Below are 115,343 nucleotides of genomic sequence, written 5' to 3'. Positions count from 1 at the left end.
CTCAATTACATCGTCGACACCATGCGCGAGCACAATTACGATGTCTCGATACAAGAATTTGATTTTCGCGCATGGGAAGAGCTTGCGGGAACGAAACTAAACGTCAATGGTCTGGATCTCATCGGCGTACGTAACGCCAGTGAAGGTGTCGAGCCTGACTTTGCAGTAATGTCTTACTCAGGCAATTCGAACGGTTCAATAACCGCTGAAGCCGTGTTCATAACGCCAGATTTTCGATTCGACGCCCCAGATTATGACAGTACCGATGGATGTGAATCGTCAGATTTCACTGGCAAAGATATCACCAACAAAGTCGCCATCATCCAACGTGGAGGGTGTAGCTTCAATACTAAAGTGGTCAATGCTCAAAACGCAGGTGCCAAGGGGGTTATCGTCTTCAACCAAGGCAATGGTGAAGGTCGTACAAGCGTCGTAAACGGCACGCTTGGCAGTGATAGTACGGCGCACATTCCTGCATTTGGTGCTCGCTACGCGTTGGGCAAACAATGGCATGATTTAAGCCAAACCACTTCAGTACCTGTCACGCTTGCCATTAATGTTCAAGATGACGTCGTCTTAACCCAAAATATTATCGCTGAGACCAAAGGTGGTAATGAAAATGAAGTTGTTATGCTAGGTGCTCACCTTGACTCAGTACCAGAAGGTCCTGGGATCAATGACAATGGTTCGGGTACTGCTGGCCTACTGGAATACGCGGTTACTCTGGCAGACTTAGACGCCCCAGTTAAAAACAAAGTACGATTTGCATGGTGGGCGGCTGAAGAAGCTGGGCTTGTCGGTTCTGAGTACTACACCAACGATTTGTTTGCACCTTTACGAGCTCAAGCCGAGCAGGAGATTCTTAAGGAGCTTGGGCTTGAAGACCCAAGTCAGCTGACTCCAGAACAGCTCGATCTTGTTGATGCGCGTTACTACAAACTGAACAAAGTTAAGCTCTATTTGAACTTTGACATGATTGGCTCACCAAACTACATCTTTGGTGTAATGGATGGCGACCTATCAGATACCAAGGACAGTCCTGATAACGCCTATACTGGTGACTTCAAACCGCCATATGGCACATCGCATATCGAATCAGTTTTCAATCAGTTCTTTACTGAGAAGTCAGAGTCCACTGTCCCTCAGGCTCTGTCTAAGCGCTCAGATTATGCAGGGTTCGCAGACTGGGGCATCGCGTTTGGTGGCCTATTTACTGGAGCTGAAAAGGTCAAGTCTGCGCAAGAGGTTGAGCAATTTGGTGGTGATATCGATGTCGCTTATGATAAGTGTTATCACCAAGCTTGTGACGATTTAAACAACGTGAGTCAGAAAGCTCTTTACGTCAATACACAGTCACTCGCTTACGTTACAACCTATTATGCGTTTAGCGAGCCGTTGTTCCCAGTACAAGAGCCTGAAGCTAAGGCTGAGCTTCGAACATTCGCAGTTGAAGAAACACCAAGTAGTAAGCTACGCGTAGGACAGAAACTAAAAGCTGCTGACAGCGTTTCTGATCACGACCACTTCCATGGCGACTTCGATCAAGATCGCGAATAACCAGATTACCACTAATAAAGTCAAATCAAGCCGTACACTCTCCGTACGGCTTCTTTGTTCTTATTCAGTGACCGTGTTCGTTCACATTTTAAACACATCACCTCTTACCACCGTGCCAGAGCCTATAAATCAGGATGAATTTGATTTATTTACCAATGAATACCTGCTACTTTTTAATGAATTATTAACAGACACCACAACTCATTGTTTCGAATACATTTACTTGAAGCATGTTGGTCAGTTTTAAAGGAAGTGCTATGGCTGAAAAATATTCGGCGTCGGCGAGCCCTATTTCTGCTAAAGATAGTAAAGGGCAAGAACACAAGGTAAGCCAGTTTTCTGTGACTCAAGCTATGTCAGAGTCTTTCTCTATTTCAGCGACCCTTGTCTCCAGTCATTTCGATGCACAAAGTCAATTAGGTCAACTTCTTACCATTAACCGTTACTCAAACCTCTCGGGCAGTACTACGCTGACTCGTTCTTTCAATGGGATAATCACTCGAGTTGAAAGCTTGGGAATGGATAGCAACCTACAATACGTTGTGTACCAAGTCACTCTCAAACCTTGGCTAGACCTGCTCAAGCATACCCACGCTTTCCGCGTATATCAGAACCAATCGACCAAAGATATTGTGAGCGATGTTTTCGACAATGCTGGCTTTAAGGGCTGCTATAAAATAGCCAAGATGCCGACAACAAAACGTGAATATTGTTTACAATATAACGAGTCTGATTTTGACTTTGTCTCTCGCTTGCTCGCAGAAGAAGGCATCCATTACTATTTCACCCATTCAGATAAAGAGCACACTCTCGTACTGCAAGATGCGCAATCGCCTTTCGATAAAGCTGACAACGCAAAATTCGATATGGTAGAAACGCCAACAGGCTCTTTACCCCTACTCGAGTCTTGGTCACCTGCAGTCGCATTTCATGGCGCCAGTGTCGAGCTAACCGCATACGACTATAGCCAAGCCAAACTGATCTCCAGTAAGGCCCAGAAGAGCAGCCATTCTATAGCAAACAATACCAAACTGACCAATGTTCACTACCCACCTTTGGGCATTTCTGGTGATAAAACCGATCTAGCAAGTAACCTTGCTAAACGTCGCATCGATCAGTTGGGACAGAACTACCAGACCATTGTGGCGACAGCGAGACATGACCTGTTTGATATCGCTACCTGGTTCACTCTCTCTAGCCATCTAGATAAATCACAACTGTCTGACTACTCAATTGTTTCGATACAGACCCACTACTCTGAAGATGTTATATGTGACACTGAAGTCAAAGCGGTTCCTAAGTCGACTTCGTACTATCCAAAGCCACTAGACAAACAAAAAGTCCATGGATTACAGAGTGCCACAGTAGCGGGCTCAACAGTTGGAGAGATCAACCAAGATGAGCAAGGCCGAGTAAGAATTCAGTTTCATTGGGATACAGAAGCCAGTGGCGATAAAACCAGTTGCTATGTTCGTGTTGCTCAGATGATGGCAGGTAGCGGTTATGGGGCTCAGTTTATCCCTAGAGTTGGTCAAGAAGTTCTGGTCTCATTTATCGATGGCGACCCGGATCAACCCATCATCACAGGTAGTGTGTACAACAGTAAGAATGCTCCTCCGTATAAAGAAGCCAATTCAACCAAAAGTGGGATTAGTACCAAGCTTAGCGGACAGTCTAATGAGCTGTACTTCGATGATAAAAAAGATAATGAACTGATCTATCTGCACGCGGCAAAAGACATTACCCAAGAGATAGAAAATAATCATACTGAAACGATAAAAGGCGAACTAACACAGAAAGTCACCAAACAAATGGCTATCTCTACGGAAGATAACTACAGCCTAACCGTGACCAAAGCGATGTCAGAAAAAGCGAAATCCATCACTATCGAGGCTGACGATAGCATTGACATAAAAGTGGGTTCGAGCAAAATTTCGATTTCATCTTCTTCTATATCTATTGAAGCAACCAATATTGATATAAAAGCCAGCAGCGGCTTGAACCTACAAGGCACCAATGTCACTAGTAAGGCGACATCAGCCAACAAAGTTTCTGGCACAACCACCGCGTTAGAAGCCACCAGCTCAAATTCAATCAAAGGTTTAAGTGTCGCGATCAAAGCTGATACCACCCTTTCTGCAGAAGGCTCTTTAAGTGCAGAGTTTAAGTCTGGGCTTAAAGCAACATTTAACGGCGGCGTCATGGGCGAAGTGAAAGGGGCAATTGTCAAGGTAAACTAATGACTTATAAAAAAATTCCTTATCAGAGCTGTGGGCAACTACTGCCAAGATTCTCAGCATCTGAAGAAGCCAAAGAGTTACTCAACGAAGATTTGTCTATAGAAGAGACCATTCAAACGCTCCAAGACAACAAACTATACAATGACCTCGTTCAATTTCTTGCACACTCTCTACCAGTTCGAGAAGCGATCTGGTGGGCAAGCCTGTGTATTCAACTGCGTAACGATGTTTGGAACTCGACACAATCGCAATGTATTCAGACAGCGCAACAATGGGTGCAAGGCCCAGCAGAAGATCTCAGGCGCAAGGCAGAGCTACTATCTAATCGACTTGACTTAAACTGTGGTCCGTCTTGGCTGACTCAATCCGTTTTCTGGAACGGCTCTGGAAGCATTGTCGCCCCAGATCTACCAGCCGTACTACCCGACCCTTTTCTGTATGCTAAAGCGGTCGCAGGGGCTATCAATCATGCTGCCGCGCTACCAAACTGGGACGGTTCAGAACAGTACTATACTCAATCGGTAAACTATGCACTTAACATAGCAAACGGTGGAAACGGAGGAACAGAATGACTTTAGCAGCTCGTCTAACTGACATGCACGTATGCCCAATGCAAACCCCTGCAGTCCCTCCTATCCCACATGTTGGAGGTCCGATAGCAGGTCCTGGAGTACCGACGGTGCTCATTGGCAGTATGCCAGCAGCTACTTTGGGAGATATGTGCGTGTGCGTTGGTCCACCGGATTCGATCATTAAAGGCAGCGCGACCGTTTTAATTATGAACAAGCCAGCGGCTCGTATGGGAGATACAACTGCACATGGTGGCACTATTGTGCTTGGAATGCCCACCGTAATGATAGGTGGTTAAAAAACCACCTCCCGAACAAGGGTTTAATAAAAAATGAACGTGCTCCGGCCAATTTTCTAGATGTAGGTCACTATTTTACGTAAATAATAAATTTGGACGAGCCTTTTTCTAAAATAAGCCTAGACTATCCTTTGTGAGCAAATGCTAACAAATTACTATTCTAACAATTGCTTACGTTTACTAAATTACAATAATTATATAACGGATAATACATGGTAGACATTGTTCAATTGTTGGCTCCTATCTCTGAAGAATCCCCGACAGGGAACTACCTGAAGCTAGATCGCTCGATCTACCGTGCACTACGTAATAGCTATAATGCCGCCCAATCTTCTTTTCGTCAGCTTATAGAAACGCCGGAGGCATCCAGCGACGAAACGCTACTCGATACCAATGAAACCAATTGGGCTCAACTGCGCAATAGCACTTATGAAGCTCTGACTCAATCAACCAAAGATTTGGAGTTGTTAGGATGGTACATCTCGAGTCAATTATTTACGGCGCAGCCCTATCAGAACCTAGCTGACTCAACTAAAGTACTAAAAGGTTATATCGACGCGTTTTGGGGAGACTTGCACCCTACTCTGCCAGAAAACAAAATCAAGAGTAACGACGAGCAAGGCAAGTTAAAAGAGCTAGCTGATTTTCGCATCAAACCTCTGCTTCAATTGGTCGGTGAAAGCAACGATTCAACCGCACTGTTTATGCCGCTACAACTAGTCGGCTTGATAGAAGGTATTACATTTGGTGATTATCTCCGAGCAGAACGTTCGGGTGACCTAGAAGCGCTAAAAAAACAGGCACAACAGCTATACAGCAACGACGTTGAACGCACCGTATTATTGCTCTCTGAAGCCCACCAAAACTTCACCGAAGCGGAAACAGCTATCGCTCATGAATGCCAACAGGTAGGTGTGACACCAATCAGTTTTCGATTTGTTAAAGCGAATATTGCGGACTCTATCAACGCGATTCGTTTTCTCACTGAAGACAAATTTTTGCATTGGCCATTGGATGATACTTATCAAGTTCGCAAAGAAGAAACGGTAGAAAAGCACCCAGAAGTAAACAGTGAACAATTGCATGATCCGGCAGTAGAGTCTACTCCGACTCAGAAAGCGCCTCAAGCAACACTGAACAGCTCGCCTCAGACTATCGCACAAGTAGAAACCGAAGTTGCCCCTGTCCATGTGAGCGTTAACCAAGTTGCTAACCGCGATCAAGCATTTCAAGAACTAAGAAAGATTTCTGAGTTCTTTAAACAAACCGAACCACACAGCCCGATTTCGTTTTTGCTGGAAAGAGCAATACGCTGGGGCTACATGAGCCTTCCAGAACTCATGCAAGAAATGACTGCTGGTAACAGTGGCACAATGCAACAAATTAACCAATTAACGGGAATGGACAACTTAGATCAGCTCGATTTAAGCGATAAAGTTTTATCAGCCTCCGCTAGTGTTAATTCAACCGTGGTAGCAGCTAAAAGCGCTGCCACACCAACTAATCAGACTTCTCCTGTAGAAATTACAACTCAGGAAAAGACCGATACTAATCAATCATCACAAACTGAAGTAAGCTCCACCGAGTCATCAGCTAGTCTGAATGATTTCGAGTGGTAACCAAATGCTGATCAGCAAAGGAGAATAAAATGGCTTCTATTTTCATGAGAATCGACGGTACAAAACCTAAAGGCGCTGCAACAGTAGAAAAGATTGGTGGTAAAGATGGCTTCTTCGCTATCGATACTATCACTTGGAACGCTGTACGCGGCGTAGGCATTGATGTCGGTAACGCAAACAACGCAGACCAAGGTATGGTTGCACTAGGTGAAGTCAACGTAACACGTGGCTGTGATGGTGCAACACCTCACCTAACCACATTCTTATACGCTCCAGGTGGCGAAGGTAAAACTATTGAAATCGTAATGACCAAGCCTAACCGCGAAGGTTCTGGTGCTGATCCATACCTTATCCTGACTCTTAAAGCGGCGCGTATGTCTAGCTACAACATGGCGGCATCTGACGGCACGCTACCAAACGAATCTTTCAGCCTAACATACACTGAGATTTCTAAAGCGTACTACATCGAAGGCGAAGGCGGTAAGATCGAGAAAGGTCCTGAAGTAGGCTTCGATGCAACAACAGCTAAAGTGACATCGACAGCAGCGTAATTGAATAAGGAGATCCATTGTGGCACTTAATTCCCAACACAAACGCGTAAGTAAAAACCGCGTAAGTATTACTTACGATGTGGAAACTAATGGCGCTGTAGAAACCAAAGAACTCCCATTTGTCGTTGGGGTAATTGGTGACTATTCGGGTCATAAACAAGACAAAGAAGACGTTGAAGAACGCACGTTCTACAACGTCGATAAAGATAACTTCGACAACGTCATGAAGCGTGTTGGCCCCGAGCTAAGCATGAAGGTTGACAACGTACTGGCCGATGATGACAGCCAGTTCGAAGCAAACCTACAGTTCAACTCAATGAAAGACTTCGAACCTGAAGCGATTGTTGAACAAGTCGAACCGCTTAAAAAGCTGGTTGAAACACGCAACCAATTGAAAGTACTCCTTTCTAAGGCTGACCGCTCTCGTGACCTTGAAAAGTTGCTTAAAGAAGTGCTTCAGAGTGCAGACACCATCAACGCTCTTTCCGAAGAGCTAGGTATCAATAAAGAAGGAGCTGAATAATGAGCACAGAAGCTGAAAATCAAGCCCAGCCGGCGGAAGCTGCGGAAGGTACGCTTAGTTTTCTAGACAGAGCAATAGAAGCAACGACTCAGACTCCGGCTGATACTACAAAAGAACTCTTTTCTGTCCTCGCTGAGCAGGCGCTGACAGGTACTGTCACTTGGGATAAGAACTTAACCAAGACCATTGAAAACGCAATCTCTGAGATCGACAAAAAGCTTTCTAGCCAACTTTCTCAAGTTATGCAGCAAGATGACTTCCAAAAACTGGAGGGTTCATGGCGTGGTCTACAAAAGCTTGTCAAAGAGAGTGAATTGGGCCGTGACCTTAAAATTAAAATGGTCGATTTCACTCAAGAAGAGCTACTAGAGCAATTCGAAGATGCACCAGCTATTGACCGTAGCCCACTGTTTAATGCAGTTTACCAAGGCGAATTTGGTACAGCTGGTGGTGAACCTTACGGTACATTTATCGGCGACTACGAGTTCAGCGCAAAAGATGAAGACGTAGCTCTACTTCGTTACATGGGTGAAGTTGCAGCTGCGTGTCACGCTCCATTTGTTGCCGCTGCAAATGCACAAATGTTTGAGTTCAACGATTTCACTACCTTTGATGAAGGTAAGCCAGTTGCTGCTGGTTTCGATTCACCTGCTTATGCTGCGTGGAACTCTTTCCGCGAAAGTGATGACGCGCGCTACGTAACGCTAACACTGCCCCGCACTATGGCTCGTCTACCATATGGCGATAAAGGTCTAAGTACCAACCTGTTCAACTACGAAGAGCTAGGTACAGATATGGATGGTAACCCAAACCCTGCAAACAATGATGAGCTCGTTTGGTCAAATGCGGCTTACGACCTTGGCCTTAAGATGACGCAAGCTTACACAGCATCTGGTTGGTGTACGGCTATTCGTGGTCTAGACAATGGCGGTAAAGTAGAAAACCTGCCAAACCTAACGTACAAAACTGAAGCTGGTGACTTGGTACAACAGTGTCCAACTGAAGTTAACTTAACTGACGAACGTGAAAAAGAGCTAAGTGACTTAGGTTTCTTGCCTCTCGTTCACTACAAAAACTCAAACTACGGCGTGTTTATTGGTGGTCAAACGACACAAAAACCAAAAACATTCACCGACCCAGATGCAACAGCAAACGCCGCAATCTCTGCTCGTCTGCCTTACATCATGGCAAGTGGCCGTATCGCTCACTACTTGAAGGTTATGGGTCGTGACAAGCTAGGTTCAAACCTAGAGGCTCCGGATATCCAACGTGAACTTCAACTTTGGATTGACCAATACACCAACGCAGGTGCCATTGGTAACGAGCAACGAGCGAAAACCCCATTAGCTGAATCTCGTATCGAGGTAGTAGAACAGCCAGGCCGCCCAGGTTCATATTCTGCGGTCGCCCATCTACGCCCATGGCTACAACTTGAAGAACTAACGACCTCAGTTCGAATGGTCGCTAAGATTCCAGGCTAAACCAGAACAAAGGCCGGCTTCGTCCGGCCTATTTTTTCTCTTTATTCTTAGGACATGATGAATTTGAACATCAATTCAGAATGGCAACGGAATTTTGCCGGATTAGACACCACAGACAACGATTTTTTAAAAGAGTCGCTATCTCTGCTGTCTGAGATCGCTCCGCAAGCACTCGAAAGCAAAGGTAACCTAACGATTATTCTTGCTCAATTGATCACCGAACTGGATAGCAGTATCTCAAAGCAACTTGATCAGATATTGCACCACAAAGATTTTGAAGCTCTCCACAGCAGTTGGCTGGGCCTCGAAGGCTTGTCTAAGCTTCCCGTCAACAAACAGCGCACCAAACTAAAGCTGCTTGATATGGATTGGGCGGAGGTATCTAACGATGTCAACCAGGCCTATACTGTTAAAAGCTCCGAGCTATACAACAAAATTGGTAACAAAGAGTTGAATACCTTGGGTGGTCACCCATTTGGTAGCATTGTTTTCACACACAAAATCTCTCTTGATATGGATTTTGATGCGGATTACGACGATCTGTTTACCCTTGAGCTGCTAGGAAAGCTCGGTGAAGTCACTCTCTGTCCGATGCTATTTGCTCCTGACGACTATTTTTTCGTTCAACCGAGTGCCGATTGGATTTCGGATACGAATCGAATTGAAAAAATCCTCAGTGGAGACGACTACAAGCCTTGGCAAGAATTAAGACTGAAAACTTCGTCCAAGTTTGTTGGATTAGTCATGCCATCTATTCGCATGCGCCATCGCTACAAAAATGCCAAGGTTGGATTTATCTACAATGAATCTGGTCAAGGGCTGTGGGGTAACGCAGCATTTGCTTTTGCCGCAACAATTATGCGTGAGCACCACAGAGTCAATTGGTTTGGTTTTTTGAAATCACGTTGGAATGACAAAGCGCAAGGTGCCTTAGTCAATTTAGAGCACCACGAGAGCCAATACCTTTCTCATCCGGAAACCGATGTGGTTTTGTTTGGTCAGATTTCAACGTTTTACGCTCAGAATGGGTTTATTCCTCTGACTAAAAGTGCCCTTAGCGAAAAGTTTTACTTCAACGGCAATAACTCAATCTGGCAAAGTAACACTCAAACAGACAACGAAAAGGTTCTGACCCAGCTCCAAACAAGTTTGATGTCTTGTCGTATTGCGCACTACTTGAAGGTTCAAGTGCGAGAAATGATAGGCAACTTCAATACGGCGTCTGAATGTGAGCTGTTTCTGACTCATTGGATAGAAAAGTTTTCTAGTAATGTCTCTTTTGCTAATGAAGAAACACTTTCGAAGTACCCTCTTAGCTTTGCGAAAATCAGTGTCTCCGAATCTCCGCATCACAAAGGTAGTTTTTCTTGTACTCTGCGTATTGTGCCTCAGTATCAATATGATCATTTCACAGGTGAAGTCGTTTTAACGACCGAACTCGATGAGGTGGCGTAATGAGCTTTTGGAGAACGTTTGTGCAACCCCATGATGTTTCTGGGCCAAATGACGATATCGAAGACATCAAGTACAACCTGACGAAACTCCTTGAGTCAGAGGCGTCTTTGCTCGAAATAGATGATCGATTTATAGAGCTACAGCGCTCTAACTTCCGTTATGGCATTGAAGATGTACAACTGCTGAGTGCAAGTCTCGATCAAGCTCAACTAGCGCTACGCCTAGAAAACTACATCAAGCACTTCGAACCTAGATTGACTAATGTCATGGTCGAGCTTGGTGAGCGTAAAGAGAACGAAAACGCCATAGCATTCAACATTGTTGCAAAAGCCAAAACCACTCAAGGAGAAACCGAGTTGGTATTTGACTCAAAAATTTCACTGAATGATTTAAGAACTCTAATGACGGAGGACAGTTATGAGTGATCCGTTGTTAAGGTATTTCGAACAGGAACTGACCCTTGTAAGACGCGCGTTAGGTCAATTTGGACATCAACACCCGACTCACGCCGATCGTTTAAACATACACCAAGGGCAAATAGAAGACCCAAGTCTTGCAAGATTGCTTGACGGTGTTGCGCTCCTTAACGCAACGGTAGAAAAAAAGCTGTCTGATCAGCTACCAGAAGTCGTCGAAGGATTACTTGGCGTTTTATACCCAAGTTATATTCAAACAGTGCCAAGTATCGCTTACCTTCAGCTTGATGAAAACGCTGAACTTGCAGAGTCTGTTACGCTACCTAAAGGTGCACAGTTTTCAGCAATAGCTCAGAATCAAAACTGCTCATTCACGACCATAGACGAGCTAAAAACCACCTCGTTTAAGCTGATTGATACAACGGCCTCAAGCGCCCCATTCAGATTCAATCGCCCCCAAGGTACAGAACAAACAACCGCCGTTATCCAATTGAGTTTCTCGACCAATGACCCAGATGTGCATTTCTCTTCTCTCGATTGTGATGACCTCGATTTTTTTGTTCAAGGTTTTGAAAACAATGCAGACTCTCTGGTTGAATTACTACTTGCAGAAACCCTAGCGATTTCTATTTCGGATGCCGCTTGCGAAAAACACATCGTGCTTGAACCCGAACGTTTAAAAAGCAGAATCAGCGATGCCAATTTCCAGTTTCTCCCACAGAAAGGCAATCAGTTTGCCGGCTATCAATTGATCAGTGAGTTCTTCTTTTTTAAAGAAAAGCGTCAGTTTTTCCGTCTTAAAGAGTTCGGCCGAGCCATTAAGCACTTCGATACATCAAAGGTTGTATTAAATCTGTTTATGCATAGCTTGCCAACTGAGTTCATGCGCCTATTCGACAACCAAGTGTTTAAATTGAATATTGTTCCAGCGATCAATTTATTCGAGCAAACTGGTGAGCCGACAACATACGACCAGCGTAGTTTAAGTATACCGGTCAATGCTGATGCACATAGTGACAGCGATATTGAGATTGTCGAAGTGAAAGAGGTGTTTGAAATTACCTCTATGGGAGAGAAAACCTTAACTCCACTTTTCAAAGACAGTTACCGCTCAGACCCAAAAGCTGATCATTGGCAGTGCACTAGCAGCAGCGACAATGAGTTTCGTCTCGCGATCAGCTTAAACAACCAGCAAGAACTCGAATTCAACAAGTTGTATGGAACGCGGTTATTGTGTACCAATGGTAAACGAGCTTGTGCGGTTCAAGGCAATTTTGAATGCTTAGAAAGTATCGATTTACCAGGTGAGTTCAGCCCAATTTATCCGCCATCGGCTCCTATTGCTAGAGAACAAGACCCGCACTTGCACTGGCAATTTATTGCCCTGCTTAACGCAAACTTTGTTTCTCTACTTCATGCAGAGCACCCAGAAGAAGCTTTAAAGAGAATGCTGCGCTTGTGTAGCCGAAGCCAGATCTCTGCAGATGAAATTCAAACCATCCGCAGCGTCAACATCCGTTCTCAAGTTTCAGCGTTAAGAATTCTTGGTAAGAATGTTTTCTCTCCTGGTACAGAAATCGAGATTACATTGGATACCACAAGTGGGTACTTAGCATTCAGCGACGTACTAAACCGCTTTTTCCAACAATTTTGTAGTTTCGATCGCTATATTCAATTGTCAATTAAGGTCTACGGCCGCGACGGTTATGTAAAGCGCTACCCAAAAATTCACGGCAGCCAGAATGCCATGTAAGGTGGGTAGAAGAAAATGAATGTAGTTAACGACCTAACGAACAACACTGAGAAATACGATTTTGCTCAAGCTATGAGGCTGTTATCGCACTTCATTACTCAGTCAGATCAGCGAATCCGACTGGTGCTCAAAGCTGAGGCGATGCCAACTGGGGATGCAAGCGAAATCCAGTATTTCTCTTTAAAAAATAATAACGCAAAACTACGACTGGCAAAACAGGCCTTATCTGGTGTTAAAGGGGTAATCCCCTACTACATTTACGAAGAGCTTCTGGCCGCGCTTCATGATGATGATCACGCACTTAAAGATTTTCTAGACGTGTTTAACCAAAGATATTTTGAGTTAATAGCACAACTCGAAACATCACCTTGGTTAGTGGTACAGAACGAACTTCATCCAGAGAAAACACGGTTGCTAAACCAAATAGCAGCGCTCAGCGACCAACATGGCAACTTCTTCCAATACGCTTTTTTACTTGGGCAAAGCAGTAGAAACCTCGCTAGCCTTGAGCAGATGTTAAATGACTACTTCCCTTTCGACATCGAAGTAGCAGCAAAGCAGCAAGAACGTCGCCAACTGCCAGTGGACTCATTGACCAAGTTAGGCGTAAACCGAACTTATAACAGCCGCATTGGCCAAGGTTTCCTGATTGGGAAAACTTGTTTAACACACTTTAATCATTTGGTTGTGTCTATTAAGCCAGCCAATGAACAAGACCTTATTGATATTCAAAACGACCGAATGTTGGCAACCAGTATGCGTGAACTCATTCAGCATTATCTACGCGATAACACTCCCGTTTCGATTTATCTTAAGGTCAAACGCGAATACCTATCGCGACCAAAACTTTCCAGCAACATCAACCGTGCCGCCAAACTGGGAGAGGTAGATTGCCTCGCACCGGAACGAAAGCCGCACAAAATGATTAGTATCTTGCTCAAATGATGGAAACAATCCGTAACTTCGTTGTTTTGATGCTTCGAAATACAAGGAAAACAGTATGACACAAGTAACACTGACCAATTTAGTCGCCAAACTATCTCCCGAGCTGAAACAAGCTCTTGAAGTATCTGCCGGAGCCGCCATGAATCAGGGCGTTCCTTCTATTGAAATTGAGCATTGGTTGCTTCAGCTCATCTCTCAGCAAGATGCTAACCTAAACAACTTGATGCAATCGCAAAAGTTGTCTCAAGATAGCCTTGTGAATGAGCTATCAACGAAAATAGCCCGCCTACCTAAAGGTAGTGAAGGTCAGCCTACATTGAGTCATGGCCTGACAGAGCTCATTAAAGACGCTTGGATGATCGCTTCTGTTAACTATGGACATGGCGAAGTGATCAGCTTGCACCTAGTTCAAGCTTTAATGCAGCAGAACGTTCTGGGTGTCAGTACGTTGCAACTAGAAAGCCTGCAGTCAGTGTCACTAGAATCATTACAAGGTCTTATTAACAAAACAGCGGTTGCTCGTAGCAAAACGACATCGATTGAAGGTGGCGCTGCCGCTGGCCAATCAACCGCAAATGATGCCTTAAGTAAATACACGATCAACCTTACCCAACAAGCTATTGACGGCAAGATTGATCCAATTTCTGGTCGAAACGCAGAGGTACGTAAAGCGGTCGATATTCTTTGCCGAAAACGTCAGAATAACCCGATCATGGTGGGTGAGCCAGGCGTTGGTAAGACAGCGGTTGTGGAAGGTCTAGCATTAAGAATCGCTGCCGATGAAGTGCCCGGCGCTCTTCAAGGCGTTCAGATTCACTCGCTTGATCTCGGCCTGCTACAAGCGGGCGCGAGTGTCAAAGGTGAGTTTGAAAACCGCCTAAAAGATGTCATCAATGAAGTTAAAAACAGCGAAGTGCCTATTATTGTCTTTATAGATGAGGCGCACACATTGATCGGCGCTGGTGGCGCAGCAGGTCAAAATGATGCTGCAAACTTGCTAAAACCTGCTCTTGCCCGAGGTGAGTTCAAGACTATCGCCGCGACAACTTGGGCTGAGTACAAAAAATACTTTGAAAAAGATCCTGCCCTTACTCGTCGTTTCCAAGTAGTTTCGATTGAAGAGCCCAATGCAGACGATGCAAAGCAAATGCTTCGTGGTATCGCAGCATCTTTGCAAAAACACCACGGTGCATTTATTGCCGAAACAGCTATTGATGCAGCGGTCAACCTGTCTATCCGTTACCTACCTAGTCGTCAATTGCCTGACAAGGCAATCAGTCTGCTCGATACCGCTAGTGCTCGTATCGCCCTGACTCAAGGTGCTAAACCAGAAGTAATTGAAACACTAGAGCAAACCATCCGCTACCAAAATAACGAGAAAGCAGCGCTAGAGAAAGAGAATGCGCTGTTTGGTATTGCGGAAGAAGAAATCGCTGAAATCACCACTGAAATCGAGGCCAATGAAACTGAGCTTCAGGCGCTGAATAGCCGTTGGGCACAAGAAGTTGAGCTAGTGGATCAAATCAAAGCGCTACAGGAAGATATCAGCAGCGCAGAAGGCGAAGAAAAAGGCAACTTAGCTAAACAGAAAGAGCTTAACGACACGCTTGATAAACTGCACGAGCTTCAGGGCGAACTTCCTTTAGTCAATGCCATGGTCGATGACAATACTATCGCGCAGATTATTGCCAACTGGACAGGTATCCCTGTTGGCAACATGATGAGTGACGAAATTGCACGCCTACTTTCTCTTGAGGAACAGCTGGATAAACGTGTTATCGGTCAGGATGTGGCTAAGCAAGAGCTTGCGAAAGCCATCCGAATTTCACGCGCTGGCTTAACTGATAGCCGTAAACCAATTGGCGTGTTCCTAATGTGTGGCCCAAGTGGTGTTGGTAAAACTGAAACCGCGATGGCACTTGCAGAGCAGCTATACGGTGGAAGCAATGACCTTACCGTTATCAACATGACCGAGTTTAAAGAAGAGCATAAGATCTCTATGCTTCTTGGCTCTCCAGCAGGTTATGTGGGTTTTGGTGAAGGTGGTGTGTTAACCGAGGCTATTCGACGCAACCCATATTCAGTGCTGCTCCTAGACGAAATGGAGAAGGCTCATCCGGGTGTTCACGATTTGTTTTACCAGATTTTTGACAAGGGCCAAATCAAAGACAGTGAAGGTCGTACCGTCGACTTTAAAAACACCATTATCATCATGACTTCGAATGCCGCAGACCAAGCGATTTGCGATGCGTGTGAAGATCGTGAAGAGCGCATGACCAACGAAGAGCTGTTAGAAAGTATTCGTCCTGATCTGCAGCACTACTTCAAACCCGCTTTCTTGGGACGCACAACCATTGTGCCATACTACCCTCTTAACGATGAAGAGTTAGCTAAAATTACAGAAATCTCTCTTAACCGCATCAAAAAGAAACTGGCGGAGCAATACCAAGCAAGCTTCACTTGGGATAAGGGCTTTGTTGACTTTGTCGTTAACAAAAACACTGACCCAACAACTGGCGGTCGAGCTGTAGAGCAGATCATTAACCGCTCGTTAATGCCAAAGCTCGCTGAAGAATGTATTAGCCGTTTAAGTCAACAACAGCCAATCACTCAGGTTTCTGTCGTTGCTGTCGCTAGTCCAGCAGGTTTTGAGCTAACTATCCAATAAAGTGTCGTAAAGGAAAGCAGTAAGTATGAGCCACAATCAAATCTCTACACGTCGTACGTTTTTCTCATTGCGGGTCAAACTTGTGTTGGCGATTTTCGCTGTCTTGCTGTTTTCCAATGGTCTAAATAGTACCCTCAACTACCTTAACTTTGAAAAGAGACTTACCCAAACAAGCGACTCCACTTACCAAGTGGTGTTAAATGAAACTGATCACGACATTAAGCAAGCGATCAGTTTAGGTTTGCCTCTTTCTTCTATATCCAATATCCAATCACTTCTAGAGAGGCGCCTCTCTTTGGTCAACGGCATAAGCCGAATGCAAGTCGTCAGCAGCAAAGGCGACGTTCTTTATTCTGCCGGTGCTGCAACAAAGCATGAGCGAATGATAACAGCGGACATCAACAATACGTTTGATGTAAAAGAAGGTGCATTACAGCTTTACTACTCCACCAGTTACTTAGATAGCATCAAACATACACTATTGAAGCAACAACTCGCTGATACTTTGATGTGGGTGCTCGTCGCTTGTGTGATTGGTTATTTCATCTTGTATACCGGCCTTAATTTCTTGCTAGTAAAGCTCGAAAACATATCCAAAACACTTGAGCAACCCGATCTCAGCGACAAAGAACTGATTGAGCATGCCAATCAACGATTTTTTTCTAAAAGTGGGAAAAATGGTTGGCAACGCTTTCGTGACAAGTACTTTCCGCTGCTTATTATTGCCTTAGCAATCGTTCTCACTGTGGCTTCAAATTTGGGTAGCTCATACCAAGCTTTAGATAAGTTTTCTACCATTTACGAAACACAGCTAGAACAAAAGTCGATGGTCATCGGTGACACGCTTAGTAGTATGATTCAAAGACTACTTAACCATGGTGTTCCACTCGATAAACTTTATGGGTTGGAAGAAGAGTTTTCAGAATATACCCGCCAACATAAAGAGCTTCTCTCCATAGAGTTACGACAAGCGGATAGATCTTTGTACCAATTTCCAGCTCAATTTGTGGGTAATGACCACTCATCTTCGGTTGACCTAAACATTGACCAAGAGTCATCGACATCAATTCGAATGACCACCGATATGAACATCATTCCTCAACTTATCGAAGATAGCTTGATGGATATGCTGACGGTGCTGATCGCTTCTGCCCTTGTTGTCATAGAGATCATATTGTTTGTTTGCAACTTTATGATCATTAAGCCTTGGCACCAGATCAAACAACTGCTTACCCACTCTAAGATTGGTGCTTCGTTATGGCTTGCGCATATTTCAGCTAAAGATGAATTAGGACGAGTCACAGGTGCTATCAACACGATTATTCAGCGCCAGCATGTGAGTAAGAAGCTAAAAGTACAAAACCTTCAAGATTATCGCTTTATTCGACTGCCGCTGTTCATGTTGGTCTTTGCCGAAGCCGCTTCATTGGCATTTTTTCCTAACTTTGTCGCAAGCTTATCACGCTCGCAGAATTGGATTCCAGACAGCTTAGTAACAAGTTTACCGATATCATTATTTATGTTCTGCTGGGCGATTTCTTTGCCTTTTGCTGGCTATTGGTCAGACAAAGTTGGGCGTAGAAAATCTCTAATTATCGGAGGCTTGATTACCAGCACGGGGCTAGCGCTGACTGCCATGTGTCAGACACTCGAACTTCTTCTTATTGCTCGCGCCTACACGGCAGTGGGTTATGGTATAGTTTTCATTTCAGCTCAAGGCTATATCACCGATACCACGACCGCTAAAAATCGCACCAAAGGCATGTCGACCTTCTTATCTTCGTTCTTTTCCGGTTCGCTTTGCGGAGCCGCAATCGGGGGAATTCTTGCTGACAAGCTCGGCTACAATGTAACCTTTATGTTGGCCTCTGTGCTCGCTCTAATAAGCGTAATTTTCGTAATGAGTTTCTTTAGTCATGGCAGCTCAAATGCGCAAAGTAAACCGGTTAGGCTGCATGACTTTAAAATCCTACTTAGCAACAAATACTTCTCTTTGATCACTTTTTTCAGCGCGATTCCGGCTAAGGTCGTGTTGACTGGTTTCTTGTATTACATCTGCCCTGTTTATTTGCAACATCTAGGCGAAAGCAGCGCGGTATCTGGCCGTGTCATGATGAGCTACGGTCTCGCCATTATCGTAATATCACCGCTGAGCGCTTTTCTGGTTGACCGCTGGGACAACAAGATTAAATTCATCGTGTTCGGTGGGCTACTGTCTGCACTGGCATTGGTCAATATTGTCATTTTGCCAGGGACCTTGGGCTTGCTGTTGATCGTGGTCCTAGTCGGTATTGCACACGGAATTAGCGTTTCTCCACAGATTCCTTTAGTCATGGATTTACTTGCCCATGAGGGCATTGATAAGGGAAAAACGATCGGCATTTTCCGTTTAACTGAGCGCATTGGCAACATTGCGGGCCCAATGCTAGCGGGCTTGTGTCTAAGTTTATTCGGCTTCGAGGACACCATTATTCTGTTTGGCATCACACTGTTCATCAGTTCAACAGTACTCGTGGGATTCTATGCATTTTTCACTAAGAAAGACAGACAACTAGAGGTAGCAAAATGAGAGTTTTCATCTTGATTTTGATCACCTTGGTCGCGCAGTTTTCAGTACCAACGATCGCACTTTCTGCAGAAAAAAAACACGTCGTCATGATCTTATGGCGAGGAGTAACCGACGCAGAAAAAGGGTTTATGGAGTACCTCTCTAGTAAGATGCCCGTCAGCTACACCTTGCTAGATGCCAAAAGAGATCGAGACACCTTGTCAGGCTATATCGCCGACATAGATTCATACGACGCCGATCTTGTCTATACATTTGGTACAACGACGACCCTATCATTACTTGGAACTGAGGATAAACCAACCTCATTTCGAACGCACAGCGAGACACCTGTCGTATTTAGTATTGTGACAGATCCTGTTGGCTCGAAAATAGTCTCTGATTACGCCTCTGAACATCGCAACTTTACTGGTGTTAGCCACATCGTACCGCATCAAGTGCAGTTTAACGCAATTCAAAAACTACCAAATATCTCAACAATGGGGATCGTTTTTAACCCCCTTGAAAACAACGCTGTAATTACCGCACGTAAGATACAAATGCTGTCTGCCAAGTTTGGTATCGATGTGTATTTGTATCCGCTGCGGACAAAAAATGGCAAGCCCGACTTAAGCTCTCTGTCCAAAGTGATTGATACTATGCTTGAAGATAAAGTGCAGCTCGCTTATTTGCCGCCCGATTCATACATTATCAGTCAAGGAAGGGGAATTGTAGATAGCCTACACGCACAAGGAATTGCTACTTTTTCAGCAACTGAATCCCCTATTCGCAATCACAACGCGCTATTTGGTATAGTTAGCCGTTATTATAACGTTGGTGAATTTGCGGGACATAAAGCGGAACAGATCCTAAGCAACAAAAGTAGAGCCCAAGATTTACCCATTGAACCGCTCAGTCAGTACTCGTACATAGTGAATGTGGGTGCGGCGCGCGCGTTGGATTATTATCCCCCAGTTTCAATTTTAAAAATTTCCGAGTTAATTGGAGGAAATGAATGGTCAGAATGATGCCAAGTTTTACTTTCTGCCTACTGATTATTATGGGGCTGTTAAACAGCACCCAGGCTTTCGCACAAACTAGCATTGGACCAGCTCGATTGTTGTTGACCACTCAAGAGTGGGCGCCATACCAAGAATACAAGCATGGACAGATGCAAGGACTAGCATTGGATAAAGTAAAGTGCGTCCTTGGAAAAATGGGGCAACCTTATCAACTTACAATGACCAGTTGGTCTGACGCTCAACTACGCGTTCATAGTGGTGCTCAACATGGGTTCTTTGTCGCAACACAAACCGACGAACGAGATGAGTATGCCACACTTTCGGCACCCATCGCAGAGCAGAAGTTGATGTGGTATTTCGGCCCTGGGGTCGAGCCTAAAATCGATGAATTGTCAAAACTTAACCTTAAATTCTCGGCCAAATTTGGGTCGAACAAGTGGTTTTGGTTAAAACGTAATGGCTATAACGTAGTCAAACAGCCTAGAGATGCTAAAGTATTACTAAAGCTTTTAAAACAAAGGGAAATTGACATCGCTTTAGAAGATGATTTGGTCTTCAAAAGTGAGTTAGATGAAGCAGGTTTGCCCAATGATTTTTTCCAGTATCAAGTTCTCGAAACTAAACCAATGGGCGTCTATTTTTCAAATCGTTTCCTAAGTAAGTATTCTGGTTTTCTGTCTGTATTTAATGCAGCCGTATCTAAGTGTGAGAGGTAACTAGTGGCCGTCAGTATCCATTTGATTTCTGTACCCACTGAAGAGGTCGTATCCTCAAGAGTTGTGTATCTTCCAGAATCAGGAGGCACTCTTGGTCGTGCTCCTGCGTGTGATATCTGTTTACCCGACCAAAGCAAACGAATTTCTCGAACTCACGGTGAAGTGCATCTAACTGAACGTGGGTATGTATTGATTAGCCGCGGACAAAATAGTGCGCTGCTCAATGACAAAGTCATGGTGAAAGATAAAGAGTATCCACTCAATGACGGCGACATCATCAAAGTAGAAAGCTACACCATGCTTGTATCTACCTTAGTCTCTTCCAATGTAGAAGTAGCTCAGCCAGAGAATAGCGACGATGTTTTTTCACAGCCATTTGAGCTGAATCTTAACGATGATGACACCGAGTTCTTAGAGCAAGCCGAAACGCCTAAGCCGAAAGAAAACAGCGGTACTTTTTCTCATAAAAATGTACTTAGTGATGACCCTTTCGCCTCAGACCCTTTTGAAGACTTAGATAGTGATGAAATAGCGGCACATGTCGAGGTGGATGAATTAGGGCAGGTGAAAACATTCGAGCCCGCCACTGATCTAGAATACTTACCTGTCGATACCCCCAATCAAAATACTCAATTGGAAGCGTCGATCGAGAAGCTTCTCACGCTCTCGGAAAAAAATCAGCAATACTTGCAAAACCCAATGCTTCATCATGATGCTTTGTTTGAGGCACTTGAGAAAACTGTTGATCAGTTCCTTAGTGAATTCGCTCCACAGGAGTTGGAAAGTCAGTTTAGCGAATACCTTTCAGGTGGGCTGTTTAGTAATAAAGAGAAGAAATATTGGAAGATTTATCGTAAACACTTCCAACACCGTCAGCAAAATGGGGACTTCCGTCGCCAGTTTAAAGCTTTGTTTTTAGAAAATATGCAAAAACAGAGAGAGGAAAGCTGATGAAAAAGTGGTATTTGGCGACAGTGCTATTCCTCGCTGGTTGTTCTTCTGATCCAGTGCCTGTCGTGTCTCAATACAACTTAACGATCAAATCAGATACTGCGATGAATCCTTCAGATTCTAACGCCGCAAACCCAGTCGTTGTGAGATTGTATCAACTCACAGATGTGCAGATGTTTAATCAACTGCCGTTTATCGACTTGTATTCCAACGATGTTCAGCTTTTAAGCGCCAACCTTGTATCTAAGCAAGTTCTGCCTGTTGTTCTTCCAGACGCGAATGTCGATCAAGTGTTGGACATAAATAAAACGACTCAATACGTGGCAGTACTAGTCGAGTTTGTTGATTACCAAAACAGTGAAACAAAAGCATTTTCAACGTTACCGTTGCAAGCAGATCAATATCTGCAACTCAACTTACAAGGCTCTAAAGCCACATTAGAAATAGTCACTCCAGAATCGAGCTGGTGGCAAATTTTTTAGTCAGTATATAGGGAATTTACGTGGACGCGTTTAAAAAAGTAGTATGGCAAGAAGGCATGTTTATTGCCCCACAACATTTTCAGCAACAAGATCGCTACGTTCAGAACTATGTTCGTCAAAACGTCGAGACGCTTGCTGGCTTTGCTCCCTTTTATGGTGTGACAGAACTCACCATCAACCACGAATTATTGAAAATTGGCAAGCTTTCGATTGCTAGTAGCGCCGGTATCTTTCCTGACGGCACTCAGTTTGAAATGAAGCATGAAGTGGCAAGAGATGTCATTCAAGGCAGTATTGAAACAGTGGTCTATCTTGCACTGCCTATCTCACTGCAAGGCAATAATGACTATGGTCAAGAACAGTCGGATCAAGGCCGCTACCTGTCTCGCTCTATCAACGTGTTCGACACATCGACATCAGAAAATGCTAGCGTAGAAATTGACGTTGCGCATTTAAATACCTCAATTAAGCTTGAAGGTGAAGACACGTCCGGCTTTACACTTATTCCAGTAGCCAAAATTCTAGAGTGCACTGAAGCGGGTGAAGTCATTCTTGACCGTGCGTTTATTCCGGCCTGTTTGCATTACGGTGCATCACAGCTTTTACTAGAGCGGCTTAAAGAAATACATGCCCTAACCTCTAACCGTGCCACCACCCTATTGCAAAGGATCCAAGCGGGCCAAGGTCAGAAAAGTCCACAGTCAATGATGCAAGACTATTTATGGCTACAGACGTTAAACAGTTGGCTTCCATGGTTTGATCTAACAATGGCTAACCCAAAGCTGCAAACGCACCAAGTTTACGGCGAATTACGCAAGTTCGAAGCACAGATCATGGCGTTAACCCCAGCAACTCCTGAACCATGTTTGCCTTTGCAATACCACAAGCTATATGAGAGTTTTAATACTCTATTTGCCTCACTGCGCAACATGTTGACACTTGTTCAGCAAGACTCTGTCCTTGAGTTTGCTTGGGATAGTTCTCTGTTTGAGAGACGCCGACTGCTAAGAACATTAATTAAGGACACCGCCAGCGTTTCAAATCGTCGCTTTGTACTCTCAGTCAAATCGACCATTAGCAGCGCCGAACTCAGCGAACTGTTCCCAATTGCCGCCAAGCTCAGCAACAACGCTCGCATTGTCGAAATCGTACGCAATGGCTTATCTGGTATTGCACTGTCTCCACTTCCTGTAGCGCCGAGCGAGCTAAAGCCAATGCAGGGTGTGTCCTATTTTGAGGTAGATACAGCCGACCGCATGTGGTTAGAGATGTTAGAAAACCGTGATGCGATTGCTCTCCACGTTGACACTCGAATTGCTGACCTTGAAGTCATGCTCTATGCCCTGAGATAACGCTATGAACTATTTGGATGAAGAAACCCTAGCCTGGGATGCAAAAGAGTCCGATTTCGTCGCTAAGGAGGCGGATAGCAGCGACAGTTCTTGGCTATCTGTTGACGCCAGCCGTGGGCGCAGTGAGTTCCTGCACTATTTTGATAAAGCTGAAAATCAGCTCCTTAATATAAGCAGCGAACTATTAGCGACAACCCTAAAAGTTTCGACACTTCCTGAACCAGAAGATGTCACTACCCTACGTCAGCAATTGGTTGATGGCATTAACGACATCAAAATAAAAGGGGCAGAGCTTTCGTACCCAGTTGCAGTAATCGATAAACTTTGCTTTCTATATGCTGTTGTCTTAGATGAACTAATCATTTATAGCCAATGGGGAGAGTCTAGAGGCTGGGAAAATAAAACCCTGCTAAGTGAACTGTTTGGTATGCGAAATGGTGGTGAGTTGTTCTTCACTGTCTCAGAAAAAGCACTCAGACAGCCGCACAAGATGATTGACCTGCTCGAAATTATCTACATTTTCTTGAATATCGGCTTTAAAGGTCAATACCGAGAAACAGGCAATGACCAGCTCAAAGCCTTTATCCATCAGCTAGAGCAATTAGTCAGTCAGTACCGTCAGTCAAGTACAATGCACTGCCACACTCGCATTAAACTTCCCAAGGTTCGCAAACCGACTCGTCGTAAGCGCTATTTGATCACAACTATCTTCTTCTTGTGCCTAATCTTCACGAGTATTGGACTTACTTACTTTTGGTACAAAAATACTCACTCTCAACGCGCAAGAGACTTTAACAACTTACCTGACTTCAGCACACGTTACGTCATGTCCGGCCAAGTGAACGATATTGTATTTATCAGTGACGATGCCGATTTAGAAACCTTGCCACAACGGGCAAGTAAAGTAGAACTTGTCGATGCCCCTGCGCCAGCTAATTTGGGGACAAGTCATTCCACTTGGTTAGTTCAGTTGGCCACCTTCTCTTCCAAAACCAATGCTGAAAACTTTACTTCTAAACTCGCTCCATCTAAATACGAGCCTGTAGTAGACGAGTTCGATTCTTACTTCCGCGTAATTGTTCGAAGTGAATCTTCAATACAAGCCAGAGAAATTAAGAGTTGGTATATTGAGAAAGACCAGCTCACACCAATCATCGTCAGAAATACGCAAAGCGACCATAAAAATGATAAAGAGGCACAATAACGATGAGTGACGCTAAACCCTCACAAAACACCAAAAAGCGCGGAATAATCTGGTCTATTGTGCTTGCAGTGCTGGTTATGCTGATCGGTGGAGCATTAACTTGGTGGCTAGATAGGCTGATGCTAGGTGGTGCATTGACCTTCATTTCAGGTCTGGTGGTTGGACTTATCACGTTTTGGCTAATGAGGCGAAAAAGTGGCGCTAGCAAAGAACCCGATCAGCAAAGGCTATTGGTTCAAAAACGTAGCAAACTATTAGCACTACATTTTAAACGCATGCTTGGTGTTCAAAAACGTAAGAAACGTTTAAACAGCCGTTATGACCAGCCTATCTATCTTCTGTTGAGTGATGATCCGTGTAAGGACAAAAGTATCATCACGCAGATGGGTTACGAGGCATACAAGGTAGATGATTTTGGCAATGACATTGAGTTCCCAATCCTTTTCTGGCTAAGTGAACACTCCATTCTTATTTCTATTAGCATGGGGGACGATCAGCAACCTCAATACCTTAAAACGCTTTCTAACTGTCTAAACAAATGGCGTCCACGCCAAGCCATTAACGGCTTATTGTTGACAACCGAGGTCGCGACATTACTGGGTAATAAAGAGAAACTCACTCAACGAGCAGATGATGTTAAGTCGACCATCAAAACCTTCAATGACACCTTCGGTTTGAGTTTGCCCGTTTATAACCTCATCACTAACATGGGCCAGGTCAATGATTTTTGCCAGTTTTTCTCTGCTTTCGATGAAGCAAAACGCAATGATGTGTTCGGCGCGACTTCTCCGGTGATTAAAAATGGTGGTATTGATGCAGACTGGTTCCATGAAGAATATGACCATCTAATCAGTCAGTTAATCGCTAACACTAGTAGCGCCCTATCTTCACAGTTAAATCAGGAATACCGTAACTCTATATGTGCTGCGCCCTACCAATTTGGTTTGCTAAAACAGAGCTTGTGGCATTTCCTACAAAGGCTTTATCGTGGCGACCAGCTAAACAACGGGCTGAATTTTAGAGGATTTTACTTTACCCACAGTGGGGCGAGCGAGAAACAGTACGATCTTCTTGCTAATGTGGTCAACGAGTCTTTAGGCAACGAAAAATTCCAGCAGCATCAGCAAATACCTGTCACTCAGACCCTATTTGCTCAACACATCATGAATCACGTCGTCTTGAACGAAAACGAATTGGTTGGGGTTAACCGACGCAAAGAAAACATGCTGATTTTCTGGCAAGGTGCTTACACCGTGTTCTGCGCTGCTTTCCTCATCACTCTTTTAGCCGTAATCAAACTTGATTTTGATTACCAAAACGCTCGTGAAACCCGCGCAGACAACATGCTTGAACGATACAAAGAAGCGATCGCGGCGTCTCCTTACGACATTGAAAACATGGCGGATAATATCCCTAACCTGTACTCACTCAATCGCATATACGCACTCTATCTCGAGCCTGACCCTTGGTACACTCTTTCATTTATGCCGAGCTCAAGCATTAAGAAAGTCGTGGAAGCGGCCTATTTCGATGAGCTTGCTCGTGTTTTGATTCCTTCGATGGAAAACACGTTAGAAAAAGATTTGTTCGTGTACGTCAACCTTGAAGATCAAGCGAAGACCTTATCACTGCTCAATAACTACCGATTGTTGTTTGACCCTAAACGCACCAATATTGAAGAGCTAAAGAGTTACTTTATGTCTTCACTGACCGATCAGGGCGAAGCAGATAGTGTAAATCTTGCGCAGCTTAAAATCCTACTTGATGACGTTTTTGCCCAAGACATTGTACCAACCAAAGCCAATTTTGATCTTGAAAAACTAGCGAAGAAAGTCATCAATCAAACTGGTGTCGAAACGCTACTTTACGAGCATATTCTAAACTCACCGACTTACTCTAAACGGGTCGACGTACGCCAAGAGCTGGGTTCCAATTTTTCACAGTTACTCAGTTTCTCACCAAACTATGTTGGCTACTTAGTCCCTTATTTATACACACCTTCAGGTTTTAATGAACTTGACCTTTCTGTCGGTTCCCCTGCCCTGACAGAAGCATTGCAAGCCTATGAAGGTGTAGCGGGGAACTCACCAAGTGCCCTTGAGCTTTACCGAATTAGTCGAGATCTAAAACAGATGTATCAGAATGACTACATCAATTACTGGAGAGATTTTACATCTCACATTCAAGCTAATAGCGTAGATAGTGCTGATACATTAAAAAATGCCCTCTCTGTATTGACTAATGCATCCAACAATCCACTAGCACAGCTCTATGGCACGATCAGTAAATATACTTCGGTAGAAATCGAGGCCCCAAAGGCAGAAGAAGGCCAGGCGCAACCTCCAGCCCAAGATGCTGATAGAAAAGAATCGGCTCGCCAGATTTACATTGCATTTATGCCGTATCACAAACAGGTAAAAGCAGATGACCAAGGTGTCAAACCGATAGATACCTTACTCACTCAGATAACAGAGATGGAGACTTATCTAGAGCAGTTTTACTCTTCAGATACCCCTCAGGAGCTTGCGTTCGCTACGCTAACAGCCGAACTGAAAGTCGGCAACCCTGTATCGGCCGTCGCAAAGCAGACTGAAAAACAACCACTGCTTTCCGTAAACATAATCAATGGCATAACCAAGCAAGCTGACGAGATGGTGATGCTGCTAGCGCATGGCTATCTCAATTCAACCTGGCAGTCAGAAGTGTTCCAAACCTATCAAAACACCATTGCAGCCTATTATCCATTCAATAGAACGGCGTCGGTGGATGCAACTACCAGTGATGTTGCCTCGTTTTTTAAAAGCAATGGTGTGTTGGATAAGTTCTATCAATCCAAATTAAAAAGCTTTTCTACCGATGAACGTTCGCCTTTCTTGCCAGGATTGCTACCAAACTCTGGACTCGCACTTGACCCAAATGTTTGGCAAATGATTGGCAAAGCCACAGATATTCGCAATGCATTGTTTTTGCAAGACCCGCAAAACCTGTCACTTCAGTTTCAATTAAAAGCAAAAGAGATGAGTTCAAACTTAACTCAGTTCTCGATCATTGCTGAGAAGCCTCTGTTTATTTATCAGCACGGTCCAAGACTGTGGAGTAAGCAATCTTGGTCAGCGACTGATGTCGACAAAGATGCCATTAGCTTCAAGTTGCAAGCGCAAAATACGCAGATAGCAGACGAAGCCTTCACCGGCAGCTGGGCTTGGTTCAAACTGATTGAACCAAGAGTGGTCTCAACAACCTCCCAAGATACTACCGTGAAGTTTGTTTATGACGATAGTCAGGTTCAACTAAGCATTAAGACGCAAGGACAGAATAACCCATTTGTTCCTAACTTCTTCTCTGCTTTCACTCTTCCTGCCAGTATTTAAGATGAGGGATGCTAGTTCATCACTGCATCCTAGCATCCAAAATTGTATGCGAGCTCTAGGGGTTTCCTATTGCTCGCATATTGGTAATCAAGTGTATCTCGTTGATAGCCCTTTATACGGAAAGGTTGCCCTCAAATTTGCTCTTTCTAAACTTGCCAAATCTCAACTCCACAACGAGGCTAATTTTCTAGGTAACTATGCTTCTAGCTATTGGCCTAGTTTTATCGATGCCGATAGCCATAATCAGACCAGTTGGCTGATGTACGGATTTGTCGAAGGTCAATCGCAGGCTGACTGTAAAGCCCAATCGAATAGCGCTTTGATATCAAAACTCGAAACTGGGCTTAGAACAATTCATGAGACGGGTTTTATCCACGGTGACATAAAACCTGCAAACATCTTAACTAGCCCAAACGGTGAGCCTGTCTTTGTCGATCTTGGTAGCGTACTTCCAATCGGGCGACGTTACTCAGAGCAAGCACACTCTTCTGTTACACCCAGCTTTGCATGTGTCAGCGCGCTAAAACGCCATGGCCTTATTCGCATTCAAGATGACTATACCTCGTTAGCACTGACACTTCAGGCTATGTCAGGCAAACACCCTTACCATGGGCAATCCATTGCGGAGTTCGTAGCAACAGAAAAACTCCCTAAATTGGGAGCTCTTCCTTCAAGATATCAAATGCTTCTCGACCAACAACTCAGAATAGCTAAGCAACTTGCTGCTCGGAAAAGTACTGGCTGATATCAACTTGATCAATCTGGCTTTCGGGAAGAAATGCCTGGGCGTAATCCAAATAAACACCACTTTCTAGGAATAGCAAGAACAGGTCCATATCAACATGTTCGTCTTGCGCCATCTTGTACAAAATGTCTATCGCAACGCTAATAGGTTTAGCTTTCTTATAGGGCCTGTCCGCTGCTGTAAGTGCTTCGAATATATCTGCAATAACTAACACTCGCTCTGGAATCGAAATGTCTTCTGCTTTCAATTTACGTGGATAACCCGTTCCTTTGAGAGTTTCATGGTGTGTGGATGCGTAGCGTGGCACACGACTGAGCTCTTTAGGAAATGGCAGCGCTTCAAGCATTTTAATACCACTGATCATATGCTCATTGATTTTGAATCTATCTTCAGCGGTCAACGTACCGCGAGAGATAGACAAATTATATATCTCACCGAGATTATATTGATGCTCAGGCACATCCACTTTAATCGCAAACTTATCATCAAACTCTAATGGGCGAATTCTCTTTTGGATATGTTCAGGTTTATCAGAGAGTAAAGACTCCGTCACAGGAAGAACTGTTTCAGATTTCGGTTTGTTTAAATCTTCAAATGGAGATAGGCCTAGCCGGTCATCAAAGTTCCGCTGCCAGGTTCTTTGGGCAATTTCTTTGATGCGCTCAACCTCTTCTTGGCCCATAAACTCGCCGCCTACATTGGCGCGAGCGACAAACTCAAATTCTTCTTGTAACGTATGCTTGATACTTTTTAGCTCTGCTAACGCAGTAGATTTGTCTTTGCTGGCTGCAAGCTGTGATGTTAAAAACATAATTTCTGCATCTCGCCAAAGCACTTCAAAGCGCATACGAATTTCGTGAATACGGTTGTAATTGGCTTCTAATTTTGTTCCTTTATCAACAATGTGCTCTGGGGTAGTGATCTTTCCGCAGTCGTGTAGCCAAGCCGCAATTCTGAACTCTCTTCTTTCGTCATCACTCTCAAACTTAAACGGTTTGAATTTGCCTTCTTGGCACTCTTCTACCGCTTTTGCCAACATCATCCCCAACTCAGGAACTCGGTTACAGTGGCCCGCTGTGTAAGGGGATTTGTCATCAATAGCCTGTGCAATCAACTTAATAAAAGATTCGACAAAGTCTTCTTGTTGCTTTTCATGCTGTTTGAGCGCCGCCCCCATCGAAGCGATAGATTCAGATAACTCTGATACTTCTTTGATTCGCGTATTAACCAGAGATACTGCGTCATAATCTCTCGCTTTTATTTTCTTGGTTTCTAGACGTAACGCTTTAACTGGAACAACAATTGGAGCGCTAAATTTCCACGCTAAAGGAAGCAAGACCGTCATTATTAAAACGGTCAGCCCGATCGAGGTCATCAGTTTAGGCCAAACTTGCTCATAAATGATGTCTTCAGGCAGCACTACTGCATAGAATTCATTGTGATTTTGTTCCGACAACAGCGGAGTCACATAGATAAAGTACTGTTGCCCTTGAATATCAATTTTAACCATCGAGTTATGGAGGCTGGGACTGCGCGATGCGGAAAAAAGCTCAGGGTAAGGTAAAAACGTTCCTCGCCATTGGCTGGTATCCAACCATTTTTCCTTCAAAGCGGTTCGTTGTTGTGGCGTGATAGCTAGTAAAGCTTTATCTAAAATATCGACTACAGAGCTATGCTCCCTTTTCATATAGAAATGAAAAGGGAGTATTTCAATACCGGACAACTTTGATACCTTGGCTTGTTCGGTATTAGACAGTTCATTTAGTTCAGATAACGTATGAAAGGTATCAATGATATAGTCATAGTGTTTCGTGGCAAGCCCTTGTTTGGCTTCATCTAAACTCGATACTTCAGTTAGGTTTAGAGTTGGTGCTTGCTCTAGTAACCACGATTTCATTCCATAGCCACCGACAACTGCAATCGACTCTTGAGAGAGGCTGGCCAGTGACGAGTAAACTGGCTTATCAGGATTGGAAGCTAGCGCCAACTCGCCACTAAACATTATGGCGCTTTTCACTCCACTCACCGCTTTAGTTTCAGGCACAGAGTGAAGTAAATCGAGCTCTCCTTGGTGATACATTTGTGACAGCGTCATCGAATTAAATCCATTAACAAATTCTAGCTCTATCCCTGTCATCTGGGACAGAATACTCAACAGATCTATCGCATATCCTTTTGGTTGTCCTGATTGAGCATAATCGTAAGGCCCCCAATCATTTTGATTGGAGACCATAAGCGAACCCACAGCTTCTATATCGGCTTTCTCACTCTCGCTCAGAGCTAGGGGCTTTGGGTTCGGGATACGCACTTCGTGATACAACTCAACGTTGGACGCAATCACCTCGCCCTTGTCATTAAAAACAAAAGACTCTGTACCACTATCAGGTGAAAGTCCGAGTTGCGTAGGCATCATCTTTTCTTTCATTGCCGAATGGACAATGTCCACTCCTATCACTCTTGATTGAGTGCGAATAGAGTATGTCTGTCCTGTAATCTTGAGGTGCTGAAATAGATAAGGCTCTGTTTTAAATACCTGCTGATGTTTGGGTCCCAAGTACCAAGGCCTTTGAGTAGGAAAATAGTTGCTGACTTCGGTTATTTTCTTGGTCAGCTTAAAATTTTTTGTGAGATAGTTGGTTGTACGAATTCGCTGATTTTCAGAGCCGGATATATTGATAATAACCCAACGATCATTGAGATCGGCTTCTATTTTTTCCCTTACAATCGAAGAGGATTCCAAGTTAATGATCTGATAAAAATCATCATTGTCACGCCCAACATACAGGCTATAAAAAAGTGGGTTATCTTCGAGGATTAAAGTGAATATATTGCGTATTTCGGTTTCAGCAAAAGTGTGAGTCGTTGATTCAGCAACGCTTTTGAGAATCTGCACGCTATTTGTCGCGTTTTTATCCACCAGTTCGAGATAAGATCCAATATCCGAAGAGGCGGAAGTAAGCTTAGCCAGTACATTTTCTTCCGACATCTGTTTACTGAAATAGTACTGTAGCCCAATGGCGACAGATGCGGTAAACAGAGTGGCACATAAGAACATGGTTCCGACCGTGAACTGTATAGAAAACTTCTTAGTCTGACGTGTGTGATCTTTCATTCTTTAACGCCCTCCATTGGCATTGACTGAACGAACTGAACCATTTTGTGGTGAGTATTTTTTAATTATCTTTGTACAATTCAGTATTAGAATATTTCCCCAACAATTCCACACTCCATCCCGTAAAATATGAGACAGATTGCATTATGTTTGCGCATTTGTACGTATTCATCTACCTGTGAACTTTATGAACAAAAACTCCACAATGACCATTATTCTTTTTATCAACGTATTGGAGACACAAATTTAACACATTGTTAACCTTGAACACATCTACCAACAAGTTCCCTCCTTGCTAGTAGACAATTGATAACGATAAGCGTGTTCTCTATGAAGTACATGCTCATACATAAGGAACGTGAATCATGTTTAAGGTACTAAAACCAACCCTAGCCGCTTCAATTATCGCTGCGTCTTTTTCTTTCAACGCTTTTGCAGCTGATGTAGAGAAAATCCACTTCTTAATTCCTGGAGGTGCAGGAGGTGGCTGGGACATGACTGCTCGTGGCACAGGTGATGTGTTAGTTAAGTCAGACATTGTCGACAACGTCTCTTTCCAAAACCTGTCAGGTGGTGGTGGTGGTAAAGCCATTGCTCACCTAATCGAAACAGCCAAGCGCCAAGAAGATACGCTTATGGTGAACTCGACGCCAATTGTAGTGCGCTCTCTAACTGGGATCTTTCCACAATCTTTCCGTGATCTTACCCCTGTAGCAGCAACCATTGCAGACTATGGTGCAATCGTCACGTCGGTTGATTCTAAATACAACACATGGGAAGACGTCGTTACGGAATTTGAATCTAACCCGCGTAAAGTGAAAATAGCTGGTGGTTCCGCGCGAGGAAGCATGGATCACCTTGTTGTTGCAGCCGCCTTCAAAGGGGAAGGTTTCGATGCTAAGAAAGTACGTTATATTGCCTACGACGCTGGCGGTAAAGCAATGGCAGCCCTTCTATCTGGCGAAACACAACTCCTTTCTACAGGTCTAGGTGAAGTGCTAGAAATGTCGAAGTCTGGTCAGGTTAAGATCCTTGCAGTAACGGCACCTAAACGTCTTGAAGCGGCACCAGATATTCCAACGCTAACGGAATACGGTAATGAAACCGTGTTTGCTAACTGGCGTGGGTTCTTCGCAGCACCTGGCACTAGCCAAGAGAAGATTAACGAGTGGAATGCAGCTCTGACTAAGATGTACAAAACAGACGAGTGGCAAGTCGTTCGCGACCGTAACGGTTGGATTGATAACTATAAAGCGGACAAAGACTTCTATGCATTCTTAGAAGACCAAGAGAAACAGATGGGCGATCTGATGCGCGAGCTTGGTTTCCTAAAGTAACTGTTAAACCAGTTGTATGAGGGTGATTTTACACCACCCTCATCTCTTTTCGCCGTACATGAGCTAACTACACACAATCTCCTCTGTTTGTTTATAAACAGTTGTACCATTCAGTCAGATATTTGTTCTGATTGGTATACGGCCTTTTGACTAGCAGCAAATGGCTTATTCGTTGGTGAAACATGCTCATTAACTCTCGTGTACGGCTTTTTCTTTCCTTACCTGTAACGCAAATGGAGTTGGATATGTCGGACTTGCCAACGAACTCATTCACTAAAGGTAATTTTTTCTCAAAAGAAAACCTACTCTGTCGCGACCGTGTTGGCGCGATGATATTTTTGCTTGTCTGCCTATGTTATGGCTACCAGACAACCCAAATTCCTTTATTCCCTGGCGATGAATACGAACCCTTTACGGCTCGCACTCTACCAACGCTATTAACATTCGCTGGTATCGGCCTTTCGCTGCTTTTATTGGTAACAGGGCAACCCGATGTAAAAAGTGGAGCAGTCATTGATTTCAACTGGAAACTACTTATTGGTTTTCTAGTTTTGATGGCGCTTTACGGTGTTGGCCTAACCTACTTCGGCTTCGTCATTGCAACAGGTTTGTTTTTGCTTGCAGGATTTTATCTATTGGGGGAACGACGTAAGAAAGTGCTTTTTGGTGCATCTTTCCCGTTTGTCATCGCTTTCTACCTACTGCTCACCCAAGGCCTAGATATCTATTTAGAGCCAGGTGTTATTTTCACCATGTGGTCGTAATTTAAGGAAATAACATTATGTTAGACGGAATTTTACAAGGTCTTTCGACCGCAGTGATGCCAATGAACATCATAATGGTGATTGTTGGTTGTTTTGTCGGTACGTTTATTGGCATGCTACCGGGTCTTGGCCCAATTTCTGCTATCGCCCTGATGATCCCAATTACCTATGGTTTGGAGCCATCTTCAGGTCTTATCTTGATGGCTGGCGTATACTACGGGGCTGTATTTGGTGGTTCAACGTCATCGATCCTAATCAATGCTCCTGGTTGTTCATCAACCGTTGTTACCGCCTTTGACGGCTACCCTATGGCGCAAAAAGGTCAGGCAGGTAAAGCCCTTGCACTCGCGGCTTACTCGTCGTTTACTGGTGGTACGTTATCAGCAATTATGCTATTAGTTGCTGCTCCTGCACTGGCTAACGTCTCGCTGAGCTTCCAATCTTCAGACTACTTTGCCTTGATGCTACTTGGCCTTTCTGCTGTTGCTGGCTTTGCAGGTAAAGGTCAAGTGCTTAAAGCATGGATGATGACGATCTTAGGCTTGATGCTATCAACGGTTGGTATCGACAAAGGAGTTGGTGTTGAACGATTTACCTTTGGCTTTACTGACCTAATGGATGGCTTTAGCTTCCTACTATTGGCAATGGCTACCTTCGCACTAGGCGAAACCTTGATGGGAATCTTAAAGCCTGAGCAAGACACACGCTCAGACGAACAAAATAAAATGAGCAATATTGGCAGCATGAAAGTCACTAAAGAAGAAGTGAAAGAGGTAGCGCCAGTTTCAATTCGTTCGTCTATTCTTGGCTTCTTTACCGGTGTGCTTCCTGGTGCTGGTGCAACCATCGCAGCCTTCCTTAGCTACGGTATGGAACGTAACCTTGCGCCAAAGGAGAAGAAAGAAGAATTTGGTAAAGGCAGTATCCGTGGCCTAGTCGCACCGGAATCTGCTAACAATGCAGCTTCAAGTGGCTCGTTTGTTCCTCTTCTAACTCTAGGTATTCCAGGGTCTGGCACAACAGCCATCATGCTAGGTGCTTTGATTGCTTACGGAATTCAGCCGGGGCCACGTCTGTTTGTTGAGCACCCTGATGTATTCTGGTCAGTTATCATCTCGATGTACTTTGGTAACATCGTACTGGTGATCTTGAACTTGCCACTGATCCCATACATTTCTAAGCTACTTGCTGTACCGAGAACGGTTCTACTGCCTATGATCTTGTTCTTCTCGATCACAGGTGTATACCTTGTTTCTTTTAACACAATGGATGTCTTCATCATGCTGTTGATTGCAATGGGAGCAATCGCACTCAGGTTAGCTAACTTCCCGCTCGCCCCGCTACTCCTTGGATTTATTCTAGGTGGTTTGATGGAAGAAAACTTACGCCGAGCATTAATGATCAGTGACGGTGAGCTTAACTTTCTGTGGGAGCGACCAATTACAATGACATTCACTATCTTGGCAGTGCTTGTTTTGTTTAGCCCGTTATTTGTCAAACTGTTCCAAAAGCTAAAACCAGCGCCACAAAAAGTAGAGCAGTAACCACTACTCCTGTATATTTGGGTTTGACTTAACCTAAGCCAGTCGACACCGACTGGCTTTTTTGTCTCTAGCTTCGATAAACCATCTACCCATTATTGCGGTTACAACAGTATCTATCCATTAAAGCTCATGCCAATATCAATATTTATTCAAAATATGAATTATTAACATAAGTTAATGAGTCAACAGCGCGAGTCTTCTATTTTGTCCTCCAAGCATATAAGGAGAAAGATAATGCTAGAGTGGAGAATCAAAAAATTTGATCAGTTAAGCGTGCATGAGCTTTATGCTTTTTTACGCCAACGAGTAGACATTTTTATTGTCGAGATGGAAGAGCCCTATAGCGACTTAGACGGGAAAGACACGCACCCTGAGACGTACCATGTGATGGGGTTCGATGGTGAAGAGCTGGTTGCTTACAGCAGAATCATGCCGCAACAACTTGGTTACCCAAAAGAAGTGCTTCCACTAATTAAGGATGACGCTAACGATGTATCTATTGGCAGGGTAATTGTTAGTCTAAAATACAGAGGTAAAGGAGTTGGTAACGAACTAATGCGAGTAAGTTTCGAGTCAACAAAAGAGCTTTATCCGCAAGACTCAATTTTCATCTCTGCTCAAGAACACTTGAAAGAGTATTACGGTAGCTTTGGGTTCGAAGTCGTTACCGATCCTTACCTTGAAGATAATTGTAAGATGCTTGGACTGCGATACACACCTTAAAGCAATAAAGGCAGTTTATGATGATTCATAGGCTGCCAGTCACATTTTCTTTACTCATATAATTAACCACTTAGAGCAAATTCCGTACTTTCATTTCGATCAAGCAGTCACTTGAATGCTATGCATTTCTATCGAGTCCTGATCAATGTCAAACGCCATACTTTTTACAATTTAGTGATTGCCCGCACAGAAATTAGAGTATAAACTCTATTTTTTAACAAATAGAGTACATTACTATGTCGTTGCGTCCCATAGCGCTGTTGTTCGGTTTTCTTGGCGTCTACTCTCCCTTGTCCAACGCAGCTGCGATTAGCTTCGATCAAGCTTGGCAAGTTTTACAACAAGAAAACAATTCGTTAGCAGCACAGCGCTCAAATGTAGAACGCTACGAACACCTCAAAAATGCAACGGATAACCTTAACTTACCTTCAGTCACTGTTGGCGCTAATTACACGCGGTTAGATACAGACGTGAAGGTTTCCGGAAGTCAGCTTTTTGAAAGTACTGGTCAGCATCTTCCAAACCTTGGGCCTGTATTTAACCAACTGCTTGCGGGACTTGGTGGTGTAACTTCTACCATTACTGAAAGAGATATTTTCAGTTCTTCAATCCGTGCTGTTTGGCCTATCTTCACTGGTGGACGAATTAACGCGGCACAATCCGCTGCCGAAGGCCGTAAAGAACAAGCGCAAAGTGAGTTAGCAATGGAAACCCAAGCTCGCTTTGAAGACTTAAGCAAATACTACTTCTCTGTATTACTAGCCCAAGAGGTGGTGCAAACTCGCTTACTTGTGGAACAAGGATTAACAAAGCACAGAGATAATGCACTTAAGCTAGAGCAGCAAGGGCAAATAGCTCGCGTCGAACGCTTGCAAGCAGAGTCTGCATTGGATAAAGCGGTAATTGAACGCAAAAAAGCAGAAAAAAGCCTAGAGATCGCTCAATCTGCGCTCACCCAAATCCTAAACCAAACAACCAGTGTTGAGCCTGCCGACAGCCTATTTATCAACCAAAACTTACCAGAGCAGAGTTTATTCGTAGAACGTACTCTTGATACCTACCCCGGCTTAGCACTACTTGATGCGAAAGAGAAACAAGCTGATAGTTTGATTAAGGCAGAAAAAGGCAAATACTTCCCAGAAGTGTATCTGTATGGGGATTACAGCCTCCATGAAGATGACTCTCTCGCGAGCCAAATGAAACCCGATTGGTTGGTCGGTGTTGGTGTGAATATTCCTTTGATTGAGAATTCTGGACGTAGTGATCAGGTTAAAGCCGCGCACAGCGCAGTTTCGCAAGTCCGATACCTCAAAGCGCAAGCAAAACAAGATCTTTCCGTACTGGTTCAGAAAACATACCTTGAAGCGCAGCAAGCCCAAGAGGAAGTTCTGGGCCTAGAGTCAAGCATAGAGTTAGCGAGTGAAAATCTCAATCTACGTCAAAAAGCCTTCTCTCAAGGGCTATCCACCTCCACCGATGTGGTAGACGCGCAGCTTTACGTCGCAAGCGTTCAAACTCAGAAAGCAGCAGCAAGCTTTAACTACTTAATCTCCCTATCCAAGTTACTTGCACTATCGAGTGAGATGGATGCATTCAGCCAATACCAGCACAACGCTATCAATATTTCGAGCAAATAAGGATCTAAGATGAAAAATGCAAAACCACTTCTACTTACGGCTGTCGCATTGAGCGTTGCATCTTGGGTTGGCTATAGCTTTTACCAAGCCTATCAACCAAAACCGGTTCGCTTGCAAGGTCAGATTGAATCTCAGCAATACAGTATCTCTTCCAAAGTACCGGGAAGAATTGATCAGGTAATGGTGCGCAAAGGCGATCATGTCGAAAAAGGCGAGCTCATCTTTACGCTCCACAGCCCAGAAATTGAAGCGAAACTAGAACAGGCAAAAGCAGGTGAAAAAGCGGCGGGTGCACTTGCAATGGAAGCGGAAAAAGGTGCACGCGCTCAGCAAATCCAAGCAGCGAAAGACCAGTGGCAAAAAGCAAAAGCAGCATCTGCTCTAATGGAAAAAACCTACCTTCGCGTCAACAACCTCTATAAGGAAGGCGTGGTCGCCGAACAAAAACGTGACGAAGCAAAAACCCAATGGGATGCTGCTAAGTATACTGAGAGTGCAGCTTTCCAAATGTACCAAATGGCACAAGAAGGTGCGCGTAGCGAGACCAAGCTGGCAGCCGCCGAAAAAGCTCGTATGGCAGCAGGTGCAGTGGCAGAAGTCGAAGCCTACGCAGAAGATACCACGATTGAAAGTTGGTTTGAGGGTGAGGTATCACAAGTGCTACTTCAAAGTGGTGAGCTTGCTCCACAAGGGTTCCCTGTAGTAACGGTGATCGACACCGATGACTCTTGGGCGGTTCTGAATGTGCGCGAAGATTTACTTAGCCACTTTAAAAAAGGCCAAACCTTCTCTGCTTTCATACCGGCGCTGAATAAAGAGATTGAGCTTAAGGTTTCACACATTGCTGTGATGGGCGATTTCGCTACTTGGCGCTCTACAGATGCCGCTCAAGGTTTTGATCTAAGAACCTTTGAAGTCGAAGCAAGACCTACTCAGCCTGTGCAAAACTTACGTATGGGAATGAGCCTAGTTGTCGAGCTGAAAGGATAATTGGAAAGCGATATGACTGACCATAACGTTTCACAACTCACCATTATCCGACGAGACAAGTGGTTGTTGTCCAGCTTGACATGGCTACCTGTCATGTTGGCCGTCATGATATGGGCAGTCTTCTCGCAGGGGATAGCGCGAGACTTACCAATTGGTGTTGTCAATCTCGACTCGGGAAAAATGTCACAGCAGTTGATCCGGTACTATGACGCGACGTCAGCGATGAAGGTCGATAAACACTTTACTAGCGCCCTTGATGCCAAACAGGCACTGGTCGAAGGTAATATCTACGCCTACGCCGTTATTCCACATAACTTTGAGCAAGATACCCATAAACAGTTGCCCCCACAGGTTAGCGTATTTTACAACAGCCAGATGATCTTAGTCGGCAAGTTGATCAACTCCGCTTTCTTACAGGCTCAGGGGACGTTTAACGCTCAAGTAAGCGCTATGGGAAACTTAAGTCACGGTAATGCGACCCTTGCCTCTGCGATGAGCAAAGCTGTGCCAATTCGTAGCCAAATTACTCCGCTGTTTAATAAAAATTCAAACTACGCGCAGTTTTTAGTTTCAGCCGTTATCCCTGCTTTGTGGCAAATTGTTGTTGTCGTGACCACTATTTTAATCTTATCGGCCAACATAAGAGACAGAGGGCTGCAGTATTGGTTAGGAAAATCACCTGCGAAGGCTCTCTTCAATACGCTTGCACCTTATTCATGGGTGTTTGCTCTCCAAGGGTTTGCCTTCCTGTGCTGGTTTTACTTAGGGTTCAAATGGCCAATGAATGGCAGCTTTTTGGTATTGATCTTGGCTCAATGGGCCACCATCTTCGCTTGTATGATCATGGGCAGCCTGTTTTTCTTCTTAACACTCGATGCCGCTCGTGCGATGAGCTTTGCTGGTGCCTTTACCGCTCCGAGTTTCGCGTTTATGGGAATTACCTTCCCTGTTACGGACATGAACAGCCTTGCTCAAGCGTGGCGCAGCCTATTACCCATCAGCCATTATATTGAGGTGCAGGTTAGTCAAGTAAGCTACGGTCAACCTTGGACAGAGTCTTTGCTGCACTTGGCTCCAATGCTTGGTTACGGACTTCCTGCCCTATTGGCATTTGCTTTGGTTAAAAAACACATTGGCGCGCTGCAACTCAGTACCAATGATAGGGGAATATCATGAGTTTCTTTGCATTGCTTAAAGCCGAACTCAAAGCACTGTTAACTAATCCCGTGGTGACTCTTACCGTGTTTGGCGGCGTGGTATTTTATTCATTTCTTTACCCCCTACCATATAGTCACCAGACACCTAGAGAGCAAAAAATCAGTGTAGTTAACCTAGACAAGAGTCAAACCAGCTATCAATTAGAACGCATGGTGGATGCCACACCTCAAGTGCAGGTCATTCAACGCGACTACACCTTAGAAGATGCACACCAAGCCTTTCTTAATGGCGAGGTTAGCGGCATCTTGGTTATTCCTGAGCACTTTTATAAAGATCTTATGCTCGGAAAAAGCCCAACTCTCTCCTATGCTGGAGATGCTTCTTACTTTTTAGTCTACGGCACGATCGTGGAAGGTTTAGCCCAAGCTGGTGGCACTTTGGCCGCTCAAACCAAAATCGCTCAATTGCTGATAAATGGTCAACCACTATCCAAAGCCACTGAGCAATATGCACCGACCAAACTAAACCTAAAACCTACTTTCAACCCACGTATCGGATACGTAGATTATGTCGTTCCCGCTGTGTTTGTTTTGATTCTGCAACAAACTTTGGCAATGGCGGCGGGTTTAATGGTTGGCACGCAAAAACACGGAACAGGCTATTGGAGCCATGTTTCACCGCTAAAACTGATCTCGACGCGTTTGCTTGTTCTTATTACCGTCTATTACTTGTTAAGCATGTACTACTTTGGTGCAAGCTTTACCATGCATGGTGTAAACCAGTTGGCTCATGCTACAGATCTTTTGACATTGCTGCTGCCATTCCTTTTGGCTTCCAGTGCTATTGGGATCTGGCTGGGAGCAATTACACCCAGACGTGAACTGGTTACCTTAGTGGTGCTCATCAGTTCAATGCCACTTATCTTCAGCGCAGGCTTCATATGGCCAGTTGAAGCCATCCCTGCACCTATGGTTTGGTTATCTGAACTATTTCCAAGCACGCCGGCTATTCAAGGTTTCCTTACGTTGAACCAAATGGGGGGGAGTTGGCAAAATGTAACCGTTAACTACACCCAATTGTGGTTACAAAGCGCACTTTGGTTAGTCATTGCCTACTGGTTCTACAAAAAAATAAGCGTGAAACCAACACTATAGGCATTGGTTATTGTGGATGTATCGATAGTCTGGCTTTTATATACTGTGCTAATGTGATAGCTAAGCTCGCAAAACAAGTGATGAACCAATGCACGATTTAACTACAACGGCGGTGACCGTTTTCATGGGCTTTTTCGCCATGATGAACCCGATTGCAAATACGGCTGTCTTTGTCGGGATGACAGGACAACAAACCGCCGAGCAACGCAGACAGACCGCTTTTAAAGCCTTAGCAACCGCTTTTGCTATCGTTGCTGCTTTTAGCTTTCTTGGCAAAGGTATCTTTGAAGTTATCGGTATTACCCTTCCTGCTCTTCGCTTGGCTGGCGGCATTTTAGTGTTTCTCGTTGGCTATCATATGCTGCAAGGTAGCTCTTCGAAAATGCACAGTCATGGAGGTGAAGAAGATTCACAAAGTGGTGATATCGCGATCTCTCCTCTAGCTCTGCCGATACTGGCAGGTCCTGGCACAATCGCAACTGCAATGAACTATTCTGCGTCAGGCGATATATTCAGTATTGTGGTCACTATTGCCGCCTTTGCACTACTCTGTTTCATCACCTTTATCTGCTTCTTATTTGGTCCAAAGCTAGTTGATAAACTCGGTGAGAGTGGCATTAATATTGTCACTCGATTGATGGGCTTGATTTTGACAGTAATCGGAATGCAAATGCTGATTCAAGGTGTACACGACGCTTATATTCTGTTTCAAAAGTAACGGATCTTTTTATAACAAGTCATCTGCGAAAACGGAGCACCATTGCTCCGTTTTTTTTGCACCAACCTTCTCATGCTCACTAAGACTGACTTTCTGAAAGCCCCATCACAGTGTTAGAAACATTTTCGGCTCCTTTGTGGATCTCATCCATCACCGTCGATACTTCTGTAATTTTGGCATTCCCTTCTTCCAATATCGACGACACTTCACTCATCATATCGGTGACTTCGTTGATCAACCCCTGATTCTCTTCAACAACTTTAACTATCTCATCCGTTGACTCCGAAGTACGCGAAGCCAGTTGGCGAACCTCATCTGCTACAACCGCAAAACCTCGACCATGCTCACCAGCCCGCGCCGCTTCTATCGCCGCATTAAGAGCTAAAAGGTTGGTCTGGTCAGCAATACCTTGAATGGTTGAGACAATATTCTGAATGTTTTGAGAACTTGCGTTTAACTGCTGAATTTTTTGCACTGTATCATCCGCTTTTTTAGAAACGTTTAAAGATACTTCGACTGAATCAGATAAAAGCTGAGCCCCCTCCTGAGCTATTTGCGCAGTTTCGACCGAAGTCGAGTAAGCAACTTCTGAGGCTTCTGCGATTGCTTGGTTGCGTTCAATACGGGTTGTAATATCACTAGCAAATTTAACCACTTTAACCACTTTGCCTTTCTCATCCTTGATCGGGTTGTATGTCGCTTCAATCCAAACACTTGCCCCATGTGAACTCCGCCGTTGAAAAAGACCTGATTTAATTTGTCCATCTTCAAGATCTCGCCAAAAATGAGGATTATCTTTGTAAAACTCATCAAAACAGAACATACGGTGATGCTGACCGACTACTTGAGAGGCACTGTATCCCAGTGTTCGGAGAAAATTGGGGTTTGCAGAAAGCACAGTGCCTTTAGGATCAAATTCAATGATGGCTTGTGACTTATCCAGTGCGGAAATAAGCGCATCATTCTTTTGGTTCTTGTGAAAAATTTGAGTGATGTCAGAGGCTATTTTGGCGACACTCGACACCTTACCTTGAGAGTCGTATATAGGGAAATAGGTCGCCTCAAGAACGATGGTTTCACCTTGTTTGTTTTTTCTCTCGAACGTACCTTCTTTCGTAACACCATTCGCTAAGTCACGCCAAAAACTCTGATAAACAGAAGAACTCACATAACTGTCGGTACAAAATATACGATGATGCTTTCCTTTTACTTCTTCTAAGGAGTAACCTACAACACTTAAAAACAGCCGACTCGCATCTTGAATAGTGCCATCAGGGCTAAACTCTATCCATGCAACATGTTTTTTGATTGCGGCATAGACATGATCAGAATGACTGGGGGTCTTAGCGGACTCGGTATCCTTAAAAAACAACATAAATAAACCTTCCTTGGGAAAATGCACTTACTTGTAGTGCTGTAATTATAGACACCCGAGGAATATTAATTGGCTAATCTCAAAGTTTATCCGGAACACCTGCGTCACTAACCTACCATTCAAGCTGTAAAGTAGTACGCAACATAAGAATTATTAAGCGAAAATCACTCGTGTTTACTTTCAAATCATCGTAACTAGATTATTCCCTTTAGCGCGATGATAATTTAGACTGCTTTGAGTCATTGATACATTTGAACCAAGGATAGATAGTACATGAGCTCAAGTAACATTCTCAGTCAGGCACTGATCGAAAGTGGCCGTGATATTCCACTTCAAGAGCTACTGTTTGCCAAAAGAGTGCTAGATAATTATCTAGCTGTGGCGCAGGAAACAAGCCCTATAGAGCTACTGGCAGAAATGCGTGATGCCGCGAAAGGCGTAGAGTACTTCAAAGCTAACAGCAGTCCATGTGAAGCACGTAACGTAATCAGTAAAATGTTTACAGCGATTGATGCCTCGCAATCATTTGAAGCTTACAAAGAACTCGCAGGTAGACCACGTCAAGCTCTGCATGAACTTATCGAAGACCGTGCGCAGTTAATAAAACATGAACGCGGGTTATTGCTTGCCGCTGGGTATGACTTTTCTCGAATCTAACTTAATTATTGTGAGTAAGGGGCGAACTCTGTTATTGAGAAAGCACCAGTCGCCCCTCCCTAATCAGGGTTAGCTTTTAGACTATCACCACTACTTTGAACTAAAAACCGCGTTGCTTCCAAAATTCACCTTCATCACGTGCATACACATCAAATGTTTTTTCCGCAATGATGTTGCCGTTCAGCGAGATCGTCATTCGCCATTTACCAATATTCGACTCAAACCCGTCAATAGGATCCAGAAGCTGTATTGTATCTCCGAGATAGAAGTCCCAATCGTTACTGCCTATGTGCAAATCACCAGTAAATGGTTCTAGTACTTGGCCTTTTTTACCCCTAATTCCCGGGTGAGCAATACAAAAGTCGATCACCTCGCCCTTGGCTTTTTTGATGTTCACAATAAAGCCAAATTCGATTTCTTCATCTGCAGGCACTTTTGTTGTGAATTCTTGAATCTTTGGCAGATGCTTCGATTTTGAATCCCACTCCTGATAAATGCCGTAAGAAGTCATTTCTACAACTGGGGTACGCTTTGCCATTCTTGCCACCGTTTTTTCATTGATTGAATAGTTTCCGCCGTCACGCCATGGATATTGCCATAGTGGTTATGGCACTCGATAACTTCAAATCTTGCGCTAAGCCGCTTAGCCAGTTTGAAATAGGGAACGATTTCCCAACGCTGAACAAAAGTGTTTGAAACCACGACACTTTTCCCACTGGCAAGGGTTTGTTCCGTCATTGCTTGGCACCACTGATGTGCATTTGCAATTTTCGTCGCGTCGTAAACATAAGCGCCACAGTCACTAATAAAAAACATATCTGCTTCATAGTGCTTGGCTGACATTGTTTTGGCTAACGTGCTTTTCCCTGAACCGGGCAGCCCGCGAATCAACGTAAGTTTTAAGGTCATCGTGAGTTTAACTAGTGAATGAGCGGACGAATATTAATATAAATTGGCACAAATTGGCTATCGACATCTTATTCTGATTGAGTTAAGTTTAGAAGTATAGACGTCCATAAACATGCTTAGGGAGTAAGCTGTGCCAATTAAGATCCCCGATCAATTACCCGCATCTGACGTATTGCGTACTGAGAATATATTCATAATGCCTGAATCTCGTGCGTCAACACAGGAAATTCGTCCGCTCAAGGTGCTGATCCTCAATCTTATGCCTAAGAAAATTGAGACGGAAACTCAGTTCCTGCGCTTGTTATCAAACAGCCCACTCCAAGTAGATATTGAACTGCTGCGTATTGACGACAGACCCAGTAAAAACACGCCAACTGAGCACTTAGATAACTTCTATCGCCAATTTGAAATGGTCAAGGGGCGCAACTTCGATGGACTGATTATTACTGGTGCTCCGCTAGGCTTGGTCCAGTTTGAAGATGTGATTTACTGGGAACACTTGCAAACGATTATGAGTTGGGCAAAGGAGCACGTTACTTCAACCCTTTACGTTTGTTGGGCAGCGCAAGCTGGACTAAAGCTACTTTACGACTTACCGAAACGCACGCGTAAAGAGAAGCTATCTGGTGTGTACCATCATAAGATCCACCAGCCATACCATCCGGTTTTACGCGGCTTTGATGACACGTTCCTCGCCCCACACTCTCGTTATGCTGACTTTTCCTCAGAGTATCTCGCCGAGCACACTGATCTAGATATTCTTGCAACATCAGACGTTGCGGGCGTGTATCTGGCAGCAACGAAAGACAAACGAAATGTATTTGTCACAGGTCACCCTGAGTACGACTCCCATACTTTACATAACGAGTATATTCGCGATCTAGGTGAAGGAATGGAGCCTGCGATTCCTGTTAACTACTATCCGAACAATAATCCAGATAACAAACCGTGCGCAAGTTGGCGCAGTCATGGACACCTGCTATTTGCTAACTGGCTAAACTACTGTGTTTACCAACAAACACCTTACGACTTGGATCACTTCAGCGAAGCAAATTTTACCAAAGACGACTAATGCTCTTTTACTTGGTCAGCAGCCAAAACTATTTGTTGAATCTGTTCAGAAATCAAAGGGATATTTTGCCAAAGGATAAAATGTCCCTCTTTTTCAACTTCGAGATATTTTTTTGTCTTACCAGTTAATTTTGCGATGGCAAAAGCAGAATTCTCTGGGTCTGCAATCGTATCTTCTTTGCCATGAATTAGGGTCACTGGCCGCTCGTCCAACACTGTCCAGTCTTTAGCACTTAGATCACTCAATTCTTTAGCCAGCGGCATCATTTCACCGTTTGACCTCTGCCAATCGCGAGACAGTAGCCAATTAATCAACCAGGTATCTGCAATCTCGTTGTACCACTTTGGCTCTTCAAGCTTGGCATCCAGTGCTGGTGCCACCAAGACCAATCCGTCAACCATGTTCGGTAGTTGGATCGCGAGAGCCAACGCAATAGTAGCGCCTAGCGAATGCCCAACCAAAATATTCGCTTTATCCTTGGCAAGCAATTGGCCTATTGCCGCTGCTTGTCGATCAAGGCTGGTCACCAAATTGGGGCTAGACTCCCCATAGCCTAAGCGGTCAACAGATATAAGCTCTGCTTGAGATTTCAGCATCTCGTCAGACAAATAATCTGTATAGGCTGCGTGACTGCCCGGAGAACCGTGAATAAATATTACCCGGCTGCTCGCTTGTGGATTAGCGACTCTCACAAACGCTAAACCTTCGGTTGTCTTCTCTATTTCAGCATCAAATTCATTTGCAGACGAAGGTTTGCCTGCCATACCAATAATAAAGCTTACTATCGTTGTTAGAACTGCCGCTTTGTTTGTCACTCTCCACCTCATCAATTTGCACCGCCTACTGCAAAACTTGTCGCATACTTTACGCCACTCGCTAATCAGACCGGATGAGTTGAGATATACATTCAACATACTCACAAAACTCATGACCTGTTATGCGCTTAATTTCACTCGCTCTAAGTCTAATCCTTTCCGGTTGTATGGCACCCACCCTTCATGAAATTTCAGATGCTCGGCAACGTTCTGAAGCACGAATTGCACTTGGAGTTGGTTATTTGGAAAAAGGAAATATGCTCAAAGCAAGAGAAAACCTAGAGCAAGCCATAGAACACGCCCCCAATTATTACCGTGCTCAACTCGCACTCGCCCACTATTACGAGCAAGTCGGTGAACTTAATTCAGCTGAACACTTCTATAACCTAGCCTTCAAGCTGCACCCTAAAAACGGTAATGTGCTTAACAATTACGGAACTTTCTTATGTAAACAAGGCCACTACGCTCGCGCCGATCAATACTTCAACCAAGCCATTGCTCAACCCTATTATTATTTGTCATCAGCGAGTTATGAGAATGCAGCACTTTGCGCCCTAAAAAATCAGCAGACGGCGCAAGCAATAAGATACTTTAAACGAGCCTTAGACTATGACCCTGACCGACCACGTTCACTGTTGACGCTAGCCAAATTGGAAATAGAAGCCGGTTCGTTTAACGATGCGAGATTGAGATTATTGAAATTCCAACAGAGATACGGGCTACAAAAGCCATCGCTAAGGCTGCTAGTAGAATTAGAACGCAAAGCTGGAAACCCGATGTTGGAAAGACAATATAAGCAAAAACTAGAGAATATGAGCTAATGCTTTCGTTTTGAATGGTGGATATTTCGCCTACGCCGAACCCGTGAAGCACGCTGTATTTTTCGATACTCTTTGTAGAGAATATATATAAAACCGATAAGCCCCATTGCTAACAAAACGGTAAATAAGAGCAAGAAACTGTCGCAGATCCAAGCGGGTTCGCAGGGCATATAAATCTCAAACTCCATATACCCTCCGTAAAGCTTTCGACAAGATTAGCTCTTAAGTTTCAGCCACTTTTGGCGTTCAACTTCTGTTTTGAATGTCCAAGCGATAAAGCGACTTACTTTTTGTCCTTGGCTCATTTCAACCACTTTCACCTCTTTAGCACCCGCTTTTTCGAGGTTTTTTCGCATCCATCGCACATTCTCTTTTTTGGAAATAAGCGTAGAGAACCACAGTACCTGCTGTGCAAAGTCACGGCTTTCAAATGCCATGTTTTTTACAAACGCGGCTTCGCCACCTGGGCACCAGAGTTCTGCTTTTTGACCACCAAAGTTAAGTATAGGTGACGATTTAGCTTTCATTTGTCCGGTAGGTTGACCACGTTTACTTTTACTGGCTGATAAGTTTTTGATCTTTCTCTCTGTTCCTTGCTGTGCTTCTTCAAGCGACTTATGAAAAGGTGGATTACAGGTGGTTACATCATAAAACTCGTTTGGTTTGATGATGTCTTTGAAGAAATGACGGCTATCTTTTTGCAATCGAGCTTCAACGCGCCCACTCAGTAGCTTATTCGACTGGGCAATGTGATTAGAATTATCAACTGAAACAACATCAACATCCGACCCCACACAATGCCAGCCGTACTGTGTTGCACCAACGATAGGATAAATACAGTTAGCTCCGACTCCAATATCGAGCGCACGGACTTGTTTGTGATTAAGGCTTTTGCTCTCTTGATTAAGCAACTCAGCAAGGCGGTGAATATAATCTGCACGCCCCGGAATTGGTGGACATAGATACCCTTGAGGGATGTCCCACTCTGCCACTCCATAATGATGAGCAAGCAGTGCTTTATTGAGTAGCTTAACCGCCAAGGGATCGGAAAAGTTGATACTCGGTTCGCCCTTTGGGTTCTTTACCACATGCTTTTTAAGTTCAGGCAGTGCCGCTGTCAGCTTAGCGAAATCATATCGACCTTGGTGCAGGTTACGCTTATGTAAGCCTTTTTGCCCTTTTATGGTGACCACTTTCATTTCGCTCACTTTCGGCGATTCTTTTTTGTCGGTTTTCTTAGGTTGAGAGTATTTGTTTGGGCGAGTCATAGCGTTATTTTTGTTTGTCAGTTTCTAGGTAGATCATAAACAAGCGAGCATCTAACTCAAGTTGATGATAGTCAGGCTCCATATGGCAGCAGAGCTGATAGAAGGCTTTGTTGTGCTCTTTTTCTTTTAGGTGGGCAAGTTCGTGAACCACTAACATGCGAAGCAATGGTTCAGGTGCATTCTTAAACACACTGGCAATGCGAATCTCATTCTTTGATTTAATTTTACCGCCATGAACCTTAGCCACATAGGTATGTAGCCCCAGAGCATTGTTGATAAGGTGAATTTTGTTGTCGTAGATGACTTTGCTCAAAGGTGCCGTCTTCTTCATATAACGGTTCTTTAACGCCATCGCATATTCAAACAGCGCTTTCTCACTTTTTATGCTGTGATTGTCTGGGTAGCGCTTCTCAAACCATATGGCCAAACGCCCAGCCTCGACCATTTGAGTAACGGGAGTAACAATATGGTCTGGATAACCTTGAATATAACGGAGCGCTGGATTCATCTTGACTGTGAAGGCCTTAAGCATTAACAAAGGGGCACAAGTCTACTCTATTCGCACTTGCCATTCACGACCTTTTCATTAAACTCTGCGCTTAATAAACGAGTAGGAACAAACCATGAAACGACTTGTACTGTACGTAAAAGACAAATGCCCACACTGCAAAGATGCACAGCGCTATCTTGACTCAAAGGGCTATCAGTACCGATTAACCAACGCTAAGATGCAGCGTGGCCGTAAAGAGTTAGACGCAATTGGTGCTCGTTCACTACCCGTACTTAAGATTGGCGACCGCTATATGATTGGCTGGAACCCAAATAACTTTGAGAAGATGTATAAGTCAAAGGGCTAATAAAACAGCTTGTTGATGAAGTGAGGGTTATTCGTTAGCACTTCAAGCTCCGCCAGATCATCGAGTACAACTAAGTGCTCGATTCCACTCATAGAAACCTTGATACACTCTTGCTTGTCTTCATTTCGAGCCGTATCGAGAGCTTCACCTTCGACATATACACCTGATTTGAGATGAAGCCGTACCGGATAACGATACATACACACAATCTCGATATAATCGTAGTCGTTACAACTAATCATAATCTCCCCCTAAGCATTTATCACATATACGCATTCTGTGTTCTAGTAGCATTAGATATAACAATAGACTTATGGTTCAACAGTTTTACATAACTCTGACAAAACTATTGTTCAAGATCAGCACGAACTTGAGGTTTGTAGCAGCTCGCACTGTCATCATAAATAAACTCAACTTCATTTCTAATGCTCTCAAGCTTGTCTTTCTGATAGTGCGACACGTAGAGCAGCTGGCTAAGGTTTTCTTGCGCTATCAGCTCTAAGGTGTTTTTAACTAACCTTCTGCCCAAATAGTCTAGCCCTTGATATGGCTCATCCAAAATGAGCAAAGCAGGTTGTTTCACAATCGCTCTGGCAATCAAAAGCAGTCTCTGCTGACCGTATTCCAATTGTCTAAACGAGGTGTTGGCATACTCACTCATGTGAAGTATCTCCAACCATTCTCGCGCGACTTGAATCTCTTTTTTACTTGGCTGTTGATATAGACCGATCGAATCGTAAAAACCTGACAAAATAACTTCAATAGCTTTGCAACTCACTCGATATTGAAGATGCAGTGCCGAAGAAACCATACCGATGTTCTTCTTAATCTCCCAAATCGACTCGCCTGATCCTCGCTGATTACCAAAGATTTGAATGTCGTTGGAATAACATTGTGGATGATCGCCGAATATTAGACCTAACAGAGTACTTTTACCGCACCCGTTCGGACCTTTGATCTGCCAGTGCTGGCCGTTATCGATTCGCCAGTTTAAGCCTGAGAATATGGTTTTCTCGGTATAAGCAACCTTACCGTTACGAATCTCGAACACTGGGTTGTCGAAGTGATGCGAGTGTTGATATCTGTGAATCAAGTCCAGCATCTGCTCACTTTGCTGCTGTGACTGCGCTTTAATCTGGCTAATGACTGGGTGGGATTCCCACTCTGCTCTGTCCATGACACTTTCAAGCTTACCTTGATTGAACAAAGCGATTTGTTCTATCCAGTCTGGAATATCTTCCTCTCGATTGAAAGTCACGATCATTTGCGTTGATTTGGCAAGTTGGGTTAAATAATTGGCGAGCGAAGCACGATGAGCGATATCTAGCCCAGTGAAGGGGTTATCAAGAACAATCAGTTCCGGCTCAGTAGCGAGTGCTCGGGCGAGCATGACACGACGAGTCTCCCCGGTCGAAAGAACTCGAAATCCACTCTGCGCAAGGTGTGACAGATCCAAATCAACAATCAACTGCTCAGTAAGTGAGTCAGATTGGCATTGCTCAAAAATCAGTGAATATACGCTTGTGCCTTTATCGACTTTGTCTAGAAAATCGGTGTCATCTTTGGCAATTTCTTCTTCAAGCAACCTCTGCTGCTCTACTAAAGAGACTTGAGCAATCTTGCCAGAGCCCACTTCCAACGACTCTGGAGAGACTTCATATTCTCCACAGAATAAGCACCCTAACGCCGAACCAATATCCCCTTCGGTACTAAATACCCCCCAAGATTGCCCTTCAACAATTTTCCATTGAGCAATTGCCAATTGGTTCGTGCCAGATTCAATATCGAGGTTGTTGATGCTTATTTGCATAGAATGGTTTCCCTACCCTTCAGTCTAAGTTTATTGAGTAGATCCAAACTACTCCAACTATTGCCAAGGCGCGATAGAGAAACAGCAAAATGTGATATTTGCCGCCAGATAGAAATGTTAGGTGTATCGCTTCACAAATTCGATGAAGGTTTTGTCCGCCATCGAAAGGTACCCATCTTTTCTCCATGCTAAAGCTAAATCGAGCTTAACTCTGTCATGAAAAGGTACGGCGACGACATCTTTCTCATGCTGTGTAACAAGCTCTAGCAGCGCAGTAATAGCAAACTCGTGCTTTACTATGCTTAAAATCATAGGCAATAAGTTGGTTTCAAAAGAAAACCTCATTTGTTTATTGCAATGAGTAGCTTGGTTTTCAATAAAGTCGCGATGGAAATACCCCGTTTTGAACATCACGAGTTCATGATCAAAAAACTCTTCGAAGCTAATCGACTTACGCTCTGCAAAATCATGGTCACGGGAAACAACAGCCACCATCTCAGATTGTAGTAGGTGGTCTGTTTCTAGGTCATCAGGAACGTTTTCATCATTGATCACGCCAATATCCAGCTCTCCATCCAGCAGCATTTGTCGAATCGACCGCGTGCCTGCATCAACAAGCGTCAACTTGAGATTTGGATAACGACTTTTAAACGCCATCAAGACTTCAGGAAAAAAATAAGACCCCATCATACTGGGCGCACCGAGCCTGACTTCACCTTTTTCAAGCCCTTTTAGCTCATCAATCGCTAACTGAGCATCATCCAGTTGCTGGAGTATCCGCTTAGCATGTTCATATAAGACAGCGCCTTCATCGGTCAACGAGACTTTTCGGTCTTCACGTCGAAAAAGCTCGACGCCTAAGTTCTGTTCCAATTTTTTAATTGAAATACTGAGCGCTGGTTGAGCGATATGCAGCGCTTTCGCCGCCTGAGTAAAGTGCTTATGCTCTGCGACAGCAACAAAGTGTTTGAGATGTTTGGAGTCCAATACAGCCGCCATATCTAAATTATATTGAGTCCATATCTTTAATATATTTTATATATCAAACTTTGACTGATATTTTTATCACATAATTACATTTTCAGCCTAAGCGCCCTATGATTGAGCTTAAAACCAAACAATATCGACAAGTGACCTTCAGCCTAGCATTGGGCTCTTTCATCGTATTCTGCAACCTGTACTTATTCCAACCTATGCTGCCCTATATGGCACAACACTTTGAAGTCAGCGAAACTCAAGTGAACTGGATATTTGCAGCGAGTACTCTTGCCTTATCAGTCTCTTTAGTCCCTTGGGCGGTAGCTTCTGAATCCATAGGGCGGCGAAATGTCATGCTACTTGGTCTGATCACCATGCCCTTTATTGGTTTAGCAATGCTCATCAGCGAATCTATTGTGATGATTGTTTTACTTCGTGCTTTGATGGGCATTGCACTGGCCGCTTTTGCTTCTGTTGCGGTGGCCTACATGGTTGAAGAACTGTCAGTCAAAGCTTTTAGTCAAGCTATAGGTGGCTATATTGCGGCTAACTCACTAGGAGGCATCACTGGGCGTATTGTTGGCGGCACTCTAACCGATGCATTTGGCTGGCAACAAGCGGTCATCAGCATGGCGGCATTCACACTTATTGGCGCTCTTGTAGTCGCATTTAGCTTACCCAAGCAAAGCAATTTCACACCTCAACGGGGTATGCTTCGCTACCATAATCGCGCTGTGGTTAAGCATCTACAGAACAAAACAATTTGGATCGCGATGTTGATTGGCGGGGTAAACTTCGCACTGTTTGTGAACCTCTATTCAGTGATGGGATTCCGTCTAGTGGCAGCACCGCATAACTTACCGATAGGTTTAGCATCACTCATCTTCCTTTGTTACCTCTCTGGAACCTTAAGTTCTAAATTGACTTCAGTCTGGAGTAAACGACATCAGAGTGTCTCTGGCATGGTCACGGGGACCTTAATCAGCCTATTAGGCATGCTTGTCGCCTATATGGACTCTTTAGCCTTTATGATGATGGGATTACTGCTTATTAGCTTTGGCGCATTTTTTACCCATACCTTGGCATACGCTTGGGTCAGCCAAAAAGCTACGCACGCGAAAGCAACCGCAACCGCACTTTATCTAGTCCATTACTATGTTGGTGGCAGTATTGGTGGTTTCTTCTTAATCTATTGTTGGCAACACGGTGGGTGGAGTTATGTTATCGCAGGTGGTTCATTGCTCTACGCTACTATTTTTGCTCTGTGCCACAAGCTATCAAAATGGGAAGAGCACAAGCCACAGCTTGAAGATTCTGCTATTCTTGCGCCAAATTCTAAATTGGAAGCAAAATGACCACCAATAGATCAACCCAGCCCGATGTCGGTGAGGTAAAAAGCACCGTTAATCAATGGCTCAATGATGTCGTGATAGGTCTTAACCTGTGCCCTTTTGCCGCAAAGCCCCAACGTAATAAGCAGATCAAGATCTTTGTTAGTGAAGCGAGCAAAGAAGAGGCGTTACTTGAAGATATTCTGGCCCAACTGATGGAGCTAGACTCAACCGAGCCTGCAGAACTAGAAACAACGCTCGTTGCCGTTCCTAATATGCTGAGCGATTTTTACGACTACAACTTATTTATTGATTGGGTTGAAGCTCTCATTCGACAGCAAGAGTGGGAAGGTATTTTCCAGCTTGCGACTTTCCACCCTGATTATTGTTTTGGCGGCGCTGAGCCAGAAGACGATGAAAACCTTACCAATCGCTCACCTTATCCGGTATTCCATCTGATTCGTGAAGAGAGCATGGAGAGGGTGCTTAAGCACTATCCAAATCCAGAAGCAATTCCTGATACCAATATCACCCGTGTAGAGTCACTGACTGCCGAGGAGCGTAGAAAACTGTTCCCCTATTTGTTCCGATAGATTAATAGTCATCACTTGTGAAACTAAAAAAGCGCCTTTGGCGCTTTTAAGACTGTTCTCCATCTAAAAAGGAGTGGCACTTTATGTTTGCACTTCGCTCGATGTATTTCTCTGCTCACACCAGCTAGAGCAGACAGTCCTGTTACGACCTGTATCTTTAGCTGTATAGAGGTTATTGTCGGCAACCTGAATAATTTCATGTAACGTAGCAGTATCACTTTGGTCACTTTCTAAGTTGGCAAAATCAAACTCACATGATCCTACTGATACAGTCATCGGCCTACCATCAATTTCAATGCTGTTAACAGAAGACCGCACTTTTTCAACGATCTCTCGCCTAATTTCTACATCTCTTTCTGGCAGCCACACTATGAACTCTTCACCACCAAAGCGAGCAATAAAATCGCTTTCAACCAACTGCCCTTTAATTGCAGAGGCGACCTTTTTCAGCACCTCGTCACCAACTTGATGCCCGTGGGTATCGTTGACTCGTTTAAAGTGGTCGATATCGACAACTGCCAACGTCCCCTTACCACCCGCACGCTTCATTCGTTCGATGTCTAGGTGAACAGTTTTAAACATACTACGACGATTGGCTACACCAGTTAGAGCATCGTGGTAAGCTTGGTACTCTAAGCGCGCATTAAGCTGCTGCAAACGATCTTCCTGTTTCCTTCGAATCAGTTCTACTTCTATCCACGACGCCATCAATTTGAGTGCGTCTACATCAATATCTTTAAATTTACGCGGATACGGAATTGCAGAGGAGAAGTTAAGAGTGCCAAAAATCTCATCATCAATAAAAATCGGCACACCAATATAAGACTCTAAGCCAAACGCTTGATATGCGGGATGAATCGCGTATTGGTCGTGCTCTCCCATGTTTTCGATCATCACCGGGCCAATTGAATGACAAGTGATTTCACAATAGGTCTTATCGAATTCAAAGGTATCACCATCATTCAGTTCGACTCCTTCAGGTGTCACACAATGAAGTACCGTATATTTGTTGCCGTCAATGTGAGATAAAATACCAATATCAAGGTCAAAACGCTCAAGGCCCATCATAAGTAATTGGCTTATCTGAATGTCGAACCCTTTTTGGTAGTCATTAGTGATCTGGTACAGACTACGAATCACCTTCTCACTTTCACTCTCTACGACCATAACTTTTCCACCAATTAAAAAATCCTTATAATTAAGATAGAGTTAGCGAATTATACAATGCAACCATTTTCTTATTTCATCGCTCAATTATTTGTCTCTCAGCCCATTAATCTCTATCCCTACATGGCAAGACCTGAGTGGCTCTGATAGTATTGCACCATCTTAAAAACATCCGGGTTATTGGATATGCACCTTTCAAAACTGACCAACGCTATTTTTGACCACTTATACCGCGACATTTCAGAGTTTCGTAGTACTTTCGATTTACCTGTAGCCTCTCCTGATAGTTTAGACGATAAAGCCGATACACTGCATACATCTCTAGCAATCGAAGAGCTTACTGAACTGGCTGAAGCGGACCATAAGACTGAACAGGCGGACGCAATTATCGACAGCGTGTACGTTTTGATGGGTCGTCTGGTTCATCTTGGTCATGATAAGATTGAAGACAACCTAGCAATCAGCTACCTCATAGACTTGCTGCTTAATGTCGCTGTTAACCGTGGCATAGACTTCCTACCATGCTGGGATGAAGTGCATTCAAGCAATATGAGCAAAGTGTGCCGTAATGAGAAAGAATACGCAGAAACCGAAGCCCACTACGCCAAGCAAGGTATCAAGCTAATGGCAGTACAAAAGGGTGATTATATCATCGCTAAGTGCGCCGAAGATTTTGTGTCTGACGCAAAGACTATTCGTCAAGGCAAAGTGCTTAAGTCGGTTTACTACCGCCCGGCCGATCTAGCCCAACTAACGAAATAGATAAAAAGACGCCACCTTTGGGTAAACCCTTAGGTGGCGTAAGCTGCCATAGTAAAAAATGACTTCATCAAACTTCAGTTCAGCTCCCACCTACAGTCACTAACCTCTGCTTGAATCCGCCTAACAAGAACGAGAATGTATCACTCTTACTCTTGCCAATTGTGTGCCAGTTTGTAAATAAAACTTAACTAATTGTTTTATATGAAAATATTTACACCATCTTTCATCACAGTACCCCAAAGTGATCGATTTAGGTGCACCGTGCACCAAGTATAACCCTTTAGTGGTAGTTTTAATCGAACAATAAGACGGGGGAACCTTCTACGAGCACACGCTTTACTGGGGTTCTAAACACTCGAGATAACTCTGTGACGGAAAGCACTTGCTCTACGTCACCAACACCTTGTAATACCCCTTTGTCTAACAGCAATGCTTTGCCTGCATGCTTTAGAGTCCGATTGAGGTCATGGTTAGACATTAGTACTGTAATTCCCATTTCAGCGACACGCTGAATCAGTTTATATAGAAGTGTCTCTTGGCCGATATCGAGTGGTGCAGCGGGCTCATCGAGAATAAGCAGCTTAGCGTGAGGGTTGAGCGTTGGCCAGATCTGCAAACATATTGCGCACAGGCGTACTCGCTGCCACTCTCCACCAGATAGGTGATGAATAGAGCGATGCAATTTGTCATCTATTTCTAATAGGTGTGAAAGCTCTTCAAGTACACCAGCTATTTGAACCGAGTCGAACTGCACTGTCGCCGGCAAAGACAAGGATAGATAGTGAACCACATCGAGGTTGAATGCTGGACGATCACTTTGTGCCAAAAATGCTCGGCTATTAGACAAGGCTTCGATAGAGGCGAGTTTTACATTTTGCTCGAAAATCTTTGCCTCTCCGTCAAAGTCAAGCAAACCCGCCACCGCCGATAACAGTGTGCTTTTCCCACTTCCATTTGGCCCTATCACGTGCAATATCTCTCCCGGAGAAACATCAAACGAAAGAGGTAGTAGCCGTGAGCCAACAGAAAGGCTATTAACGTGAATCATGATTGCTTACCAACATCCAGATAAAGATTGGAGCGCCAATTGAGGTAGTCACTACACCTAAAGGTAGTTCAGCTGAATTTAGTGCCGTTCTCGCAATCAAATCAGCAAACACCACCAGCATAGCACCGGCTAAAGCTGAAATAGGTAGCAAGTAACGGTTCTCACTGCCAAATGCAAGTCTAAGTAAATGAGGGACTACTAGGCCAACAAAACCAATCACACCCCCGAGTGCGACGGCGCCGCCAACTAGGATAGACACGGCAAAAATTAGCTTCCAACGCGCCTCATCAACATCAATACCCAGTTGCTTAGCGTGTTGCTCTCCCATCATCAACTTGTCAAGTAACATCCCTTTACAGCACAGCCAGACAAGAACCGGAATTAGTACCAATGTTAGCACATGGTGATACCAACTTGCCGCACCAATACTGCCCATCAACCAGTACATAAGCTGACGTAAACTAAGGTCATCACTGAAATAAAATGCCCAAGTAACGACAGCACCCGATAATATGCCCAAAGCCACGCCAACCAGAAGCAGTCGCGTTGTGGTTAAGCGCATTTTTTTCGCAACAAATACCAGGAGCAAAGTAAATGCCAACGCACCGATTACCGCCGCAAGCATAAAACCTACTGGTGTTGCGAGTGCCGGAACAAAAAACAACACCAACACCATAAGTACACTGGCACCGCCCGAAATACCTAACACCCCTGGCTCGGCCAATACATTACCTAACAACACTTGAAGTACCGCCCCCGATACCGCTAACGAAGCACCTACGGCAATCGCGGCCAGCAATCTTGGTAATCGGAGTTGAAGGATCAACTGCTCTTGAAGAGAAGAGAGTTCTTGGAAGGGTGAAATGAACACCTCACCAACGACTAAATACAAGCTGCTGATAAGCAAAAGAGAAACAATAAATACTAGGCCAAAGCGCATCCACCTTTGACGCCTACGCTCCAAGAGCTGAGTAAATTCCATGTTGTTGCTGAATTGCCTGATAAACCCGGAAAAAATAATGGCTTAACGATACCGTTAAGCCATTAAAATAGAAAGCCTCTATTGATTTTAATCGTAGACTATCTGCCCTTCCTCGTAGCGAGTCTTCACTGGGCAAACCATTAACGCGGCCCGTTGACCGATGGCAACGTGACGGTTTGGGAATACAATCGCCTCACCTTCATTTTTCGCCATCAAGGGCTTATCTCCATCATGACCAAAGACTTCGCCATGTTTAAAAGCGGTAAAGTTTTCAACACCGTCATCAAATAAAAAGTCAAAATCATCATGGATGCGAACAATAGTTCGGCTCACTCGGTACATGATCGGTTTACGTGGCAAATGCTCGGGCTGACTACTAGAAACCAAGTCACGTAGTGCCAGATCAAATGCAACCAGCTTATCTAGCTCATTATCACCAATTCTTGCTACACGTCCTAACTCTACCGTTAACGCTTGAGCACCAAAGTTTTCAGCGCTAAACCAGCTAAAGGTACTTGAGGGGGCATTGGAGAACATCACGGCTTCAAGGTGAGCACTCGCAACAAACTCCATTAATGCTTCACTACGCACAGGGTGACGAACTTTTGGGCTTACGACAAAAGAATAATGCTTCGAAAGACGAATGGCACAGTGCAGATCGAGGTGCCAGCGCTGGGCCTGCGGTGTACCTTGATAAAATTCTGCCACAACGCGCTTTAGATCTTGTGCAATTTCAAGCTCTTTTGAAGGCTCATAGTCTTTGTTGTCAAATAGTCGATTAAGATTCGTCTCTATAAATCGTGTATGTGCATTCGTCGCTTCTGGGTGAGCGTTGATAAATAGCAGCCTATCCGTTACGGGTTGAAACCCCGTTTGAATATCTGCAATGATTTTATCGACAATTTCCATTGGTGCGGTTTCATCGCCATGAATGCCACACGAAATAATGATGTGCTTACTCTCATCAGAAAGATTCGCTGGAATCACCTCCAGCACACCACGTTGATGTAATTTAAAGACAGCTCCACCTGCAACTGTGATTTCATTTGCTGGCATTTCTTGTTCTAAGTCTAAGCTGTCAAAAAGAAAAGATTGGCGAAAGAGGTTTTTCGTCATGCGCTACTCCTTTATTGCACAGCGGGTATGTTAATGAATTGTTCCGACAAATTATGTAGAAGTGATCCCACTTATTGACACAAATCTTGTGCCTCATCGTAATTTATCAAATTCCTCACTAGGGGGAGGAAAAGAAGGCTCTCGCTGCACAAATTAGCCGAGTATCTACTCGGCTAACTGATAGTATCATGATTTTACGCTGTTTATTTTTGATCTAGCAACAATTCAAACTCATCAATCTTTGCTTTTACACGATCAATGCTCTGTTGCCAGAAATCTGCTTTTGATAAATCCATCCCCAAGTGCTTATCAACCACATCTTCAGCCATCATAGATCCTGTGTCGCGTAGTAAACTGACATAATCGCTGTAGAACTGCTCACCTTTACTTTCACGCTGTGCGTAAACACCGATGCTAAATAAATAACCAAATAAATATGGGTAGTTGTAAAAACTCACCTCTGAAATAGAGAAATGCAGTTTGCTTGCCCAGAAGTATGGATCAGGCTCAGACATCGACTCTCCATACCACTCCACCCATGTTTTGCTCATCAGTTCACACAATTGAGGTGGAGTAAGTTCACCGTCACTACGCTGCTCGTAGAAACGTTTTTCAAACTCAAAGCGAACCGGAATATTAACCATCAATGCATAGCAGCTTGATAGCTCTTCCCACAACATTTCGAGCTTTTCTTCACGGTTTTGCACTTGTGCCAATAGGTAGTCACGGACAACGTTCTCTGCGAAGATCGAAGCCGTTTCGGCAAGCGTCATTGGATAACGAGTCTGACAAAGTGGCATATCACGCATAACCCAGTTGTGGAATGCGTGGCCCAACTCATGCGCTAACGTAAGTAAATCAGAGCGGCTTCCACCCCATGTCATAAACACTAGTGGCGTGCGTGTCGCAGCGAACTTAGTACAGTATGCACCTAAACGGCGATTTTCTGTCGACTCTGCATCAATCCAACCATTGACCACCATCAAATCAACAAACTCCGCCATCTCAATATCAACTTGAGCAAACGCAGCACGAATAATTTCAATGGCTTGATCAAAACTATAAATCGTCGGTTCAGCGTCGGTTAAACTCGGCATTCCCGCTAGGTGATTCCACGGGCGCATCTGCTGTAAACCATGCACTCGCGCCATTAACTGGCCAGCTTTTTGTCCAATACTGCGGTTATCTTTCGCTGTCGACATCATAGCCTCAAGCGTCGCAGCTTGAATGCGACTACCGTGCAAACTTGGATCTAAGAAATGTACATTTTGTTTGGCTGAACGCTTTTGGTATTCGGTCAGTCGCCAACCCGCCAAAGCATTTAAAATAGCCGCGAATGACTCTTGGTTATCTTTCATCGCAGACTGTATGCCACGCCAAGCAAGCTCTTGATTTTCAAAGTCTGTACCGTACAAAATGCTAGCCGCTTGAGAGAAGCCGACTTTGCTGTTTTGTCCATCCCCCAAAGTCACTTGCAGCGAACCAGTAATATTGTCGTAAAGCCTGCCCCATGCATCACGCCCATCGACTTCTAAGGCTGTCAGCAGTTGTTCTTGCGCCACACTAAGTTTGGTCTTAGCAAGCCTGCGTGTACACTCAATTTGAAACGCTTGTCCTGCGACATCGGGGCTGGCATGACTCAGCAGCTCATTGATGAAGTTTTCCGATGCCATGGTCAGCGTGTTCTCGAATGGAGCAAAGGCTTGCGATAACTCTGAGCTTAGTTTAGCCACTCGACCAACGAGACCTTTGGCTTGGGTGTCCGTTGCGTCAATAGACGCATGACACTGCGCAAATGTATTGATTGTCGCAAGTAGCTTTCCTGCCGCTTCACTGGTCTGAATGGCATTCTGAGTCACAGACACCGACTCGCGATTATCGACATGTAGTCCTAACGCTTGAATACACTGTTTGATTAATTCGATATCTTGTTCGATTTTTGGGTCATTAAGATCTTGATAAGCAATGGATAAGTTCCAGCTAGGTGCGGTCATGATAATTCCTTCGCTCCGATTAACGGTTTTCCTATCATGCAAACCCGAAAATAGTTCTGATCTGCTTGAGTAATTTGAATATGGGTTAAAGATTGGTGAGCAATGCTCAATGTCGAATAAAGTGCGGCATTACCCCAATCTAGCGCAAGTAGTCTCGCAAGAATCATTCTAATCGTACCGCCATGACAGACGATTAATGTGTCTTTGTCGACAGTTCTAGCAAACTCGTCCCAAGTGGTTGAGATTCTGCTGTAAAAGTCGCTCAATGTTTCCGAATTCGGCAGTGGATTTTGCTTGGGGTCTTGCCAAAAAGCATCCAACAGAGGCCATGATGACTTTGCCTTTGCAAAAGGAACGCCATCTAAGTCGCCAAAGTATGCCTCTTTCCAATCAGCATTGACCATGAACTCAAGAGCTGGTCTATTTGCATAGAGAAGCTTTGACAGATCGTAGCAACGTTTAAGCGGTGAAGTTTGCAACGCAGCAAAACCGAGTTCTTGTTTTAGGAGAATACGGCAAATCTCGGCTTGTTTATCAGCAGCCACCTCAACATCGGTATGACCATATAAAGCAGGTTCTCCCACTGTTTTACCATGACGAAGAAGATAAATATTAATTGTCTTTGGCATTTACTTCTCTTTAGTTTCTTTCAAGGTCATTGGTAAACCAGCAGCCACAAACGTCACTTTATCCGCAACTCTTGCAATGGCTTGATTCATCCACCCCGCGTGATCCACAAACAGCCGAGAGACTTCGCCAAGAGGTATAACCCCCAACCCAACTTCGTTTGAAACCATTAAGATATCGGCTTTCGAGTGCTCAAGCGCAAGTACGAGTTTCTCGACTTGTTGCTTTATCGCGTGGTCATTGAGGGTGGCGCCATCATTGTAGATCACATTGTTAAGCCACAGTGTTAAGCAGTCAATCAGCACCACGTCTGTTGCTGTGAATTGAGAAATTAGACCGACAAGGTCAATCGGACATTCATGCTCGATCCAACTGTCACCACGGGAGGCCTGATGATGGGCAACTCGTTGTTTCATTTCATTATCAAACGCAATCGCCGTCGCGACATAATGTTTAGAATTACCAAGGCATATATTTTCTGTCTGGGCTTCTGCAAAACTCGACTTCCCTGAGCGCGCACCACCGAGAATCAAATGAATCGTCATTAGCTATTTATCTCAATCGCGATCAGTGTGAGGTAGATTAGCAGCTCTGCAATTTGTTGGCCTGCGCCAAGGCAGTCTCCAGTAAAGCCACCGATACGAGCGGTTAACCAACGCTTAAACACCCCTCTAAAGATCAACATCACGACAACCAACAACGCTGTTGTTGTCAAACCAAGCAATAGGCATGGAATCAAGCCGCTAACAATCAATACCACAAGTTCGGTGCTTGATTGTCGCTGAGCAAGAGGCTTGCTTTTGCTGGTATCATTATCACTAACATAAGGCATATCATAAATCAGCGAGGCTGCGACAGCTCGACTTAAGGTATAGGCCACTAAGATAAACAGTAAAATTTGCTCAAACTGAATCAATTCAGACAACAGGACAAACTTTCCAAGTAACACCATGACCAATGCACTGGCACCATATGTTCCAATGCGGCTGTCTTTCATAATGGTCAAACGGCGTTCGACCGTCATTCCACCCCCTATCCCATCAGCCATATCAGTCAAACCATCTTCATGAAATGCCCCAGTGAGCAGCAGACTGAACATCATCATAGTGAAGATGGAAACACTGGCAGGAAAAATAAGCTGAGAAGCCCATAGAACCAACGCACACAAACTACCGAGCAACAAACCAACTAAGGCAAAATATCGCCCTGCTTGGTTCATGCGTTGTTCACTGTAAGGCGTATTTTTTGGCATTGGAATGCGAGAGAAGAACCCCAAAGCCAAGATGAATAACTGATATTGATACTTAAGCGCAGGCATCAGTCGACAACCACTCCCGCTTGTTCAAAACTTGCCATAGTGTTGTAGAACTCAGCCGCTGCACGTACTAAAGGCATGGCTAAAACGGCCCCCGTTCCTTCACCCAATCTAAGTGAAAGATCGAGTAAAGGCCGGGCATCCAATTGTGACAATAAATATTGGTGACCCGCTTCATGAGACTGGTGGGCAAAAATCATCACGTCTCGACAACTTGGATCGATAAGCGATGCAGCGTAGGCAGCAGCCGAAACAATAAAGCCATCAACAATAACAGGGGTGTTGCTTTCTCCAGCGGCGAGGAATCCCCCGACCATTTGAACGATTTCAAAACCGCCGACTTCTGCAAGGACTTCAATAATGCCTAAGCCTGCACAGCGTGAAACGCCACTTTCTACAAGCTCGACTTTTTTCACCCACTGCTCATCACTGATCCCTGTCCCGCGGCCAACACACTCTTTAGCGGCTCGGCCACTCAGAGCACTTAGAATCGCGGCGGCACTACTGGTGTTACCAATGCCCATCTCGCCAAACATCACTATGTTTGACCCCGCATCGATAATGCTTTTGACTAGCTGCTTACCCAGTTCAATTCCCTGCTCTGCCGTAACTAGGCTCATAGCAGCTTGATTGGCAAAGTTGTTGGTTCGCTTACCTAATCGCTGCACAATAAAGTTGTCCGCATCTTGCTCGACGGGAATTAAAATGCCCGTATCCACGACTCTAAGCTCAACTTGATTGGTTCGACAAAAGCAGTTGATTGCCGCACCACCTGCTAGAAAATTAAGTACCATCTGTTGTGTGACTGCGCTCGGTGCAATGCTCACACCTTCATCAGCAATTCCATGATCACCGGCAAAGACAATTGCCATTGGCTTGCTAAGCTCAATACTTGTGACGGCGTCACTATAAACCTGACTTTGAATCAGTGCGACTTGATGAGCAAGCGCTTCTAACTGTCCTAACGCACCCAAAGGTTTGGTTTTTTGGTTAATACGATGCCAAATAGCATCCGAATAAGTTTGGTTCAACATAGTTTTATTACTTAGGTCTTGCAACAGAGAAGACGTTTTCAAGCGTGGCATATTGACTGCCACCTAAACGAGATAGAGGGTTTACTTTAAGTGCGTCAACCACCAAGCGATCACTGCGCTCACCGATAACATTAGGATCGACGTACACCTTTTCGATTTCTGCAAAAATAAGGCTTTGTGGCGCTTCGCCTATCTCTTTCACTTCGTACAATTTACACGCAAACGCGATTGGGCAATCTTTTACTCTTGGTAAATCAAAACCATCAAAATCGGCTAACTCTAACCCTGTCGCCTCAATCTCAGATTCGCCATGATCGAGTGTCGCAGCCGTTTGAGTCACCTCGTTGGCGGAGTCATGATGCGCAATATGAATGACCAGTTTTCCGGTTTCCAGCACATTGCGTGTTGTATCTTTCACCTCACCAGAAGGCTTTTTACCGACTGAAAACATCAATAAAGGTGGATTACTTGCAACAGCGGTAAAATAAGAAAATGGTGCTAAGTTGTAGTTACCTTGTTCAGAGTCAGTCAACACCCAAGCAATGGGCCTTGGTATTACAGTCTGCGTCATCAAATGATAAATTTGGGTTGGTGCAAGCGTACTAAGCTCTATGTTCATCCCTTACCTTCCTTAGCGGTTCCTATTGGAACGAGTGTAACTTGAAATCAAAGAGTTAACACGCTTTTCCAGCAAACCTTTGTCTTTCTGATTGGTAGAATAATCCGTCAAGTTGAGAACAAAACTGAAATTTTTCGTCAAAGCACCTATTCTCTAAGCTAGGGAGAGCGTTTATAACGGCACAAACTGTGCATTATTTTTCGTCGTGACAATATTTTCTCCCCATTGATAGTGCAAGGAGGTTTTATGATTGCCAATCAACAATCGAAAAAACAAAAACAGAACAAACCACAACGTAACCAAAAGAAAGTTCCTCTATCATTAACTTAACCACAAGAGCAGACCTCGCCTAAGTGCGAGGTCTTGTTGGTTTCCATCCACTGCTTTATCTGCGGTTTAGTTTTGCTTTTCAATGTATCAATATTGTTTCAGATCACAGACATCGACGTTTGATTGTAAGATGCTCAACCATTCACCCAATGTGTATTTGCAGATAGGTTTGTTCATCTTGGAAAACTCTAACAACATCACTGTAATTATTGCGGGCAGCACAGGCCTGATAGGTAACGAGCTGATCAAGCAGATGTTAGAACGCGACCCTATCAAGCACATCTATGCCCTGACCCGCCGCACACTGCCCTTCTTTCACCCGAAGCTTGAACAGCTTCAACACCCTGAGCTGCGCATCCAAGAGTGGGTAGAGGAGAAACCAAGGCCACAATTTGGTTTTATCTGCTTAGGAACGACGCTCAAACAGGCGGGATCAAAACAAGCACTAGAGAAAGTTGACTATCAGCTAGTGTGCGATATCGCTCAAGAGATGAAGCTGCTTGGTGTAAAGCAAATAGCCGTGGTTTCAAGCTATGGTGCGTCGGCTCGTGCTTTTTCTCATTACCTGCGCTGTAAAGGGCGCATGGAGCTAACCATTGAACGTATGGGTTTTGAGCGAGTGGTATTTGTTAGATCTGGGCCATTAAAAGGATTAAGAGAGCAACCGCGCCAAGATGAGGTGGTCGTCCAAACCATGTTGAAAGTCTGTCAGCCGCTTATGATTGGTCCACTTGCCAAGCTGATCCCAATTGATGCTGCTGATGTCGCATTAGCCATGCAATATTCGCTGTTTTCTCACTCGAACAAAAAATTAGAAATACTAGATACCGTTGCGATGCGAAACTTGATTAAAAAGTATCAATAAACTGCTCAGTTTCACCCTCATATGAACAACTTCCCCCCCTATTGATGCATGTTAATAACTGTTCGCTATATTTCATGCTCTTTTGTAACTTCAATTAAGCATTTCAAATCATTACCCTTCATACCGAATAAAATTCCATAAGATATTATTTTTATCAATATCACCTCCAAAAACTAAAGGATATTCATATATGTCAGTAGTGGTTATCGCATCGTTAGCGATATTTGTTGGCATTCTCTTTTTCCTCTATGGACAACAGAAAAAAGAGAACACCCTATCGCGACTCGTCTTACTTGGCCTAGTTTTGGGCAGTGTGTTTGGATTAGCACTTCAGCTCATTTTCGGTGAAGGTGACCCTGTCATCGCTCAAACTCTTGAATGGGTAAATGTGGTAGGCCGTGGCTATGTTGGCCTACTAAAAATGGTAATCATGCCACTGGTCTTGGTTTCCATGATCGCTGCGGTAGTTAAGCTAGAGAAAGGTGGTGCTCTCGGAAAGATCTCTGGTATAACAATTTCAGTTTTACTTGCGACCACCGCAATATCAGCCTTGATAGGTATTATTGTTACTCAAGCGTTTGGTCTAAGCGCGGAAGGCTTAACTGAAGGTGCTCGTGAAACAGCGCGTATCGCGGCACTAGAAACGCGTGCAGATCACGTGAGTGATCTTACTATCCCGCAAATGCTGGTAAGCTTTATTCCAACCAATCCATTTGCCGATCTGACAGGCGCTCGTTCTACTTCTATCATTGCCGTGGTTATCTTTGGTGTACTAACCGGTATTGCTGCGCGTAAAGTAATGGCTGAGAAGCAAGAGCTGGAATCACCAATTCGCACTTTTGTAGAAGCGGCCCAATCTATTGTTATGCGCTTAGTTAAGATGATCATGGCACTCACGCCTTATGGCATTGCGGCTTTGATGGCAAAAGTAGTCGCCACTTCAAGTGCTTCAGACATCCTTAATCTACTCGGCTTTATCATCGCGTCGTATGTGGCTATTGCGCTGATGTTTGTGGTTCATGGTATCTTAGTCTCTTTCGTAGGCATTAGTCCTAAAGAGTACTTCCAGAAGATTTGGCCTGTACTGACCTTCGCATTTACCTCACGTAGTTCAGCAGCAACCATTCCTTTGAACGTTGAAGCGCAGATCAACAAGCTTGGTGTTCCACCAGCGATCGCTAACCTATCCGCTTCGTTTGGCGCAACCATAGGTCAAAACGGCTGTGCTGGCATTTACCCTGCGATGTTAGCAGTAATGGTCGCACCAAGCGTAGGTATCGACCCAATGGACATCAACTTCATCCTTTCTTTGATTGCCATTATTGTGATTAGCTCATTTGGTATCGCTGGTGTGGGGGGCGGTGCAACCTTCGCAGCCCTGATTGTGTTGCCAGCAATGGGGTTACCAGTGACTATCGCTGCGCTATTAATCTCTATTGAACCACTTATTGATATGGCACGTACCGCACTAAACGTTTCAGGCGCAATGACAGCGGGCAGCATTACTAGCCGCTTAATGAAGCAAACAGTAAAAGATGAAGAGCTAGAAACGCAACAAGCGTGATCTGGCTAAGCACTCAGCATATAATGGGAAATGGTCGGCAGAAACGGCCATTTTCTTTCATTTCACGACATACTAGACGAGTCATTTTTGGCTATCGCATACTCATAAAAAGCAACTAGCCCTTCACCACCATCGCGTTCGACGAAACCTAGTTTTTTAAGCAAATGCGCAGAAGCAAGATTAGAGCGATCTACTCCGCCTATCAGTTTATTCCAGGGCTCAGACATAGAGACCTCTTGGATAAAGCCTTTGAGCAGTTCACTGGCTAACCCCTTACCCCAATATTCTTCAGCCAGCAAGTAACCAATATGAGCATCTCGCTGATTTTCTATATGAATAAATAGAAAACCAATCACCTCGTCAGCGGCTGATTTTACTTGCAGTAAACGACTATCTGACAGCATTCTATCAAGCCAAACCTGCGCTAAGTCAGCTGAGCTGATCGCATGAAAATACGGTGGCAAATTTTCGACAACAGAGGGCGTTAAGATCTCAGGTACACGCATCAGCAAAGCGTGCCACTCCTGAGGTGAAACTTGACTCTCTATCTCAGCAATATGCATCCTTGCAGTGGTAAATGACATGACCATATAACCTACCTAACTGGTAAAATAATTAATAAACGCTGACTTCTATCAAATTTGAGTCAGGGTCCAAAAAGTAGACCGATTGGATTGTTCCATTGGCAAAGGTGGCTAATCAAACAATCCTCCTCAATCATTGATTACGATGCACAACCTACGATTGGAAAGATAGCCATCCAACACTATAATCTTCACCTAGCCCTCCTTGTAGTTTTAAAGTTTAATCCAATACGGGTCTAAAAAAGCTTCGCTCGTAGCTAATAACACAATCGGTCTCCTCGGCGAATTTAAATGCCGCAATGCACTCATCATCTTTAAAAGAATCGGTACGATACGATTCATACTCCGCCAGGCTTGGAAATGTAAACAGTGCTAAGGCGATATTATTCGCACCTTCAGAAGGTAAAAAGTAACCATGGTGCTGTCCGCCAAATTTAGCGACCAGCGGAATCCACATTTTGGCGTACCGCTCAAACTCACTCACTTTCTTTGGATCTATCACGTACTTAAGATAACAGGTAACCATCTTTTGAACTCCTTTTTAAGGTTTAAGCTATCGGTCCCGATAATTGTTAGCTAACGAAATACTGCTTGAACTCATCACTTGGCTCTCTACCTGAATACAAGTAAACCGAGTTGCCGTTAGAAACTAAAACAGATTCTGGCGAACAATTAGTCACCGAAGTTCTACTATACTGCGAGTTGGAAGATTATGTCTCTACCGTTTCTCAATCCAAAGTTAAAATAGTGAATAAATCTCGCTACTGAGATATTGCAAAAGCCACACAACCGCCCAAAACTCGACCTCTCGCCCTTCTAATCCCTTAACTCCATTGCCTTGTTGTCACGGCAGTGGTCTAATACCCAAGTGAATTTCAAACCCTTGGTAATAAAGACAATGCAGCAAGAGCATCAACCTACGTTTTTCTTTTTTGATTATGAGACGTGGGGAACTAGCCCAGCGAAAGATCGACCATGTCAGTTTGCGGGTGTTCGTACCGATATGGACTTCAATATTATTGGTGATCCTCTTGTTATCTATTGCCAACCGCCTGCGGATTATCTTCCGGCACCAGAAGCCGCATTGATCACAGGCATTACGCCACAAACTGCGGAAAGCCAAGGTCTTTCAGAGCCAGAGTTTATCGCTAAGATCCACGAACAACTGGCAACCCCAAACACCATTAGTTTAGGGTACAACAGCATTCGCTTTGATGATGAGGTAACGCGCTACACCTGTTACCGCAACTTTATCGACCCATATGCATGGAGCTGGCAAAACGGGAATTCACGTTGGGATCTACTTGATGTGATGCGTGCGTGTTATGCGCTTCGCCCTGAAGGAGTCAAATGGCCAGAAAACGATGAGGGCTTTATTAGCTTTAAACTAGAGCATTTGTCTGTTGAAAACGGCATTGAGCATGAGAACGCACACGACGCGATGGCGGATGTTATCGCGACGATTGAAATGGCCAAAAAGGTTAAAGAGGCACAACCAAAATTATTTGATTACTTTCTAAGTATGCGTCACAAGCGCAAGCTGAATGAGCTGATTGACATCGTCAACATGACACCATTGATGCACGTTTCAGGTATGTTGGGCAAAGAGTGTAACTACACTAGCTGGGTTGTTCCTGTTGCTTGGCACCCGACTAATCAGAATGCGGTCATTTGTGTTGATTTGGCGAAAGACCCTCAAGCCCTATTGGATTTGGATACCGAGCAGCTTAATGAGCGACTGTATACTAAGCGTTCTGAGCTTGCACCTGACGAGCTTCCAGTCCCTGTTAAGCTTATCCATCTCAATAAGTGCCCTATTCTTGCTCCGGCTAAAACCCTCACTGCTGAAAACGCCGAGAAAATTGGTATTGACCGTGAAAAATGCCTAGAGAACTTAGCTCTACTACGCAAGCACCCTGAAATTCGTGAAAAGCTGATTGGTGTATATGGCATCGAGCGGGAATATGAAAAGAGCAATGATGTCGATAGCATGCTCTACGATGGGTTCTTCTCTCCGGCAGATAAAGCAGCGATGAGCATCATTCGTGAAACTGACCCCAATAACCTATCTGCGCTTGATATTTCATTTAGTGATGACCGTATTGCGCCACTGCTGTTCCGCTATCGCGCGCGAAACTTCCCATGGACGCTCGATGAGTCAGAGCAGCAACGCTGGGCAACGCACTGTCGTGACTACTTCGAAAGTCGTATTGAAGACTACATGCTAAATTTGGAAAACTTAGTTCACGAACATGAAAGTGACGAAAAGAAAATCGTTATTTTAAAATCCATCTACCAATACGTACAAAAGCGAGTATCCTAGTAGTTAAAAATAACAATAATACCAAGTCCTGCACCCTACAACCTAGCTGAGCCCTATCATTCCTATTCACAATCAGGGTTGGCATTTGAATAATTCGAGCCTTCAGTACTCTGAAGGCTCAGCAGTTGGACGACCTTACACTATGCCGAAAACTTTGCTTCAATACGTCGTATCTATGGGGCTGATATTTTTGTGCCTTATCGCGGGCATTAATATTCAACACTTATTAGGTATCTCTATCCCTGGCAGCATCATTGGTATGCTGATTTTATTCGGTCTGCTTGCGAGCGGACTTGTGCCTTCTGAGTGGGTAAAACCGGGCGCTTCTCTTTTTATCCGCTACATGGTATTGCTGTTTGTCCCAATCAGTGTCGGTTTGATGGAGCACTTCGACATGTTGATCGCCAATGCTCTCCCTATCTTGGCCAGCGCAGTTGGTGGTACGTTGATTGTGCTAGTTCTACTTGGCCTGATGCTTGATCGAATGCTTAAAGGAGGACAAAAGTAATGTGGTTAATCGTCACTATTTTTGTTTTCTTTGCTGCCCGTTGGTTATGCCAAAAGATTAGAAGCCCTTTTATGAACCCTTTATTGGTAAGCCTCGTAGTGCTCATTCCATTGCTTACTTACCTTAAAGTACCGTTTGAAACCTATTACGCTGATAATCAGTGGATCAACTACCTACTGCAACCTGCCGTTGTTGCGTTAGCTTATCCTTTATATGAGCAACTACCGCAGATCCGCGCTAATTGGCGTATTATCATGTTAGCCTGCGGCGTAGGTAGTATTATGTCGATGTTTACATCAAGTATGATCGCGGTCTACCTAAAAGCAGATATTTCTTTGATCGCGAGCCTACTGGGTAAATCGGTCACCACTCCAATTGCGATGGAAGTCTCTAGTCACCTCGGTGGCGAGCCCGCAATCGCAGCAATTTTGGTGTTAATCGTTGGCCTGTTTGGCGCGATCTTGGCCTATCCAATCTACAACCTACTTAATATTACTCACCCTATCGCTAAAGGGTTAACCATGGGTACAGTTTCTCATGCGCTCGGTACTGCAACCTGTGCTGAGAAGGATGGTCAAGATGCCGCATTTAGCTCTTTGGCATTAGTCGTTTGCGGTGTGATTACATCAATCCTTGCCCCTTCTTTCTTTACCCTTGCAGTGTGGCTTTCAGCGTAATGGATTATAGTCGAGCTGCAATTTGTGGCTCGACGCATATCACTAAATTGTTTGCTGCAATCGTTATCATGTGTGACATCACTCAAATAATGCAACAAGCAATCGCGTTACAATCACTGTCGTGACACAGATCACCGAAATATTCTCTCCTTTACATAGAATGTAATACCAATATCGGAGTTTACACATTAGCTTCTGGCTCTAAACTCAAAGATATCAACAATGTTTATTAAAGGACTCACTATGAGAAGCCGCATTGAACAGGCGCTATCTGAAGTGCCAAAAAACGTAGCAGATTTCTTATCTCCTATTCTTCTTGCTGACGATTTTGACGCAACGATTTCTTCAGAGCAGTTTGAGCAACTACTCGCGATCTCTGGCCTAGATGATGCTGAACTTCGTGTTGCCCTTCTGCCATTTGCTGCGGCTTATTCGTATGCGCCACTTTCAAACTTCTATGTCGGTGCAATTGTACGCGGCTTGTCTGGCAAACTTTACTTCGGTGCGAATGTAGAGTTTGATGGTGTACAACTTGGGCAGACGGTTCACGCAGAGCAATCCGCCATTAGCCATGCTTGGATGAAAGGTGAACAAGGCGTTGCAGACATTACGATCAATTTTAGCCCTTGTGGTCATTGTCGTCAGTTTATGAATGAGCTATCGACCGCAGACAAGTTAAAGATTCAATTGCCACAGCGCGATAGTAAATCCCTTCAAGAATACTTGCCTGAGTCATTTGGACCATCTGATCTTGGTATCGAATCGGCACTAATGACCACGGTTGATCACGGTAAGCAAAGTAATGAGCAAGATGAATTGCTTCAGCTTGCAATTACCGCATTGAACCGAAGCCATGCACCATACACCCACAACCTAAGTGGTGTGGCAATCAAAATGAAAGATGGCAAAGTTTATCAAGGTGCGTACGCAGAAAACGCAGCGTTTAACCCTAGCTTGCCTCCACTACAAGTTGCTCTAGTTCAGCTTTTGCTCGACCGTCAAGGACTAAATGATATTGAGGCCGCAGCTCTGGTTGAAGTGGAAGCAGGAACAATCAGCCACCTAGCGAATACTCAAGCGACACTTGAAGCGTTAAACCCTGACATACCAATTACTTACTTGGAATTATAAATGAAGAAAGGCGTTAATTTGGCGCCTTTACTTTTTTGGTAGTGCTAGCATCATACATCGAAAAATGGTTTTGAGTCGACTTCCAATTGACTGGGCGCTATGCCTTTTTTAATCGTTAGCTTAGCTGTTTTCATATCAACAAAGCTAACGTCGACAAACCTGTGATATTTGCGCGAGTAAAAACACTTAATCTCTGGTTTTAACGGCTCATTCGCGTTCGACGTCCAAACAATACCAACTCGCCCGTCGCTCAGTTCAACCAAAGCCCCAACGGGGAACACGCCGATACAGTTAATAAACTTATACACGAGTTCTTTGTCTAGATGGCTTGGTGTTAAGCTCAGAATAATCTTAAACGCTTCTGCTGGACTCATGCCTTGCTTGTAACAACGATCTGCAGTCAATGCATCATAAATGTCGACAATACAGCTCATACGCCCGTGAAGAGGTATCTCATCACCTTTGAGCCCTGCAGGGTAACCGTTGCCATCGAGCTTTTCATGGTGCATTAAGCACACGTCTTTGCTTATGTCACTTAAGCCTGCAACGGTCGTGACTATGTGCTGAGCATAAACCTGATGAAGCTTCATATGCTCAAACTCTTCAGGCGTTAATCGGGCTGGTTTATGCAGAACTTTATCATCTACTTTGATCTTGCCAACATCGTGAATAATGCCGCCAATCGCCATTTGTTTAAGCGTATCTCGTGGTAAGCCAAGGTGCTTACCAAATGTCACCAGTAAAGTAGCAACGTTAACGGAATGCTCTAGAAGGTATTCATCCTTGCTACGTAGCGCAGATACACAATGTAGCGCGTCTGAATCAAGCAAAATAGATTCAATCATGTCATCAGCGAGGCTGTCCAGCTCATCGACATGTATCGGTTGACCGTCGAATGTTTGCGTCAAGATCTTGTGCGCAAGCCCCTTCGCTTCCTTGATTATCTTCTGTGCTTTTTTCTGTTGAGAAAAACGACTTACCTTTTTTCGCTTCACTGGAGTGGAAGCTTCTTGCGGCTCATCGACTTCTTCCACGACTTTAACAGGTTTAAAGACGCTTCCTTTTGCTGATAATCCCTTGTCTACCCACGCAAATTTAACTCCATTTTTAACTAGCTGTTTAACAGCTTGTTTAGATGGTACACGTCCCGCATTAGCAAGGTTTACACGTTTACTGTCTTCTATTGCAGTCACAAACATGCCAACAGTCAGCGTATCTATTGGGATTTTTATGGATTTTTCCGGGTCGAACTGCATTAAGTTGGTAGCCCTATAATATTAGGAATTGTTATTTCTATTGATTATAACTCCAAAGATGAGTATTTACGTAATAAGCGCATACAACTGCTCAATTAACACCCAAGTAGTGGCTAGAAAATTGAGCTTTGTCTTGATCCACGCAAAATAGCGGCTCTTTATATCGAGTTTAATCAGCGTTGGAAACTGCTATCACTTGTGGAAAACCCAAAAAGCAAACGTTTGCTTTTTGGGTTTTTATGAGTATCATGCTCGCAAAATTATCTATTCCTCTTCAAATTTTAGGGTTAATTATGTTCGGTACTGCAACTGCATATCATGCAACACGCGTTCTGCTCTTAGGCTCTGGTGAACTCGGAAAAGAGGTCGCCATCGAATGTCAACGTCTCGGCCTTGAAGTGATCGCATGCGATCGATATGAAAATGCGCCAGCGATGCAAGTCGCCCATCGCAGTTATACACTCGATATGCTTGATGGTGATGCACTGCAAGCGATCATCGAAAAAGAAAAGCCAAATTACGTAGTCCCTGAAATTGAAGCTATTGCAACAGATACTTTGGTCGAGTTAGAAACTCAAGGTTTGAACGTTGTACCTTCTGCAAAAGCAACCAAACTAACAATGAACCGCGAAGGTATTCGCCGCTTAGCTGCTGAAGAACTCAACCTCACAACATCTCCCTATCGCTTTGCAGACAATTATGAAGAGTTTGTGGTTGCGGTAGAAACGGTAGGCTTACCTTGTGTCTGTAAACCAGTCATGAGTTCGTCTGGTAAGGGGCAAAGCGTTCTCAAATCCGCTAAAGATATCGACAAGGCGTGGAACTATGCTCAAGAAGGCGGGCGTACTGGAGCAGGTCGTGTGATTGTTGAGGGTTTCATTGACTTCGATTATGAGATTACACTCCTTACCGTTCGCGCAGTCGATGGCGTTCACTTCTGCGCGCCGATTGGTCACCGTCAGGAAGATGGCGACTACCGTGAGTCATGGCAGCCACAGCACATGACAGACAAAGCACTATCATCCGCGCAAGAAGCCGCTGGAAAAGTCGTGAATGCACTTGGTGGGCACGGTATCTTTGGTGTCGAGTTGTTCGTTAAAGGCGATACCGTGATCTTCAATGAAGTCTCCCCTCGCCCTCATGACACGGGTTTGGTCACTTTAATGTCACAAGACAGTTCCGAGTTTGCCCTTCACGTACGCGCATTCACTGGAATGCCTATCTCAGACATCACTCACTATGGCCCAGCCGCTTCTGCGGTAATTTTAGGCCAGGGCACATCAACGGATATTCGATTTGAAGGTCTTGAGAATGCCCTAGCTGCACCACAAACTCAACTTCGCTTGTTTGGCAAGCCAGATATTGATGGTCGCCGCCGTCTTGGCGTTGCAATCACTCGTCGCAACTCTATCGAACAAGCGATTGAGGACGCTAAACACAGTGCAGGTAAAGTTAAAATTATCTACTAAGGTCTTTAGTCGATAGAAAAAGGCTTGGTCGTTATAACCAAGCCTTTATTATTTACATCGTCTCAATCAGGTAAACTTCTTCGACAAATCGTGCTGATTCGTGTTTGGTAATTTTTGGATGCTTTTCAGCCTCTTCATTGCTCTCTAGCTTAGTAATTTTGCAGCCTCGATAGAGCTCCTTCACCTCTGATTCAGGTACAGAAAATGGAGGCCCTGCCATAAGCTCCTGATCGTAATCGAGAGTGACAAGCAATATTCGTCCACCAGGCTTAAGCAACGATTTGAGCCGTTCTACATATTGCGCTCGCATTTCTTTAGGCAGAGCAACCAAAGAAGCACGATCATAAACGATATCAACAGGTTTGATTGGCGCAGAGAAATAATCTCCTACATAGATGGATAGCTCATCAAACTGAAACAGTTCATGCTGACCATTTATCGGCATAACCATTGGTGTGTAGAAGTGCTCTGCAAAGAAAGCGCGTACAGCAATATTGCTCAACTCTACCCCTTGCACATCCGAATGCTTAGTCGCAAGCCAGACTAAATCTTCTGACTTCCCGCACAAAGGAACAAACACATCATCGTCGTGACTTGGATTCGTGTGCTGCCAATACTTAATCAATAGCGGATTAACATCTTCTAGGTGAAAACCAATTTGGTTTGCCGCCCATTTACCGTGCCAAAACTCTGGGTCTTTCATGCTCTTTCTCTGTTACTGACTTTGTGGTGCATAGGCTACCTGAAAGCGATGGGAAGTGGTATATCAACTTAAACTCCTGTCTGAATACTTCATTCAGATTAGGTTCATTTTCAGTCTTTATACTTAGTTACATATTGAAGATGAACCTTTGAATAGGGCTGCACTCTAATTAAGCACCAAGGAAATGCGAGACTGTTCAAGCTTTTTTAAACAGTCTAAGGGAAAGCGATTGGAATCGCACAAAGAGCCCCCATTAACTATGTAGAGATGAGTAGCGCTAGTGATTGAAACCTTTTTCGACAACTTATTAGCTAAGCCCTACACATCTAAGGAGAGTGAATGAGCCTATTTCTGCGAACTACGGCCCTGATGCTTCTAATGCTCAGCCGTGCACCTGCATTTGCTGCTATTCCAACTGCGCCGGGTAACGAGGAAAACCGTTCTACGAACCAGAACGAAGTGTGTTCCAAAGCATTCAAACACAACCTAAGCGGCCTTTACGGCATTAAATCAATGTCGACGACTCCACTTCAGCCATACACCGATTTCGACGTGCTGTATAGCAAAGCGCACCAAGCCCAAGCTGAACTTGAAACCATCTGTAAAAGTACAGCCCTGCTCACTTCAACTGAATCTTTCTTCGCTGGCATTAAATCGTCTGACCGTGCAAAAGAAAAAGTTGCTTATGAACTTAATGGCCAAGCTGAGCGCATCACTGATCTAGCCCGCGCAACAATTGTCGCCGACGATATCGAAGGTTTGATGTCTGCATATGAAGTACTAAATCGCGAAACCACGGTTGTAAAAGTAAAAAACCGTTTTAAGAAACCCGCTGAGTCAGGTTACCGCGATTTGAACGTCTTAGTTCAGCTTCCAAAAACTAACTTAATTGCCGAAGTACAGCTTCACCTTAAAGCCATTGCTGACGTTAAAAGTGGTCCAGAACACGACATCTATAAACGCATTCAAAAGATTGAACGCGCCGCAGCAGTTGAGGCGCGAGACTACAACGAGTTTGAAATGGCACAAATTCGTAATATGCGCAGTGAGTCTAAAGAACTGTACCAAAATGCTTGGCAGCCATACATCACCACTCACCTAAGCGCGGCCTAATCACACTAAGCTTACCTGTTCGTACAGGTAAGCTTTTCCATTTAGCAAAGCTCTTCCTCTTAAACTATTGTTATCAAATAGATAATAAAAAAGTTGGGGGCAACCATGAGAGGAAAGCTTTGGCTATTGAGCTACTTAGTATTATTTCTACCTCTCCGCTGTGCCCTTGCAGCTGACGGCTACGGCCCACTACAAAGCTATACTCAATCCCCTCTCCATACCAATGTTCACTCCCCTCAGTTACGTTCTGGCTTCTCTTTAGATCCTGAAGAACAGGAAGTGTACATGTCTGGTACCATTGCTAGTGTCTGGGCGATCACCGCCACTTATGAACTCGATTATTACCAAAACCAACTCGCCATTGGCAGTAAATGGCAGCTCGATTCAAGTTGGCAAGTTGATCTACAATATCGTTGGAATTTCGCAGCCAACAATCACCTAGATAAACCGACGATGGCGTTTCATGAATTCGTTGGTATTGACCAAAATGGACGTGAAGATGTCGATCGACATAGGTTTGTTATCGATATGCCTAGCTATGGTGTTCAGGAAGAAGGATTTAGGGGAGAGACGTTAAGCAGCGCGTTAACAGGCTATATCCAGTATCAAGCTTTTGCCGATGACCACCACGGGCTATCATTTGGTGCTTCACTCTATTACAACGACACCAGTAATGGTCTATTTAGCGGTTCGAGATTTGAGCAAAGTGTACAAATTAATTATGGCTATGTTGAAGATAAACATGCTCTTGATACGACGGCTGCAATAACCATCAGAGATACGCCCACCGACTTTACACATATGCCCTATCGTAGCACTACCTGGACTCTGGGGTTAAGCTACCGTTACCAGTGGTTCGAAAACCACACTTTAATCGCTCAACTGGCGACACATCAAGGGCTAATAGATGATGGCGGAGAGTTTTCTAAACCCTCCACCGAGTTTACCTATGGCTATCGCTACACGTTACAAAACAGCGCCATCGAAATCACACTAGTCGAAAACATGTTTCACGCTGACAATAGTACCGATATCGCTATTGGCGTTGCGTATCGCTATCGTTTTGGCGCCAGTGCCTAAACCGAAAGAATGCGATTGACCGCTGAAGCAATCTCTGTATCTGAAGCATTTTGATTCAGCGAGAAAGAAATGTACTGGTCGCCACGCATACTCAACGAACGATCAACCTCAGCCAAGCAGTGCACCAATCCCCCTTCAAGCACAAACGAAAGCTCAATCTCTTTCTTATTGACAAAGCCATTGTTACGAAACTCAATTTCCTGGTAACACCCCGACTTAGAAGAAAAGTTACCACCGCGTAGAAAGCCCTTTTCCACATCAGCTTTCACCATACCAAATCCCGCTTGTTCAATTGCAGATAATACCTTAGCGACCACAGGTAGAGGTTTCACTTCAACAAAGTCTCGATCTTTAGGGTCAATGGCGAAATCAATATCTAACGTCGTTTCTAACCAAACGTGACACTGATTTTTAGCAGCGTTTAGAGCCGTAATCGGCGTTTCATCATCTAAACTCAGCTCGAACGGAACCTGTTTGGTTTCATTCGGTTGGATAACAAATGGTTGGACAGCTTCAAGCTTAGCCAAGACAAAATCTTGGTAGCTGGTACTTTCATCGCTCTCAACCTTCATTTCAGTACACAACTTTAGATTAATTGCGTCAATCTGTTGTTCGACATCACCACCTTGAATATGGACGTTGCCTCTTAGTGTTTCACCTTGAAAAACAGACAAGCTTTCTAGCACTGTATCTACCTTCGCTGCACCAATTCCCAATGAAGCTTTTAACTTTCCAAACATACTTTATCCTTATGATTCTATTGCAGTGATGATTTTGCTTACTGCGATGTATTTGGCAAGCCCTATGTTGAATACTCACAGAGAAAACGTGCGAAATACTCCAATTTGAAGCTCATTACCACTTAATTTCTTGCATTTATATAATAAATGTATAACCATTTGTATAGTCAATTTAAGAATCAGATCCCTATGAGTAATTCGCCTCTCTACCTGCAAATCAAAACCTACATTACTGAGCAAATCGAGCAAGGGATCTGGCCTATCGGTCACCGAATTACTACAGAGTTAGAGCTAACCAAACAGTTTAATGTCAGTCGGATGACGGTAAATAAAGCGATCCGTGATCTGGTTTCTGAAGGAAGGCTGGTAAGACGACCACGCCTAGGCACATTCGTTTGTGCTCCAGACGATAAAGCAGAATCTCCACTACTCGATATTCGAAATATCGCTAAAGAGGTCGAACAACGGGGTAAAGCTTACAGCAGTAAAGTTGTAACGCAAGTAGCGCTATCTGCAGATGATAATGTCGCCATGAAGTTAGGTGTCATGTTAGGTAGCCCTATTTTTTATAGTGAAATCATTCACTTTGAAGACAAGTCGCCGATTCAACTTGAAATTCGCTGGGTCAATGCGAACTACGCTCCTAACTATCTAGATCAAGACTTTTCAGAAATCACCCCGAACCAGTATCTTTCAGAAAACTGCCCTTTAAGTGCAATTGAACATACCGTCGAAGCGATCGTCGCTGATGAATCGGTTCGCTCGGCACTTCGTATCGGCGTCAATGAACCGTGCTTACTTCTTAACCGACGCACATGGAGTGAAGATAAGCTCGTCAGTACGGCATTACTCTACCACCCTGGGGCTCGGTACAAATTAAGCTCTAAGGTTCTTCTCTGATATGGCATTACATACTTTTTACCGATCACATTTTCGCAACATTACGCTTGATCAAAATCTATACTTGAATCAATATTTGTATATACATTTAATTTTTAGTACGGATTTTGAGCCTTATGAGCGATTTGGTATTGGTAAATGCAAAGCTAGTCACGATGACACACGACGTGGGTGGCTATGCGATTTCGCCACTTTGCAACATTTCCATCAAAAACGGACTGATTCAATCAATTACTCAAGAATCCATAGATCGTGAAACAACCTCGTCTAATCGCTATTTCGACTGCAAAGGCAAACTTGTCACACCCGGTTTTATTGATTGCCATACCCACCTTGTCTTCGCGGGCAGCCGTGCTGACGAATTTGAAAAACGTTTGCAAGGTGTGCCGTATCAGGAGATAGCCAAACAAGGTGGCGGCATTCTTTCTACTGTTCGCGCAACACGTCAAGCTAGTGAACAACAGTTAACAGAATTAGCACTGCCACGTTTAGATGGTCTGATTCAATCTGGCGTAACCTCGGTTGAGGTTAAATCAGGCTATGGGTTGACACTAAATGACGAACTAAAAATGCTTCGAGCAGCAAAAGCGTTAGAAGAGCACAGAAAAATTCGTGTTTCTACGACTTTACTCGCTGCACATGCTCTCCCACCCGAGTACTCGGGGCGTGCAGACGATTATATTGACTTTATCTGTCAGGAAATTATTCCTGCTGCCGCCGAAGAGGAGCTAGCGACCAGCGTAGACGTTTTTTGTGAGTCGATTGGTTTCAACCTCGCTCAAACAGAGAAAGTGTACCAAGCAGCGATTGAAAATGGACTCGCAATTAAAGGGCACACAGAGCAGTTGTCAAACCTTGGTGGCACAGCATTAACAGCAAAATATTCTGGCTTATCAGCCGATCATATTGAGTTTTTAGACGAGAGTGGTGTTGAAGCTTTGGCTCAATCCAACACTGTGGCAACCCTTCTACCGGGTGCATTTTACTTTCTAAAAGAGACACAATTGCCACCTATAGATTTACTTCGCAAACATAAAGTACCGATGGCAATCGCCACTGATTTGAACCCTGGCACGTCACCATTCGCAGATTTGACTATGATGATGAATATGGGTTGCATGTTATTTGGTTTAACACCGGAAGAAACCTTACGTGGCGTAACCAATCACGCAGCTCAAGCCCTCGGCTATGGTGAAAGCAGAGGTCAAATCAAACCAGGTTTTGATGCTGATCTCGCTATATGGGATGTGGCTCACCCAGCCGAGTTTAGCTATTTGCAAGGTGCGCCTCGTTTATCAGCTCGCCTTGTTACTGGAGAGCTCGATCATGTCTAATCATTTAACCACTAATCAAGAGTTTCATTGGCAAGGTCGCCACGACGCTGAGGATGGATCACAAGGTAAACGTGTCCATCATGTAATCAAACAAATTCAAGTGGATGAGCTTCAACCTTACCGTAATGCCGTTAGCATACTTGGTTTTTGTTGCGATGCTGGTGTCGTTCGTAACAAAGGCCGTGTTGGTGCCAAAAGGGCACCGGATCTGATTCGTCGTGCTCTTGCTAACATGGCATGGCACAGAGAAAGCGCATTGATCGATCTCGGTAATGTGGTTTGCGACGATGACCAGTTGGAGCAAAGCCAATCACACTGTGCCGACGTGATTGCTACCGCACTAAAATCTACACCTGTCATCATTCTTGGTGGTGGTCATGAAGTCGCTTGGGCATCGTTTCAAGGCCTTGCTGAGTACTTCGAATACCTCAATCCTGCTAAACCACCTAAGATTGGTATTATCAACTTCGATGCTCATTTTGATTTAAGAGCATTTGAATGTGAACACACAGACATAAAACCTAGCTCTGGCACGCCCTTCAACCAAATACAACATTACTGCGTGAAGAAAGATTGGCCGTTTCACTACGCTTGCCTAGGTGTCAGCCGAGCCAGCAATACCGAAGCCCTATTCCAGCGCGCAGATGAGTTGGGTGTTTGGTACATTGAAGACAAAGACCTAGCGCACTTAAATCATGTTTACCACCTTACACAATTGCAGCACTTTATCGACAAGTGTGACTACATTTATCTCACTATTGATTTAGATGTGTTTCCTGCTGCAACCGCTCCGGGCGTGAGTGCTCCGGCCGCGAGAGGAGTCAGTATGGATATGCTTGCTCCTTTTATCGACAGAATCTTACATTACAAACAAAAACTGGTGATTGCAGATATCGCAGAATACAACCCTACTTATGACGTTGACAGCCAGACCGCTCGTTTGGCCGCTCGACTTTGTTGGGATATTGCGAACGCTTTCTCCGAAAAATAACTAACCAGAAACGGTGGCATTTATGGGTGCTAGAAAGCGCCCTAGCCCCACGTTTGTCTGGATAACGTGAACCAAAAGGAGTCTTACCATGACACAGCGCCAAGTTGAAGAGATGCGCCTCGATACAAGTAGAACTATTCGCGCCCCACACGGCTCGGAATTGAGAGCAAAATCTTGGCTCACAGAAGCACCACTTCGTATGCTGATGAACAACCTAGATCCTGATGTTGCAGAACATCCTCACGCTTTGGTTGTGTATGGTGGTATTGGTCGCGCAGCACGTAATTGGGAGTGCTATGACAAAATCATTGAAGTCTTGGAAAGATTGGAAGATGACCAAACCCTACTTGTGCAGTCTGGTAAACCTGTCGGTGTTTTCCCAACTCACAAGAACGCACCACGAGTTTTAATTGCCAACTCGAACCTCGTTCCTCACTGGGCAAACTGGGAGCACTTCAATCAGCTCGACAAAGAAGGTTTGATGATGTACGGCCAGATGACGGCAGGCAGTTGGATCTACATTGGCTCTCAGGGCATTGTTCAAGGCACTTACGAGACTTTTGTTTCTGTTGCTAAGAAGCACTTCGACGGCGAAGCAAAAGGTCGCTGGGTGTTAACTGGGGGTCTTGGTGGCATGGGTGGCGCTCAGCCTCTGGCTGCAACTATGGCGGGTTTCTCAATGATCGCTGTAGAGTGTGATGAGTCGCGTATCGATTACCGTTTGCGCACAGGTTATGTCGATAAAAAAGCCACAAGTCTAGACGAAGCACTGGCGATCATCTATGAATCAGAAACACCAGTATCTGTTGGTCTACTAGGCAACGCAGCAGATGTATTCCCAGAATTAGTAGAACGCAATATCACGCCAGATGTCGTCACGGATCAAACCTCTGCGCACGACCCACTAAACGGCTACTTACCTATCGGTTGGTCTATGGAGCATGCCGCAGAAATGCGCCTCAAAGACGAAGCGATGGTTGTCGACGCAGCGAAAGAGTCGATGGCTATTCAAGTTAAAGCTATGTTGACTCTGCAAAACCGTGGTGCAGCAACTCTAGATTATGGTAATAACATTCGCCAAATGGCTTTAGAGAAAGGCGTGGAAAACGCATTTGACTTCCCAGGTTTCGTGCCGGCATATATCCGCCCGTTGTTCTGCGAAGGTATTGGTCCGTTCCGCTGGGCAGCACTGTCTGGTGATCCTGAAGATATTTACAAGACAGACCAAAAAGTAAAGGAGCTAATTCCAGATAACCCGCATCTACACAACTGGCTTGATATGGCACGTGAGCGTATTCAGTTCCAAGGGCTCCCTGCACGTATTTGCTGGGTTGGTCTGAAAGATCGCGAGCGTCTAGGCCAAGCATTCAATGAGATGGTGAAAAACGGTGAGCTAAAAGCGCCAGTTGTCATTGGCCGTGACCACCTAGATTCAGGCTCGGTTGCCAGCCCTAACCGTGAAACCGAAGGCATGATGGATGGCTCAGATGCAGTATCTGACTGGCCGCTACTAAATGCCCTGCTAAACACAGCAGGCGGTGCCACCTGGGTATCACTGCACCACGGTGGCGGTGTCGGTATGGGCTTCTCTCAGCACTCTGGTATGGTGATCTGTTGTGATGGCAGCCAAGATGCATCTGAACGCATTGCACGTGTTCTGCACAATGACCCTGCCACTGGTGTTATGCGCCATGCTGATGCAGGCTACGACATTGCTAAACAGTGTGCCTCTGAACAGAAACTTGACCTGCCAATGCTCAACGAAGAACTGCGTAAGCTGAAATAAGGATTATGAAGATGTTAAACTTAACCTTACAACCGGGGCAGCTTAGCCTTTCTGTACTGCGCCAAGTGAGTCGCTCACCGATCAATCTAGCGTTAGACCCAGAAGCATTTCCGGCGATTGAGCAGAGTACTCAAGTCGTAGAGCAAGTGATCGCTGAAGATCGCACTGTCTACGGCATTAATACGGGTTTTGGTTTGTTGGCAAACACTCGCATTGCACCAGAAGATTTGGAAACACTGCAAAAGAGTATCGTCCTTTCTCATGCAGCAGGCATCGGCAAGTTTATGTCTGATGAAACCGTCAGACTGATGATGGTGCTGAAAATCAATAGCTTGTCTCGCGGTTACTCAGGTATCCGTTTGAAAGTCATCCAAGCATTGATCGACTTAGTTAACTCACAAGTTTACCCTTGTGTGCCACAAAAAGGCTCAGTCGGTGCTTCAGGTGACTTGGCGCCACTCGCCCATATGAGCACGGTGTTGCTTGGTGAGGGGCAAGCTCGTCACAATGGTAAAATTATCTCAGGTATTGAAGCGCTTAAAATTGCAGGATTAGAGCCTATCACACTTGCTCCTAAGGAGGGTCTAGCCCTTCTCAATGGTACTCAAGCATCCACTGCTTTCGCTTTAGAAGGCCTGTTCGCAGCGGAAGACTTGTTTGCCTCAGCCACTGTGTGTGGCGCGATGTCTGTTGAAGCAGCTTTAGGCAGCCGTCGTCCATTTGACCCACGTATTCATCGCGTTCGCGGCCATCGAGGGCAAATGGATGCAGCAACCGCTTATCGCCACCTGCTTGATGTGAATAGTGAAATTGGCCAGTCTCACACCGCCTGTGAGAAAGTTCAAGATCCATACTCACTTCGTTGTCAGCCTCAGGTCATGGGCGCTTGCTTGCAGCAGATCCGTAACGCTGCTGATATTTTGCAAGTTGAAGCTAACTCCGTTTCTGATAACCCATTAGTATTTGCGGAAGATGGCGACATTATCTCGGGAGGTAACTTCCACGCCGAACCTGTTGCTATGGCTGCAGATAATCTCGCTCTCGCGATTGCAGAAGTAGGCAGCTTGTCAGAGCGTCGCATGGCTCTGCTGATTGATAGTGCGTTGAGCAAACTTCCACCATTCTTAGTAGACAATGGCGGCGTAAACTCTGGCTTTATGATTGCGCAGGTGACTTCTGCGGCACTAGCGAGTGAAAACAAGACGCTGGCACACCCAGCCTCTGTTGATAGCGTACCTACCTCAGCAAACCAAGAAGATCATGTTTCGATGGCAACCTTTGCAGGCCGACGCTTACGTGACATGGCAGAGAACACCCGTGGCATCTTGGCTGTCGAGTACTTGTCGGCCGCTCAAGGGTTAGATTTCAGAGCGCCAAATAAGTCTTCTGCTCGCATTGAAGAAGCAAAGCAGATTCTGCGTGAAAAAGTAACGTTCTACGATAAAGACCGCTACTTCGCACCAGACATTGAAGCTGCCAACGCGCTTCTAAAACTCGCGGTGCACAATCACCTAATGCCAGAGGCAATTCTACCTAGCTTAACTGTAAACTAATCACCGTTATATAAGCGAAAGCCCTACTCATTTCACTCAATGAGTAGGGCTTTTTGTTTGTATAGGCATTATATCCAACGCCTAACTCGCTGTTTATAATCTAAATACTCGGCGCCAAATAGTGTTTCTAATGCGCGTTCCTCAGGCAGGATTTGAAAACGATTCATATACAAGACAAAACCATAGCTAAAGACAATTGCCGCCAAATTTTTTTGCCAGTAAGCAAAACCAAACAGCAGAAGAAACAAACCGAGGTACATCGGGTTGCGGCTGTAGCCAAAGATTCCCGAATCAACCACGGAAGAGGCCGTTTCTACCTTGATCGGATTCACTGTGGTTTTCGCTCGCTTAAACTCATACACCCCGCCTAATCCCGCAATGCCTGCGGCTAAAAAACACAATCCGAAAATAATTGAATTGAAGGGCAAACCGACTTTAAAGACCAGAAACTCATGACTGATATGATTAATCACCACAAAGAACAGCAAAAACAGAGCAACAGGGGGGATCTTCCTTTCAAGCATATCCATTAGTCTTCCTCGATTTGTAGCGCTACAAATAAAATAGCTCAGCCAATTGGACTGAGCTATTAATTTTAGACTATCTGCAGCAAAGCTTGCAGTGGGTGTTTCACTTTGACCTCTTCAAAGCGCTTTACTTGGCTTCGGCATGAGTAACCAGTAATCAAGCAACGCTCTTTGGGCAAGTCTTGTAAACTAGGCTTCCAGCTAAGGCCATATATATCTTTCGACATTTGCAGCTTATCGACTTCATGACCGAAAGTTCCTGCCATACCACAACAACCCACAGGTACCGTATCTAGCCTTGCGCCAAAGTGAGCAAATATCGCCCCCCACTCTTTCTCGGCATTTGGCATCTTGGTTTTTTCGGTACAATGAGCAAATAGATACCAAGGTTCTTGACCATTTGGCGGCTGTTTATCCAATTCACTCAACTTAGGTCCAAGCCATTCATGAACAGTGAGGACTTGGAAATCACCGCGCTTATCACCCAACACTTCTTGGTATTCATCGCGATAGCAGAGCACTAATGCAGGGTCTACACCTACTAACGGGATACCGATATCAGCTACCTGCTGTAAAAAGGCAGCGGTACTTTTCGCATTAACAGCAAACTGTTTTAAGAAGCCTTTAATGTGCTGGGCTTTGCCATTGGGTTTAAATGGAAGTAATACGGGCGTCTTCCCGAGTTTAGTAACCAAAGAGGCAAAATCTTCGACAACTTGGGCATCGTAGTAACTGGTAAACGGGTCTTGAACAATCACGACATGATCGGCTTTGTCTTCTTTTGACAACGCAGCAAGATCTTGCAGATCAAATGACTTAAGTGACGACAGTCTTTTAGAGAGCGTGGGTACTGAAAGTAAAGGAGAATCCACGTAACCGACTGATTTTGCAGTTAAATCTTGAACCCACCTTTGCTTCAACGCACCATTAACCAATTTGGGTGCTTTTGCCAATATAGGCAACAGAGACTCTATATTAGCGACCAAGTAATCTTTAGCAGGACGCTGATAACGCGAGTAATAGATATTTAAAAATCGCGAACGGAAGCTAGGCACATCCACTTTAATTGGACACTGACTTGCACACGCTTTGCAGGCTAAACAACCGTTCATCGCTTCATAGACTTCATGAGAGAAGTCATACTCATGTCGCTTGTTTATGTTGTTGCGCACTCGTTCAATCATGGTTTTGATTGAAGCGCTTCCTTCAAGCACCTGCTTTTCTAGGTCAAGGATATCGATCCCCTGCTCTGTTAACTGACGTAACCATTCTCGAACTAAACCAGCACGGCCTTTTGGAGAATGCCTGCGGTCTGCTGTCACCTTCATTGAAGGGCACATTGGTGATGACGTGTCGTAGTTAAAGCACAAGCCGTTGCCGTTACACTCCATCGCTTGCTTAAAGCTGTCGCGCACTTGAACATCGATCTGACGGTCAAAGTATCCGCGCTTAGTATCGGTGACTTTCACCAGCGCTTCGGTACTTTCTAGAGGCGTACAGATCTTACCCGGATTCATCTTGTTATGAGGATCAAACGCCGCTTTCACTCGGCGTAGCTCGGTAAACAGCTCTTCACCAAAAAACTCAGGACCGTATTCGGAACGATATCCCTTACCGTGCTCACCCCACATCAAGCCACCGTATTTCGCCACCAGCTTAACCACCTCATCGGAGATTTCGTGCATCAGGCTTTCTTGCTTTGGATCGCACAGATCAAGTGCAGGTCGAACATGAAGGACACCTGCATCGACGTGACCAAACATACCGTAATTGAGAGATTTAGCATCAAGAAGCTCGCGGAACTCAACAATAAAATCAGCGAGGTTTTCTGGTGGAACACAGGTATCTTCTGCAAACGCCACAGGTTTTGCGCGTCCTTTGGCGGCACCCAGTAAACCCACTGCTTTTTTACGCATGTTGTAGATACGGCCAATACTAGCAATATCACTACATACTTGATAACCAATAATACCTGCTTCGCTGCTTTCAAGCATAGTTTCAAGGCGATCTGTCAATGCTTTAACCTGTTGTTCAACTTCCTGAACATCTTGACCAGCAAATTCAACCATATTGATCCCTTGCATATCTTTGCCGGGAACATCGGTTAATAGATCACTGACTGTATGCCAAACAATGTCTTGCTTGGCTAAATTAAGCACTCGCGAGTCGACGGTTTCAACAGACAACGCATTAGCCTCAACCATAAAGGGGGCATTACGTAGAGCAGAGTCAAAGCTATTGTACTTAACGTTGACCAAGGTACGTGCTTTCGGAATTGGAGTCAGATTAAGTTTGGCTTCAGTAATAAAAGCAAGAGAGCCTTCCGCACCACAAAGTACGCGCGTTAAATCAAACTTATCTGCATGGGTATCCAACGCATTCTTTAAGTCATAACCGGTTAAAAAGCGGTTTAACGGCGGAAATTTTTCATCAATTTGAGGACGTTTTTCTCGGCAAACCTTTTCGGTGACGTGGAAAGCTTCAAAAGCGTTCTCCCCTTCCAGAGGCATTCCACTGGATAAGTCAGATTCTAAACATGAGCCATCGGCAAATACCGCTTGAAGAGAAAGAACATGATCAGACGTTTTGCCATACTTAAGAGACCCTTGACCAGAGGCATCGGTGTTGATCATACCGCCTAACGTCGCACGGTTACTAGTCGACAAGTCTGGCGAGAAGAAATAACCGAATGGCCTAACCGCATCATTGAGCTGGTCTTTAATAATGCCCGTTTGGACTCTAACCCAGCCTTCTTTCTCGTTAATCTCTAGAACCTTGTTCATATGACGAGACAAATCAACCACGATGCCCTTCGTTAAAGACTGGCCGTTTGTGCCTGTACCACCACCACGCGGTGAAAACTTGATTCGTTCAAACTGAGATTGAGTACTAAGCTTACCTATAAGTGAAACATCTTCGGTAGTTTTAGGATGCACAACTGCTTGAGGTAACTGTTGGTAAACGCTGTTATCGGTGGAGACAGCTAAGCGACTAGAAAACTGGCTTTCGATGTCACCACTAAACCCAGCGGCTTTAAGTTGTTCGAGAAAGGTGAGTACGATCGGATCCACATCCGATTGTGAATGTAATCTTGGTAACATTTGCTTCCTGCCCCCTACGACGCTGATCCAATCAGCAGTGGGTTTGCTTCAGTTTAAAAACTATTATTTGAGTCAGGTCACTTTACAACATTTAAAAGGGTGATCAAAACAGAAATGCAGTGTCAGAATGGAACTTATCGCATTTTTTTCCCACACTTAAAGAAATTGGATTAAATTTAAGTGTCTCTTATGAGCGAATCATCAATGAAAAAAAATAAAGTCATCACAACAGAAGATATTCTTTTGAAATTGTGCCAGTCCGTTTCTGGCGTTTTAACCTCTGCAACTAGCTCGCAAGTTTCGTACTCAGCAATGGTACAAAAGATTACCAAAACAAGCTTAAAGCCTGACTTTGGTTGTTTCGTACTATTTGATGGAGGATTTTCGGGCTTAGTCGTTATCAACTTCACCTCTAAAGCCGCCCTAGAGGTCTACACCAACTACATGCGCAATATGGGTATGCCTGAAGAAGAGCTTGCTGTTTTGCATACATCAGACGAAGTGGCAGATGTGCTCGGCGAACTGATGAACCAATTGGTTGGTCACTTCACCAACCAAGTACGTAAAGACCTTCAAACTCACATTACCCAGAACCAACCAAAGATGCTTTCTTTGAACAAGCAGGTAAACCTGTCTGTCGACACCAACCTAGATCGTCCTCAGGCGCGTCGTGTAACCTTCTCTACAGAGCAAGGCAACATTTTTTATCTAGAGTTAGCAATGGATAAAACCGAATTTATTCAGCTAGAAGAATTTGAAGCAACTGAAGATGAATGCCCGGATGATATCTTGGAGCAAGCTCAACAAAAGATGAAAGCAAAGACCGACAAAAAAGAAGAGAAACAAGACAGCAACGCTAACGACCTACTCGACGAACTAGGCATCTAACTTAGCGATTAACTTTTCACTTCAATAAGAATGCCATCGAACACTCGGTGGCATTGTCAATTCTCAATATCTTGAATTCTCAGCTTATAACTACAACTCATTTCCGTTTTGAGCCTGAAAGCGGTAAAATGTCCGACTTTGCTAAATTAGTGAGATTTGATGCGGTCGATGGATAAACAAAAAGCCCTCAAGAAAATTGCCAAATGTTTAGAGCTTGGTAACTCTGCTAACGTCAACGAAGCGGCGAATGCAATCAAGATGGCGCACCGCTTGATGCTGAAGTACGGCCTCGATAAAGACGATATCGAGTTTATCAAGATGGGCAAAACCCAGTCGACGCATCTACTACCAGCCAATGTTGGCTCAAACATCTTAAGAATCATCCGTGGTATTAATACCAAGTTTGGAGTCGAAGCCGTTTTGCTAAACCATAAAGGCTTAAAACGAGTTGAGTTCATCGGCGAAGCCGACCGAGCAATCTTTGCCGCGTTTGCCTTTGATATTGTTTACCGAGAAATGAACGAGCAAACGGGCCGCTTTCGCAATGGTTTTGCGGGCTCTGGCACACCAACGGCTGAAGTGACTCGTCGTGTTAACTCTTTCTTATCTGGCTGGGTTGAAGGGGCATTAGAGAAACTACCTATCATCAGCCCTGATGAAGAGTCGGCAAAAAAGATCGATGATTACATCGATAAAGAGTTTCAAAATATCGACCGTGAAACATTTAAGCAGCAACTAAGAGAAGCAATGAAGAACCTAACCGAAGATTATGAAGTCGGTCTGAAAAAGGGTCGCACTGTTTCTGTCAACCGTCCAATCAACGGTGCTCAAGCACCAAAAATGCTCAGATAGAGCAAGCTTTGTTCACCCACCGTTAATATTCAGTCAATTAATCTTTTCTGCGTTGACATAACGAATGCCATGGGTTTTATTCATGGCATTCAACGACCAGACTCTCTTCTCTGGCAAATAACAATGATACACGGAGATGTTATTGTGAAAAAGATTACGGCTGCTTTAGCCATCGCAATTGCCCTTTCAGGCTGCCAAGCCACTCAACGCCAAAACGCAACAACTGGTGAAACCGAGACCAATTCAACAGCGCAAGGTGCACTCATCGGTGCCATCGCTGGCGCAGCGGTTGGACTGGCAACAGGTGATGATGCAAAAGAGCGTCGACAGCACGCTTTAATTGGCGCTGCGGGTGGTGCTGCGGTTGGTGGTGGTATTGGTTACTACTTTGATCAACAAGAAGCGGCACTGCGTAAAGAGCTTTTAGATTCTGGTGTGCAAGTCGAACGCGTGGGTGAGAATCAACTGCTACTAAGACTAGAAAATGGCATCGGTTTTCAGACCAGCTCATATCAGCTTGATCCAAGCATTCATAAAACCCTTCGCGGCGTCGCACGTATATTGATTGAGTACCCAGAAACTAGCCTTGTGATTGATGGTCATACCGATAGCACTGGTAGTGATACCACAAACCAGATCTTGTCAGAACGCCGTGCAGAATCGGTGCGCTCATACCTAATTTCACAAGGTGTAGCAACAGGTCGCGCCGTCGCTCGCGGCAATGGTGAACGCTACCCTTTATGTAGCAATAGCACTTCCGAAGGACGAGCTTGTAACCGACGAGTAGAAATTCAGATATTGCCCCTCAAATAGGACATTGACTCCTCTACTAGAAATGGCTTCAACGGAAGCCATTTTTTATTTGGCATGCGGAATTACGACAATAATTGTCTATTTTTTCTGGTCAATTGATATACTTAGCAAATACAACCATTTTACCTTAGTAACTAGAGGCTGATTTGCGAATCTTACCCCTTCTACTCCTTGCGTATTCTTCGATAAGTTTTGCTCAAACAGTAGAAGAGCTTACCCAGAGTGCCCGAAACAATAATGTCCATGCCCAACTAGAGCTTGCCGAACGATACTCAAAAGGACAAGGTATTGAACAGTCAGATTCCGAGGCATTCTATTGGTATCAGCAAGCTGCGGACAACGGGAGTGATGCGGCAGCTGGAAACCTAGGCCGAGCATACTATAAAGGACTAGGCACAAAAATAGACATCGAAAACGCGATATTTTGGCTTAGCAAAGCAGCAATATCTGGTGATAAGCAAGCCCCATTGCTACTGGGCCAGCTGTACGAACAAACCACAGAACAACCCGATAATCTCGATCTAGCCGAACTTTGGTACGAGCAAGCGGCGAAAGAAAACCCACAAGCAGAAAAAGATTATGCTCGCGTACTCGAGCAACAGTTTAATAATCGTAGAGCCAAGCAAGTTGCCGCTATCGATCAGTTAGAAGTCGCCTTTGATCACCAAGATATCGAGTTAAGCCCCAAAGCCAAGTCACTGGCTCACCATGAACAAACGAAAAATACGTCTTTATACGCTTTGTTGGCCATCATCGTTCTTTCCAGTGCAATCATATTTTGGCTGCTTCGATCCAATCGCACTTTAAGAGCACTGAATAGCACCTCTGATTCAGACGCCCAGAGGCAGCAACTCAAACTTGATAGAGAGCTGCGACGTAAAAATGACACCCTAAAACAGCAAAAACGTCAAATGGAAGCGATGTATCGGCATATTAAAAAGCTACAAGCCCAACCTAAACAAAGCGCCAAGCAGCCGGCTTCTGCGCAGGACAAGCCCATCGCTTTAGCTTGCACCCTATTTGGGTTTAACCCAACCAAAATTCCAGACGAGAAACAAATCAAACTGCGCTACAAGCAATTGTCGAAGGTGTATCATCCAGATCTAAAAGGTAGCGAAGAGGAAATGAAACGCTTAAACCAAGCGCTAAAAGTCATCCTAAAACACGTTAACAAATAGTTACACTTCCATTGGGGTTTAATTCTCAGTTTCCGACACGTCTTTAATTACGGGCTTACGCAATCGATCACCCTCCCATTACGCGTAACAAATAGTTAACCACCCATCGTAGTTCATGTCATAATCCGCCCCAAAAATAACACCTAGTACATTAAGGTGGGGAGAAATCTATGTTTACAATTGAAGGTGTATGCGATTGGTGCAAAAAACCAAGCATGCTAACCAAACATGAATACGTTGACGGCAAAAGTCATTGCGCGTGTATTGAATGCAATGACTTAGCGACATTGGATGTACGTCAGTTCAACATTGCAGAGTTGCAACAGCGTGAGCAACAAGTTAGCTCACTACGTTAGTTCGTGCTCTTTCTCCAAGGACGACACTAAAGCCGCCTTTTACGGTGGCTTTTTGTATTAATGTCATAAGCATCAGTTTTGTTAACACTTCATTTACATCATATTGAGATTAAGGTAGGTTCAAACTAAGTATTAGGAATGGTAGCCGCTTAATGAACCCAGATATTGCAATCGAAGTAGAGCGCAGAAAGCATCTTGAAATGATGGATGCCTTTCCTATGATCGCTCTTTTGCAAGGGGCTCTGGCCACTTTAGTGCTAAGTGTAACCGTCTTAAACTATGGGCTATCAGATCAAAGTATTGTCTGGGCATTATTGTTTGTTTGCGTTATTACAGCGCGCTATGCCATAGACCATTCGCTTCGGCCTCGGATAGATACTCATAGTATGACCAAGGTGCATTGGTTTGGCCTACTGACTACCCGCTCTTTAATTGGCTTCGTCTGGTCACTAGGCTCCATTTGGTACATTCAGATTGCACCTGAAGACAATTTACTTTCTACCACCATTTGGTGTACTGCCCTTGCCTTCGCTGGAACTATCTTCCACATTAATTCAATTTCCGCTCTGCAAATCTATTTTTGGTCACTGATTTTGCCCCTAGTGGCGTATTTTTCAGTTGGGCTAGAGCGATTGTTTGAAGCCTTTATTTTAGTGCTATGTGGCGTTATATATGTCAGCTTATATACTCGGTTCCTACACAATAAAGCGATCAAGAGAATTACAGAAGAAATTGAAAAAGAGCAGCTCATCCACCAGCTTTCCGAGGCAAACCTTTCAATCAAACTACTCGCTGAGCAGGATGCTTTAACTGAGCTGAAAAACCGGACCTATTTTAATCACAAGATAGAAGTGGTGTGGCAACGAACTCTAGAAAAACGCCAAGACCTTTGTGTCATCTTGTTTGATATCGACCACTTTAAACCCTTCAATGACAACTATGGACACATCGCTGGGGATAAAGCTCTACGCAAAGTTGCCAAACGGCTTAAACTTATCGATCTTGAAGCGGAATACAGTTTTTTTGCCAGAGTGGGTGGCGAGGAGTTCGTAGCAGTTCTACCCAACACAACTATAGACAAAGCGATTCAGCTTGCAGAGCGAATTAGATTAGACATAGAAAGTGCTTCGATTTCACACCAATATTCCTCTTGCTCAGATGTCATTACCATTAGCGCAGGAGTGGCGATTAGCTCACTAGAAGAAAGCTCTTCGATTATTGAATTGATGGAGCGAGCAGACAAGGCCCTCTATAAAGCGAAAGAGGGCGGTAGAAATCAGGTAGCGGCTAGCGAGCAACATCTGCATCCGGTTGAGCTTCAGGTTCAGCACTCTTGAATGCATCTAACTCATTTAGTGACGTTGTCACTCCAATGATATTTGGATATAGGCTTAGGTCGACATTAAAGCGTTTAGCATTGTAGACCTGTGGGACTAGGCAAACATCAACCAAACTGACGTTATTACCCACACTATACTTACCACTGCACGAATCAAGCCGTTTTTCTAACGCCGAGAAACCTTGCTCAATCCAATAACGATACCACTGGCCTTTGTCTTCATCACTAATCGATAGCTTACCCGATAAATATTGCAACACTCTAAGGTTGTTCAGCGGGTGAATGTCCACAGCGATATCTTGCGCCAATGCTTTAACCAAATAACGAGTTTCTTTGTCTTGTGGTGTTAAAAGCACTTGCGGATAGGTTTCATCAAGGTAATCAATAATGGCCAACGATTGATTGAGAGATACATCTCCATCAACTAACACGGGCACCAACTGGTTAGGGTTAAGCTTTTTGTATTCGGCGGAGTGTTGCTCTCCGCCGTTTTTCACTAGATGCACCGATCGCTGCTGGTAACTTAATCCTTTCAGGTTAAGCGCGATTCTCACACGGTATGCAGCTGAAGAACGCCAGTATCCGTAGAGAATACGATCACTCATATTTCACCACTTGCTGGTCAATAGCGCCAAAGATGGAATTGCCATCTGCATCTTTCATTTCCATCTTGATACGGTCACCAAACTTCATAAAGCTGGTTGATGGCGAACCATCGCGAATAGTTTCGATCATACGCACTTCGGCGATACAAGAGTACCCGACTCCACCTTCAGAAATCGCGGTACCAAAATCAGTGCCTTGTTTGTTTGATACAGTCCCCGAACCTATTATCGCCCCCGCTGATAACGGACGACTCTTCGCTGCATGAGCAATCAGTTGAGGGAACTCAAATGTCATATCAACACCTGCATTCGGGCAGCCAAAGGGATCGTTGTTGTAATAACTTAGGAGTGGCAAGTTGACTTTACCACCATCCCACTCATCTCCAAGCTCATCTGGCGTCACTGCAACCGGTGAGAAGACTGAAGAAGGCTTAGATTGGAAAAAACCAAACCCTTTACCCAGCTCATTAGGAATAAGGCCGCGTAAAGAGACGTCATTGACCAACATGATGAGCCTGATTGACTTCGCCGCCTCTTCCACTGAGACGCCCATAGGTACATCGCCAGTTACAACTGCAACTTCTCCTTCAAAATCTATGCCCCACTCTTCACTGACAACCGGAACATCATCATACGGTCCAATAAACGCATCGGATCCGCCCTGATACATTAACGGATCAGTCCAGAAACTCGGCGGCATCTCCGCGCCACGTGCTTTGCGAACCAATTCCACATGATTTACGTAAGCAGAACCATCAGCCCATTGATACGCACGAGGTAACGGAGATTCACACAATGAAGCATCAAAATTCATCTCACTGGTCAGTTCTCCATTGCTTAACGCAACATAAACTTCACTCAGTTGAGATTCAACACGTTGCCAGTTATCAAGCGCTTCTTGCAGCGTTTGCGCAATTTCTGGTACCGCGACACATTTAGATAATTGTTTATTTACCACAACCAATAAGCCATCGCGGCTGTCATTTTTTAGGGTTGCTAACTTCATACTAAATCCCTTTTTACTTCTTTTGCCAACTGTATACGTACTGTTCGTTTTCGACTTGCTGTGCCTCGTCACCAATCTGGAGCGCATGCCGAGTATCAATCATCACCGCTACTTCATCAGTGAATTTTTTCTTGTGCTCTTGACCAGCTTTGAATGCCTTCGGATGTGGGCCATGCGTAAAGCCTGCGGGGTGAAACGTCACCATACCCGCTTCAATGTTGTCGCGGCTAAAAAAGTCACCCGCGTGGTAAAACAACACTTCGTCATAATCATCGTTATTGTGATAAAACGGGACTTTAAGCGCTCCAGGATCGCTTTCAATCGGTCTTGGGACAAAGGTACATATCACAAACCCCTGTCCAACAAAGGTGGTGTGCGCCGATGGTGGCAAATGATAACGGTGTGACATTAACGGTCTAATATCACGCCAGTTGACACGCACTACTGATAAGTCCCCATGCCAGCCAATCGCATCAAGCGGGTTAAACGGATAAGTTACGGCACTGACCTGTTCGTGGCGTTTGATATGGACTTGTGTCGACTCTTCCGAGTATTGAGCTTTAAAATGATCATCAATTTTTGGCACATCCAATACCGCCGGATCAAACACAGCGTGATTGCCCACCATGCCTTTCTCTGGAAGCGTGTAAGCAGCATCGGTGTTTTCGATCATCAGAACAAACATGGGTTCATTAGGCTCTAAACGCCAATTCGTCGAGCGGGGAATCATCACATAGTCCCCTTCAACGACTTCCAAATGCCCGTAATCACAGTAGAGATCCGCCGTTCCTTGATGAATAAACAAGAGTTCATCACCATCTGCGTTTCTGACTAAGTGAGACATGACACTATCAAGCTTCCACACGCGTACTTTGCAGTTTGCGTTGTGGAGAAGATGCGGTACAGACCAAGGAGAAACCTGCTGCGACGCTTTAACATGATTAAAGTTAAACGCGCGTGGTTTTAGTTCTCCTTCCCATTCACTCCAACCTGTCGGGGCATGTTGATGATGGAAATGAGCAGCAGGGCCAAAAAAACCACTGCGTCCCGCTTCGCGTTCATAAATTGCCTCTTCGGGGAAATCAGCGTGCGCCTGCTTGGAGCACACTCCCTCCCGATGAGGGAATGTTATCCATTTATGCATCGTCTAATACCCCGCGACGGATTTGATCTTCTTCGATCGATTCAAACAAAGCTTTGAAATTGCCTTCGCCAAAGCCTTCGTTACCTTTGCGCTGAATGATTTCAAAGAACACAGGGCCAATTACTGTCTGAGTAAAGATCTGAAGCAAAATGCCATCTTTCATTGGCGCACCATCGATCAAGATTCTTAGATCGCGCAGCTTTGAGACGTCTTCTTGATGGCCTTCAACACGCCCATCAACTTTCTCATAGTAGGTGTCTGGTGTTGGCATAAAGTCCATACCGCGATCACGCAGTGTTTGTACTGTTTGATAGATATCATCTGTGGTTAGTGCGATATGCTGAATCCCTTCACCGTTGTATTCACGGATAAACTCTTCGATCTGCGATTTATCATCTGAGGATTCATTGATAGGAATACGAATCTTGCCACAAGGTGCCGTCATCGCTCGGCTAACCAACCCCGTCAGTTTGCCCTCGATATCAAAATAACGAATCTCTCTGAAGTTTCCAATACGCTCGTAGAAACCAGACCATACATCCATATTACCCTGTTTCACATTGTGAGTTAGGTGGTCAATCTCATACAGGCCTACATCCATTTTCTCTAGACGCTGTTTTGCATCATCATAAAAACGGAAGTCAACTTCATAGATACTGCCGTCTTGGTAGCGATCGACAAAATAAAGTAAGCTCTCACCAATACCGTAAATAGCAGGAATACTCAGCTCCATCGGACCAATTTCAGTGGTGTATTTTTTACCACCGTTATCCAATGCTTGTTGTAAGGCAACAGCAGAGTCCTTAACGCGAAATGCCATGCCGCACACCGAAGGGCCATGGACTTTAGCAAATTCATGAGCCTGACTATGAGGTTGAGCATTAACGATAAAGTTCACATCACCTTGTCGATACAACCATGCTTCCTTTGAACGGTGTTTAGCCACTTCTGCAAACCCAAGTGAATTAAATAGGTCTTTAAGATCTTGAATACCTTTTGCATTTGCAGCTGTGTATTCGACAAACTCAAATCCATCTGTACCCAGTGGGTTGTACGCTTCGTTCATTTCTATATCCCTCGTTATTGATCCAACTACCGTGTAACTATCAATAACTTGGCTCAACTAAATGCAAATTTGAACCTTGCCAGCCCAAATCAAAGTTAACAGCATGTAGCTCAAAACTGTAAACACGTTTAATACTTTTTAGTTTAAGCGTTAAAAATCAGCTAGTTACAAAACAACTTAAAGTAACAATTAATTTACATTTACCATGTATTATTACTTTCAACTTAACAGTAAGTATAGATTAGTCACGAGTTGCAAGCCGAAAGCTACAATGCACTACTGGAATGCTCACCACTAAATATTGAAACTAATTATTGCAATCACCACTCATATCCACCAAACGTATAGCTAACCGTAAATTGACATTAGAGTTGCTAATAGATTGATATAGCTCAGACTAATCTGACTACCTAGCCATTAAGGTATGCCTTCTGTTCCTTAACGAGGTTTAACAATGACTCAAATCAACCGCGAACGTCTGGTCGAGCACTTTATTCAATTGGTAAAAATTGACAGTGAATCTCGCAATGAAAAACAAATTGCGCAGGCGCTGGCAGAGCAACTCGGTGAGCTAGGCTTTACCGTTCATAAACTGCCAGTACCAGAAGAAGTCTCTAATGGTTATAACTTGTACGCTCGCCTCGAAGGTAAAATCGAAGATAGCGTTGTGCTGAGCTGCCATATGGACACCGTAACTCCTGGCATTGGTATTGAGCCTATTATCGAAGACGGCATCATTCGCTCGAAAGGCAACACTATTTTGGGTGGTGATGACAAGTCTGGAATTGCAGCAATTATGGAAGCAGTGCGAAGCATTAAAGCACAGAACCTAGAGCACAAAACCATTGAGCTGGCCTTCACAGTCCATGAAGAAGGTGGCCTTTTCGGTTCTGCAAACTTCGACATGTCTTACATTCAAGCAGACAAAGCGATCGTTCTTGATACCGGTGGTCCTATTGGCACCATAGTGAATGCCGCTCCAGGTCAACAAAAGATCGTGGCAAACTTTCTTGGTCGCCCTGCCCACGCAGGTTTAGCTCCTGAAGAAGGCATCAGCGCTATTCAAATAGCCGCTGACGCCATCACTAATATGAAGCTTCTGCGCATTGATGAAGAGACAACAGCGAACATCGGTATTGTTCAAGGTGGCAACGCGACAAACATCGTAATGCCAGAGCTAAAAGTGGTTGCTGAAGCACGTTCACTCAATGATGACAAGTTAACGGCTCAAGTCGCACACATGGTTGAGACTTTCCAAGCGGCGGCTGAAAACCACGGTGCTCAAGTTGAAATTGAATCGACACGTGCATACAACGCCTTTGTCATCGCAGACGATCATCCGCACATTGAATCTGTGAAAGCCTCTTTCGAAGCGATTGGAGCAAACCCTTTCACTAAAGGTACTGGTGGCGGCAGCGATGCAAACAACTTCAACGCTAAGGGTCTAACAACGGTCAATGTCTCGACAGGTATGGCAAAAGTTCACACTACTGAAGAGTTTATTGCCATTGACGATATGGTAAAAGTGACAGAATTTGTTGAGCACTACTTAACTCACTAGTGACCAGTTTACCTCGCAAAAAGCCGTACAAGGCGGCTTTTTGCTTATATCTTGACCACTACTCTTTAGATAACTTAACGACCCTCTTTTCACGTATCTGTTGGGTCATCATTGAACCAAACTCATCATGCGATAGAGGCCGTGAGAACAAATAGCCTTGGTATTGATCGCATTGTTCTTGAACTAAAATATCTAATTGCTCTTGAAACTCTACCCCTTCCGCAACCAACTTTATCCCCAAGCTATGTCCCATCTGAATAATGGTACGGACCAAAATACGATCGGAATGGTTGATCGCACACTCATCAATAAAGCATTTATCTATTTTAATCACATCAATGGGTAACTGCTTTAGATACTTGAGGCTCGAGTACTCAACACCAAAGTCATCAATCGCAATCGAAACACCAATAGCTCGAAGCTGACGGCAAATATCTGTGATGTTATCTGGATCGCTCATTAAGGTTGATTCAGTAATCTCTAACTGCAACAAATGTGATGGTAACTGAGTTTCTTTCAGAGCGTTGCACACCACTTCAAATAGGTCGGCGTGTGCAAACTGGACAGTTGAAACATTAACAGCAATACAGATTGGTAGTTTCTGATCGTAGTACTGCTTGGCTTGTCGACACGCTTCATGAATGATCCAGTGTCCAACAGGAACGATCTGAGTGGTTTTTTCAGCAATTGGGATAAACTCTGAAGGAGGGATTGGACCCAATTGCGGGTGATTCCAGCGTAAAAGTGCTTCTGCACCGACTATTTGGACACTATCGACATCAACTTTAGGTTGAAACAGCAAGACAAACTGATGATTAGACAACGCAGAACGAATCTCTGTCTCAATTTGATGTTGTCTGATTGTTTCACCAAGCAACTCGTCATCAAACCAACAAACAGAACCACCACCAACAGAGCGCGCCTTATAAAGTGCAAAATCCGCATTTTTCTCCCATACCTCTGGGCTACCAAGAGCATCGGCAGCATAGGCAACACCAATACAGTACGATAACCTATGCGAAGTGTTGTCTACATCAAACATCGCACGTTGATGGTGATTTAGTTCATCTACCAGCTCTTCCAGTTTTGGTTGAAGATCTTTGTGTTCGACCACTACAATAAACTCATCGCCACCAAAACGGTACACCTTCCCTGCAGTACCCACTATATCTTTGATATGTTTAGAAAAAGCCACCAATAGCTCATCACCATACCGATACCCCAACCGATCATTGACGTTTTTGAAGGCTTCTAAGCCAATATGAAGCATGCCAAAATGCTTGGCATTATGTTCGGTAATTCTCTCTATATCTTCTTTATACGCATTGACATTCGGCAGCTTAGTCAGGTAATCCGTTTGACTTTCTGTTTTAAAACTGGCGGCTTGCTGCTGAGTTTTGACAAAGAAGTAGGTCATCAGCGTGGCAAACACGGTAATCGATGTCATCTGGATTGATGTATCGACGAAGATATGAAAGTCAGACACTGTGAGTTGATATAGGTAACCATTGATTAGCGCAGCACACACTGCAATCGGCCATAAAGAACCCGGAAACAACACGATGTAGCATAATGGCAAAAAGAATAAGCATTCCTGGATAAGTTCCAGTGGAAAAGGCTGGACAAGCCCCCCGACTAAAAACAATGCGGTAGCCGAAAATGCAAAAACGTGTTTAAGCGATGAGTTGTTACTGTATAAAGCCAGTAACAATAAAAATGGGAATAAGTAATACGCCAGTTCCCACGGGTGCGGCTCTAGCAAGAAAGAGTGGGACATAACCCCAACCGCAACGATGTAGGCGATATAAGCGATAACTTGTACGGCTTCATTTACCTTGAATAGCTGCTGCATTTTGCGCCTTGCTTACTTGTTTCTTCTTATAAACAGTAGCGCATATTTTGTATCTTCGACGGACTCAAATAGATCTTCAGCCGCTCAAAAGTAAAAAACGCCCTAAAACTAAGGCGTTATTTTACAAAAGTGAGCCTGTTACAGACCTAGTTCTTCAGACAGCGCTTTCATTTGCTTTAAGTCCATTTGATGAACTCGAATCATTTGTTCTACCTGACTCAAACGTGACTGAGCTTCATCTTGTTTATCACAGGAGTCTGATTTTGCGTCCCATGACGTCCCTTCTAGATAGATATCGCACGCTTTTTTAAGTTCTGCAATTTTAGGCTGTAGCTCTTCTCGTTCCTTTTCGAGCGATTCAAGCTCCATCTTGACCCTTAGCTCCTGCTGAAACAATTCTCGCGAGCGTTCAAACATCGTCGCTTGCATATCAGCCTGACGATTGAGCTTACTATTCTGGCTATTAGCTGTTTGTATTTGCTCTTTCTGTTCCGCTACCTGCTCTTCAAGTGACAAATTAACCTTTTCAAGCTCCTTAACTTGCTGCTCTAACTTAGCCAAAACATCTAGGTGCTCAGCCTGTTGGTCCTCTAACGCCTTTTGTAGCTTTATCTGAACCTCATCGTCAACTTTTGCCACCTTTTCTTCAACCTGAACAACCATCTTTTGCTTGTCTTCTGCAAGCGTTTCATATTGCTGCTCTAACGTTTGGTAGGTAGCCTCCCACTTTTTCGCGGTAAGCGTTGAACCCACTAAACCGCCTAATGCCAAGCCCAAAACCCCAGCGATGATAATATAGAGATGTGTTCGCTTATCACGCTCTTCGATAACAACTACGTCATCGTTCTCTTGGTTATCAGTATCTTCGTTCACTTATATGCTCCTGAGGGTTAACGCATCAGTTCAGTAATCATGAGTGTGGTTGTGTAAAGTAAAAAGCCAGAAATCAAAGTAACCACGAGGTATTTCTGCAGTTTTTCACTTGTTCTGTAACGAATCAAAACAAACGATAAAGCTATCAAAAATGCAATTGCTAGCAACCTTGTCATAACCTCTCCTTTGGCAGACTTGCTATTCATTACTTTATACCATTTTTGCGCTGTAATAGTCAGAAACACGTAGTTTTACTGCCTAGAACAGTAAATAAATTGATAGAATTGGTTACTTTGTTATCAGACTGAAAATCGATGGACAAAATGCAAGCACTTCTCCATGAACAATAGCATTTTGTTTGGTGCAATGGTGGAACTAAGGTATAAAGAGCTAATGAAAAATAGCGAGACAAAACGATGAAACCATACAAGTTAGACAACAAAAAACGTCGCATCCAGAAAAAACTGTTCTTGGGTGAATTTGCCATGCTGGGCTTCGAGCTTAGTTGTGAAACAACAATTACCGACTTCGATAAGTACGACGTATTTGTTGATGAATTCATTGATTACATTGATGAACTAGGTTTGTGTTTTGGCGGCGGCGGCTTGGAGCTATTTGAAGGCTTCCTATGCTGCAACGCGCGCTACGCCGATGCAACTGAAGAACATAAGTCTCAGGTGGTTACATGGTTGGAAGCTCGCGATGAAGTTAAGTCGGTACAAACAAGCGACCTAGTAGACGCAAACTATTTCTAGTTAACATTCCAAATGTAATAAATAGCGCCAATCACGGCGCTATTTTTCTCTTGCTTACCTCACTTCCAACCCAAGGTTGTACTGGGCTAGACAGCGCGTTATGTAACTTACCTTTAACAAAGCCGCTATCACAATCGTGCTTATATGTGCGGCTATCTGTTCACCTAAAGTAAATTTGTAAGCGTATGGGTAAGAAATGAGTACGCTGACAACCAACGCGATGAAGGTTAATAGCAGCGCTACATTCGAAAAATTCAGAAGTTTATTAAAAGTAGTATTGGTTGGTTGAGCAAACATATCGACCTCACTTAGATCATTCTATTGTATTATGCCTTCCATATTGCACATACCTTGCCAAAGTTAATAAACATTGATAATCAATAAATTAAGAACAAAACCAACAACAATACAAGTCTTTTTGACATAATCAAAATAATGTCAAAAAGACATATTCATGCCAATATGACAACAACTTTATAGTCAGTCAGATTTCTTCAATTCGATGCAAATCTGCTATTGAAATCCAAAAAAATAATGATAGAGTTCACACATCGGTAGCAACCAGTGCTATCGACTAACTTTTACTCATAATTTCGAGTAATTGTTCCGATGAAAACTGCAGGAGAGTGGTTATTTACCAAATATTAACATTTGGAAAGAATAACCTACCGAAGAAGTAAATCTTTCAGGTGCCACTTAGGTGGCGGGGACTGTAGTTGGAGGAGCCTCTGGAGAGAACCGTACTACTTTGTTGTAGAAAGCGGTCGCCGAAGGAGCAAGCCTATTTTAGGTGAAACTCTCAGGTACAAAGGACAGAGGAGTGGAAAGAATAATTCAGCTATTTCGCTATTCTGCTTATAGCTAATCAGAGATCAATGATCTCTGCGCTTTCACTCTTCTCCTTAAATAAGCATTATCACTTAAGGGGAAATCATGAATAACCTGCAATCTTTACTTAAAACAATCGACAGCTTTGTCTGGGGTCCACCACTGCTCATTCTTTTGGTTGGTACCGGTGTCTATTTCACTTTTCGCTTAGGCTTACTGCAGTTTCGACACCTACCAACAGCGTTGAAAATGGTCTTTAGTAAAGATGATTCACAAAAACAAGGCGATGTATCTAGCTTCGCTGCTCTATGTACTGCTCTATCGGCAACCATCGGTACTGGTAACATCGTCGGGGTGGCGACAGCCATCAAACTCGGCGGGCCTGGCGCACTATTTTGGATGTGGCTGGCTGCCCTGTTCGGTATGGCAACAAAATATGCCGAGTGTTTACTCGCAGTTAAATACCGTAAAATCGATGCCAACGGCCAAATGATCGGTGGCCCGATGTATTACTTGCAATACGGTGTGGGCTCAAAAGCACTTGCGATAATGTTCGCTGTATTTGCATTGGGTGTGGCGTGTTTTGGTATCGGTACATTCCCACAAGTCAACGCGATATTAGATGCTAGCGAAATCTCTTTTGGTATCTCTCGTGAAATCTCAGCAAGTGTACTCACACTTCTCGTTGCGTTCGTAACCCTTGGCGGTATTAAATCCATCGCTAAAGTTGCTGGGAAAGTCGTTCCAACTATGGCCCTGTTCTATGTGTTAGCGTGTTTAAGCGTCATCATCATGAACGCTGATAAACTGTTTGATGCAGTAGAACTGGTTGTTGTTTCAGCCTTTACATCGACAGCAGCAACAGGCGGTTTCTTAGGTGCAAGCATTATGTTGGCGATTCAGTCTGGTATCGCTCGTGGTGTGTTCTCTAACGAGTCTGGACTCGGCAGTGCGCCAATGGCTGCAGCCGCTGCAAAAACGGATTCGTGTGTTAAGCAGGGTCTAATTTCAATGACGGGCACCTTCTTTGATACCATCATTATTTGTACAATGACAGGTCTGGCCTTGATTCTTACTGGTGCATGGCAAAGTGACTTTGCTGGCGCGGCGATGACCACTCACGCCTTTGCAGTTGGCCTAAATGCCGACACATTTGGCCCTATGCTAGTATCTATCGGCTTGATCTTCTTTGCATTCACAACCATCTTAGGTTGGAACTACTACGGCGAGCGCTGCGTTGTTTACTTGATGGGCACAAAAGCTGTGCTACCTTATAAGATTATCTTCGTCGCATTAGTCGCTTCAGGCGCATTCTTACACCTTGATATGATTTGGATTATTGCCGATATCGTTAACGGTCTAATGGCGATTCCAAATCTGATTGGCCTGATTGCACTACGCCAAGTTGTTGTTGAAGAAACCAAACTGTATTTCTCTCAAGTTGCCTCAACACAAGGCGATCGCGCGATCGCCTAAAACATCATTACTCCAGAAACACCAAGTATACAATGCGAAGCCCAACAGCTTCGCATTTTTGTCTTTATCGTTTCACCACCTGAAACAAATACTTCACCCAATCTTAGTTCAATCAGTTCTAAACTTGTCCCAAACGGTTTCTGAGCAGCAAAATGATTGGACACATTCCTCGAGAGATTCAACATGTTGAACAATTAGCAGAGCTTTTCTCTGATCATGTACGTTTAACCCTACTAGATGAGGTTCAGCACCAGGGACAATCACAACCTCTTTATTGTATTGAAATAGGTACAAGAGACCGGCAGGCTCCATGCCTTTTCTTTACAGGGGCTATTCACGGTGTGGAGCGTATTGGTAGCCAAATCATTCTCGCCTTTACTAAAAGCCTGCTTCGTCGACTAGAATGGGATCAGCAATTGCAGGAATCACTAGCGAGAGTACGAATAGTCGCTGTGCCTGTCGTCAACCCTTGGGGAGTCGCGTTAAAAAAGCGGGCTAATCATAACGGTGTGGATCTAATGCGGAACGCACCGATAGATAGCGCCAATCCCACCCATCAGCTTTATGCCGGCCAAAGCTTTAGCTCTGTACTACCTTGGTATCGAGGAAACCCAAATAAAATGGAGCAGGAGCTACAAACACTTTCACAATGCGTCTTAAGCAACACTCAACACGCAAGTTCAACCATCTTGTTAGATTTGCATAGCGGTTTTGGCACTCGTGACCGACTTTGGTTTCCCTATGCGTATAGCAAGCAACCACCGAGCCATTTAGCCCACTACTACCTACTGTATAAAAGGTTTCGGAGTAGTTATCCACACTACAAACTATACCAGTTTGAACCTCAATGGCATCAGTACACTACCCACGGTGACTTCTGGGATTGGATGTTAATTCAGCACAAAGCTTTATCAAGCAATCCTTTTTTGCCTTTGACTCTTGAATTAGGTTCATGGCTGTGGGTGAAAAAGAACCCGATACAAGTGCTGAAATTTAGCCAACTTTTTCACCCTATTAAGCCCCACCGGATTCAACGGGTACAACGCCGTCACAGTACTCTGCTAAGCTATTTAATTCAGGTACTCGACAATGATTTACTCACAAATATGTCGCAGAGTGATAAAGAAAAATATAGGGAGAAAGCCAAAAAACTATGGTACCGATCGTGTTAGTGAGAGGGTTATTAAGAGAAAGCGGCCATTGGCAAGATATGGCTGATGCCCTTGTAGAAGCGTTACCAGAGCTTGATATCATAATGCCCAACGTACCCGGAAACGGTGAGTTGTATCAACAGCTCAGCCCCACCCGTATTGAGGACATGCTTGCTCCAGTACTTGCACAACTACCCAATGAGTGCGAGCGCTATCATCTAGTTGCCATTTCTATGGGCTCGATGCTTGCCAGCTATTGGGCCAGCACCCTTCCCGGGCAGGTGGCTAGCTTAACTTTAATCAATCCAAGCTTTTCTCGCTACAGCCCATTTTGGCAACGAATAAACCTCGGTGCGCTAACTAGCATAGGCGTTACGAGTTTAAAAGGCAGCAACGCCTTTCAGAAATCAATCATAGAGTGGACAAGCCCAGCAAGCCTTCATCAACCGGAAGTTATTGAACACCATATCCGTCTTGCGCGAAACCACCCCGTCAGCGCTCGTAACGCGACTCGCCAACTCTGGGCCGCTGCGCACTTTGAAGGCCAAAGCACGCCACCAGCCTGCCCCACTCAAATAATTGTCAGCACCGAAGACAAATTGGTTGATAGCCGATGCGGAGAAGCCATCGCACAAGCTTGGTGCGTAGAAATAAAACGCTTTGAATGTGATGCGCATGATCTGCCACTAGCCAAACCGCACGCGCTGTCACACCATCTATTGCATTGGCTAGCGAAAATCGAGCTCTCCGCTGACTAAGCCTGTGGCTTTTCGACAAGCAACTTTACGCCAAGCACAACCAAAACAGCCCCTGTAGACCCTTCCATCCAACGTGTAAATCGCGGGCTTTGTAGCAGGTTTTTCGCTTTAGTAAGCGCGCCGGCTAAGCCACACTGCCAGATCATTGCGATCACAAAATGAATGGTAGCCATTAGGCAAGACTGTATGAACGCTGAGCCTTCAGGGTTAAGAAACTGCGGCAAAAAAGCGAGGTAAAACACAGCGGTTTTAGGATTTAGCACGTTAGATAGAAAGCCTTCACGTAATGATCGCTTTACATCAAGAGGCGTTGAACCCACCACAGTGTTCGCATTTAAACCTGAACTCTTTCCATTGAAAAGGCCTTTCAAGGTCATAACACCCAGCCATATTAGATAAGCCGCACCGACCATTTTTACTGCGCTAAACAGTTCTGCTGATTGCGTTAAAATCGCAGAAATACCAACCGCTGAAAACGTCGCATGAACAAACAAACCAAGACAAATGCCTAAGCTGGTTAAGAACCCGTCACTAAAACCGCCACGCGATGAGTTACGAATCACCAATGCGGTGTCTAACCCTGGAGTCAGGGTCAAAATAGTAATAGCGATTAAAAAGGCTTCAATATTGATAATCATGGATCGTCCTAAAACTGATTAGGGCCTGTTGACCTTAACTTGTTTACAATTTCACCCATGTTATAAGAAGCAGCAACTAAGGTTCAACTCTTGATTAAATTCACTTGGTCTCATAATCATTGATTGATAAGCTTTCGCCTTTACAAATCAATAGTCACGGAAGGCGCGCGATGAACGCATTCGAAAAACTTAAACAACATTCAAAAAAGATTTCGCACTTTAATCATCTAGCTGCTATTTGTGGTTGGGACCAAGCAGCAGTGATGCCCGCAGGTGGCAACCAAGCACGGTCTGAAGCCATGGCCGAACTCTCGGTGCATGTTCATGGGCTTCATACTCAACCACAGTTAGCAGATTGGTTTGCACAGGCCGAAACTGAACCACTAAACGCCCAAGATAAAGCCACATTGCGCGAGTTAAAACGCCAATGGCAACAAGCGAATGTCCTGCCGGAGTCGCTAGTGCAAGCAAAATCGTTAGCGGGATCTAAGTGTGAACACGCGTGGCGTACTCAGCGTGGTGACAACGACTGGCAAGGCTTTGAAAGAAATTGGGCTGAAGTAGTAAAACTATCTCAAGAAGAAGCTCAGATCCGCTCTGAAATTAGTGGCCTTTCTCCTTACGACGCCATGCTTGATATCTATGAACCGGGTACAAACTCTGAATCTTTGGATCGCTTATTTAGCGAGGTTAAAACTTGGCTACCAAATCTGATCAACCAAGTGATTGATAAACAAGCTTCCGAACAATTTATTCAGCCAGCAGGTATGTTTAATACCAATGAGCAAAAAGCGCTTGGCCTTGAAGTGATGAAGCTACTTCAATTCGACTTCAATCACGGCCGCTTAGATGAAAGTGTTCACCCATTTTGTGGCGGCGTGCCAACAGACGTTCGTATTACGACTCGTTACGACGAAAGCGAGTTTGTTCAGTCTTTGATGGGGATTGTTCACGAGACAGGTCATGCACGCTATGAGCAAGGACTTCCAAAATCGCTGTCTGGCTTACCATCTGGCGAAGCGCGTTCAATGGGTATTCACGAATCTCAGTCTCTGTTCTTCGAGATGCAAGTCGGCCGAAGTGACGCTTTTATCGAGCACCTAGCGCATCTTGCTGGTCAGCACTTTGATGGGCATAATCCGCAATTGTTCTCGCAAGATAACTTCCATAAACTCTACACCCGAGTTAGAAAAGACTTTATCCGAGTTGACGCAGACGAGCTAACCTACCCTGCTCACGTCATCTTACGTTATGAAATCGAGCGTGACCTGATCAACGGTAAGATTAAACATACCGATGTTCCAGAACTATGGAATCAAAAAATGCAACAGTACTTAGGGCTTTCAACAGAAGGTAATTTTAAGAATGGTTGCATGCAAGACATCCACTGGACAGACGGCGCATTTGGTTACTTCCCTTCATATACCTTAGGCGCGATGTACGCTGCCCAGTTTATGGCTGCTATGAAACAAACGGTAGATGTAGACAGCGCAATTCGCAGTGGTGACCTATCCCCTATTTTCACTTGGCTTGAAGATAAGATTTGGAGTAAGGGTAGTTTGCTATCAACAGATGATTTGGTGAAGCAAGCGACTGGTGAAACTCTTAACGCTAAGTTCTTCCAAGAGCACTTGAAGGCAAGATACTTAAGCTAATTGTGTAAACGGTTTGACTGACGCATTCTTTCAGGCAGTCAAACCGTTATATAGCGGTCGTTTGCCTGTCAAAAAGACTTCAAAAGTCCTGCATGATAATCAGAGATATCCAGCTTAACACCGTAGTCTTGACCCAATTGATCGAGTTTCGATTGAGCAGCATTTAAACTGTCCATTGTGATGGTATTATCATCGAGTTGCCAAAGCTGTCGAGACCCCTCGTAGCTAAATTGAAGGGCAAGCATCGCATCAACATTTCCATCTTTTGCCGCCGCTTGCAGTGCTCGATTCTTACGATGGATCAAGTTTAATGCATGCTTAAGATCCCAAACATACGCCACTTCACGCATTTTAGGGTGCGTTTTTAGCTTTGTTAATGTAACCACTACTCCAATGGCACTGACGATGACACCAAGTAAGTTCCAGTGAAAATGAGAACCTTGCTCTACTGGGAATAGGTAAATCAGCGTTTGAGAGATTGCCAAACTAAATGCCGCCAAAGCCGCAATACACGCGACAACTACGATATTCAAACGTGAACGGTATAGCTGCTTGTCGATTTTCTGTAACTGCATGAATGGTCCATTGTTTGAGCCGACTAAAATCATCAATAGTCTTAATAGAGCCAATGATTATACACATCGCGCTCGATTATTAATAAACACATACGCAGATTAATTGTAAGGGCAGTCATTTTTTTGAGTAATAGAGATTCCCTACTCGCTCGGATTTGTCGGCATCTAACGATGCCTAAACAGAAACGATACAGAGCCAAGAATCGATGATATGACCGCTTAACGTTTTTGGATTGACGATTGGTAGAGTTCAAAGTTAATACCATATTTTTCATATAACTCAGCTATGGTTCCATTTTTCACAAGCTTTTCCATTTCTATATCAAAGATTGCGGCTAAGGAGTTCGAGTTTTCTGAGTCAGAAAAAACCACGAAGAGTTTCTCTCCTTTTTTGGTAACTGCAGTCACAAACTGTGATGTGCTAGTCGATGGTGCGTGCATGGATAAACCCGAGTCATAATCTACCAACGCATCAACTCTTTCTTTTTCAAGTAGCGTAACTCCCTGCTCTACACTATCGATTTCCACCTTTATCAAGCGCACACCTTCTAGAAAGCCTTGGTCAAAATCGTACCCCCTGACCCAGGCAATTTTCTTTTCATGCAAGGAACCGTATCGACGATTCTCCCAATCAAGAGTACCTTTTCTAAACCTCACAACGACATCTTCCTCAATGCTGATATGCCAGCTTGGATATAGAAACCTATGTGCCCTTCGGGGTAATAATAATCTCCAACGTAAGCATCCGCGACTTGCCTTTTAACTTGCTGCTTAGCGCGCTTCCAAGGCGTAGTACTAAGCTCAACTTGAATACCGGCTGAACTAAAAACCGCAGTCACAATCTCCCAATATAAGCCTGTACCATCACTATTGGTGTAACCCTGCCATTCTTCACTCACTACTTTGATAGTCTGAATTCTATCCGAGCCAGTAGCTTCACTGCACATAACAACAGAAATAAACGCAAGCATGGAAGTTAACTTCGTCATTTACCTCTCCTTACTCCTAGTAGAGAGCATAGTTGAAGTCCACTGGTCATGCGATATGCGTTGGCTGTTACCAATTCATTTGGGGTCTACAGTTATTCCGAATTCTGTGCGCTTGCGTTTGTTTAAGCCTAATGCTGCTAACCGGTAAGATTCTGATAAGTAGTCTTTTAAGATTAATAGTAAGGGCAGCCATCTTTATGCTTAAATGAGAAAAGTGGTGCTGAACTTAAATTCAATGCTCAGAGACGGCGTAATGTGGGATAACAATAGCGCCAAAAATTAACTATTGACGCCATAGTCTCTTGTTAGGCATTTCGAAAACTAGCGCAAAGAGTTAACACAGGCTTTGTGAACTGTCTCTTGAAACTCTCGGACCGTTACTTTGTCTTTAATTTTTGGCTCAAACTCTTCTTCATCAAAATAAACTACCGGATCGACTACATCTTCGTCTTTAAGCTCAACCCCTATAGCTTCTTCCATATCAACAACTACAGTTATGAGGTCTAAAACATCAGTGTCAAAGTTTTGAGCATAGAATGTCTTATCAATAGCAATTTCATCCACACGAACATCGAGAGTCTTAGCCATTACATCTAATACTTTATCGTCTATTGCATCACAGCTATTAGCCCAAACGAAGTTTGAGTACGTAATTGCTAACACTGAATACAACACAAGTTTGAGATATTTCATGTTTTCCTCTTTGATACCTAACGCCCTGTTAAGGTGTGAGCAACGCAAACCACTATACTAAACCTAGCCACCATAAACACTGTAACAGACTAGAACTAAATTCGCCGAGCGTTGATAGTCCGTCTTAAGTAGCTTGTTAGTTTAACTTTTACACAAATCGCACGATTTAATTAAATTGAACATTTCGCACAAACAATTATACTCTTACTAGTAACTCAAGTTTGGAGCTTTAGCATGCATACATTAACAGCAAATGACGCTAAACGTAATTTTGGCGAACTACTTCTTAGTGCTCAACGAGAGCCTGTTAAAATCAGCAAAAACAGCAAAGATGCTGTCGTTGTTATGTCCATTCAGGACTACGAAGAACTCGAAGCCATGAAAGCTGATTACATTAAGCATTGCTTTGAGGCAGCAAAAGAAGACCTAGCACAAGGTAATACAGTTGATGGCGAAACATTCTTGAAGAGTCTGTAACCTAAAGTATGCAAACGAATAAATATAAGGTGAGCAAATTAGCACAAAGCCATTTACGTAAAATTAAAAGCTATACCGTTACAAACTTTTCCGAATTCCAATGGAATAGCTACAGAGACAACCTACTAGCCGCTTTTCAAATGCTTGCTGACAATCCAGCAGTTGGAAGAAACTGTGATGAGTTGTACCCAGGTGGCTTCTATTTCCCTGTTGGTAAGCACACTGCCTACTTTACCAAAGAAGACGGTTTTATTCTGATCGTTGCCGTTCTTGGTCAATCGCAACTGCCTCAGAATCATTTGAAATAATATTCACACCCTAACAATCACAGTTAGGGTGCGGAGCCTGATTGGTAAACTAACGCCCTATTAAGTGGTGAGCAACGCAGACCACAGAACCTAAAGTATTGTGCCGTAAACACCGAAATTGAAGCAAACTCAAAATGCCTCACGTTGGGAATCCGTCTTAAATGCTTGTTATGACTATGCTTTTACCTTCCTAACTGGTTGTAAGAGCAACGCTACAAAACCCACAAATACGCCAGTGATGGCGGCCCCTATTACGTTCATCCCGGCATAGTTAGTCAACGCTCCAATTGTAAATGAAATAAAAAAGTAAATGGAGTAATGAAAGTAAGGAACGGTACTCCAACAACCACCACACTCGCTACATTTGTTTTTGTCTGAAGGTCGCGTTTTAGATTTTTCAAAAATTGATATTGATTTTTCTTTGCAACATGGACAACTGACCATTTTAGCTATTCTCTCCATTTAAAGTTCAATAGCTAATTTAACACGAGGATAACCACAAGTTGCTTACCATTACAAAGACATATGCTAAATTGCGGCATAGTTATAGCGCCCTGCTAAGTGGCTGACAGCATACCACAACAAGTAAACAAACCACCGTAAACACAGAGCAAACTTTGAAGTAAATTCGCCGAGCGTTGGCAGTCCGTCTTAAGCAGTTTGTTATGTATATTGCTTTTAGAACAAACTAAGCAAGTCCTGGGATGGAGTCTACATCTAGATATCGACGACCTTTACTTTCTTCAGTACTGAAAGTGTCTATCAAGTTTAGCTTGCTATCATTTCGGGCTTTTTGATAGAAAGATTGAAGATCTTCATCATTATTATATAGATAGACCCATATCGTTTGCTTATGTTTACTATTCAACTTAGAGACCAGCGCAAAATGTTGATACCCTTTCTTTGAAGCTAGCTCTGCTGCTCGATTGATATAATTTGACAGGCTATGAGCTTCTATTTCTTGGCTTTTAGGAGCAAGCAGTTGTTTCATAACAGGGCTTTTTACCCTTTGCGCTGTGTCTGTACTTTGACAACCTAAGAGTGCTATTAAAACTATGAACACTGCTACTATTCTCATTACTTTATCCTATATATATTAAGTTCAATGTACGTCCTTGCGCACAGCATGATATTTTGCAATATTTCTAAGGCGAGTAACAGGTTCTCAAACATGTTTGTCGAAAATTGACGACAAAGCCACTGTATATCACATAACGCCCCGCTAAGAGGCGAGTAATAGTTGGCTAAAATGTGAAGCGAAGCGGAACCCAGCCAACTATTACGAGTCCTGCTTTAGCGGCTTGTTAGCCATTTTATACTCATCAAATACTTTTCTGAGATCTGCAAAAGGTTTTAGCCCTAGCTCTACTGGGTTATCAGGTAGCTTTTGATGATCAATATAGCGAATATTCTTTACAACATCATATTCGCCTAGAGCCATATCTAGCAATATATATGAGCCTGAGATAAATATATTAGATTCCTGCTCATTGAAATCAGGGTGGTAAACGATTAAATCAAAGAAGCCATCTTCTACACGGGAATACACCCAAACTTTTGAAACGTCAAACTCTCTGCCAGCGTACTCTAATTTGAACCTTTCATAACCATCTATTCTTGGGCGAAATGCAATAACAGAGAAAAGCTTAAGTGCAGGAGCACTTTTGACTAATGATTCTACGTAAGGAAACGCATCAGCAATACCATCAGCACTTATGACAAATTCTCGTTTACCATCCTTAATATGAGATATTTCATAAGTAACATCATCCTGATACGAAGTTAAATTAGATGATAATTGACCTAAAACTTTCTCCTGATTTTTTTCAAATTCGAAAATAGTAATTTCGTTTTTAACAAACCACTTCCAAAACTTCTGCTCTTTACTTTCCTTAGCAAATAATCCCATTGGTAACATCACAAGTAATATAGTTAATATAAAATTTTTCATCGGTGCCTGACTAAATGGCTAACGCCCTGTTAAGGGGTGAGCAACGCAATACCGAAGTCGCCGCATACCACCTTAAACACTTAAACCAACGCATAGTGAAAATGCCACGCGTTGCGAATCACTCTTAAATGCTTTGTTAGGCTTCTTGGATTCAAGTACGAAGTGCGACACCTCTGAACATAAAAACAGTGAGATGCGATAATCATGAAGTTTGCTCCCGCCAAGAAGTAAAAAACATGAGATACACGCACCTCACTGAGAACGAAAGGT

General features: G+C 44.1%; 109 protein-coding genes and 1 riboswitch (1 of these 110 running past the window's edge). Of the genes, 66 read left to right on the top strand and 43 right to left on the bottom strand.

Annotation, left to right across the window (positions count from 1 at the left end; translation table 11 throughout):
- The 22 genes from ZX61_RS07280 to ZX61_RS07175 all read left to right on the top strand — a co-directional run.
- Positions 1–1,557, top strand: partial view of a M28 family metallopeptidase gene (locus ZX61_RS07280; protein WP_049844020.1) — the 3' portion only. Its footprint begins 231 nt before the window's first position; 1,557 of the gene's 1,788 nt are visible here — the last part of the coding sequence; its start codon lies beyond the left edge, outside the window; its stop codon occupies positions 1,555–1,557.
- 257 nt (positions 1,558–1,814) lie between these two features.
- Positions 1,815–3,797: a type VI secretion system Vgr family protein gene (locus ZX61_RS07275; RefSeq protein ID WP_049844019.1), complete on the top strand. Its 1,983-nt coding sequence runs from the start codon at positions 1,815–1,817 to the stop codon at positions 3,795–3,797.
- Positions 3,797–4,369, top strand: a complete 573-nt coding sequence (locus ZX61_RS07270) for a DUF6931 family protein (RefSeq protein WP_049844018.1) — start codon at positions 3,797–3,799, stop codon at positions 4,367–4,369. The genes ZX61_RS07275 and ZX61_RS07270 overlap by 1 nt, the downstream gene beginning before the upstream one ends.
- Positions 4,366–4,665 carry a PAAR domain-containing protein gene (locus ZX61_RS07265; RefSeq protein WP_049844017.1) on the top strand — a complete coding sequence of 100 codons (300 nt, stop codon included), beginning with the start codon at positions 4,366–4,368 and terminating at the stop codon, positions 4,663–4,665. Before ZX61_RS07270 ends, ZX61_RS07265 begins: the two co-directional genes overlap by 4 nt.
- Before the next feature lie 212 nt (positions 4,666–4,877).
- Positions 4,878–6,284, top strand: a complete 1,407-nt coding sequence (locus tag ZX61_RS07260; protein WP_049844016.1) for a type VI secretion system protein TssA — start codon at positions 4,878–4,880, stop codon at positions 6,282–6,284.
- A gap of 29 nt (positions 6,285–6,313) precedes the next feature.
- Positions 6,314–6,835 (top strand): type VI secretion system tube protein Hcp, encoded by a 522-nt coding sequence (locus ZX61_RS07255; RefSeq protein WP_049844015.1) that lies wholly within the window; start codon positions 6,314–6,316, stop codon positions 6,833–6,835.
- Between the two features lie 19 nt (positions 6,836–6,854).
- Complete coding sequence (gene tssB, locus ZX61_RS07250) at positions 6,855–7,358, top strand: type VI secretion system contractile sheath small subunit (protein WP_049844014.1); 504 nt, start codon at positions 6,855–6,857, stop codon at positions 7,356–7,358.
- Positions 7,358–8,839 carry a type VI secretion system contractile sheath large subunit gene (gene tssC / locus ZX61_RS07245; RefSeq protein ID WP_049844013.1) on the top strand — a complete coding sequence of 494 codons (1,482 nt, stop codon included), beginning with the start codon at positions 7,358–7,360 and terminating at the stop codon, positions 8,837–8,839. Before tssB ends, tssC begins: the two co-directional genes overlap by 1 nt.
- A 57-nt stretch (positions 8,840–8,896) precedes the next feature.
- Positions 8,897–10,294 carry a type VI secretion system contractile sheath domain-containing protein gene (locus ZX61_RS07240; protein WP_049844012.1) on the top strand — a complete coding sequence of 466 codons (1,398 nt, stop codon included), beginning with the start codon at positions 8,897–8,899 and terminating at the stop codon, positions 10,292–10,294.
- Entirely contained in the window at positions 10,294–10,719 is a 426-nt protein-coding gene (gene tssE / locus ZX61_RS07235) for a type VI secretion system baseplate subunit TssE (protein ID WP_049844011.1), read from the top strand. Before ZX61_RS07240 ends, tssE begins: the two co-directional genes overlap by 1 nt.
- The gene (tssF, locus tag ZX61_RS07230; protein ID WP_049844010.1) at positions 10,712–12,463 is read left to right on the top strand and encodes a type VI secretion system baseplate subunit TssF; all 1,752 of its coding nucleotides are present in this window, start codon (positions 10,712–10,714) and stop codon (positions 12,461–12,463) included. The genes tssE and tssF overlap by 8 nt, the downstream gene beginning before the upstream one ends.
- 15 nt (positions 12,464–12,478) lie before the next feature.
- Entirely contained in the window at positions 12,479–13,408 is a 930-nt protein-coding gene (locus ZX61_RS07225) for a type VI secretion system baseplate subunit TssG (protein WP_049844009.1), read from the top strand.
- Between the two features lie 55 nt (positions 13,409–13,463).
- Positions 13,464–16,076, top strand: a complete 2,613-nt coding sequence (gene tssH, locus ZX61_RS07220; RefSeq protein ID WP_049844008.1) for a type VI secretion system ATPase TssH — start codon at positions 13,464–13,466, stop codon at positions 16,074–16,076.
- A 25-nt stretch (positions 16,077–16,101) separates the two neighbouring features.
- Entirely contained in the window at positions 16,102–18,645 is a 2,544-nt protein-coding gene (locus ZX61_RS07215; RefSeq protein WP_049844007.1) for an MFS transporter, read from the top strand.
- A complete protein-coding gene (locus ZX61_RS07210) occupies positions 18,642–19,649 on the top strand; it encodes an ABC transporter substrate binding protein (protein WP_049844006.1) in 1,008 nt (335 codons plus the stop codon). The genes ZX61_RS07215 and ZX61_RS07210 overlap by 4 nt, the downstream gene beginning before the upstream one ends.
- Positions 19,637–20,359, top strand: a complete 723-nt coding sequence (locus ZX61_RS07205) for a transporter substrate-binding domain-containing protein (protein ID WP_049844005.1) — start codon at positions 19,637–19,639, stop codon at positions 20,357–20,359. The genes ZX61_RS07210 and ZX61_RS07205 overlap by 13 nt, the downstream gene beginning before the upstream one ends.
- Before the next feature lie 3 nt (positions 20,360–20,362).
- Positions 20,363–21,310, top strand: a complete 948-nt coding sequence (locus tag ZX61_RS07200) for an FHA domain-containing protein (protein ID WP_049844004.1) — start codon at positions 20,363–20,365, stop codon at positions 21,308–21,310.
- Positions 21,310–21,792 (top strand): type VI secretion system lipoprotein TssJ, encoded by a 483-nt coding sequence (gene tssJ / locus ZX61_RS07195; protein WP_049844003.1) that lies wholly within the window; start codon positions 21,310–21,312, stop codon positions 21,790–21,792. Before ZX61_RS07200 ends, tssJ begins: the two co-directional genes overlap by 1 nt.
- A gap of 20 nt (positions 21,793–21,812) precedes the next feature.
- Positions 21,813–23,144 carry a type VI secretion system baseplate subunit TssK gene (gene tssK, locus ZX61_RS07190; RefSeq protein ID WP_049844002.1) on the top strand — a complete coding sequence of 444 codons (1,332 nt, stop codon included), beginning with the start codon at positions 21,813–21,815 and terminating at the stop codon, positions 23,142–23,144.
- Between the two features lie 4 nt (positions 23,145–23,148).
- On the top strand, positions 23,149–24,348 hold the full coding sequence (gene icmH / locus ZX61_RS07185) for a type IVB secretion system protein IcmH/DotU (RefSeq protein ID WP_049844001.1): 1,200 nt from the start codon (positions 23,149–23,151) through the stop codon (positions 24,346–24,348).
- Positions 24,349–24,350: 2 nt separating this feature from the next.
- On the top strand, positions 24,351–27,719 hold the full coding sequence (gene tssM, locus ZX61_RS07180; RefSeq protein WP_049844000.1) for a type VI secretion system membrane subunit TssM: 3,369 nt from the start codon (positions 24,351–24,353) through the stop codon (positions 27,717–27,719).
- 91 nt (positions 27,720–27,810) lie between these two features.
- On the top strand, positions 27,811–28,464 hold the full coding sequence (locus ZX61_RS07175) for a protein kinase domain-containing protein (protein ID WP_049843999.1): 654 nt from the start codon (positions 27,811–27,813) through the stop codon (positions 28,462–28,464).
- Here the strand turns inward: ZX61_RS07175 and ZX61_RS07170 are convergent.
- Entirely contained in the window at positions 28,430–31,576 is a 3,147-nt protein-coding gene (locus tag ZX61_RS07170; RefSeq protein ID WP_049843998.1) for an HD domain-containing phosphohydrolase, read from the bottom strand. The genes ZX61_RS07175 and ZX61_RS07170 overlap by 35 nt on opposite strands.
- A 365-nt stretch (positions 31,577–31,941) precedes the next feature.
- On the opposite strand from ZX61_RS07170, the gene ZX61_RS07165 reads away from it, so the two are divergent.
- The 9 genes from ZX61_RS07165 to ZX61_RS07125 all read left to right on the top strand — a co-directional run bounded on the left by ZX61_RS07165 (position 31,942) and on the right by ZX61_RS07125 (position 41,601).
- Positions 31,942–32,913, top strand: a complete 972-nt coding sequence (locus tag ZX61_RS07165; RefSeq protein WP_049843997.1) for a tripartite tricarboxylate transporter substrate binding protein — start codon at positions 31,942–31,944, stop codon at positions 32,911–32,913.
- A gap of 245 nt (positions 32,914–33,158) precedes the next feature.
- Positions 33,159–33,677, top strand: a complete 519-nt coding sequence (locus ZX61_RS07160; protein ID WP_049843996.1) for a tripartite tricarboxylate transporter TctB family protein — start codon at positions 33,159–33,161, stop codon at positions 33,675–33,677.
- A 17-nt stretch (positions 33,678–33,694) separates the two neighbouring features.
- Positions 33,695–35,221 carry a tripartite tricarboxylate transporter permease gene (locus tag ZX61_RS07155; protein WP_049843995.1) on the top strand — a complete coding sequence of 509 codons (1,527 nt, stop codon included), beginning with the start codon at positions 33,695–33,697 and terminating at the stop codon, positions 35,219–35,221.
- Positions 35,222–35,455: 234 nt separating this feature from the next.
- The gene (locus tag ZX61_RS07150) at positions 35,456–35,944 is read left to right on the top strand and encodes a GNAT family N-acetyltransferase (protein ID WP_049843994.1); all 489 of its coding nucleotides are present in this window, start codon (positions 35,456–35,458) and stop codon (positions 35,942–35,944) included.
- Between the two features lie 236 nt (positions 35,945–36,180).
- Positions 36,181–37,581, top strand: a complete 1,401-nt coding sequence (locus ZX61_RS07145; protein WP_049843993.1) for a TolC family protein — start codon at positions 36,181–36,183, stop codon at positions 37,579–37,581.
- 9 nt (positions 37,582–37,590) lie between these two features.
- Positions 37,591–38,571 carry an HlyD family secretion protein gene (locus ZX61_RS07140; RefSeq protein ID WP_049843992.1) on the top strand — a complete coding sequence of 327 codons (981 nt, stop codon included), beginning with the start codon at positions 37,591–37,593 and terminating at the stop codon, positions 38,569–38,571.
- Positions 38,572–38,583: 12 nt separating this feature from the next.
- A complete protein-coding gene (locus ZX61_RS07135) occupies positions 38,584–39,747 on the top strand; it encodes an ABC transporter permease (RefSeq protein ID WP_049843991.1) in 1,164 nt (387 codons plus the stop codon).
- On the top strand, positions 39,744–40,883 hold the full coding sequence (locus ZX61_RS07130) for an ABC transporter permease (RefSeq protein ID WP_049843990.1): 1,140 nt from the start codon (positions 39,744–39,746) through the stop codon (positions 40,881–40,883). The genes ZX61_RS07135 and ZX61_RS07130 overlap by 4 nt, the downstream gene beginning before the upstream one ends.
- Before the next feature lie 88 nt (positions 40,884–40,971).
- Positions 40,972–41,601 (top strand): MarC family protein, encoded by a 630-nt coding sequence (locus ZX61_RS07125; RefSeq protein WP_049843989.1) that lies wholly within the window; start codon positions 40,972–40,974, stop codon positions 41,599–41,601.
- 79 nt (positions 41,602–41,680) lie between these two features.
- Here the strand turns inward: ZX61_RS07125 and ZX61_RS24700 are convergent, their stop codons facing one another.
- Positions 41,681–42,976, bottom strand: coding sequence for a methyl-accepting chemotaxis protein (locus tag ZX61_RS24700; protein WP_049843988.1), 1,296 nt, complete (start codon positions 42,974–42,976; stop codon positions 41,681–41,683).
- A gap of 273 nt (positions 42,977–43,249) precedes the next feature.
- Here ZX61_RS24700 and ZX61_RS07115 point away from each other — a divergent pair, with 273 nt between their 5' ends.
- A complete protein-coding gene (locus ZX61_RS07115; RefSeq protein WP_049843987.1) occupies positions 43,250–43,633 on the top strand; it encodes a hypothetical protein in 384 nt (127 codons plus the stop codon).
- A 100-nt stretch (positions 43,634–43,733) separates the two neighbouring features.
- Here ZX61_RS07115 and ZX61_RS07110 read toward each other — a convergent pair whose 3' ends face one another.
- Entirely contained in the window at positions 43,734–44,171 is a 438-nt protein-coding gene (locus ZX61_RS07110; RefSeq protein ID WP_049843986.1) for a DUF3859 domain-containing protein, read from the bottom strand.
- Positions 44,147–44,542 (bottom strand): ATP-binding protein, encoded by a 396-nt coding sequence (locus tag ZX61_RS07105; protein WP_049843985.1) that lies wholly within the window; start codon positions 44,540–44,542, stop codon positions 44,147–44,149. Before ZX61_RS07105 ends, ZX61_RS07110 begins: the two co-directional genes overlap by 25 nt.
- Positions 44,543–44,672: 130 nt before the next feature.
- On the opposite strand from ZX61_RS07105, the gene metA reads away from it, so the two are divergent.
- The gene (metA, locus tag ZX61_RS07100) at positions 44,673–45,614 is read left to right on the top strand and encodes a homoserine O-acetyltransferase MetA (RefSeq protein ID WP_049843984.1); all 942 of its coding nucleotides are present in this window, start codon (positions 44,673–44,675) and stop codon (positions 45,612–45,614) included.
- On the opposite strand, the gene ZX61_RS07095 is transcribed toward metA, so the two are convergent.
- Positions 45,611–46,429 carry an alpha/beta fold hydrolase gene (locus ZX61_RS07095; protein WP_049843983.1) on the bottom strand — a complete coding sequence of 273 codons (819 nt, stop codon included), beginning with the start codon at positions 46,427–46,429 and terminating at the stop codon, positions 45,611–45,613. The genes metA and ZX61_RS07095 overlap by 4 nt on opposite strands.
- 122 nt (positions 46,430–46,551) lie before the next feature.
- On the opposite strand from ZX61_RS07095, the gene pilW reads away from it, so the two are divergent.
- Entirely contained in the window at positions 46,552–47,250 is a 699-nt protein-coding gene (gene pilW / locus ZX61_RS07090; RefSeq protein ID WP_049843982.1) for a type IV pilus biogenesis/stability protein PilW, read from the top strand.
- Here the strand turns inward: pilW and ZX61_RS24500 are convergent.
- From ZX61_RS24500 to ZX61_RS07075, 3 genes are read right to left on the bottom strand one after another with little or no spacing between them, the layout of a single operon-like run.
- Positions 47,247–47,438, bottom strand: a complete 192-nt coding sequence (locus tag ZX61_RS24500; protein ID WP_049843981.1) for a hypothetical protein — start codon at positions 47,436–47,438, stop codon at positions 47,247–47,249. The genes pilW and ZX61_RS24500 overlap by 4 nt on opposite strands.
- Before the next feature lie 27 nt (positions 47,439–47,465).
- The gene (gene rlmF / locus ZX61_RS07080) at positions 47,466–48,518 is read right to left on the bottom strand and encodes a 23S rRNA (adenine(1618)-N(6))-methyltransferase RlmF (RefSeq protein ID WP_049843980.1); all 1,053 of its coding nucleotides are present in this window, start codon (positions 48,516–48,518) and stop codon (positions 47,466–47,468) included.
- A 4-nt stretch (positions 48,519–48,522) separates the two neighbouring features.
- Positions 48,523–49,026, bottom strand: coding sequence for a M48 metallopeptidase family protein (locus tag ZX61_RS07075; protein WP_049844112.1), 504 nt, complete (start codon positions 49,024–49,026; stop codon positions 48,523–48,525).
- A 115-nt stretch (positions 49,027–49,141) separates the two neighbouring features.
- Between ZX61_RS07075 and ZX61_RS07070 the strand changes: the two genes are divergently transcribed.
- Entirely contained in the window at positions 49,142–49,375 is a 234-nt protein-coding gene (locus ZX61_RS07070; RefSeq protein ID WP_049843979.1) for a glutaredoxin family protein, read from the top strand.
- Here the strand turns inward: ZX61_RS07070 and ZX61_RS07065 are convergent.
- The 3 genes from ZX61_RS07065 to ZX61_RS07055 form a co-directional block, all read right to left on the bottom strand.
- Entirely contained in the window at positions 49,372–49,617 is a 246-nt protein-coding gene (locus tag ZX61_RS07065; RefSeq protein ID WP_049843978.1) for a Rho-binding antiterminator, read from the bottom strand. The genes ZX61_RS07070 and ZX61_RS07065 overlap by 4 nt on opposite strands.
- Positions 49,618–49,721: 104 nt before the next feature.
- Positions 49,722–51,185: a molybdate ABC transporter ATP-binding protein ModF gene (gene modF / locus ZX61_RS07060; RefSeq protein ID WP_049843977.1), complete on the bottom strand. Its 1,464-nt coding sequence runs from the start codon at positions 51,183–51,185 to the stop codon at positions 49,722–49,724.
- A 117-nt stretch (positions 51,186–51,302) separates the two neighbouring features.
- Positions 51,303–52,172: a LysR family transcriptional regulator gene (locus ZX61_RS07055; RefSeq protein ID WP_049844111.1), complete on the bottom strand. Its 870-nt coding sequence runs from the start codon at positions 52,170–52,172 to the stop codon at positions 51,303–51,305.
- Positions 52,173–52,282: 110 nt separating this feature from the next.
- Between ZX61_RS07055 and ZX61_RS07050 the strand changes: the two genes are divergently transcribed.
- Together ZX61_RS07050 and ZX61_RS07045 are read left to right on the top strand one after the other, a co-directional pair.
- Positions 52,283–53,518, top strand: a complete 1,236-nt coding sequence (locus tag ZX61_RS07050) for an MFS transporter (RefSeq protein WP_049843976.1) — start codon at positions 52,283–52,285, stop codon at positions 53,516–53,518.
- Complete coding sequence (locus tag ZX61_RS07045) at positions 53,515–54,087, top strand: DUF1415 domain-containing protein (RefSeq protein WP_049843975.1); 573 nt, start codon at positions 53,515–53,517, stop codon at positions 54,085–54,087. Before ZX61_RS07050 ends, ZX61_RS07045 begins: the two co-directional genes overlap by 4 nt.
- Positions 54,088–54,168: 81 nt before the next feature.
- On the opposite strand, the gene ZX61_RS07040 is transcribed toward ZX61_RS07045, so the two are convergent.
- Complete coding sequence (locus ZX61_RS07040; RefSeq protein ID WP_049843974.1) at positions 54,169–55,254, bottom strand: sensor domain-containing diguanylate cyclase; 1,086 nt, start codon at positions 55,252–55,254, stop codon at positions 54,169–54,171.
- A gap of 186 nt (positions 55,255–55,440) precedes the next feature.
- Between ZX61_RS07040 and ZX61_RS07035 the strand changes: the two genes are divergently transcribed.
- Entirely contained in the window at positions 55,441–56,016 is a 576-nt protein-coding gene (locus ZX61_RS07035) for a nucleoside triphosphate pyrophosphohydrolase family protein (protein ID WP_049843973.1), read from the top strand.
- Positions 56,017–56,308: 292 nt separating this feature from the next.
- On the opposite strand, the gene btuD is transcribed toward ZX61_RS07035, so the two are convergent.
- The 9 genes from btuD to ZX61_RS06990 form a co-directional block, all read right to left on the bottom strand.
- Positions 56,309–57,064, bottom strand: coding sequence for a vitamin B12 ABC transporter ATP-binding protein BtuD (gene btuD, locus ZX61_RS07030; protein WP_049843972.1), 756 nt, complete (start codon positions 57,062–57,064; stop codon positions 56,309–56,311).
- A complete protein-coding gene (gene btuC, locus ZX61_RS07025) occupies positions 57,051–58,046 on the bottom strand; it encodes a vitamin B12 ABC transporter permease BtuC (RefSeq protein WP_049843971.1) in 996 nt (331 codons plus the stop codon). Before btuC ends, btuD begins: the two co-directional genes overlap by 14 nt.
- Before the next feature lie 87 nt (positions 58,047–58,133).
- Entirely contained in the window at positions 58,134–59,162 is a 1,029-nt protein-coding gene (locus tag ZX61_RS07020; protein ID WP_049843970.1) for a succinylglutamate desuccinylase, read from the bottom strand.
- A 203-nt stretch (positions 59,163–59,365) separates the two neighbouring features.
- Positions 59,366–61,156: a M3 family oligoendopeptidase gene (locus tag ZX61_RS07015; RefSeq protein ID WP_049843969.1), complete on the bottom strand. Its 1,791-nt coding sequence runs from the start codon at positions 61,154–61,156 to the stop codon at positions 59,366–59,368.
- On the bottom strand, positions 61,153–61,785 hold the full coding sequence (locus ZX61_RS07010) for a histidine phosphatase family protein (RefSeq protein ID WP_049843968.1): 633 nt from the start codon (positions 61,783–61,785) through the stop codon (positions 61,153–61,155). The genes ZX61_RS07015 and ZX61_RS07010 overlap by 4 nt, the downstream gene beginning before the upstream one ends.
- A complete protein-coding gene (gene cobU, locus ZX61_RS07005; RefSeq protein WP_049843967.1) occupies positions 61,786–62,328 on the bottom strand; it encodes a bifunctional adenosylcobinamide kinase/adenosylcobinamide-phosphate guanylyltransferase in 543 nt (180 codons plus the stop codon).
- Positions 62,328–63,101, bottom strand: a complete 774-nt coding sequence (locus tag ZX61_RS07000; protein ID WP_049843966.1) for an adenosylcobinamide-GDP ribazoletransferase — start codon at positions 63,099–63,101, stop codon at positions 62,328–62,330. The genes cobU and ZX61_RS07000 overlap by 1 nt, the downstream gene beginning before the upstream one ends.
- Complete coding sequence (gene cobT / locus ZX61_RS06995) at positions 63,101–64,132, bottom strand: nicotinate-nucleotide--dimethylbenzimidazole phosphoribosyltransferase (RefSeq protein WP_049844110.1); 1,032 nt, start codon at positions 64,130–64,132, stop codon at positions 63,101–63,103. The genes ZX61_RS07000 and cobT overlap by 1 nt, the downstream gene beginning before the upstream one ends.
- 7 nt (positions 64,133–64,139) lie before the next feature.
- Positions 64,140–64,751 carry a flavin reductase family protein gene (locus tag ZX61_RS06990; protein ID WP_049843965.1) on the bottom strand — a complete coding sequence of 204 codons (612 nt, stop codon included), beginning with the start codon at positions 64,749–64,751 and terminating at the stop codon, positions 64,140–64,142.
- A gap of 460 nt (positions 64,752–65,211) precedes the next feature.
- Between ZX61_RS06990 and ZX61_RS06985 the strand changes: the two genes are divergently transcribed.
- Positions 65,212–65,946 (top strand): nucleoside-diphosphate sugar epimerase, encoded by a 735-nt coding sequence (locus ZX61_RS06985; RefSeq protein ID WP_049843964.1) that lies wholly within the window; start codon positions 65,212–65,214, stop codon positions 65,944–65,946.
- A 190-nt stretch (positions 65,947–66,136) separates the two neighbouring features.
- Entirely contained in the window at positions 66,137–67,510 is a 1,374-nt protein-coding gene (locus ZX61_RS06980; RefSeq protein ID WP_049843963.1) for an L-cystine transporter, read from the top strand.
- A 62-nt stretch (positions 67,511–67,572) separates the two neighbouring features.
- Here the strand turns inward: ZX61_RS06980 and ZX61_RS06975 are convergent, their stop codons facing one another.
- On the bottom strand, positions 67,573–68,100 hold the full coding sequence (locus ZX61_RS06975; protein ID WP_049843962.1) for a GNAT family N-acetyltransferase: 528 nt from the start codon (positions 68,098–68,100) through the stop codon (positions 67,573–67,575).
- Positions 68,101–68,314: 214 nt separating this feature from the next.
- Positions 68,315–68,620 carry an NIPSNAP family protein gene (locus ZX61_RS06970; RefSeq protein ID WP_049843961.1) on the bottom strand — a complete coding sequence of 102 codons (306 nt, stop codon included), beginning with the start codon at positions 68,618–68,620 and terminating at the stop codon, positions 68,315–68,317.
- Positions 68,621–68,992: 372 nt separating this feature from the next.
- Between ZX61_RS06970 and sbcB the strand changes: the two genes are divergently transcribed.
- The 4 genes from sbcB (at position 68,993) to cdd (ending at position 72,733) form a co-directional block, all read left to right on the top strand.
- Complete coding sequence (gene sbcB / locus ZX61_RS06965; protein ID WP_049843960.1) at positions 68,993–70,417, top strand: exodeoxyribonuclease I; 1,425 nt, start codon at positions 68,993–68,995, stop codon at positions 70,415–70,417.
- Positions 70,418–70,559: 142 nt separating this feature from the next.
- Positions 70,560–70,925: a CidA/LrgA family protein gene (locus tag ZX61_RS06960; RefSeq protein WP_049843959.1), complete on the top strand. Its 366-nt coding sequence runs from the start codon at positions 70,560–70,562 to the stop codon at positions 70,923–70,925.
- Positions 70,925–71,602, top strand: a complete 678-nt coding sequence (locus ZX61_RS06955) for a CidB/LrgB family autolysis modulator (RefSeq protein WP_049843958.1) — start codon at positions 70,925–70,927, stop codon at positions 71,600–71,602. The genes ZX61_RS06960 and ZX61_RS06955 overlap by 1 nt, the downstream gene beginning before the upstream one ends.
- Positions 71,603–71,845: 243 nt before the next feature.
- Positions 71,846–72,733, top strand: a complete 888-nt coding sequence (cdd, locus tag ZX61_RS06950; protein ID WP_049844109.1) for a cytidine deaminase — start codon at positions 71,846–71,848, stop codon at positions 72,731–72,733.
- 50 nt (positions 72,734–72,783) lie between these two features.
- On the opposite strand, the gene ZX61_RS06945 is transcribed toward cdd, so the two are convergent.
- Complete coding sequence (locus ZX61_RS06945; RefSeq protein WP_049843957.1) at positions 72,784–73,989, bottom strand: HD-GYP domain-containing protein; 1,206 nt, start codon at positions 73,987–73,989, stop codon at positions 72,784–72,786.
- A gap of 293 nt (positions 73,990–74,282) precedes the next feature.
- Here ZX61_RS06945 and purT point away from each other — a divergent pair, with 293 nt between their 5' ends.
- Positions 74,283–75,458, top strand: a complete 1,176-nt coding sequence (gene purT, locus ZX61_RS06940; protein WP_049844108.1) for a formate-dependent phosphoribosylglycinamide formyltransferase — start codon at positions 74,283–74,285, stop codon at positions 75,456–75,458.
- A 52-nt stretch (positions 75,459–75,510) separates the two neighbouring features.
- Here the strand turns inward: purT and ZX61_RS06935 are convergent, their stop codons facing one another.
- On the bottom strand, positions 75,511–76,161 hold the full coding sequence (locus ZX61_RS06935; protein ID WP_049843956.1) for a thiopurine S-methyltransferase: 651 nt from the start codon (positions 76,159–76,161) through the stop codon (positions 75,511–75,513).
- A gap of 339 nt (positions 76,162–76,500) precedes the next feature.
- On the opposite strand from ZX61_RS06935, the gene ZX61_RS06930 reads away from it, so the two are divergent.
- Entirely contained in the window at positions 76,501–77,274 is a 774-nt protein-coding gene (locus ZX61_RS06930) for a RelA/SpoT domain-containing protein (protein WP_049843955.1), read from the top strand.
- A gap of 105 nt (positions 77,275–77,379) precedes the next feature.
- Positions 77,380–78,354, top strand: a complete 975-nt coding sequence (locus ZX61_RS06925; RefSeq protein WP_049843954.1) for a DUF3187 family protein — start codon at positions 77,380–77,382, stop codon at positions 78,352–78,354.
- Here ZX61_RS06925 and ZX61_RS06920 read toward each other — a convergent pair.
- Entirely contained in the window at positions 78,351–79,094 is a 744-nt protein-coding gene (locus tag ZX61_RS06920) for a sporulation protein (protein ID WP_049843953.1), read from the bottom strand. The two genes, ZX61_RS06925 and ZX61_RS06920, sit on opposite strands and share 4 nt — an antisense overlap.
- A 189-nt stretch (positions 79,095–79,283) precedes the next feature.
- Between ZX61_RS06920 and hutC the strand changes: the two genes are divergently transcribed.
- From hutC to hutH, 5 genes are all read left to right on the top strand, one after another.
- On the top strand, positions 79,284–79,994 hold the full coding sequence (gene hutC, locus ZX61_RS06915) for a histidine utilization repressor (RefSeq protein WP_049843952.1): 711 nt from the start codon (positions 79,284–79,286) through the stop codon (positions 79,992–79,994).
- Positions 79,995–80,110: 116 nt separating this feature from the next.
- On the top strand, positions 80,111–81,328 hold the full coding sequence (gene hutI / locus ZX61_RS06910; protein ID WP_049843951.1) for an imidazolonepropionase: 1,218 nt from the start codon (positions 80,111–80,113) through the stop codon (positions 81,326–81,328).
- On the top strand, positions 81,321–82,319 hold the full coding sequence (gene hutG / locus ZX61_RS06905) for a formimidoylglutamase (protein WP_049843950.1): 999 nt from the start codon (positions 81,321–81,323) through the stop codon (positions 82,317–82,319). Before hutI ends, hutG begins: the two co-directional genes overlap by 8 nt.
- An 88-nt stretch (positions 82,320–82,407) precedes the next feature.
- On the top strand, positions 82,408–84,105 hold the full coding sequence (gene hutU, locus ZX61_RS06900; protein WP_049843949.1) for a urocanate hydratase: 1,698 nt from the start codon (positions 82,408–82,410) through the stop codon (positions 84,103–84,105).
- 11 nt (positions 84,106–84,116) lie between these two features.
- Positions 84,117–85,658 (top strand): histidine ammonia-lyase, encoded by a 1,542-nt coding sequence (gene hutH / locus ZX61_RS06895; protein WP_049843948.1) that lies wholly within the window; start codon positions 84,117–84,119, stop codon positions 85,656–85,658.
- A 68-nt stretch (positions 85,659–85,726) separates the two neighbouring features.
- Here hutH and ZX61_RS06890 read toward each other — a convergent pair whose 3' ends face one another.
- Positions 85,727–86,188, bottom strand: coding sequence for a methyltransferase family protein (locus ZX61_RS06890; protein WP_049843947.1), 462 nt, complete (start codon positions 86,186–86,188; stop codon positions 85,727–85,729).
- A gap of 65 nt (positions 86,189–86,253) precedes the next feature.
- The gene (gene ydiJ, locus ZX61_RS06885) at positions 86,254–89,286 is read right to left on the bottom strand and encodes a D-2-hydroxyglutarate dehydrogenase YdiJ (RefSeq protein WP_049843946.1); all 3,033 of its coding nucleotides are present in this window, start codon (positions 89,284–89,286) and stop codon (positions 86,254–86,256) included.
- Between the two features lie 204 nt (positions 89,287–89,490).
- On the opposite strand from ydiJ, the gene ZX61_RS06880 reads away from it, so the two are divergent.
- The 6 genes from ZX61_RS06880 (at position 89,491) to ZX61_RS06855 (ending at position 94,710) form a co-directional block, all read left to right on the top strand.
- Complete coding sequence (locus tag ZX61_RS06880; RefSeq protein WP_049843945.1) at positions 89,491–90,174, top strand: DUF3334 family protein; 684 nt, start codon at positions 89,491–89,493, stop codon at positions 90,172–90,174.
- Between the two features lie 168 nt (positions 90,175–90,342).
- Positions 90,343–91,026 (top strand): DUF2786 domain-containing protein, encoded by a 684-nt coding sequence (locus ZX61_RS06875; protein ID WP_049843944.1) that lies wholly within the window; start codon positions 90,343–90,345, stop codon positions 91,024–91,026.
- A 144-nt stretch (positions 91,027–91,170) separates the two neighbouring features.
- Positions 91,171–91,839, top strand: coding sequence for an OmpA family protein (locus tag ZX61_RS06870; protein WP_049844107.1), 669 nt, complete (start codon positions 91,171–91,173; stop codon positions 91,837–91,839).
- Positions 91,840–91,985: 146 nt separating this feature from the next.
- Entirely contained in the window at positions 91,986–93,017 is a 1,032-nt protein-coding gene (locus ZX61_RS06865; RefSeq protein WP_049843943.1) for an SEL1-like repeat protein, read from the top strand.
- A gap of 170 nt (positions 93,018–93,187) precedes the next feature.
- Entirely contained in the window at positions 93,188–93,373 is a 186-nt protein-coding gene (locus ZX61_RS06860; RefSeq protein ID WP_049843942.1) for a hypothetical protein, read from the top strand.
- Positions 93,374–93,525: 152 nt separating this feature from the next.
- Positions 93,526–94,710: a GGDEF domain-containing protein gene (locus ZX61_RS06855; RefSeq protein ID WP_049843941.1), complete on the top strand. Its 1,185-nt coding sequence runs from the start codon at positions 93,526–93,528 to the stop codon at positions 94,708–94,710.
- Here ZX61_RS06855 and maiA read toward each other — a convergent pair.
- Genes maiA through hppD form a run of 4 tightly spaced genes read right to left on the bottom strand, consistent with a single transcriptional unit; the run spans position 94,661 to position 98,533 of the window.
- The gene (maiA, locus tag ZX61_RS06850) at positions 94,661–95,317 is read right to left on the bottom strand and encodes a maleylacetoacetate isomerase (RefSeq protein ID WP_049843940.1); all 657 of its coding nucleotides are present in this window, start codon (positions 95,315–95,317) and stop codon (positions 94,661–94,663) included. The two genes, ZX61_RS06855 and maiA, sit on opposite strands and share 50 nt — an antisense overlap.
- Positions 95,310–96,323 carry a fumarylacetoacetate hydrolase family protein gene (locus ZX61_RS06845; protein WP_049843939.1) on the bottom strand — a complete coding sequence of 338 codons (1,014 nt, stop codon included), beginning with the start codon at positions 96,321–96,323 and terminating at the stop codon, positions 95,310–95,312. Before ZX61_RS06845 ends, maiA begins: the two co-directional genes overlap by 8 nt.
- A gap of 13 nt (positions 96,324–96,336) precedes the next feature.
- A complete protein-coding gene (locus ZX61_RS06840) occupies positions 96,337–97,467 on the bottom strand; it encodes a homogentisate 1,2-dioxygenase (protein ID WP_049843938.1) in 1,131 nt (376 codons plus the stop codon).
- Positions 97,460–98,533: a 4-hydroxyphenylpyruvate dioxygenase gene (gene hppD / locus ZX61_RS06835; RefSeq protein ID WP_049843937.1), complete on the bottom strand. Its 1,074-nt coding sequence runs from the start codon at positions 98,531–98,533 to the stop codon at positions 97,460–97,462. Before hppD ends, ZX61_RS06840 begins: the two co-directional genes overlap by 8 nt.
- A gap of 454 nt (positions 98,534–98,987) precedes the next feature.
- Between hppD and ZX61_RS06830 the strand changes: the two genes are divergently transcribed.
- Positions 98,988–100,094 carry a M20/M25/M40 family metallo-hydrolase gene (locus ZX61_RS06830; protein WP_049843936.1) on the top strand — a complete coding sequence of 369 codons (1,107 nt, stop codon included), beginning with the start codon at positions 98,988–98,990 and terminating at the stop codon, positions 100,092–100,094.
- Between the two features lie 58 nt (positions 100,095–100,152).
- Here ZX61_RS06830 and ZX61_RS06825 read toward each other — a convergent pair whose 3' ends face one another.
- The 3 genes from ZX61_RS06825 to ZX61_RS24330 all read right to left on the bottom strand — a co-directional run bounded on the left by ZX61_RS06825 (position 100,153) and on the right by ZX61_RS24330 (position 102,995).
- Positions 100,153–101,946, bottom strand: coding sequence for a putative bifunctional diguanylate cyclase/phosphodiesterase (locus ZX61_RS06825; RefSeq protein ID WP_049843935.1), 1,794 nt, complete (start codon positions 101,944–101,946; stop codon positions 100,153–100,155).
- Between the two features lie 138 nt (positions 101,947–102,084).
- A complete protein-coding gene (locus ZX61_RS06820) occupies positions 102,085–102,819 on the bottom strand; it encodes a hypothetical protein (RefSeq protein ID WP_049843934.1) in 735 nt (244 codons plus the stop codon).
- A 17-nt stretch (positions 102,820–102,836) separates the two neighbouring features.
- Complete coding sequence (locus tag ZX61_RS24330; protein WP_167350330.1) at positions 102,837–102,995, bottom strand: hypothetical protein; 159 nt, start codon at positions 102,993–102,995, stop codon at positions 102,837–102,839.
- A gap of 240 nt (positions 102,996–103,235) precedes the next feature.
- On the opposite strand from ZX61_RS24330, the gene ZX61_RS06815 reads away from it, so the two are divergent.
- Positions 103,236–103,574: a 50S ribosome-binding protein YggL gene (locus ZX61_RS06815; RefSeq protein ID WP_049843933.1), complete on the top strand. Its 339-nt coding sequence runs from the start codon at positions 103,236–103,238 to the stop codon at positions 103,572–103,574.
- 54 nt (positions 103,575–103,628) lie between these two features.
- Here the strand turns inward: ZX61_RS06815 and ZX61_RS24495 are convergent, their stop codons facing one another.
- Positions 103,629–103,871: a hypothetical protein gene (locus ZX61_RS24495; protein WP_049843932.1), complete on the bottom strand. Its 243-nt coding sequence runs from the start codon at positions 103,869–103,871 to the stop codon at positions 103,629–103,631.
- A 421-nt stretch (positions 103,872–104,292) separates the two neighbouring features.
- Positions 104,293–104,400: riboswitch (glycine riboswitch) on the top strand.
- A 107-nt stretch (positions 104,401–104,507) separates the two neighbouring features.
- On the opposite strand from ZX61_RS24495, the gene ZX61_RS06805 reads away from it, so the two are divergent.
- The 3 genes from ZX61_RS06805 to ZX61_RS06795 all read left to right on the top strand — a co-directional run bounded on the left by ZX61_RS06805 (position 104,508) and on the right by ZX61_RS06795 (position 107,787).
- On the top strand, positions 104,508–105,878 hold the full coding sequence (locus tag ZX61_RS06805; RefSeq protein ID WP_049843931.1) for an alanine/glycine:cation symporter family protein: 1,371 nt from the start codon (positions 104,508–104,510) through the stop codon (positions 105,876–105,878).
- Between the two features lie 152 nt (positions 105,879–106,030).
- Positions 106,031–107,050: a DUF2817 domain-containing protein gene (locus tag ZX61_RS06800; RefSeq protein WP_049843930.1), complete on the top strand. Its 1,020-nt coding sequence runs from the start codon at positions 106,031–106,033 to the stop codon at positions 107,048–107,050.
- Positions 107,032–107,787, top strand: coding sequence for an alpha/beta fold hydrolase (locus ZX61_RS06795; protein ID WP_049843929.1), 756 nt, complete (start codon positions 107,032–107,034; stop codon positions 107,785–107,787). Before ZX61_RS06800 ends, ZX61_RS06795 begins: the two co-directional genes overlap by 19 nt.
- On the opposite strand, the gene ZX61_RS06790 is transcribed toward ZX61_RS06795, so the two are convergent.
- Positions 107,784–108,425 (bottom strand): LysE family translocator, encoded by a 642-nt coding sequence (locus ZX61_RS06790; protein ID WP_049843928.1) that lies wholly within the window; start codon positions 108,423–108,425, stop codon positions 107,784–107,786. The genes ZX61_RS06795 and ZX61_RS06790 overlap by 4 nt on opposite strands.
- A 170-nt stretch (positions 108,426–108,595) precedes the next feature.
- Between ZX61_RS06790 and ZX61_RS06785 the strand changes: the two genes are divergently transcribed.
- Positions 108,596–110,080, top strand: a complete 1,485-nt coding sequence (locus ZX61_RS06785; RefSeq protein WP_049843927.1) for a carboxypeptidase M32 — start codon at positions 108,596–108,598, stop codon at positions 110,078–110,080.
- 68 nt (positions 110,081–110,148) lie between these two features.
- Here ZX61_RS06785 and ZX61_RS06780 read toward each other — a convergent pair whose 3' ends face one another.
- From ZX61_RS06780 to ZX61_RS06765, 4 genes are all read right to left on the bottom strand, one after another.
- On the bottom strand, positions 110,149–110,655 hold the full coding sequence (locus tag ZX61_RS06780; RefSeq protein ID WP_049844106.1) for a DUF3087 domain-containing protein: 507 nt from the start codon (positions 110,653–110,655) through the stop codon (positions 110,149–110,151).
- 219 nt (positions 110,656–110,874) lie between these two features.
- Positions 110,875–111,312: a transporter substrate-binding domain-containing protein gene (locus tag ZX61_RS24005; protein ID WP_049843926.1), complete on the bottom strand. Its 438-nt coding sequence runs from the start codon at positions 111,310–111,312 to the stop codon at positions 110,875–110,877.
- Positions 111,309–111,644 (bottom strand): hypothetical protein, encoded by a 336-nt coding sequence (locus ZX61_RS24000; RefSeq protein WP_049843925.1) that lies wholly within the window; start codon positions 111,642–111,644, stop codon positions 111,309–111,311. The genes ZX61_RS24005 and ZX61_RS24000 overlap by 4 nt, the downstream gene beginning before the upstream one ends.
- A 321-nt stretch (positions 111,645–111,965) precedes the next feature.
- Complete coding sequence (locus tag ZX61_RS06765) at positions 111,966–112,337, bottom strand: phosphopantetheine-binding protein (protein ID WP_049843924.1); 372 nt, start codon at positions 112,335–112,337, stop codon at positions 111,966–111,968.
- 234 nt (positions 112,338–112,571) lie between these two features.
- Here ZX61_RS06765 and ZX61_RS06760 point away from each other — a divergent pair, with 234 nt between their 5' ends.
- Both ZX61_RS06760 and ZX61_RS06755 read left to right on the top strand, forming a co-directional pair.
- Positions 112,572–112,814, top strand: coding sequence for a type II toxin-antitoxin system Phd/YefM family antitoxin (locus tag ZX61_RS06760; protein WP_049843923.1), 243 nt, complete (start codon positions 112,572–112,574; stop codon positions 112,812–112,814).
- Positions 112,815–112,822: 8 nt separating this feature from the next.
- Positions 112,823–113,122, top strand: coding sequence for a type II toxin-antitoxin system RelE/ParE family toxin (locus ZX61_RS06755; RefSeq protein WP_049843922.1), 300 nt, complete (start codon positions 112,823–112,825; stop codon positions 113,120–113,122).
- A 688-nt stretch (positions 113,123–113,810) separates the two neighbouring features.
- Here ZX61_RS06755 and ZX61_RS06750 read toward each other — a convergent pair.
- Positions 113,811–114,200, bottom strand: coding sequence for a hypothetical protein (locus ZX61_RS06750; protein ID WP_049843921.1), 390 nt, complete (start codon positions 114,198–114,200; stop codon positions 113,811–113,813).
- A gap of 201 nt (positions 114,201–114,401) precedes the next feature.
- Entirely contained in the window at positions 114,402–115,073 is a 672-nt protein-coding gene (locus ZX61_RS06745) for a hypothetical protein (protein WP_150114971.1), read from the bottom strand.
- Between the last annotated feature and the right edge of the window lie 270 nt (positions 115,074–115,343).

The organism is Vibrio sp. VPAP30 (assembly GCF_001188205.1).
GTDB lineage: Bacteria > Pseudomonadota > Gammaproteobacteria > Enterobacterales > Vibrionaceae > Vibrio > Vibrio bivalvicida.
This window is presented reverse-complemented; position numbering and strand designations above follow the sequence as displayed.

Coding starts and splice junctions, on each gene's coding strand:
- ZX61_RS07275 (WP_049844019.1), top strand. CDS start 1,815: ATGGCTGAAAAATATTCGGCGTCGGCGAGCCCTATTTCTGCTAAAGAT.
- ZX61_RS07270 (WP_049844018.1), top strand. CDS start 3,797: ATGACTTATAAAAAAATTCCTTATCAGAGCTGTGGGCAACTACTGCCA.
- ZX61_RS07265 (WP_049844017.1), top strand. CDS start 4,366: ATGACTTTAGCAGCTCGTCTAACTGACATGCACGTATGCCCAATGCAA.
- ZX61_RS07260 (WP_049844016.1), top strand. CDS start 4,878: ATGGTAGACATTGTTCAATTGTTGGCTCCTATCTCTGAAGAATCCCCG.
- ZX61_RS07255 (WP_049844015.1), top strand. CDS start 6,314: ATGGCTTCTATTTTCATGAGAATCGACGGTACAAAACCTAAAGGCGCT.
- tssC (WP_049844013.1), top strand. CDS start 7,358: ATGAGCACAGAAGCTGAAAATCAAGCCCAGCCGGCGGAAGCTGCGGAA.
- ZX61_RS07240 (WP_049844012.1), top strand. CDS start 8,897: ATGAATTTGAACATCAATTCAGAATGGCAACGGAATTTTGCCGGATTA.
- tssE (WP_049844011.1), top strand. CDS start 10,294: ATGAGCTTTTGGAGAACGTTTGTGCAACCCCATGATGTTTCTGGGCCA.
- tssF (WP_049844010.1), top strand. CDS start 10,712: ATGAGTGATCCGTTGTTAAGGTATTTCGAACAGGAACTGACCCTTGTA.
- ZX61_RS07225 (WP_049844009.1), top strand. CDS start 12,479: ATGAATGTAGTTAACGACCTAACGAACAACACTGAGAAATACGATTTT.
- tssH (WP_049844008.1), top strand. CDS start 13,464: ATGACACAAGTAACACTGACCAATTTAGTCGCCAAACTATCTCCCGAG.
- ZX61_RS07215 (WP_049844007.1), top strand. CDS start 16,102: ATGAGCCACAATCAAATCTCTACACGTCGTACGTTTTTCTCATTGCGG.
- ZX61_RS07210 (WP_049844006.1), top strand. CDS start 18,642: ATGAGAGTTTTCATCTTGATTTTGATCACCTTGGTCGCGCAGTTTTCA.
- ZX61_RS07205 (WP_049844005.1), top strand. CDS start 19,637: ATGGTCAGAATGATGCCAAGTTTTACTTTCTGCCTACTGATTATTATG.
- tssJ (WP_049844003.1), top strand. CDS start 21,310: ATGAAAAAGTGGTATTTGGCGACAGTGCTATTCCTCGCTGGTTGTTCT.
- icmH (WP_049844001.1), top strand. CDS start 23,149: ATGAACTATTTGGATGAAGAAACCCTAGCCTGGGATGCAAAAGAGTCC.
- tssM (WP_049844000.1), top strand. CDS start 24,351: ATGAGTGACGCTAAACCCTCACAAAACACCAAAAAGCGCGGAATAATC.
- ZX61_RS07170 (WP_049843998.1), bottom strand. CDS start 31,576: ATGAAAGATCACACACGTCAGACTAAGAAGTTTTCTATACAGTTCACG.
- ZX61_RS07165 (WP_049843997.1), top strand. CDS start 31,942: ATGTTTAAGGTACTAAAACCAACCCTAGCCGCTTCAATTATCGCTGCG.
- ZX61_RS07160 (WP_049843996.1), top strand. CDS start 33,159: ATGTCGGACTTGCCAACGAACTCATTCACTAAAGGTAATTTTTTCTCA.
- ZX61_RS07155 (WP_049843995.1), top strand. CDS start 33,695: ATGTTAGACGGAATTTTACAAGGTCTTTCGACCGCAGTGATGCCAATG.
- ZX61_RS07150 (WP_049843994.1), top strand. CDS start 35,456: ATGCTAGAGTGGAGAATCAAAAAATTTGATCAGTTAAGCGTGCATGAG.
- ZX61_RS07145 (WP_049843993.1), top strand. CDS start 36,181: ATGTCGTTGCGTCCCATAGCGCTGTTGTTCGGTTTTCTTGGCGTCTAC.
- ZX61_RS07140 (WP_049843992.1), top strand. CDS start 37,591: ATGAAAAATGCAAAACCACTTCTACTTACGGCTGTCGCATTGAGCGTT.
- ZX61_RS07135 (WP_049843991.1), top strand. CDS start 38,584: ATGACTGACCATAACGTTTCACAACTCACCATTATCCGACGAGACAAG.
- ZX61_RS07130 (WP_049843990.1), top strand. CDS start 39,744: ATGAGTTTCTTTGCATTGCTTAAAGCCGAACTCAAAGCACTGTTAACT.
- ZX61_RS07125 (WP_049843989.1), top strand. CDS start 40,972: ATGCACGATTTAACTACAACGGCGGTGACCGTTTTCATGGGCTTTTTC.
- ZX61_RS24700 (WP_049843988.1), bottom strand. CDS start 42,976: ATGTTGTTTTTTAAGGATACCGAGTCCGCTAAGACCCCCAGTCATTCT.
- ZX61_RS07115 (WP_049843987.1), top strand. CDS start 43,250: ATGAGCTCAAGTAACATTCTCAGTCAGGCACTGATCGAAAGTGGCCGT.
- ZX61_RS07110 (WP_049843986.1), bottom strand. CDS start 44,171: ATGGCAAAGCGTACCCCAGTTGTAGAAATGACTTCTTACGGCATTTAT.
- ZX61_RS07105 (WP_049843985.1), bottom strand. CDS start 44,542: ATGACCTTAAAACTTACGTTGATTCGCGGGCTGCCCGGTTCAGGGAAA.
- pilW (WP_049843982.1), top strand. CDS start 46,552: ATGCGCTTAATTTCACTCGCTCTAAGTCTAATCCTTTCCGGTTGTATG.
- ZX61_RS24500 (WP_049843981.1), bottom strand. CDS start 47,438: ATGGAGTTTGAGATTTATATGCCCTGCGAACCCGCTTGGATCTGCGAC.
- rlmF (WP_049843980.1), bottom strand. CDS start 48,518: ATGACTCGCCCAAACAAATACTCTCAACCTAAGAAAACCGACAAAAAA.
- ZX61_RS07075 (WP_049844112.1), bottom strand. CDS start 49,026: ATGAATCCAGCGCTCCGTTATATTCAAGGTTATCCAGACCATATTGTT.
- ZX61_RS07070 (WP_049843979.1), top strand. CDS start 49,142: ATGAAACGACTTGTACTGTACGTAAAAGACAAATGCCCACACTGCAAA.
- ZX61_RS07065 (WP_049843978.1), bottom strand. CDS start 49,617: ATGATTAGTTGTAACGACTACGATTATATCGAGATTGTGTGTATGTAT.
- modF (WP_049843977.1), bottom strand. CDS start 51,185: ATGCAAATAAGCATCAACAACCTCGATATTGAATCTGGCACGAACCAA.
- ZX61_RS07050 (WP_049843976.1), top strand. CDS start 52,283: ATGATTGAGCTTAAAACCAAACAATATCGACAAGTGACCTTCAGCCTA.
- ZX61_RS07045 (WP_049843975.1), top strand. CDS start 53,515: ATGACCACCAATAGATCAACCCAGCCCGATGTCGGTGAGGTAAAAAGC.
- ZX61_RS07040 (WP_049843974.1), bottom strand. CDS start 55,254: ATGGTCGTAGAGAGTGAAAGTGAGAAGGTGATTCGTAGTCTGTACCAG.
- ZX61_RS07035 (WP_049843973.1), top strand. CDS start 55,441: ATGCACCTTTCAAAACTGACCAACGCTATTTTTGACCACTTATACCGC.
- btuD (WP_049843972.1), bottom strand. CDS start 57,064: ATGATTCACGTTAATAGCCTTTCTGTTGGCTCACGGCTACTACCTCTT.
- btuC (WP_049843971.1), bottom strand. CDS start 58,046: ATGGAATTTACTCAGCTCTTGGAGCGTAGGCGTCAAAGGTGGATGCGC.
- ZX61_RS07020 (WP_049843970.1), bottom strand. CDS start 59,162: ATGACGAAAAACCTCTTTCGCCAATCTTTTCTTTTTGACAGCTTAGAC.
- ZX61_RS07015 (WP_049843969.1), bottom strand. CDS start 61,156: ATGACCGCACCTAGCTGGAACTTATCCATTGCTTATCAAGATCTTAAT.
- ZX61_RS07010 (WP_049843968.1), bottom strand. CDS start 61,785: ATGCCAAAGACAATTAATATTTATCTTCTTCGTCATGGTAAAACAGTG.
- cobU (WP_049843967.1), bottom strand. CDS start 62,328: ATGACGATTCATTTGATTCTCGGTGGTGCGCGCTCAGGGAAGTCGAGT.
- ZX61_RS07000 (WP_049843966.1), bottom strand. CDS start 63,101: ATGCCTGCGCTTAAGTATCAATATCAGTTATTCATCTTGGCTTTGGGG.
- cobT (WP_049844110.1), bottom strand. CDS start 64,132: ATGTTGAACCAAACTTATTCGGATGCTATTTGGCATCGTATTAACCAA.
- ZX61_RS06990 (WP_049843965.1), bottom strand. CDS start 64,751: ATGAACATAGAGCTTAGTACGCTTGCACCAACCCAAATTTATCATTTG.
- ZX61_RS06985 (WP_049843964.1), top strand. CDS start 65,212: ATGCTCAACCATTCACCCAATGTGTATTTGCAGATAGGTTTGTTCATC.
- ZX61_RS06980 (WP_049843963.1), top strand. CDS start 66,137: ATGTCAGTAGTGGTTATCGCATCGTTAGCGATATTTGTTGGCATTCTC.
- ZX61_RS06975 (WP_049843962.1), bottom strand. CDS start 68,100: ATGGTCATGTCATTTACCACTGCAAGGATGCATATTGCTGAGATAGAG.
- ZX61_RS06970 (WP_049843961.1), bottom strand. CDS start 68,620: ATGGTTACCTGTTATCTTAAGTACGTGATAGATCCAAAGAAAGTGAGT.
- sbcB (WP_049843960.1), top strand. CDS start 68,993: ATGCAGCAAGAGCATCAACCTACGTTTTTCTTTTTTGATTATGAGACG.
- ZX61_RS06960 (WP_049843959.1), top strand. CDS start 70,560: ATGCCGAAAACTTTGCTTCAATACGTCGTATCTATGGGGCTGATATTT.
- ZX61_RS06955 (WP_049843958.1), top strand. CDS start 70,925: ATGTGGTTAATCGTCACTATTTTTGTTTTCTTTGCTGCCCGTTGGTTA.
- cdd (WP_049844109.1), top strand. CDS start 71,846: ATGAGAAGCCGCATTGAACAGGCGCTATCTGAAGTGCCAAAAAACGTA.
- ZX61_RS06945 (WP_049843957.1), bottom strand. CDS start 73,989: ATGCAGTTCGACCCGGAAAAATCCATAAAAATCCCAATAGATACGCTG.
- purT (WP_049844108.1), top strand. CDS start 74,283: ATGTTCGGTACTGCAACTGCATATCATGCAACACGCGTTCTGCTCTTA.
- ZX61_RS06935 (WP_049843956.1), bottom strand. CDS start 76,161: ATGAAAGACCCAGAGTTTTGGCACGGTAAATGGGCGGCAAACCAAATT.
- ZX61_RS06930 (WP_049843955.1), top strand. CDS start 76,501: ATGAGCCTATTTCTGCGAACTACGGCCCTGATGCTTCTAATGCTCAGC.
- ZX61_RS06925 (WP_049843954.1), top strand. CDS start 77,380: ATGAGAGGAAAGCTTTGGCTATTGAGCTACTTAGTATTATTTCTACCT.
- ZX61_RS06920 (WP_049843953.1), bottom strand. CDS start 79,094: ATGTTTGGAAAGTTAAAAGCTTCATTGGGAATTGGTGCAGCGAAGGTA.
- hutC (WP_049843952.1), top strand. CDS start 79,284: ATGAGTAATTCGCCTCTCTACCTGCAAATCAAAACCTACATTACTGAG.
- hutI (WP_049843951.1), top strand. CDS start 80,111: ATGAGCGATTTGGTATTGGTAAATGCAAAGCTAGTCACGATGACACAC.
- hutG (WP_049843950.1), top strand. CDS start 81,321: ATGTCTAATCATTTAACCACTAATCAAGAGTTTCATTGGCAAGGTCGC.
- hutU (WP_049843949.1), top strand. CDS start 82,408: ATGACACAGCGCCAAGTTGAAGAGATGCGCCTCGATACAAGTAGAACT.
- hutH (WP_049843948.1), top strand. CDS start 84,117: ATGTTAAACTTAACCTTACAACCGGGGCAGCTTAGCCTTTCTGTACTG.
- ZX61_RS06890 (WP_049843947.1), bottom strand. CDS start 86,188: ATGGATATGCTTGAAAGGAAGATCCCCCCTGTTGCTCTGTTTTTGCTG.
- ydiJ (WP_049843946.1), bottom strand. CDS start 89,286: ATGTTACCAAGATTACATTCACAATCGGATGTGGATCCGATCGTACTC.
- ZX61_RS06880 (WP_049843945.1), top strand. CDS start 89,491: ATGAAAAAAAATAAAGTCATCACAACAGAAGATATTCTTTTGAAATTG.
- ZX61_RS06875 (WP_049843944.1), top strand. CDS start 90,343: ATGGATAAACAAAAAGCCCTCAAGAAAATTGCCAAATGTTTAGAGCTT.
- ZX61_RS06860 (WP_049843942.1), top strand. CDS start 93,188: ATGTTTACAATTGAAGGTGTATGCGATTGGTGCAAAAAACCAAGCATG.
- ZX61_RS06855 (WP_049843941.1), top strand. CDS start 93,526: ATGAACCCAGATATTGCAATCGAAGTAGAGCGCAGAAAGCATCTTGAA.
- maiA (WP_049843940.1), bottom strand. CDS start 95,317: ATGAGTGATCGTATTCTCTACGGATACTGGCGTTCTTCAGCTGCATAC.
- ZX61_RS06845 (WP_049843939.1), bottom strand. CDS start 96,323: ATGAAGTTAGCAACCCTAAAAAATGACAGCCGCGATGGCTTATTGGTT.
- ZX61_RS06840 (WP_049843938.1), bottom strand. CDS start 97,467: ATGCATAAATGGATAACATTCCCTCATCGGGAGGGAGTGTGCTCCAAG.
- hppD (WP_049843937.1), bottom strand. CDS start 98,533: ATGAACGAAGCGTACAACCCACTGGGTACAGATGGATTTGAGTTTGTC.
- ZX61_RS06830 (WP_049843936.1), top strand. CDS start 98,988: ATGACTCAAATCAACCGCGAACGTCTGGTCGAGCACTTTATTCAATTG.
- ZX61_RS06825 (WP_049843935.1), bottom strand. CDS start 101,946: ATGCAGCAGCTATTCAAGGTAAATGAAGCCGTACAAGTTATCGCTTAT.
- ZX61_RS24330 (WP_167350330.1), bottom strand. CDS start 102,995: ATGACAAGGTTGCTAGCAATTGCATTTTTGATAGCTTTATCGTTTGTT.
- ZX61_RS06815 (WP_049843933.1), top strand. CDS start 103,236: ATGAAACCATACAAGTTAGACAACAAAAAACGTCGCATCCAGAAAAAA.
- ZX61_RS24495 (WP_049843932.1), bottom strand. CDS start 103,871: ATGTTTGCTCAACCAACCAATACTACTTTTAATAAACTTCTGAATTTT.
- ZX61_RS06805 (WP_049843931.1), top strand. CDS start 104,508: ATGAATAACCTGCAATCTTTACTTAAAACAATCGACAGCTTTGTCTGG.
- ZX61_RS06800 (WP_049843930.1), top strand. CDS start 106,031: ATGATTGGACACATTCCTCGAGAGATTCAACATGTTGAACAATTAGCA.
- ZX61_RS06795 (WP_049843929.1), top strand. CDS start 107,032: ATGGTACCGATCGTGTTAGTGAGAGGGTTATTAAGAGAAAGCGGCCAT.
- ZX61_RS06790 (WP_049843928.1), bottom strand. CDS start 108,425: ATGATTATCAATATTGAAGCCTTTTTAATCGCTATTACTATTTTGACC.
- ZX61_RS06785 (WP_049843927.1), top strand. CDS start 108,596: ATGAACGCATTCGAAAAACTTAAACAACATTCAAAAAAGATTTCGCAC.
- ZX61_RS06780 (WP_049844106.1), bottom strand. CDS start 110,655: ATGCAGTTACAGAAAATCGACAAGCAGCTATACCGTTCACGTTTGAAT.
- ZX61_RS24000 (WP_049843925.1), bottom strand. CDS start 111,644: ATGACGAAGTTAACTTCCATGCTTGCGTTTATTTCTGTTGTTATGTGC.
- ZX61_RS06765 (WP_049843924.1), bottom strand. CDS start 112,337: ATGAAATATCTCAAACTTGTGTTGTATTCAGTGTTAGCAATTACGTAC.
- ZX61_RS06760 (WP_049843923.1), top strand. CDS start 112,572: ATGCATACATTAACAGCAAATGACGCTAAACGTAATTTTGGCGAACTA.
- ZX61_RS06755 (WP_049843922.1), top strand. CDS start 112,823: ATGCAAACGAATAAATATAAGGTGAGCAAATTAGCACAAAGCCATTTA.
- ZX61_RS06750 (WP_049843921.1), bottom strand. CDS start 114,200: ATGAGAATAGTAGCAGTGTTCATAGTTTTAATAGCACTCTTAGGTTGT.
- ZX61_RS06745 (WP_150114971.1), bottom strand. CDS start 115,073: ATGAAAAATTTTATATTAACTATATTACTTGTGATGTTACCAATGGGA.